Annotated in this window: 98 protein-coding genes (1 of these 98 running past the window's edge); 56 read left to right on the plus strand and 42 right to left on the minus strand. The window is 33.2% G+C overall.

The window, feature by feature from the left end:
• From ACFSR1_RS18475 to ACFSR1_RS18485, 3 genes are all read right to left on the minus strand, one after another.
• Positions 1-868, minus strand: an 868-nt coding sequence (locus tag ACFSR1_RS18475) for an alginate export family protein (RefSeq protein WP_378294530.1), incomplete at its 3' end; no start/stop codon positions are given.
• 101 nt (positions 869-969) lie between these two features.
• The gene (locus tag ACFSR1_RS18480; RefSeq protein WP_378294531.1) at positions 970-1,839 is read right to left on the minus strand and encodes a type IV pili methyl-accepting chemotaxis transducer N-terminal domain-containing protein; all 870 of its coding nucleotides are present in this window, start codon (positions 1,837-1,839) and stop codon (positions 970-972) included.
• 31 nt (positions 1,840-1,870) lie between these two features.
• Positions 1,871-2,230 (minus strand): hypothetical protein, encoded by a 360-nt coding sequence (locus ACFSR1_RS18485; protein WP_378294532.1) that lies wholly within the window; start codon positions 2,228-2,230, stop codon positions 1,871-1,873.
• Between the two features lie 530 nt (positions 2,231-2,760).
• On the opposite strand from ACFSR1_RS18485, the gene ACFSR1_RS18490 reads away from it, so the two are divergent.
• From ACFSR1_RS18490 to ACFSR1_RS18500, 3 genes are all read left to right on the plus strand, one after another.
• A complete protein-coding gene (locus ACFSR1_RS18490) occupies positions 2,761-3,564 on the plus strand; it encodes a hypothetical protein (protein WP_378294533.1) in 804 nt (267 codons plus the stop codon).
• A 44-nt stretch (positions 3,565-3,608) separates the two neighbouring features.
• Positions 3,609-4,268: an alpha/beta hydrolase gene (locus tag ACFSR1_RS18495; RefSeq protein WP_378294534.1), complete on the plus strand. Its 660-nt coding sequence runs from the start codon at positions 3,609-3,611 to the stop codon at positions 4,266-4,268.
• 72 nt (positions 4,269-4,340) lie between these two features.
• Positions 4,341-6,884 (plus strand): PQQ-dependent sugar dehydrogenase, encoded by a 2,544-nt coding sequence (locus tag ACFSR1_RS18500; protein WP_378294535.1) that lies wholly within the window; start codon positions 4,341-4,343, stop codon positions 6,882-6,884.
• Between the two features lie 16 nt (positions 6,885-6,900).
• Here the strand turns inward: ACFSR1_RS18500 and ACFSR1_RS18505 are convergent, their stop codons facing one another.
• Together ACFSR1_RS18505 and ACFSR1_RS18510 are read right to left on the minus strand one after the other, a co-directional pair.
• Positions 6,901-7,491, minus strand: coding sequence for a YdeI/OmpD-associated family protein (locus ACFSR1_RS18505; protein WP_378294536.1), 591 nt, complete (start codon positions 7,489-7,491; stop codon positions 6,901-6,903).
• 82 nt (positions 7,492-7,573) lie between these two features.
• On the minus strand, positions 7,574-8,008 hold the full coding sequence (locus tag ACFSR1_RS18510; RefSeq protein ID WP_378294537.1) for an SRPBCC family protein: 435 nt from the start codon (positions 8,006-8,008) through the stop codon (positions 7,574-7,576).
• Positions 8,009-8,124: 116 nt separating this feature from the next.
• On the opposite strand from ACFSR1_RS18510, the gene ACFSR1_RS18515 reads away from it, so the two are divergent.
• The gene (locus ACFSR1_RS18515; protein ID WP_378173272.1) at positions 8,125-8,667 is read left to right on the plus strand and encodes a hypothetical protein; all 543 of its coding nucleotides are present in this window, start codon (positions 8,125-8,127) and stop codon (positions 8,665-8,667) included.
• Positions 8,668-8,724: 57 nt separating this feature from the next.
• On the opposite strand, the gene ACFSR1_RS18520 is transcribed toward ACFSR1_RS18515, so the two are convergent.
• Both ACFSR1_RS18520 and ACFSR1_RS18525 read right to left on the minus strand, forming a co-directional pair.
• The gene (locus ACFSR1_RS18520) at positions 8,725-9,651 is read right to left on the minus strand and encodes an AraC family transcriptional regulator (RefSeq protein ID WP_378294538.1); all 927 of its coding nucleotides are present in this window, start codon (positions 9,649-9,651) and stop codon (positions 8,725-8,727) included.
• A 12-nt stretch (positions 9,652-9,663) separates the two neighbouring features.
• On the minus strand, positions 9,664-10,053 hold the full coding sequence (locus tag ACFSR1_RS18525; RefSeq protein ID WP_378294539.1) for a hypothetical protein: 390 nt from the start codon (positions 10,051-10,053) through the stop codon (positions 9,664-9,666).
• 269 nt (positions 10,054-10,322) lie between these two features.
• Between ACFSR1_RS18525 and ACFSR1_RS18530 the strand changes: the two genes are divergently transcribed.
• Positions 10,323-10,577, plus strand: a complete 255-nt coding sequence (locus ACFSR1_RS18530; protein ID WP_378294540.1) for a hypothetical protein — start codon at positions 10,323-10,325, stop codon at positions 10,575-10,577.
• A gap of 197 nt (positions 10,578-10,774) precedes the next feature.
• On the opposite strand, the gene ACFSR1_RS18535 is transcribed toward ACFSR1_RS18530, so the two are convergent.
• From ACFSR1_RS18535 to ACFSR1_RS18545, 3 genes are all read right to left on the minus strand, one after another.
• A complete protein-coding gene (locus ACFSR1_RS18535) occupies positions 10,775-13,177 on the minus strand; it encodes a glycoside hydrolase family 31 protein (RefSeq protein ID WP_378294541.1) in 2,403 nt (800 codons plus the stop codon).
• Positions 13,178-13,402: 225 nt separating this feature from the next.
• A complete protein-coding gene (locus tag ACFSR1_RS18540; protein WP_378294542.1) occupies positions 13,403-13,921 on the minus strand; it encodes a hypothetical protein in 519 nt (172 codons plus the stop codon).
• A 1-nt stretch (position 13,922) separates the two neighbouring features.
• Positions 13,923-14,684: an MBL fold metallo-hydrolase gene (locus tag ACFSR1_RS18545; protein ID WP_378294543.1), complete on the minus strand. Its 762-nt coding sequence runs from the start codon at positions 14,682-14,684 to the stop codon at positions 13,923-13,925.
• A gap of 172 nt (positions 14,685-14,856) precedes the next feature.
• Between ACFSR1_RS18545 and ACFSR1_RS18550 the strand changes: the two genes are divergently transcribed.
• The 7 genes from ACFSR1_RS18550 (at position 14,857) to ACFSR1_RS18580 (ending at position 21,411) form a co-directional block, all read left to right on the plus strand.
• A complete protein-coding gene (locus tag ACFSR1_RS18550) occupies positions 14,857-16,302 on the plus strand; it encodes a TonB-dependent receptor (RefSeq protein ID WP_378294544.1) in 1,446 nt (481 codons plus the stop codon).
• A 557-nt stretch (positions 16,303-16,859) separates the two neighbouring features.
• Complete coding sequence (locus tag ACFSR1_RS18555) at positions 16,860-18,530, plus strand: DUF4832 domain-containing protein (RefSeq protein ID WP_378294545.1); 1,671 nt, start codon at positions 16,860-16,862, stop codon at positions 18,528-18,530.
• 101 nt (positions 18,531-18,631) lie between these two features.
• A complete protein-coding gene (locus tag ACFSR1_RS18560; RefSeq protein WP_378294546.1) occupies positions 18,632-19,090 on the plus strand; it encodes a hypothetical protein in 459 nt (152 codons plus the stop codon).
• Between the two features lie 200 nt (positions 19,091-19,290).
• Complete coding sequence (locus tag ACFSR1_RS18565; protein ID WP_378294547.1) at positions 19,291-20,040, plus strand: hypothetical protein; 750 nt, start codon at positions 19,291-19,293, stop codon at positions 20,038-20,040.
• 165 nt (positions 20,041-20,205) lie between these two features.
• Positions 20,206-20,562 (plus strand): bleomycin resistance protein, encoded by a 357-nt coding sequence (locus ACFSR1_RS18570; RefSeq protein WP_378294548.1) that lies wholly within the window; start codon positions 20,206-20,208, stop codon positions 20,560-20,562.
• Between the two features lie 38 nt (positions 20,563-20,600).
• Positions 20,601-20,924 (plus strand): hypothetical protein, encoded by a 324-nt coding sequence (locus tag ACFSR1_RS18575; protein ID WP_378294549.1) that lies wholly within the window; start codon positions 20,601-20,603, stop codon positions 20,922-20,924.
• Between the two features lie 58 nt (positions 20,925-20,982).
• On the plus strand, positions 20,983-21,411 hold the full coding sequence (locus ACFSR1_RS18580) for a DUF1801 domain-containing protein (protein ID WP_378294550.1): 429 nt from the start codon (positions 20,983-20,985) through the stop codon (positions 21,409-21,411).
• A gap of 58 nt (positions 21,412-21,469) precedes the next feature.
• On the opposite strand, the gene bcp is transcribed toward ACFSR1_RS18580, so the two are convergent.
• The gene (gene bcp / locus ACFSR1_RS18585) at positions 21,470-21,919 is read right to left on the minus strand and encodes a thioredoxin-dependent thiol peroxidase (protein ID WP_378294551.1); all 450 of its coding nucleotides are present in this window, start codon (positions 21,917-21,919) and stop codon (positions 21,470-21,472) included.
• A 169-nt stretch (positions 21,920-22,088) separates the two neighbouring features.
• Between bcp and ACFSR1_RS18590 the strand changes: the two genes are divergently transcribed.
• Positions 22,089-22,739, plus strand: a complete 651-nt coding sequence (locus ACFSR1_RS18590) for an endonuclease III domain-containing protein (protein ID WP_378294552.1) — start codon at positions 22,089-22,091, stop codon at positions 22,737-22,739.
• Between the two features lie 44 nt (positions 22,740-22,783).
• On the opposite strand, the gene ACFSR1_RS18595 is transcribed toward ACFSR1_RS18590, so the two are convergent.
• Both ACFSR1_RS18595 and ACFSR1_RS18600 read right to left on the minus strand, forming a co-directional pair.
• Positions 22,784-22,933, minus strand: coding sequence for a hypothetical protein (locus ACFSR1_RS18595; protein WP_378294553.1), 150 nt, complete (start codon positions 22,931-22,933; stop codon positions 22,784-22,786).
• Between the two features lie 74 nt (positions 22,934-23,007).
• A complete protein-coding gene (locus ACFSR1_RS18600) occupies positions 23,008-23,592 on the minus strand; it encodes an RNA polymerase sigma factor (RefSeq protein ID WP_378294554.1) in 585 nt (194 codons plus the stop codon).
• Positions 23,593-23,831: 239 nt separating this feature from the next.
• Between ACFSR1_RS18600 and uvrA the strand changes: the two genes are divergently transcribed.
• The 3 genes from uvrA to ACFSR1_RS18615 all read left to right on the plus strand — a co-directional run bounded on the left by uvrA (position 23,832) and on the right by ACFSR1_RS18615 (position 29,184).
• The gene (gene uvrA, locus ACFSR1_RS18605) at positions 23,832-26,612 is read left to right on the plus strand and encodes an excinuclease ABC subunit UvrA (RefSeq protein ID WP_378294555.1); all 2,781 of its coding nucleotides are present in this window, start codon (positions 23,832-23,834) and stop codon (positions 26,610-26,612) included.
• Positions 26,613-27,122: 510 nt separating this feature from the next.
• Positions 27,123-27,770, plus strand: coding sequence for a hypothetical protein (locus ACFSR1_RS18610; RefSeq protein WP_378294556.1), 648 nt, complete (start codon positions 27,123-27,125; stop codon positions 27,768-27,770).
• Between the two features lie 316 nt (positions 27,771-28,086).
• Positions 28,087-29,184 carry an amidohydrolase family protein gene (locus ACFSR1_RS18615; protein WP_378294557.1) on the plus strand — a complete coding sequence of 366 codons (1,098 nt, stop codon included), beginning with the start codon at positions 28,087-28,089 and terminating at the stop codon, positions 29,182-29,184.
• 62 nt (positions 29,185-29,246) lie between these two features.
• Here ACFSR1_RS18615 and ACFSR1_RS18620 read toward each other — a convergent pair whose 3' ends face one another.
• Positions 29,247-31,640, minus strand: a complete 2,394-nt coding sequence (locus ACFSR1_RS18620) for a T9SS type A sorting domain-containing protein (RefSeq protein WP_378294558.1) — start codon at positions 31,638-31,640, stop codon at positions 29,247-29,249.
• Positions 31,641-31,887: 247 nt separating this feature from the next.
• On the opposite strand from ACFSR1_RS18620, the gene ACFSR1_RS18625 reads away from it, so the two are divergent.
• Both ACFSR1_RS18625 and ACFSR1_RS18630 read left to right on the plus strand, forming a co-directional pair.
• Positions 31,888-33,186 (plus strand): hypothetical protein, encoded by a 1,299-nt coding sequence (locus ACFSR1_RS18625; protein ID WP_378294559.1) that lies wholly within the window; start codon positions 31,888-31,890, stop codon positions 33,184-33,186.
• A gap of 188 nt (positions 33,187-33,374) precedes the next feature.
• Positions 33,375-33,911 carry a pyridoxamine 5'-phosphate oxidase family protein gene (locus ACFSR1_RS18630; protein ID WP_378294560.1) on the plus strand — a complete coding sequence of 179 codons (537 nt, stop codon included), beginning with the start codon at positions 33,375-33,377 and terminating at the stop codon, positions 33,909-33,911.
• Between the two features lie 2 nt (positions 33,912-33,913).
• Here the strand turns inward: ACFSR1_RS18630 and ACFSR1_RS18635 are convergent, their stop codons facing one another.
• From ACFSR1_RS18635 to ACFSR1_RS18650, 4 genes are read right to left on the minus strand one after another with little or no spacing between them, the layout of a single operon-like run.
• Positions 33,914-35,362, minus strand: coding sequence for an oligosaccharide flippase family protein (locus tag ACFSR1_RS18635; protein WP_378294561.1), 1,449 nt, complete (start codon positions 35,360-35,362; stop codon positions 33,914-33,916).
• A 17-nt stretch (positions 35,363-35,379) separates the two neighbouring features.
• The gene (locus tag ACFSR1_RS18640) at positions 35,380-36,669 is read right to left on the minus strand and encodes a glycosyltransferase family 4 protein (protein ID WP_378294649.1); all 1,290 of its coding nucleotides are present in this window, start codon (positions 36,667-36,669) and stop codon (positions 35,380-35,382) included.
• Between the two features lie 3 nt (positions 36,670-36,672).
• Complete coding sequence (locus ACFSR1_RS18645; RefSeq protein ID WP_378294562.1) at positions 36,673-39,111, minus strand: YfhO family protein; 2,439 nt, start codon at positions 39,109-39,111, stop codon at positions 36,673-36,675.
• 31 nt (positions 39,112-39,142) lie between these two features.
• Positions 39,143-39,412: a DUF4834 family protein gene (locus ACFSR1_RS18650; protein ID WP_378294563.1), complete on the minus strand. Its 270-nt coding sequence runs from the start codon at positions 39,410-39,412 to the stop codon at positions 39,143-39,145.
• Positions 39,413-39,512: 100 nt separating this feature from the next.
• Between ACFSR1_RS18650 and ACFSR1_RS18655 the strand changes: the two genes are divergently transcribed.
• The 5 genes from ACFSR1_RS18655 (at position 39,513) to ACFSR1_RS18675 (ending at position 48,189) form a co-directional block, all read left to right on the plus strand.
• Positions 39,513-41,150, plus strand: a complete 1,638-nt coding sequence (locus tag ACFSR1_RS18655) for a transporter (RefSeq protein WP_378294564.1) — start codon at positions 39,513-39,515, stop codon at positions 41,148-41,150.
• Between the two features lie 235 nt (positions 41,151-41,385).
• Complete coding sequence (locus ACFSR1_RS18660; RefSeq protein WP_378294565.1) at positions 41,386-42,090, plus strand: FadR/GntR family transcriptional regulator; 705 nt, start codon at positions 41,386-41,388, stop codon at positions 42,088-42,090.
• A 293-nt stretch (positions 42,091-42,383) separates the two neighbouring features.
• Positions 42,384-45,536, plus strand: a complete 3,153-nt coding sequence (locus tag ACFSR1_RS18665) for a SusC/RagA family TonB-linked outer membrane protein (protein WP_378294566.1) — start codon at positions 42,384-42,386, stop codon at positions 45,534-45,536.
• 10 nt (positions 45,537-45,546) lie between these two features.
• Positions 45,547-46,857, plus strand: a complete 1,311-nt coding sequence (locus ACFSR1_RS18670; protein WP_378294567.1) for a RagB/SusD family nutrient uptake outer membrane protein — start codon at positions 45,547-45,549, stop codon at positions 46,855-46,857.
• A 213-nt stretch (positions 46,858-47,070) separates the two neighbouring features.
• Positions 47,071-48,189, plus strand: coding sequence for a GTP cyclohydrolase (locus tag ACFSR1_RS18675; protein WP_378294568.1), 1,119 nt, complete (start codon positions 47,071-47,073; stop codon positions 48,187-48,189).
• Between the two features lie 51 nt (positions 48,190-48,240).
• Here the strand turns inward: ACFSR1_RS18675 and ACFSR1_RS18680 are convergent, their stop codons facing one another.
• From ACFSR1_RS18680 to ACFSR1_RS18690, 3 genes are all read right to left on the minus strand, one after another.
• The gene (locus tag ACFSR1_RS18680; protein WP_378294569.1) at positions 48,241-49,500 is read right to left on the minus strand and encodes an aminotransferase class I/II-fold pyridoxal phosphate-dependent enzyme; all 1,260 of its coding nucleotides are present in this window, start codon (positions 49,498-49,500) and stop codon (positions 48,241-48,243) included.
• Positions 49,501-49,649: 149 nt separating this feature from the next.
• The gene (locus tag ACFSR1_RS18685; RefSeq protein WP_378294570.1) at positions 49,650-50,690 is read right to left on the minus strand and encodes a PLP-dependent cysteine synthase family protein; all 1,041 of its coding nucleotides are present in this window, start codon (positions 50,688-50,690) and stop codon (positions 49,650-49,652) included.
• Positions 50,691-50,781: 91 nt separating this feature from the next.
• Positions 50,782-52,842 carry a S9 family peptidase gene (locus tag ACFSR1_RS18690; RefSeq protein ID WP_378294571.1) on the minus strand — a complete coding sequence of 687 codons (2,061 nt, stop codon included), beginning with the start codon at positions 52,840-52,842 and terminating at the stop codon, positions 50,782-50,784.
• A 145-nt stretch (positions 52,843-52,987) separates the two neighbouring features.
• On the opposite strand from ACFSR1_RS18690, the gene ACFSR1_RS18695 reads away from it, so the two are divergent.
• Positions 52,988-53,311: a YbaB/EbfC family nucleoid-associated protein gene (locus ACFSR1_RS18695; protein WP_378294572.1), complete on the plus strand. Its 324-nt coding sequence runs from the start codon at positions 52,988-52,990 to the stop codon at positions 53,309-53,311.
• 72 nt (positions 53,312-53,383) lie between these two features.
• Here the strand turns inward: ACFSR1_RS18695 and ACFSR1_RS18700 are convergent, their stop codons facing one another.
• Positions 53,384-54,487, minus strand: coding sequence for an OmpA family protein (locus ACFSR1_RS18700; RefSeq protein WP_378294573.1), 1,104 nt, complete (start codon positions 54,485-54,487; stop codon positions 53,384-53,386).
• 233 nt (positions 54,488-54,720) lie between these two features.
• On the opposite strand from ACFSR1_RS18700, the gene ACFSR1_RS18705 reads away from it, so the two are divergent.
• Positions 54,721-55,041, plus strand: a complete 321-nt coding sequence (locus ACFSR1_RS18705) for a YegP family protein (protein WP_378294574.1) — start codon at positions 54,721-54,723, stop codon at positions 55,039-55,041.
• A 66-nt stretch (positions 55,042-55,107) separates the two neighbouring features.
• On the opposite strand, the gene ACFSR1_RS18710 is transcribed toward ACFSR1_RS18705, so the two are convergent.
• On the minus strand, positions 55,108-56,121 hold the full coding sequence (locus ACFSR1_RS18710; RefSeq protein WP_378294575.1) for a threonine aldolase family protein: 1,014 nt from the start codon (positions 56,119-56,121) through the stop codon (positions 55,108-55,110).
• Positions 56,122-56,239: 118 nt separating this feature from the next.
• Between ACFSR1_RS18710 and ACFSR1_RS18715 the strand changes: the two genes are divergently transcribed.
• Both ACFSR1_RS18715 and ACFSR1_RS18720 read left to right on the plus strand, forming a co-directional pair.
• Entirely contained in the window at positions 56,240-57,976 is a 1,737-nt protein-coding gene (locus ACFSR1_RS18715; RefSeq protein WP_378294576.1) for a helix-turn-helix domain-containing protein, read from the plus strand.
• A 136-nt stretch (positions 57,977-58,112) separates the two neighbouring features.
• Positions 58,113-58,304: a hypothetical protein gene (locus ACFSR1_RS18720; protein ID WP_378294577.1), complete on the plus strand. Its 192-nt coding sequence runs from the start codon at positions 58,113-58,115 to the stop codon at positions 58,302-58,304.
• A 102-nt stretch (positions 58,305-58,406) separates the two neighbouring features.
• Here ACFSR1_RS18720 and ACFSR1_RS18725 read toward each other — a convergent pair whose 3' ends face one another.
• From ACFSR1_RS18725 to ACFSR1_RS18755, 7 genes are all read right to left on the minus strand, one after another.
• The gene (locus tag ACFSR1_RS18725) at positions 58,407-60,491 is read right to left on the minus strand and encodes a peptidase domain-containing ABC transporter (RefSeq protein WP_378294578.1); all 2,085 of its coding nucleotides are present in this window, start codon (positions 60,489-60,491) and stop codon (positions 58,407-58,409) included.
• Between the two features lie 54 nt (positions 60,492-60,545).
• A complete protein-coding gene (locus tag ACFSR1_RS18730; protein WP_378294579.1) occupies positions 60,546-61,793 on the minus strand; it encodes an HlyD family secretion protein in 1,248 nt (415 codons plus the stop codon).
• 144 nt (positions 61,794-61,937) lie between these two features.
• Positions 61,938-62,237, minus strand: coding sequence for a hypothetical protein (locus ACFSR1_RS18735; protein ID WP_378294580.1), 300 nt, complete (start codon positions 62,235-62,237; stop codon positions 61,938-61,940).
• Between the two features lie 73 nt (positions 62,238-62,310).
• Positions 62,311-62,553: a hypothetical protein gene (locus ACFSR1_RS18740; protein ID WP_378294581.1), complete on the minus strand. Its 243-nt coding sequence runs from the start codon at positions 62,551-62,553 to the stop codon at positions 62,311-62,313.
• Positions 62,554-63,327: 774 nt separating this feature from the next.
• The gene (locus ACFSR1_RS18745; RefSeq protein ID WP_378294582.1) at positions 63,328-63,804 is read right to left on the minus strand and encodes a hypothetical protein; all 477 of its coding nucleotides are present in this window, start codon (positions 63,802-63,804) and stop codon (positions 63,328-63,330) included.
• Positions 63,805-63,966: 162 nt separating this feature from the next.
• Positions 63,967-64,128, minus strand: a complete 162-nt coding sequence (locus ACFSR1_RS18750) for a hypothetical protein (protein WP_378294583.1) — start codon at positions 64,126-64,128, stop codon at positions 63,967-63,969.
• Positions 64,129-65,116: 988 nt separating this feature from the next.
• Positions 65,117-67,528 (minus strand): zinc-dependent metalloprotease, encoded by a 2,412-nt coding sequence (locus ACFSR1_RS18755; RefSeq protein ID WP_378294584.1) that lies wholly within the window; start codon positions 67,526-67,528, stop codon positions 65,117-65,119.
• Between the two features lie 109 nt (positions 67,529-67,637).
• On the opposite strand from ACFSR1_RS18755, the gene prfB reads away from it, so the two are divergent.
• Both prfB and arsC read left to right on the plus strand, forming a co-directional pair.
• Positions 67,638-68,736, plus strand: a protein-coding gene (gene prfB / locus ACFSR1_RS18760; RefSeq protein ID WP_378294585.1) for a peptide chain release factor 2 whose coding sequence is annotated in 2 segments (ribosomal slippage) — positions 67,638-67,700 and positions 67,702-68,736 — 1,098 coding nt in all. Because the reading frame shifts where the segments join, the coding sequence is not laid out codon by codon here.
• A gap of 12 nt (positions 68,737-68,748) precedes the next feature.
• The gene (arsC, locus tag ACFSR1_RS18765) at positions 68,749-69,090 is read left to right on the plus strand and encodes an arsenate reductase (glutaredoxin) (protein ID WP_378294586.1); all 342 of its coding nucleotides are present in this window, start codon (positions 68,749-68,751) and stop codon (positions 69,088-69,090) included.
• A 68-nt stretch (positions 69,091-69,158) separates the two neighbouring features.
• On the opposite strand, the gene ACFSR1_RS18770 is transcribed toward arsC, so the two are convergent.
• Both ACFSR1_RS18770 and ACFSR1_RS18775 read right to left on the minus strand, forming a co-directional pair.
• Positions 69,159-71,318 carry an immunoglobulin-like domain-containing protein gene (locus ACFSR1_RS18770; RefSeq protein ID WP_378294587.1) on the minus strand — a complete coding sequence of 720 codons (2,160 nt, stop codon included), beginning with the start codon at positions 71,316-71,318 and terminating at the stop codon, positions 69,159-69,161.
• A 54-nt stretch (positions 71,319-71,372) separates the two neighbouring features.
• Positions 71,373-71,927: a conjugal transfer protein TraO gene (locus tag ACFSR1_RS18775; RefSeq protein ID WP_378294588.1), complete on the minus strand. Its 555-nt coding sequence runs from the start codon at positions 71,925-71,927 to the stop codon at positions 71,373-71,375.
• Positions 71,928-72,216: 289 nt separating this feature from the next.
• Between ACFSR1_RS18775 and ACFSR1_RS18780 the strand changes: the two genes are divergently transcribed.
• From ACFSR1_RS18780 to ACFSR1_RS18795, 4 genes are all read left to right on the plus strand, one after another.
• Positions 72,217-74,655 carry a TonB-dependent receptor domain-containing protein gene (locus ACFSR1_RS18780; RefSeq protein ID WP_378294589.1) on the plus strand — a complete coding sequence of 813 codons (2,439 nt, stop codon included), beginning with the start codon at positions 72,217-72,219 and terminating at the stop codon, positions 74,653-74,655.
• Positions 74,656-75,101: 446 nt separating this feature from the next.
• On the plus strand, positions 75,102-76,499 hold the full coding sequence (fumC, locus tag ACFSR1_RS18785; protein WP_378294590.1) for a class II fumarate hydratase: 1,398 nt from the start codon (positions 75,102-75,104) through the stop codon (positions 76,497-76,499).
• A 189-nt stretch (positions 76,500-76,688) separates the two neighbouring features.
• Positions 76,689-77,864 (plus strand): extracellular catalytic domain type 1 short-chain-length polyhydroxyalkanoate depolymerase, encoded by a 1,176-nt coding sequence (locus tag ACFSR1_RS18790; protein ID WP_378294591.1) that lies wholly within the window; start codon positions 76,689-76,691, stop codon positions 77,862-77,864.
• A 795-nt stretch (positions 77,865-78,659) separates the two neighbouring features.
• Entirely contained in the window at positions 78,660-81,656 is a 2,997-nt protein-coding gene (locus ACFSR1_RS18795; protein ID WP_378294592.1) for a T9SS type A sorting domain-containing protein, read from the plus strand.
• A gap of 577 nt (positions 81,657-82,233) precedes the next feature.
• Here the strand turns inward: ACFSR1_RS18795 and ACFSR1_RS18800 are convergent.
• Positions 82,234-83,511, minus strand: coding sequence for a cystathionine gamma-synthase family protein (locus ACFSR1_RS18800; protein ID WP_378294593.1), 1,278 nt, complete (start codon positions 83,509-83,511; stop codon positions 82,234-82,236).
• 209 nt (positions 83,512-83,720) lie between these two features.
• Here ACFSR1_RS18800 and ACFSR1_RS18805 point away from each other — a divergent pair, with 209 nt between their 5' ends.
• Positions 83,721-84,176, plus strand: coding sequence for an Lrp/AsnC family transcriptional regulator (locus tag ACFSR1_RS18805; RefSeq protein ID WP_378294594.1), 456 nt, complete (start codon positions 83,721-83,723; stop codon positions 84,174-84,176).
• 29 nt (positions 84,177-84,205) lie between these two features.
• On the opposite strand, the gene ACFSR1_RS18810 is transcribed toward ACFSR1_RS18805, so the two are convergent.
• On the minus strand, positions 84,206-85,561 hold the full coding sequence (locus ACFSR1_RS18810) for an MFS transporter (protein ID WP_378294595.1): 1,356 nt from the start codon (positions 85,559-85,561) through the stop codon (positions 84,206-84,208).
• A gap of 200 nt (positions 85,562-85,761) precedes the next feature.
• Here ACFSR1_RS18810 and ACFSR1_RS18815 point away from each other — a divergent pair, with 200 nt between their 5' ends.
• On the plus strand, positions 85,762-86,742 hold the full coding sequence (locus ACFSR1_RS18815) for a lipid A-modifier LpxR family protein (protein WP_378294596.1): 981 nt from the start codon (positions 85,762-85,764) through the stop codon (positions 86,740-86,742).
• Between the two features lie 20 nt (positions 86,743-86,762).
• On the opposite strand, the gene holA is transcribed toward ACFSR1_RS18815, so the two are convergent.
• Entirely contained in the window at positions 86,763-87,767 is a 1,005-nt protein-coding gene (holA, locus tag ACFSR1_RS18820) for a DNA polymerase III subunit delta (protein WP_378294597.1), read from the minus strand.
• Positions 87,768-87,793: 26 nt separating this feature from the next.
• On the opposite strand from holA, the gene ACFSR1_RS18825 reads away from it, so the two are divergent.
• The 5 genes from ACFSR1_RS18825 to ACFSR1_RS18845 all read left to right on the plus strand — a co-directional run bounded on the left by ACFSR1_RS18825 (position 87,794) and on the right by ACFSR1_RS18845 (position 91,652).
• Positions 87,794-88,237, plus strand: a complete 444-nt coding sequence (locus ACFSR1_RS18825) for a type I restriction enzyme HsdR N-terminal domain-containing protein (protein ID WP_378294598.1) — start codon at positions 87,794-87,796, stop codon at positions 88,235-88,237.
• Positions 88,238-88,412: 175 nt separating this feature from the next.
• On the plus strand, positions 88,413-89,405 hold the full coding sequence (locus ACFSR1_RS18830) for a glycosyltransferase family 2 protein (protein ID WP_378294599.1): 993 nt from the start codon (positions 88,413-88,415) through the stop codon (positions 89,403-89,405).
• Between the two features lie 100 nt (positions 89,406-89,505).
• Positions 89,506-90,372 carry an OmpA/MotB family protein gene (locus ACFSR1_RS18835; RefSeq protein WP_378294600.1) on the plus strand — a complete coding sequence of 289 codons (867 nt, stop codon included), beginning with the start codon at positions 89,506-89,508 and terminating at the stop codon, positions 90,370-90,372.
• A 138-nt stretch (positions 90,373-90,510) separates the two neighbouring features.
• The gene (locus ACFSR1_RS18840; protein WP_378294601.1) at positions 90,511-91,278 is read left to right on the plus strand and encodes a DUF3108 domain-containing protein; all 768 of its coding nucleotides are present in this window, start codon (positions 90,511-90,513) and stop codon (positions 91,276-91,278) included.
• Between the two features lie 5 nt (positions 91,279-91,283).
• Positions 91,284-91,652: a hypothetical protein gene (locus ACFSR1_RS18845; protein ID WP_378294602.1), complete on the plus strand. Its 369-nt coding sequence runs from the start codon at positions 91,284-91,286 to the stop codon at positions 91,650-91,652.
• 36 nt (positions 91,653-91,688) lie between these two features.
• On the opposite strand, the gene ACFSR1_RS18850 is transcribed toward ACFSR1_RS18845, so the two are convergent.
• On the minus strand, positions 91,689-93,539 hold the full coding sequence (locus ACFSR1_RS18850) for a glycoside hydrolase family 13 protein (RefSeq protein ID WP_378294603.1): 1,851 nt from the start codon (positions 93,537-93,539) through the stop codon (positions 91,689-91,691).
• A 248-nt stretch (positions 93,540-93,787) separates the two neighbouring features.
• Between ACFSR1_RS18850 and ACFSR1_RS18855 the strand changes: the two genes are divergently transcribed.
• Entirely contained in the window at positions 93,788-94,849 is a 1,062-nt protein-coding gene (locus ACFSR1_RS18855) for a sensor histidine kinase (RefSeq protein WP_378294604.1), read from the plus strand.
• Positions 94,839-95,570: a LytR/AlgR family response regulator transcription factor gene (locus tag ACFSR1_RS18860; protein WP_378294605.1), complete on the plus strand. Its 732-nt coding sequence runs from the start codon at positions 94,839-94,841 to the stop codon at positions 95,568-95,570. The genes ACFSR1_RS18855 and ACFSR1_RS18860 overlap by 11 nt, the downstream gene beginning before the upstream one ends.
• A 17-nt stretch (positions 95,571-95,587) precedes the next feature.
• Here the strand turns inward: ACFSR1_RS18860 and ACFSR1_RS18865 are convergent, their stop codons facing one another.
• Together ACFSR1_RS18865 and ACFSR1_RS18870 are read right to left on the minus strand one after the other, a co-directional pair.
• Entirely contained in the window at positions 95,588-95,719 is a 132-nt protein-coding gene (locus ACFSR1_RS18865; protein WP_378294606.1) for a hypothetical protein, read from the minus strand.
• Positions 95,720-95,889: 170 nt separating this feature from the next.
• Positions 95,890-96,474, minus strand: a complete 585-nt coding sequence (locus ACFSR1_RS18870; RefSeq protein WP_378294607.1) for a DUF3244 domain-containing protein — start codon at positions 96,472-96,474, stop codon at positions 95,890-95,892.
• A gap of 226 nt (positions 96,475-96,700) precedes the next feature.
• On the opposite strand from ACFSR1_RS18870, the gene ACFSR1_RS18875 reads away from it, so the two are divergent.
• Positions 96,701-97,576, plus strand: coding sequence for an AraC family transcriptional regulator (locus ACFSR1_RS18875; RefSeq protein WP_378294608.1), 876 nt, complete (start codon positions 96,701-96,703; stop codon positions 97,574-97,576).
• On the opposite strand, the gene ACFSR1_RS18880 is transcribed toward ACFSR1_RS18875, so the two are convergent.
• Complete coding sequence (locus ACFSR1_RS18880) at positions 97,573-98,193, minus strand: L-threonylcarbamoyladenylate synthase (RefSeq protein ID WP_378294609.1); 621 nt, start codon at positions 98,191-98,193, stop codon at positions 97,573-97,575. The genes ACFSR1_RS18875 and ACFSR1_RS18880 overlap by 4 nt on opposite strands.
• A gap of 205 nt (positions 98,194-98,398) precedes the next feature.
• On the opposite strand from ACFSR1_RS18880, the gene ACFSR1_RS18885 reads away from it, so the two are divergent.
• From ACFSR1_RS18885 to ACFSR1_RS18930, 10 genes are all read left to right on the plus strand, one after another.
• A complete protein-coding gene (locus ACFSR1_RS18885; RefSeq protein ID WP_378294610.1) occupies positions 98,399-99,760 on the plus strand; it encodes a DEAD/DEAH box helicase in 1,362 nt (453 codons plus the stop codon).
• A 42-nt stretch (positions 99,761-99,802) separates the two neighbouring features.
• Positions 99,803-101,104 carry a hypothetical protein gene (locus ACFSR1_RS18890; protein WP_378294611.1) on the plus strand — a complete coding sequence of 434 codons (1,302 nt, stop codon included), beginning with the start codon at positions 99,803-99,805 and terminating at the stop codon, positions 101,102-101,104.
• 24 nt (positions 101,105-101,128) lie between these two features.
• Complete coding sequence (locus tag ACFSR1_RS18895; RefSeq protein ID WP_378294612.1) at positions 101,129-101,671, plus strand: metal-dependent hydrolase; 543 nt, start codon at positions 101,129-101,131, stop codon at positions 101,669-101,671.
• A complete protein-coding gene (locus ACFSR1_RS18900) occupies positions 101,658-101,999 on the plus strand; it encodes a hypothetical protein (protein ID WP_378294613.1) in 342 nt (113 codons plus the stop codon). The genes ACFSR1_RS18895 and ACFSR1_RS18900 overlap by 14 nt, the downstream gene beginning before the upstream one ends.
• Positions 101,965-102,762, plus strand: a complete 798-nt coding sequence (gene bla, locus ACFSR1_RS18905) for a subclass B1 metallo-beta-lactamase (RefSeq protein ID WP_378294614.1) — start codon at positions 101,965-101,967, stop codon at positions 102,760-102,762. The genes ACFSR1_RS18900 and bla overlap by 35 nt, the downstream gene beginning before the upstream one ends.
• A 3-nt stretch (positions 102,763-102,765) precedes the next feature.
• Positions 102,766-104,541, plus strand: a complete 1,776-nt coding sequence (locus ACFSR1_RS18910; protein ID WP_378294615.1) for an ABC transporter ATP-binding protein — start codon at positions 102,766-102,768, stop codon at positions 104,539-104,541.
• Positions 104,542-104,856: 315 nt separating this feature from the next.
• On the plus strand, positions 104,857-106,536 hold the full coding sequence (locus ACFSR1_RS18915) for a M66 family metalloprotease (RefSeq protein WP_378294616.1): 1,680 nt from the start codon (positions 104,857-104,859) through the stop codon (positions 106,534-106,536).
• Positions 106,537-106,629: 93 nt separating this feature from the next.
• Positions 106,630-108,651, plus strand: a complete 2,022-nt coding sequence (locus ACFSR1_RS18920) for a DUF5060 domain-containing protein (RefSeq protein WP_378294617.1) — start codon at positions 106,630-106,632, stop codon at positions 108,649-108,651.
• Positions 108,652-108,714: 63 nt separating this feature from the next.
• Positions 108,715-110,382 (plus strand): DUF4832 domain-containing protein, encoded by a 1,668-nt coding sequence (locus ACFSR1_RS18925; RefSeq protein ID WP_378294618.1) that lies wholly within the window; start codon positions 108,715-108,717, stop codon positions 110,380-110,382.
• Between the two features lie 84 nt (positions 110,383-110,466).
• Positions 110,467-110,709, plus strand: coding sequence for a CDGSH iron-sulfur domain-containing protein (locus ACFSR1_RS18930; protein WP_378294619.1), 243 nt, complete (start codon positions 110,467-110,469; stop codon positions 110,707-110,709).
• Between the two features lie 58 nt (positions 110,710-110,767).
• Here the strand turns inward: ACFSR1_RS18930 and ACFSR1_RS18935 are convergent, their stop codons facing one another.
• On the minus strand, positions 110,768-112,084 hold the full coding sequence (locus ACFSR1_RS18935) for a serine hydrolase domain-containing protein (RefSeq protein ID WP_378294620.1): 1,317 nt from the start codon (positions 112,082-112,084) through the stop codon (positions 110,768-110,770).
• 187 nt (positions 112,085-112,271) lie between these two features.
• Entirely contained in the window at positions 112,272-112,688 is a 417-nt protein-coding gene (locus ACFSR1_RS18940; RefSeq protein WP_378294621.1) for a MotA/TolQ/ExbB proton channel family protein, read from the minus strand.
• 203 nt (positions 112,689-112,891) lie between these two features.
• On the opposite strand from ACFSR1_RS18940, the gene ACFSR1_RS18945 reads away from it, so the two are divergent.
• The 3 genes from ACFSR1_RS18945 to ACFSR1_RS18955 all read left to right on the plus strand — a co-directional run bounded on the left by ACFSR1_RS18945 (position 112,892) and on the right by ACFSR1_RS18955 (position 115,261).
• Positions 112,892-113,986, plus strand: coding sequence for a sensor histidine kinase (locus tag ACFSR1_RS18945; RefSeq protein WP_378294622.1), 1,095 nt, complete (start codon positions 112,892-112,894; stop codon positions 113,984-113,986).
• A complete protein-coding gene (locus ACFSR1_RS18950) occupies positions 113,976-114,686 on the plus strand; it encodes a LytR/AlgR family response regulator transcription factor (RefSeq protein ID WP_378294623.1) in 711 nt (236 codons plus the stop codon). The genes ACFSR1_RS18945 and ACFSR1_RS18950 overlap by 11 nt, the downstream gene beginning before the upstream one ends.
• 128 nt (positions 114,687-114,814) lie before the next feature.
• Complete coding sequence (locus ACFSR1_RS18955) at positions 114,815-115,261, plus strand: CHRD domain-containing protein (RefSeq protein ID WP_378294624.1); 447 nt, start codon at positions 114,815-114,817, stop codon at positions 115,259-115,261.
• Positions 115,262-115,342: 81 nt separating this feature from the next.
• On the opposite strand, the gene lpdA is transcribed toward ACFSR1_RS18955, so the two are convergent.
• Position 115,343: a 1-nt sliver of a dihydrolipoyl dehydrogenase gene (gene lpdA / locus ACFSR1_RS18960; RefSeq protein WP_378294625.1), read on the minus strand. Its footprint extends 1,406 nt past the window's final position; a 1-nt sliver of its 1,407-nt coding sequence is all that appears in the window; the start codon falls outside the window, past its right edge; its stop codon straddles the right edge of the window (only 1 of its three bases is visible, at position 115,343).

Raw genomic sequence — 115,343 nt, forward strand, 5'->3', positions numbered from 1 at the left:
TTTCAAAACCACCCCCAATACCAACAGAACCAACTTTTCCATTAGCTTCTAGCCCAACTAAATATGCAGAAAGGTCTGTTGACGGGCTTGCGGCATCTGTTACGTCAGGACCTTCTCCTGCTTGTAGGTAAGCATTTAAAGCAAGGCCGATTCCTCCAAATTTAAATTTAGAATGTGTACCAATGGTGTGTGTATGATAAAATCCATCTGTAGGTGTTCCGTTTACTACATTCTGAAAGGTGTTGTTTAACGCCAAAAAGCTAAGCGTTGCTTTTTCTGAAGCTTTCCAGGTTAAGTGCGCATATTCCATGGCTTTATAACTAAAAAAACCGGTAACGTTATATATAGTTCCTGATGTATTGTTAGGAAGTCCGTCCAGGTCATTCTGACTAAATGCAAATCCCAGATCCAATTTGATCTTTTCATTTCCATATCTGATCAGAGCCAAATCGTGAAAACGACCTTGTAATGCCCAGTCTAAACCACCCAGGATTCTCTGATCATCATAAGAGATCATTTGCCGGCCCAATTTAGTAGACCAACCTTTTCCGAATTCCAGAGATGCCCAAGCCTCTGCTATTTGCAAATTATTATTAGCATCATTGTCCAGGATCTGTCTGGTATCTCCCCATATTCTAACATCCTGAACACTAAAATGTGCTTTGAATTTTTCTGAAGTGTATCCAAATTTAAGCCTGGCTCTCTGTTGCACAATCGCTGCAGGATCGACTCCCTGAGGAACCAAATTATTGAACCCGTGACGATACTCAAATCGATCTCTAAAATCTAAATCAATACTTAATTCCTGAGCTTTTACATTATACACTAGTAAAAAAGTGCATATCAATAATGGTAGTTTTTTTTTCATGTAGAATTGGTTTTAAATGTTTAGGTAAAAAAAATACGTATTAAAAAACTTGTTTAAAATACGTAAATTTCCCCACTTAAATACTTGGGTTTTGTGATTATTTAGATTTTTACCTTTTCATATAAACCAGTAACAGCGTTAAAAGCTTTCGTTAATTCGTTACTAATCTTATACATTTCAGCTGGCTTAAATCCTTGATTCATAAGCTTATCTTTATTGTTTTTCACTTGCTCCCATTTCGACATTGCTACTCCCAATTTATCGTCAATTTGTGAATTGTTAAAATTAGAAATAAGCAACATAGTAATGGCTCCATCGAGTTCATTAAAAACATTATTCAACATTTGTTCTGAATTTTTAGTCTTCAAAGTTGTTTGGTTTGCGTAATAGTATAATGCCAATCTTTGGGATAGCATTCGTTGTCTACCTGCCATGTTTATCATCTTTTTTAACTCCAAATCAGATTCACCTGCCCCATCATCCTCAAGCAAATTTGCATCACTCTGATTGGCTCCTTTTGATTCTACAATAACCGCAGATACTACATCATTTGTTGCCTTCAGTAAATCTGTATTTAATTCTATAATCTTTTTTGCATTATCGTAATTTGGTGTAGTTTCAATCAACTTTTTAAATTCTGCCCAGATAACGTCTACCTTGGCTATTCTGTCTTTAGTAACTTTATAACCGGAGTTCTGGTTAATAATACCATTTTGTTTTTCAAAAATAATTTTACTAGTTAAAAGATCTCTTTTAGCTTTTGTATCGCTAGGGTTTTCTACCAAATATAAATAGGATTTAGCCATTTTCTGACTTAGCATACGTTGCTTACCTGAAATATTAACCGCTTTGTTAAAGGTTAACATTCCGTATTTCATACTTTGTTGGGCACAGATAGTGTTTGTACCGAATACTATTATTCCGATCAGGAATAAGAGTATTGTAGATTTGAGCGTTAAGTTTTTTTTCATTTTTTTACTTTTAATTGTTTAAATAGAATTTTTAATATTCTTCTAGGGATAATTGAGTGATTTTATTGTCAGGGGATAATTTCAATACTAGAATTGTTGATGAATTTTCGAACTCGACCAGATAGCGTTTACTTCCTTCATCATCCATTAAAAAAGAAGATTCTCCCATCTTCCCTTTTTTAGTTTGATTATCCGTAATAAAGCTTTGTACTTTATCTAAAGTAAATGACGATTGTAAATCCGAAGAGAATAACTCGAAAAGTTGATTAGCATCCTTTGCATTGTAAGCATCAGATATTTTTGTGACAGTCATTTGATAACTATCTTCTGTTTGGGTAAAGCTAAAGCTAAAGCAGATGCTTAGTATTAATAAATAAGTAATTTTTTTCATAAGATTTGGGATTAAATGATTAAAATTTTATGCGTACTAAGAATAGGATAAAACCTAAAAGTATTATAGATCATAACAACCATATGTCATTCAAATAAAATAGACATTGGTATATTGAAAATGATAAATTTCTTTATGAATGAATCCTTTGCTAAAAAAGCATCACGTGTTTTGGAAAGTACCGTGTTAGGAAAAACAAGAAAATGTGAAAGGAGTAATATTTTTTCATTATTTGTTGAGTTTAGTTACTCCAAGGTATATCCTTATTACGGTTTTACCGTAATTTATATATGTTTTTAACTTTTAATTAACGATTGTTGAATTTTTTTTACAGTATAAAGCATTTTTATCGACGAAATACACCATTACGTTTAACTTTATTGGAATTAAACCTAAACACCATCAATATAACATTCTCATTTATAAATTTTTATAACATTTTCATGTTTTAAAAACAAATATGAATTTTCCTACTACTATTTTTAGACACAACAATTTAAATAAATAAGAGAAAAAAGAGTTATCGTTTTATGCAAAGACTGTTCAAAATCGCTTTAAAAGTAATAGTAATATGTGTTTTGACGCTATTCACTCAAATTGGAGGATTCATTTACTTCATCTCCGAAATAACCTTGTCGAAAAATATTAAATCCTATAGAATAAAAAAGCTCGGACTATTTACAGGACTTTATGTATTGATTACTTTTTTGGTTATACCCTACCTGGCTCCCATATTCGGAAGGGAAAAAATTAAAAACAATGAATTTGTAGAGGCTTGTTCTTTTTTTACAATACTTAGTAATCGAAATTATGTAACCCCAGAATTAAATGCCGCTGTTCAAAGTATCGCAAAAGTTCTTAATAAGAAGCATTCCAATACGAAACTAGTTTATCTGGATGCCAATTTTCCTTTTATTGATGGCTTTCCATTGGCACCTCATCTTAGTCATAATGATGGAAAAAAAATTGATATCTCTTTCATTTACAAAAATAAAACAGGTAAGATTACTAATAAAAAACCAGCTCTATTTGGATATGGAGTATATGAAGATCCCAATCCTGGAGAATATAATCAAATCAAAGTGTGCAAGAAAAAGGGATACTGGCAATATGATTTTGCAAAATACCTAACTTTTGGAATTACAAATAATGAACTGAAGCTTTCAGAAAAAGCCACAAAAGATTTACTTTTGACTATTGTAAAGGAGCAAAAGGTTAGAAAAGTATTTATCGAACCTCATCTTAAAAATCGATTAGGCGTGCAAAGCCCTAAAATAAGATTTCACGGATGTCAAGCGGTGAGACACGATGATCATATACATCTACAATTGTAAGATGTACTTTTACAAACTAATTAGAAAATAAAAAGATTCCACATATGGAAACAAAAACGTTGTCACTACATCATATCATTAAAGAACCAACAATAAAAAAAGATAAAACACCTGTTTTATTCATGTTCCATGGTTATGGTAGTGATGAGAATGATTTGTTTTCATTTGCTCCAGAGTTGCAGGATGAACTATTTATCGTATCCGTTAGAGCTCCTTATCCAATGCAACCGTATGGAAACGCCTGGTATGCCATCTATTTTGATGCAGCTCAGGGAAAATTTAGTGACGATACACAAGCAATAGAATCTAGAGATAAAATAGCAAATTTTATAGATGAAGCTATTGTAGCTTATGATCTGGATGCTGATAATGTGACATTACTTGGTTTTAGTCAAGGAACCATCCTTAGTTATGCTGTAGCACTATCCTACCCTGAAAAAATAAAAAATGTAGTGGCATTAAGCGGGTATCTAAATGAAGATATTCTCAAGGAAAATTATGATCGTAACGATTTTTCAAAACTTAATTTGTATTGTTCTCACGGTAGTGTTGATCAAGTAATACCGATAGATTGGGCGCGCAAAGCACCTTTAAAACTTGCCGAACTGGGAATACAAACAACCTTAAACGAATTTCCTGTGGGTCACGGTGTAGCTCCTCAAAATTTCTATCAGTTTAAAGATTGGCTGAGTAAGCACCTTTAAAAACATATCGGTACCATACTAATTGTTAGTTTTTTTCGTTGCAATAGAGTCACTTATCTTAAAACTCTAAAAATGAAAACGCTAACCACCCCAACTGTTTTCGTGCTACTTTTTTTTACCATGTTTGGTACAGCACAGATCACGTATGAAGCTGCATTTCCTAATATAGATTTTGAATTTCCGGTAGAAATACAATCTCCGACAGATGGAACAGATCGTATGTTTATTGTAGAACAAAGAGGAAGAATCAAAGTATTCCCTAGGACTACGAATGTAGGCACTAATGATATCGATACATTCTTAAATATCACTGATCGTGTTCGTTTTAGAGATGGCCAAGAAGTAGGATTGTTAGGGTTAGCTTTTCATCCCGATTATGATACAAACGGATACTTCTACACCTATTATACCACAGACAGTCCTGTACCAAATATTACAGTAAGAATGGTGCTTTCGAGATTTACAGTAAGTACTACGAATCCTAATTTTGTTGATCCGGATAGTGAATTAATTATTTTTCAATTTGATAAAAACCAAAATAATAGTAACCATAACGGTGGTAAAATTGCTTTCGGACCTGATGGATACCTTTATATCTCTATCGGTGACGGTGGCGGTGGAAATGATCCTGAAGGTAACGGACAAAATAAAAACACCGTTTTTGGTAGTATTCTCAGAATAGATATAGATCTGGACGGTAATAATCCTGTAGAAGCAAATCCCGAATTACCTAATGGCAATTATGAAATCCCAAGTGACAATCCTTTTCCTGGTAATGTAGGCAATGGATTAGATGAAATTTATGCATACGGAATTAGAAATACCTGGAAATTTTCTTTTGATGAAGTTACTGGTAGACTTTGGGGAGCTGATGTAGGTCAAGGAGCTTTTGAAGAAGTAAACATCATAGAAAATGGCAAAAACTATGGCTGGAGCCGATATGAAGCTAATTCTGTAGCAAATAGTGATGTTACTATTACTGAACCCGTTGTTTTTCCTGTTCACTTCTATAACCGAAATCAAGGAGATCGATCGATTACCGGTGGTTATGTGTATCGTGGATCCGAAATTACCAGTTTAAGCCCGGATATCAGTTCCAAGTATATTTTTGGTGATTATGTAAGTGGAAGAGTTTGGGTATTAGATTATAATCCATCAACAGGAGCATCCAGCAGTACATTACTCTTCAATACATCTGGTGAGTTTGTATCTTCTTTTGGAGTTGATAAAAATGGAGAATTATATTTTAGTGATTACGGAAGTAATGCTCAAATCTATAAATTGGTAGACGGTACTTCTACACCTTCAGGAACTGCCGTAAATGGTATTGGTCAATGGGATAATTTAAATCAAGGAATCCCAAATGGTATTGTGCAATCTATAGTTACAGATACAAATGGCGATGTTTATCACGCCGGAACATTTAGTCAAGCAGGAACCACAACAGCTAACAATATTGCCGTATGGAATGAATCAACGGGCTGGAGAACATTAGGCACAGGATCCAATGGAACTATTAATACGCTTAAAATTGCCCCTAATGGAAATTTATATGCAGGTGGAGCCTTCACTGAAATAGGAGGGATTTCTGCCAAAAATATTGCAGTATGGAATGGTAACAATTGGTCTGCGCTTGGATCTGGAGTCGACGGAACCGTAGCAGCTCTTGAAATTGATGATAGTGGTAATATCTATGCCGGTGGTGTTTTTGAAACGGTAAATGGAAATACAGTACGAAATATTGCTTTCTGGAATGGAGCAAACTGGTCTGCATTAACAGATGCTACCAGTGGTATATCAGGAACTAATAATGAAGTCAGATCTTTGGTATTGGACAATGACGGAACTTTGTATGTAGGTGGAAATTTTGATGAAGCGGGAAATACTACTGCTAATAGAATTGCTACCTGGAATGGAACGAATTGGGGAACTCTCGGAACCGGAACTAGTGGTTTTGTAGAAGCTATAGCCGTTACATCAACCGAAGTATTTATTGGAGGTAACTTTTCTATTGCGGGAGGTCAAACAGTAAATCGTATTGCAAGATGGAATAAAAACACGACGACTTGGTCTTCTTTAGGAAATGGTGTTAACAATATTGTGAATACACTGATTCATGATGGCACTAATCTTTATGTAGGTGGTGCTTTTGATACTGCCAATGTAGACAACGGTAATAGTATTATTGTAAACAACGTTGCCAGATGGAACGAAACTGATGGTTGGAATGCTATGGGAACTGATACAAATGTGGGAGTAGATATTAAAATCAATAGCATTAATTTTGCTTCTGATAGTGATGGAATCGATAAAATTTTTGCAGGCGGAAACTTCTCAAGCGCCGGAGCCACCAATGCTAACAATACAGCAAAATGGGTGTCCGAAAATGTATTAAGTATTCCTGATACTCCAGATCAGCAAACGGTGTACCTATACCCAAACCCTACAACCGGAATGGTACAGTTACCTGATGAGAATGAATGGGTGCTCACAGATAACTCCGGCAAAATTATTAAAAAAGGTAGAAGTGCTATTTTTGATATTTCAGAGTATTCAGTGGGAATGTATTTTTTAAAGATAAAAGATAAGAATACCCTAAAAATTATTAAAAGATAGCTCTCTGAAGTAGCTTTTAGCGATATTTATCGTTCAAGCCTACACCTCCTTGGATCATCGGTATAATTTTTTCTACTCTTGAAATTCGAGTAGCTTCTCGTTTTGCAGTAGCTATATATTCTTTGTATTCCTTTTGCTTAAATGGTGTTAACTTGCCAAAGCTTACCTTCACTTCAGGATTAGTATCTAAAACTGCCTGTAATTCATTAGGGATTTCAATATCCTTAGACTTCTCTATCTTTATTTCTTTACCTGCTTTTTGATTCTTAATCGCTTCGTCTACATACTGCAATACAAGCTTTTTGTCAATCTCATCCATACAATTAAACCTCCATTGTCTTAGGCCTTTGGTCTTTCCCTCTTGGGCATTAATCAACTTCTTACGTTCATCCTTTAAAAACACACCTTGATAAAACCAAACTCCTACATACGATTTAAAAGCTCCCAAACCTATTACATTTTTACCTCCAATAGTATATACAGGAGCTCCCCATTTTATGGTTTCCTTCATTTCTGTAGAAAGCATGATGGATCTTAATAATTCTAAACTTTCTTTCCATTCAGATTTCTTTGAAATAAATTCTTCTACGGATTTGTTCTTTTCCATTACTTAAAACTTTAGAATATAGGTGACCACAGCTAATGTATAAAAATCCCAGATAATTAATAAATCCTAAAATCCAATCAAATTATTTTTCCAAATATGTTGTCAATCTTTCTCCTATAAAGTAATTCCATCCTTGTTGGCAACTTTCTCTAGTGAATTCGGGAATATCTGATGGGAAATCTTGGGTTACCGTTAGAGAAAGTATCAGCCTTGTCCTCTCATCTTCCTTAAACAACTCAAAGGTAACATATGCATCACCAGGGTATTCTTCATAACTCCAAGTATGGGTAATCTTCTTATTCGGTATAACCTCAGTAATCTTCCAGCAATGTGTGTATTTTCTATCTTCTACCTGTACTAAAAATTGTGTCTCGAATCCTATTTCTGGTATAAACGATTCTATATTATCAAAGAACCACAGCCTCATTTCTCTTACATCGGTAATTGCTTTCCAAACCTTATCAATTGAAACGGTAAAAGTTTCTTCAACAGTAATGGGTGCATCCGTTGTCTTCATGATTTTTAGAGTTTTATAGATAACCTTTTATCACTATCCCTAAAATAAGGATGTTCTGTGTATCTGCAAAATATCATTACGGCATTAAATTTGATAAGCATTACCAAAATCAAATCATGAGGGCTTTATCATATATTACATTTTTTTTACTACTATTTTCATCTTGTATACCTACAAGAATAGCACCCAACATCAAAGAAGATAAGGTAATGGTGGCTAAAAAATTCAAAAAAGGACTTCCAAAAAGAAGCTCTTTTATTTTTGAAGATCCTAAAAACGCTAATGAGTTTTATCAGTTTATTAATTACAAATTTAAGCTGAATGATAAAGACGTAGCTTGGAACGCTCCTTTTATCATAAATAAGGAAGAATATTATCTTTCTTTTCACGAGGTTGAAAGAACCTCTAGTACAATCAATCTTGCACCAATGATTATAGACGCTGCTTTAGAAGCCAATGAAGTAAATCCGGTTCTTGAAAATTTATATACCAGTCGTAGCGGAAAATGGTACGTAGTTCTTACGGTTAATGACCAAGATTTTAAAGATTGCCTTAAAGACAACTATCTTAAAAGAGATGAAATTGTAACTTTTCTGCGACAACTCAGAAAAGAATATTTATCTACAAGTAATTACAACAAATATTTATTGATGGATTAACGTAATTAGAATAGGACAAACTGAGGTATTATAAAACGACTACCTCAGTTTATTTATTTATATAATAGGTATATAAAAGTCTACCAAAAATTTATTCTCCGGATGTGTTCGGAAATCATTATGATAAATTTCGAAGGGTTTTTCTTCTGCTTTTTGGTACCCTTGTTCACTCATCCATACAAAAAGACTGCTCCAGGCCTTTTCAAAATCATTTGGTGTAATTTCAAAACGCCCCACAATACTTCTCCCTTTTTTGATAGTACCCGGAATAACTTCACCTTCAGCAATCACTGGCTTATCCATTAACATACAGATACTCATTCGCACCTTATCCGGTGAAGTAATCTTAAAACTATCATGAAACACTCTTGCCATTTTGGTTTCAGGATTTTCTAGAATCCCTTTGGATCTCCCCCATTGTATTAATTTTTCAAAAGCGTTTTCGATTCCATTCATTCCTATATGAGTGATACTCGCAAAATGTAACTCAGGTGTTTCTTTAACTTCAATTTTTGCATTCATTGTAATCCAGTTTAAATGATTATTAATATTGCAAATGTATTTTTCGAAGATCAAATTCTCTTGTCCGATCTTGCTTTCGGCTTTACGAATCTTGCTAAATTTACTTGGAAGTTGTTTTCGAAATTCTGTTGGACTCACTCCATAAAACTTTTTGAATGCTCTGGTAAACGAAGAATTACTATTGAAGCCATATTGAAGCGATAATTCCGTAATGTTTACCTCTTTTTTATGCATTAAAACTGAAGCCATTTTTTCAATCCGTCTCCTGTTTACATAAGCATTAAGGGGTTCCCCAATTACTGCTTTAAAGATTCTATGAAAATGAAAAGGAGAATAAAAGGCTACTTTCGAAACAGATGATAATGACAACTCACTATCCAGATGATCATCAATATATCGCAATGCCAAATTTATTCGACTGATATACTCTTTGTTTGTTTCTTGTTCTGAATAGAGTTTCATACTAGCACCAATTTAATCCAGGTCGTCTCTATTAAAATCCTTTGTAAAATCATTCGTGTTTTTAAAGCCTAATTTTTCAAGCTTTTCAAAATATGGGATATAATCAAGTTCTTCAAATTCATACGAATCCACATTCCATAAAAAATGTATGATCCATTGGTACCATCTTGCAGGAACAGGATATTTTTTCAAATAAGTTACGCGATCATCAAATTTTAGTTTTGCTTGATCAAGCCATTCATTCAAAATCATAATATGTGTCTCTCCTTCTCCCATTCGCCAATGCATGCTATAAGGATGAGAATTTGGGGCATATATCCAAGGCGGTGGAATATCACCATATTTATTTATAAGTTCTTTGCTAGCTACCAAATACCACTCTGAATTTTTATGTTTTCCCATTTACCTGATTCGAATAGTGTATAAAGCCAAATATATGAATCGAAGCAAAGCTAGTATGCCTAAACCAATTGATCCATCTGCGCGTCTTTCTTTCTTATTCAATTTATAAAAATCTAGCACCATTGCAAAAACAAAACAGCCTTTCAATCAAGCGTTAAACTTTGCTCTGATTTTATATATAATGTTACTAAATCTTTTTTGTTGTTTTAGAAATTTTATTTATCAATTTAAACATTATTAAACTTAAAATACTTCCCAACAGCAATCCAATGAACCAATATAACTCTAATTGTAGATCATCAAAATCAATAGGTTCTTGTTTGGGATTTAATCTTAAACTTTCGTTGATTTTCGAAATTCTGTATTGCCATAAGAAAACACCTGAGGAAATTGTAAGAATGAGAAATGCAACCAATTTATTTTTTGATTTCAGAAATGATAGTTTTTTACTTGTCAGATATAGAAAAGGTAAAAAGCCAATTGACAAAGAAAACCCTAAATTTAGAATAAGAAAATCATTGTAAAACCCTATCATTTCTTGATCTTTTATTTGACTTAATGACTGGTCATAAAAATAAAAAGATAAAAAATGTCCAATCAATAAGAACATTAAAAAGATTCCTAAATATCGTATTAATTTTCGTTTTTTTATAAGATTCAAGTTTTGATTTTAGAATATTTAGTAACAATCAGGTATGTCCTATTAAAAAATTAAATATACCTAAAAGATTATCTCCACCTTCTCAATCACCGCAGAATTCAAGTCAAATTCTATAGATAAAGTTTTATCTTTTTCATTCCAATCGGCTTCAACGGTTTTGTCTCCAACAGTAATTGATTTTGGAGCGGTTTCAATATTATGAACAATTAGCGAGATCTTACGAGTTGTTTTAGCATATCCATTTCCTGTATTAGCTTTAAAATCTATAGACAACTTATTATCAATACTCTTACTTTCGAAATTTAGGATTTCAAACTTTCCTTTTTCATAAGCATTCGGTGTTTTACCATCATCATCATATAATTTTCCAAAACTGTTTTCGACATTTGTATCATAATAATAATGCACTATCAACTTCTCTGTGCTATATACTTCTGTATGCTGAATCGTTTCAACCATCGGAATAAATGATCCTCCTTTTACAAATACCGGAATATGATCTTTTGCAGTTTCTACAGTAATATATCTTCCTCCTTCATATTTTTGACCAGTAAAGAAATCATACCAATTAGATCCTTTAGGGAAGTACACATCTTTTGATGCCACTCCTGATTTTACGATCGGAGAAACCAAGAAGTTATCACCCCATAAATAAGTATTGGATACTGTTTGTAATTCTTTGGTATCAGCATCTTCAAAAAACAAAGGTCTCATTAACGGAACTCCGGTTTGATTGTTTTCAAAAGCCAAGGTATAATTGTATGGAAGCATTTGATACCTTAATTCTATACTCTTTTTAGCCAGCTCTTTAGTTTTCTTATCGTGAAAAACCGGTTCTGGAGCAATATGTTCTTGAGCGTGTGGTCTGTAAATAGGCTGAAAAACTCCATACTGCAACCAACGAGTATATAACTCTGCATCAAATTTTTCTCCTCCGGCAAATCCACCAAGATCCGAATGCATATATCCTAACCCCTGAATCGCCATAGATAATGCAATTTCGGTTTGCGGCTCCAATCCTCCCCAACTTCTGCTCACATCACCAGACCAAGGAATCATACCGAATCTTTGTGATCCGGAATATCCTGCTCGCATTAAGATAAACGGACGTGTTTCTGGGAAATCTTTTTGATATCCTTCTTGAACCAATCTTGCCCAATCGTGACCATAGATATTATGTACTTCATCTGCAGATCCTGTTGCATGTAATAATGCTGAAGGATGCACTTCTGGTTCTCCCAAATCTCCCCACCATCCTGCTACTCCATATTCTTTAGTATAGGTTTTATAGATATTCCAGAACCAGGCTGCGCCTTTTTGATCGTAAATATCTATAATTCCGGTATTGCCAAAATAGAAATCATAGGCAAAAGGATTGCCTAAGGAATCTTTTCCTAAAACTTTCTCGGCTACGGCTTCTTCCCATTTTTTTGATGTAGATAAAACGAATGGTTCTGTAATTAATATCGTTTTAACTCCTTGATTTTTGAAGTCATTGATCATTTGTTTGGGATTAGGAAATGAATCTTTAAGAAACTCAAAGTTTCCCATATGTCCTTTAATATCTTTTCCGAACCAATAAATATCAAGTATGACGGCATCTAGCGGAATAGAATCATTCTTAAACTTAGCAACAGTCTCTTTTGTTTCTTTTTCTGAATGATATCCAAAACGGCTAGCAAAATTTCCAAACGCCCATCTTGGTGGTAGTGGTTGTTTCCCGGTTAAATCTGTATACTGATCCATCAAATCTTTCCAATCATCTCCAGCTACTACCTGATAGGTCTTTCTGCCACTAATAGTTTCATAACTCAATGTATTATCTTTTTTACTATCTATATCCAGAAATCCTATAGGTGCATTATCAAAATGAACCGCATATGTTTTTGAAGATAACACTAATGGCATTGTGTAATTCATGAGTTCAGAACGAGTTTCATATCCGTAATGTGCTCTGTTATACAACTGCAATCGATTACCTCTTCTATTCATTCCTACGACTCTTGCTCCTGCTCCGTATATTACTTCTTCTTTATCTAAATTGAAATTCAGAATCTCTGTAGAATCTGTTTTGACATACCCATCCTTTTCAGAAATTAATTCTTTCCCTTTATACGTATAGGATATATGAAAAGGTTCTTTGGTGATATGAACTTGGATACCATCTGAGCCATACACAATGGTTTTGTCCGTTTCGGTTAGTTGCGAAACAATTCCTTTTTCCAGAACTACTGCGTGAGACTGTGGATTAAAAGTTTCACCAGTTGGAATAAAAGAAGTTTCTATAATTTTATCAGTATATAATTTGAAAATATATTTGCCATGATCTCTCGGAATTTCAATAAATCGATCTTCTTGGTAACTATCAATATTCGCAATAAAATCACTTGAAGTATTTTTACACGAAAACGCTAAAAACGTTACAATTCCAAAAAATAGAAAGGAAAAAAATCTTGGCTTCATATGTACTGTTGTTTTCTAATTTAGATACGATTCAAATATACTAGAATAGCTTTAGAATAAGGGTATAACCATACATAGCCATATCGAATTATTAAATTTTCAGTTAAACCAAAGAAACGTAAGAAAAATCATAACAGTTCACTATAACGATTTCGTAGAATATTAGAGCATAAAAAAGACCTACTAATGTTTAGTAGGTCTTTTCATATAAACTTTTATGATCTCTTAATTTCTAGGATACAAAAATGATTTTTCTACTTCAAAATCCACTACTCCATCCTTTCTAACATCATAAATAATAAACAATTGGCCCCAATATACACCATCTGTAAAATCAGCGATGATCCATTTATGATTAAGCAATCTTACCTTATTTATAGCCATATTACCTTCCATACCAACAAAAGGAACGATCGGATTATCAGCACCTGCTTTATTCTGACTTACAATTTGATCGCTAATTGTCAATGCCAATTCTTCAGCAACATATCCCTGCTCTTCAAAATAACTAATAGCTTCTTCATCACTCTCTAAAGAAAAATATGTAAGATCAAGGATTTTATCTATCAAGGAATCTTTCTCCACATCTCTAGACTTTAACAGTGCTTCCTTCTCCTCTATTTTAGCCATTAAATTTTCGATCTTTCCATCATAAGACTCCTTAGCTTTTTTAGCATTCATAAATTGGAATAGTATGAATAGTACAGAAAAAATGAATAGGTATAAAAATATTCTACTTCGCATATTAAATTGTAATTTTTAGATTATCGTAGGCAATAAAAACGTTTTTTGGTAATTGTTGTTGTACCTCTTCGTGAAATCCCAGCATATGACTGATGTGTGTTAAATACGCCCTTTCTGGTTTTATTTCTTCAATAAATTCTAAAGCTTCCTCCAGATTAAAATGAGAATGATGTGGTTCTATTCTCAAAGCGCTCACTACCAAAACCTTAACGTCTTTGAGTTTCTTTCGTTCCTCTTTCTCAATTGTTTTGACATCTGTAAGGTAGGCAAAATCCCCAAACCGAAATCCAAAGACTTGCAATCGATTATGCATCAGATTAATAGGAATCACATCCAGGTTACCCAGTGTAAATGGTTGGTTAGTTAGTTCATTTTCAATAACACTGGGCGCTCCCGGATACTTGTTTTCTGAAGAAAAAATATAACTAAATCTTGATCTTAATGACTCTAAAACTCTTTGATGTGCATACACCGGAATATCTCCCTGCCTAAAGAAAAAAGGTCTGATATCATCCATCCCCATCGTATGATCAGCATGTTCGTGGGTAAAAACAATCCCATCGATCCAAGTTACGTTATTAGCCAACATTTGCTGTCTGAAATCTGGTCCGCAATCAATTACATATTGATATTCATCCCAGGATACAAGGACAGAAACGCGTAATCTCTTATCTTTTGGATCTTTACTTAAACACACAGGATGCGTACTTCCTATTATCGGAATGCCCTGCGATGTTCCTGTACCAAGAAATGTAACTTTCATATAATTTACTGAGCGAAAGCAAATGTAATTATAATTTTTTTGGTCAAAAAGTAATTCAATTGTGGACGTATTATTTATATCAATTATAAAATGTGAAAATTAGCCTCTAGTTTTTTTTAATAATACTTAATGTATTAGTAACTTTACGTAAACAAAAAAAGCCCATTTTGCTATGCCTATTACTATCATGGGGGACAAAGAATTTGAATCTGTCCCTTCGCTTAAAAGCAAAGCCCTACGTATCAATCTAAATGCCAACATCTATGGTACCTTTGCCGAAATTGGCGCAGGTCAGGAAACTGCTCGTAACTTCTTTAGAGCCGGTGGTGCCTCAGGTACAATAGCCAAGGCAATGAGTGCCTATGACAAAGACTTTAGTGATGCCATCTACGGAATAGAAGATGACAAACGTTATGTTACAGAAGCACGATTAAAAAAAATGCTGAAGCATGAGGTTCGTCTTATCGAAGAAAGAATTAAAAGAGAAAAACATCCTAATAAATTATTTTTTAGTTATGCCAATACGGTAGCAACCATTGATTTTGCTAAAAAATACAAAGGACACGGTTGGGTAGGCATCCGTTATCAAACTAAGCCAGACGAGGATTATAACGAAATTATATTACATATTCGGTTTCATGAAAATGATGCCAGATTGCAACAAATGACGCTAGGAGTATTAGGTGTGAATCTAATTTATGGGGCGTACTATAAATATGACAATCCTAAAAAACTACTACGCTATCTTTATGATCATCTGGATAAAGATCAGATTGAAATCGATACCATTAATTTTTCCGGTCCTCGATTTAAGAAAGTAGATAACCGATTGATGAGTTTACAATTGGTTAAAAATGGAATGACAGAAGCCGTAATGTTTGGACCTGATGGTAATAATGTTTTACCGGCTGCTGTTTTATATAAAAAGAATATTCTTGCGCTTAGAGGAAGTTTTAGGCCAGTGACTAAGGTAAATATGGATATTTACAAGAAGTCGCTCAACATGTTCCTCAATGAAAATAAAGTCCGTAAAGAAAAAACCATAGAGATTTTTGAGATTACTCTTTCTAACCTTAGAGCCGAAGGAGAAATAGATGAGGAAGATTTCATGGCAAGAGCACGACTATTATGCTCTCTTGGGCAAACCGTAATGATTTCTAACTTTCAGGAATATTATAGAGTTGTGGAGTATTTCTCTAATTATACCAAAGAACGTATGGCCCTATCTATGGGTGTAAACAATTTGATTGATATATTTGATGAGAAATATTATAGACATCTTAGTGGTGGTATTCTAGAAGCATTTGGAAAACTTTTCTTTAAAGATCTAAAGGTATACTTATATCCTTTGAAAGATCACGAAACTGGAGAACTAACCACAAGTGAAAATCTTAAAGTACATCCTAGAATGAAGGAATTATATAAGTTCTTCAAATACAATGGCAAACTACAGGATATTGTAGACTATGATCCGACAATTATGGATATATTCTCTAGAGAAGTACTTCAGAAGATTCAGGAAGGAGAATCTGGATGGGAAGAACAATTACCTGAGCTTATTCCTGAAATGATCAAACAAAACAATTTCTTTGGTTATAAAGAAGCTGAAACGGTATAATTAAGGGTTTCTTATTCGTTTAAAATGTTGATGAGATATGAAATGTTATCATAAATCTACTTTTGATACTATGTTCTTTTGTCATAAAAGCGTAGAGAATAAAGCTAGCCATTGAGCTCAATGAAATTAACGGAACCGATAAGAAAATTATTCATATTATTAAAAATCCTCTCTCAAATTTAAAGAACAACGATGTAATTCTGAATTTCAAAAAGAAACTTAAATCCGAATTGAATATTATCTTTTCTCGCATGGATTCATATGTCAATAATAAAGAACTAAAACTGGATATAAAAGAAATATCTGAGCTTAAAAAACGTTTCGAAGTTACATCATTTATATTTTAAAAATCCTAGAAATACACTTTAGTAAAAAAATCTGGTGGAATTGTTCCAATCTACAGAATTGAAATGGATACAATACAAATAACAAGGTAGCTATTGTTTATCTGGGTGGAAACTTTAGTCCCCAGTAAGATTGAATTGAAATGGGACGAAATAACAACAGTTTTTAATAAAAAAATGAAATACTTACTACCTAAATAAAACCTGATTATTATGAGAAGTTATCATAAAATTATCCTTTTAAAGAAATCACTAGTATTCACCCTTCTCCTAGCGAGTCACACTTTATTATTAGGACAATCTATAAACTACACAGCATCTACCAATATTATTGCAAATCCCGAAAGAGGTTTACAAAAATATTCTATAACATCTAGTTCTTACGCAACTACCGCCAACGCTAATAACCTTTCTATTGAAACATTAAATGGTTGGAAAACAAGCGCTGATAAAGTAACTGTTGTATATCGGTATTTTCTTTTAGATGCTTTTCTAAATTCGAATATTAACACAACTTTTTTAGAAAATATTCAAACTGATTTTAATAACGTTAGAACTGCAGGTCTCAAAATCATTGTAAGATTCTCATATTCTAATGCTCAAGGAACTACAGCTCAACAACCAACGAAATCTCAAATATTAACACATATTACTCAATTATCTGCAATATTAAACACTAATAAAGATGTCATTTTTTCACTTCAAGCCGGTTTTATTGGTACTTGGGGAGAATGGTATTATACAAACTCAACAGAATTTGGTACAGATGGTAATATCTCACAAACTCAGTGGGCTAATCGCAAAGAAATAATAGATGCAATGTTAGCAGCTACTCCTATAGAAATCCCTATTCAAGTTAGATATGCAGGTATCAAAACTACAATGTATGGTAATACTCAACTAAACGAACAAACCGCTTATCAAAATACTGCAAATGCTAGAATTGGCTTCTATAACGATGCTTTCCTGAACGATTATGGTGATCAAGGAACGTATTCTGTATCCTCACAATGTCAAAACCCGGTAGGGACAACAGGCTACAACTATATTTCGAATGAAACCCAGTATTTACCAATGACAGGAGAAACTAATGGGCTTAACACTTGTGATAATGGCTTTAGGACTAGTAGTAGTAATGCATTAAATGAACTGAATTTAACCAATTGGACAACCCTTAATAGAGATTACTATACTCCTTTTTGGACTCAAGTAATTAACTCAGGTGATTATGAAGAACTTATAAAAAATCTTGGATACAGATTTGTTTTAAACTCATCAACGGTAGCAATAAACAGTGGAGATTTTGATGTAACTTTAAATTTATCGAATGTTGGTTACGCAAGACCTTTCAAGGAAAGAGACGTCTATTTAGTACTAAAGAATACACAAACAGATGAGATCACAACAGCATTAATCGATACAGATATTAGAACGTGGGAATCTTCTGTTTCAATTACACAAAATTTCGATCTAGGATTGACTGGAACATTTCAATTATACCTTTGGATGCCTGATAACAAAACTGCTCTAGCATCAAATGCCGATTATAGCATTCAATTTGCAAATGTGGGCACTTGGGAATCCACAACAGGATATAACAATTTATTACAAACTATAACTCTAGATGCAACACTTAGCGTAAATGATTTTTTGCCTAATAGTCATTTCTCAATATATCCAAATCCTTCATCAGATTTTATTAGATTTAAGTTAAAAAATTCTGACAAAGCCACCATTCAAGTTTTCGATGTAAACGGTCAACTAGTTAAAAAAGTTTCGATTTCGGATAATGACAAATTGAATATTTCCAATTTATCAAACGGAATATATTTTATATGCCTGAATAAAAATAAGTTATTGACTCATAAATTCATTAAACAATAATGTCTGAGAAATAACTATAAAATTAAAGGGGATTTATAAATAGTAAACCAATACATTATGCTTCTACCACATAATATTAAACGTTGTGAGAAATTATCAAAATGAGCAAAATCAATAGTATATTAATTTTAATTCATCTATTTTTCTTTTCAAATTTGGTTTATTCACAGGACACAATTTATTTACAGGAAAAACCTAGGGTTATCCTAAAAAGTTGGTACCCGGAATTCAAAGAATTTCCCAAACTAAAGGTTGGTGAAAGCAAAATTATCTTTACTAAAATTCCCGACTTCGAAAAAACGTCTATTTGGAATAATGATATTGATTTAAAAACCTTTAACAGTCAAGTTGAAATAGAAGAAACTGACAAAACGAATCAATATTTTATTACTGTGAATTCAACCAATACAGAATACATTGAATTTGAACTGTGGTTTGAGTTAGGAAATAACACAATATTCTTAAAGCAAAATTCTAAATGGAGAAACATAAAAGATCTATATCCACTTGAGAATGACAGGTTATTAATTGATAAAATAAAACTAGAGTTAACAAAATAAAATTCTTACAACATCTTGTATAAAATCAAAGTAATTTAATTTTGATGCAAGAGATCATTTCCTTTTTTACAATGGTGCTTGACTCTTAATAAATTATCCAAGAAATAAACAACAATCTAAAAGGTTACAAACTAATTTAGTATAAACTCTAATCCTTAACTTGTGTAAACAATGTATCTTAACGGATATTGCAAAAAAAGATGAACTTATACGAAAGATATTTAAACGGAGAAACAAAAGCTGTTTATGATGACATTTATAAACTAGGCTCAAAAGCTTTTGACGATCTTCACAAAAAAGAGGTCGAAAAAGTAATGAAGGAAACTTTTGACAGGGTTTTGTTTAATCTAAATATTATCTATAATGAACTTATAAATATTGGTTATCTTTTTAAAAAAGATTTTGAATTCAATTTTGAAAAACCATTACACACTCCACTTGAAAATACAGAACCATTAATTAAAAAACTAGAACTTGCCGTTAAAGACTTTGGTTTTATCCCTCTATCATTAAAATATTTCTATCGAATAGTTGGAGGAGTAAATTTTGTTTGGGATTTTGAAACAAATGAAGAGTTTATGTGGAATATGTCCGATCCAATTCAAGTATCCAGTCTTGATAGCCTTGTAGAGGAAGTAACATCCAAATATTGGAAAGAAGATATTCAACAGTATGTGAATGATGAAAATTTTGGATGTGCATTTTTAAATATATCGGCAGATGACTTACATAAGGACAATGTTAGTGGCGGACAACCTTATGCTATAGAAATAACTAGAGAACCCTCTGTAGATGCCAGATTTATGAATGAACCAAACGAAACAACATTTATAAATTACTTAAGAATATGTTTTGAGAATTGTGGATTTCCAGGAATCACAAGACCTAATACCAATAACGAGTACCAAGCATTTTTTAACAAAGTAAAACCCCAATTAAAACAAATATAAAACGCTGTACAACAAATATTTACATGTTTTATTTTCTGCCTTTGGTAAACAAACACAACATACAAGAGGTATAATCCATAATTTTGATTCGTCCTGAATAAAAAAAGAATATTCTAAATTTATCACAGGGTAAAAAATAATAAATCACAAAACCAATAACAACGTATGCTAACAGACATCAACCCAAAATTACCAATGCGTAACAAAGCTATTACCAGAAAATTCTACATAAACGAATTGGGATTCCAGGAATTTGGAAGTGCTGACTTTGATGATTATTTAATGGTAGAAAAAGACAGCATCCAAATTCATTTCTTTAAATTCAAAGAACTTGACCCAAAAGAAAATTACGGGCAAGTTTATATCAGAACAGACAATATTGAAGAGTTTTATAAATCCTTATTGGAAAAACAAACAAGCATTCACCCAAATGGGCACTTGGAAATCAAACCCTGGGGACAAAAGGAGTTTTCAATACTTGACCCCGACAGTAATCTACTTACGTTTGGACAAGCTATATAAAAAAACAAAACGCTAACACTCATATCTAAACTTTATTAATGGAAAGAATTGTTATTGTCGGATATAAACCATTGAATGGTAAAGAAAAAGAGCTGAAGGAATTATCCAAATCGCATTGGAAAACATTGCATCGCTTGGGACTGGTAACCGATAGGGAACCTATACTTATGGAAGCAGAAAATGGAACGGTGATAGAGATTTTTGGGTGGATATCTAAACAAGCAATGGAACAAGCCCATTCCAATCCCAAAGTTCTTAAAATGTGGGGAGAATATTCTAAAATTTGTGAATATGTTCCCATTGGAAAGATTAAAGAAACTGAAAGTTTATTTTCTGAATTCACTCCTATAAACCCTGATTAAATAAAATCAAAACTATACGAGACTGGTTCTTTTCTTACTTTTATGTTATTTTAAACCTATGACAGAAGTGCAAATCAAAATAAATCCCGCTGTAAAAAAAGTGTATCAAAATTATCCTGATCACGTGCGTGAAAAAATAGAACATCTTCGAAACTTGATTATAGAAACCGCTAATGAGATTTCAGGAATAACGAGTCTGGAAGAAACTCTGAAATGGGGAGAACCCAGTTTTTTAGCAAAAAAAGGAAGCACGATTAGAATACATTGGAAAGAAAAGCAACCTAATCAATATGCTATGTATTTTCAATGCACGAGCAAATTGATAACTACATTTAAAGTATTGTATAAAGAAACATTTCAATTTGAAGGGAATAGAGCCATTATTTTCCCTATGAGATTTACTATTCCCGAAAAAGAATTAAAAACGTGTATTACCGCTGCTTTGACGTACCATACAGTAAAACACCTACCCACCTTAGGAATATAAAAAAGCACTTATATTACCTACAAATGCTTTTCTTTATTTAATGTTTTACCCTAAACGCCTACAGTATTTGCGCTGCGTGGTCTTTTGTTTTTACCTTCGTGATTACTTCTGAAAGCACTCCATTTTCATCTATTACAAAAGTTGTACGATGTATCCCATCATATTCTTTACCCATAAATTTTTTAGGACCCCAAACACCAAATGCTTCTATCACCTTTTTATCCTCATCTGCCAATAAAGGATACGGCAGTTCGTATTTATTTTTAAAATTTTGTTGTCTCTTTGCACTATCTGCACTAACTCCCAGAATCTCATATCCTTGAGCCTGAAAAGTCTGATAATTGTCTTTAAGATTACAAGCCTCTGCAGTACATCCGGGTGTACTGGCTTTAGGATAGAAAAATACAACCAGTTTCTTTCCTTTGTAATCCTCTAAACTAATGGTATTTCCATCTTGATCTAATGCCGAAAAATTGGGAGCCTTGTCTCCTACTTTTAATGTTGTCATGGTTTATGATTAATGTGAAAACTTGAAAATATAAATTTGTTTAATGTTTTTTGATAAAATTAGAACAAAAAATACAATTGAAAGGTAATTTTATTAAAAATTTATGCTTTGATTGGATATATAAAACCTTATAAATATTCATATTTTAGCTTAAAATAATTCTATTGCTATGACCAAACAGGAAAAGGTGGATTTTACAATAAAAACGCTAAAAGAATTGTATCCTACCATACCAATCCCACTAGATCATAAAGATCCTTATACACTGCTAATTGCGGTATTAATGAGTGCGCAAAGTACCGATGTAAGAGTGAATCAAATAACTCCTCTCCTATTTGAAAGAGCTGATAATCCCTATACAATGGTAAAACTATCAGTAGAAGAAATTAGAGAAATCATAAAACCTGTCGGTTTGAGTCCGATGAAATCAAAAGGTATTCATGGACTTTCTAAAATATTGATAGAGAAACATAACGGAGAGGTACCTCAAAGTTTTGAAGCCTTAGAAGAATTACCGGCAGTTGGTCATAAGACAGCCAGTGTAGTGATGTCTCAGGCATTTGGAGTTCCGGCATTTCCGGTAGATACACATATTCACCGTTTAATGTATCGATGGGGTTTTAGTAGTGGTAAAAATGTAACCCAAACTGAAAAAGATGCGAAGCGCTTATTCCCCAAAGAATTATGGAATGATCTTCATCTGCAAATTATCTGGTACGGAAGAGAATATTCTCCTGCAAGAGGCTGGAATCTTGATAAAGATATTATCACCAAAACTATAGGAAGAAAAACGGTAATTAACGAATACCTTAAAAAATAAAAGACCCGTTATTTAGTATAACGGGTCTTTCACAAAGTTTAGTTTTAATTTAGAAGCGCTTCAAACTTCATATTTTTATAATCTATAACACTTAAAGCCTTTGAGTAATTTAGAAGAAAATCTACTGTCATTTTCTCCGGTACTAATTGTTGTTGCTCCTCTTTGCGAGAAGACTTAAAGTAAAATTTTGCCATATTAATTAATCTTAAATTAAGGGTTATTTTTTATAAATAACGAGGCAAAATATACTTTATTGCATAAAGAAATGTTAATTTGTCAAAACAATATTGTTTTTCTCAATAACCTTTCTCAAGTTGATTAATGCATATCTCATTCGTCCAAGAGCTGTATTAATACTCACACCTGTTTTATCAGATATTTCTTTAAAACTCATATCACGATACATACGCATTACTAATACTTCTTTTTGATCTTCTGGTAGTTCCTGAATCAAATTACGAAGATCCTCCTCTACTTGATCTTTTATAATTCTCTTTTCAGCATTTAGGTCACCATCACTGATAATTGAGAAAATACTAAATTCTCCATTATCTTCAAATTTTGGCATACGGTTACCTTTTCTAAAATGGTCAATTACCAAGTTGTGTGCAATACGCATTACCCAAGGTAAAAATTTACCTTCTTCATTATACTTTCCAAGTTTTAATGTACGGATAACCTTAATAAATGTATCCTGAAAAATATCTTCAGACACATCACGATCAAAAACTTTAGAATAAATAAAACTGTAAATACGTTGCTTATGACGTTCGATTAGCGTAGATAAGGCACTTTCGTCACCTTTAATGTAATTGTTTACCAGAACAGCATCTGTAATTGTGTAATCCTTCATACCTATTACTTAATTTTAGTACCAACAAGCTTGGGGCTCGGGCTATGTTAAACTTTAAAGTAAAGGTATACTATAGGCTATTCTTTTTAAGATTTGGTATATTTACAGGGGCTAATATAATAACAATCCTTGAAAATCAAACTATTTTGTGTTAATTTTTTTAACTTAACTTTCAATCTTAATCCTCTAGAATACTTCTTAAGTAATCATTATATTTGCGCTCACACCGCATATATGCTATGATTCAAGACATTACAACTTTAGATCCGAAACACAATATTTTAATTAAAGGAGCTAAACTGCACAACCTTAAAAATTTGGATGCAGCGATCCCAAGGAATAAACTAGTGGTAATCACAGGGTTATCTGGATCAGGTAAATCCAGCTTGGCTTTTGATACTCTGTATGCAGAAGGTCAGCGAAGATATGTAGAAAGTCTTTCTTCTTACGCAAGACAATTTTTAGGACGACTCAATAAGCCTAAAGTTGATTATATAAAAGGTATTGCTCCTGCGATTGCTATTGAGCAAAAAGTGAATTCTACCAATCCTAGATCAACCGTCGGGACTACCACAGAGATTTATGATTATTTAAAATTACTTTTTGCAAGAATTGGTAAAACCTACTCTCCTATCTCGGGCAACCAGGTTAAAAAAGATACTGTCACAGATGTGATTGAATATGTAAAAACATTTGAAGAAGGAGAAAAATTATTGTTATTAGCTCCAATTCACGTAGAAAATGGACGTACCACAGAAGAAAAACTGAAGGTATTACAACAACAGGGATATGCCCGTGTAAAAATTAATGACACTGTTTCTAGAATTGAAGATGCACATATCACAAAAAAAGACACTGTGCATCTTGTAATAGACCGTATTATAAAAAGAGACGAAGAAGATTTCTACAATAGGCTTGCAGACGCTGTAAGTTCAGCCTTTTTTGAAGGCAAAGGAACATGTTTTGTAGAAACTCTAAAAAATAGCGAATTAAGACAGTTTAGTAATAAGTTCGAATTAGACGGAATGACATTTCTGGAGCCTAATGTACACTTATTTAGCTTTAATAATCCTTATGGAGCTTGCCCGGAATGTGAAGGTTATGGAGATGTAATTGGTATCGACGAAGATTTAGTCATCCCTAATACTTCTCTTAGCATCTATGAGGGAGCTGTTTTTCCCTGGAAAGGTGATACTATGAGTTGGTATAAAGATCAATTAGTAAATAGTGCATATAAGTTTGACTTTCCTATTCATAAACCTTATTTCGAACTATCACCAGAACAAAAGGAACTACTATGGAAAGGAAATAAATATTTTGAAGGTATCGACAGTTTCTTTATTGAGTTAGAAGCCAAGGCTTATAAAATCCAGAATAGAGTAATGCTATCGCGCTATCGCGGTAAAACAAAATGTGCAACTTGTAAAGGGAAACGTCTTCGCTCTGAAACAAATTATGTAAAAATTGGGGGAGCTACTCTAACGGATCTCGTTGAAAAACCTCTAAATGAGCTTTCGGATTTTTTTAAAGGATTAGAACTTAATCAGTATGATGCTCAAATTGGTAAACGATTATTAAAAGAAATTAATAGCAGACTTGAATTTTTAGATAACGTAGGTCTTCAATATCTTACACTCAATAGAAAATCGAATACGTTATCCGGTGGAGAATCTCAGCGAATCAATCTTGCAACATCTCTGGGAAGTAGTTTAGTCGGATCTATGTATATCCTAGATGAACCCAGCATTGGATTACATCCAAAAGACACAGAAAAACTCATTAGAGTGTTACAATCTTTACGTGATTTAGGTAATACGGTGATCGTTGTAGAACACGATGAGGATATTATGAAAGCTGCTGATGAGATACTGGATATTGGGCCAGAAGCTGGCACATACGGAGGAAACTTAGTCGCCAGCGGTACTTTTGATCAAATCTTACAGTCTGATTCGCTTACTGCAAAATATCTTAATGGTGATCTGGAGATTGAAGTCCCAAAAGAAAGAAAATCCTCCAAGTATTACTTAGAAATCATTGGTGCTCGTGAGAATAATCTAAAAAATATAGATGTAAAGATTCCTTTAGGCATTTTTACCGCGATAACTGGAGTTTCAGGTAGTGGAAAAAGTACATTGGTTAAGAAAATCGTATATCCTTCAGTAGTAAAACAATTAGGAGGATATGGTGAAAAAGCAGGTCAATTTACAGAACTAAAAGGAAACTATAGCAATATTAAACATGTAGAGTTTGTAGATCAAAATCCTATTGGACGTTCGTCCAGATCTAATCCTGTAACGTATATCAAAGCGTATGATGATATACGTAGTTTGTTTGCTGGTCAGAAGCTGTCTAAAATACGTAATTATCAATCAAAGCATTTTTCTTTTAATGTGGATGGCGGACGTTGTGAAACCTGTAAAGGTGAAGGCGAGGTCACTATCGAAATGCAATTCATGGCTGATGTCCATCTGGAATGTGAAACCTGCGGAGGAAAACGATTCAAAAAAGATGTGCTAGAAGTTACTTTTGAAGATAAAAACATCGACGATATTCTTACCATGACTATTGACAATGCTATTGACTTTTTTAGCGATCATGGTCAAACCAAAATTATACGAAAAATTAAACCTTTACAAGACGTAGGACTTGGATATGTACAATTAGGTCAAAGCTCCTCTACTCTTTCTGGTGGTGAAGCCCAACGAATTAAACTGGCCTCTTTTCTTGTAAAAGGAAACACAAAAGATAAGGCATTGTTCATTTTTGATGAACCTACTACCGGATTACATTTTCATGACATCAAAAAACTATTAAAGTCTTTTAATGAACTTATTGCTAAAGGACACTCTATTTTGGTCATAGAACATAATTTGGATTTGGTAAAATGTGCCGATTATGTGATCGATTTAGGGCCTGAAGGTGGAAAAAATGGTGGAAAAGTAGTAGCAGAAGGAACTCCGGAAGAAGTCAGTAAAAACAAAAAGTCATATACGGGACAGTATCTTAAAGAAAAACTCTAATAACATTAACATAAGTGTAATATAGTATTTTGTAAAGTGAAGTAAAACATTTCGGCTACGCTGGCGAATATTAAAAATCAAAAAATATCACTTACAGAACAATTACAAGCGCGAACAGCCCAATCTGCCAATAAATATCCAGAAACCATTCATAAAATAATGAATAATGATATTTCAGAACTTAAAAATAGTCAACTTGTAGCATAAGCGCTAAAAACCGGAGATAAATCCGGGAAATACTATTGCCTAATGCAACTGGAACTAACATCTCTGCAACCTATATAATCGATCAAAACGGAACCATCATTTATGATTTTATCAAGGAAGATTACAAAGAAAGAGTAGATGCTGAATAAAATTTCAACTTACTAAATATCAAATAATTACATGTGTTTTATCATTAATTTCATGGTAACTAAAAAAAATTTGGCACGCCATTTGGTTACTTACTAATCAAATAGCGGAAACCGAAAAGCTAATGAGTAGGTAAAAACCCAAAACATTTTAGTTATGAAAAAAATGATACTTTTTATCGCAGCAATGTTACTAGTTGGAACAGCTGCACAAGCGGCCGATCAAAAACTGTCGGATCAAGTTGATAGGGTTACAAAACGCTATCGTTACGCACAACCTATTGTATTTGTCGAAGGTGGTGTAACATTCTTTGTGTATCCTAATGGAGAAATTGATTTTAAAAATCCAAGACAAAGAAATTATAATCATTGGGATTGGAATTCGAGAAATTATAATGCGCCAGGACGTACCAGAGGTTACAGACATAATAATCGATTTACCGTACGATATGATTACTATGGAAGATTAAAACGTGTTGGTCTTACCACTATAGGATATAATAGATTTGATCAGGTAAGAAGAATTGGTTCTGTCTTAATGAGATATAATAGAAGAGGAAGATTGGCTCAGGTTGGTGGATTACATATCTACTATGGAAAACGAGGCAGAATCAAACATATAGAAGGAAATATTCATTATACAGGATGTGGTTTTTGTGGGATTGACGGATGTAGTATGACACATGATCCATATTATAACTTTAATGGGAGATCAAACCATCACGATCGAATCGATCACGATGATGATGATTATTATAAGAATAGAAAAAGAAATAAAAAACATAATGATCGAGATGATGATTAGTATAAATTAGTTAGTTGGTTAGTTGTTAGAAAGCCCGTTACTGTCTTGGTAACGGGCTTTCTTTTTAATCCGGGTTACACATTGAAACATTGTTATGAAAGTTGAAAACGCAATGAAATATGATGTTTTACCAAATTCAGCATAGCATCGCTACGGTGGATTTGGAAAACATAGTGGAGCGATATATTTTGAAGTGGTTTCGAGCTGTAATTAGTTTTCAATGTGTAATCCGGATTTAACTAAAAATGTTAAGCTTTCTTCCAGACTGGACGATTATTTTATATTTATAGATGTAATATAAAAATTAGATGATCTTATGAAATTTTATAAATTCTCACTCCTACTTCTTTTTATTTTTAATATTCAGGGAGTTGTTGCCCAAAAAATGCAATTCGAAGAGTATGATCCTCCTTCTACCCTTGTAGTTCAGGAGACTATCATTAAAAAGGCTAAATTCCCTTTTATTGATGTACATAATCATCAATTCAGAATGCCTACTCAAGATTTAAGTGAACTTGTTACCGAAATGGATAAATTGAATATGGCTGTGATGGTTAATTTATCAGGACGAGGAAGAGGATCTGATGAACATCTAAAAGGAGCCCTAGAAAATGTAAGAACCAACGCTCCAAACCGTTTTATTGTCTTTACAAATATTAGTTTGCAAGGAATTGATGATCCAGACTGGACTTCAAGAACTGTGACCCAATTAGAAAATGATGTAGCAGCAGGTGCCAATGGCTTAAAAATATATAAAAGCCAGGGAATGGACAACAAGGATAGTAAAGGTAACCGTATCAAAATTGATGACCCTCGTATTGACCCGGTATGGGAAAAATGTGGAGAATTAGGAATTCCGGTATTGATACACGCTGCGGATCCGAAACCATTTTGGGATGCTCATAATAATCAGAACGAAAGATGGTTAGAATTAAAACTGCGCTCCAGAAGAAAAAGAGATGCAAACGTAACCGGATCTTGGGAAACTATCATACAAGAACAACATAATATCTTCAGAAAACACAAGAATACTAAATTTATTAATGCCCATTTAGGCTGGTACGGTAACAATTTAGCCAAACTTGCCGAGCTAATGGATGAAATACCTAATATGTATTCTGAAATTGGTGCTGTAATCGCAGAACTAGGAAGACAACCTCGCAATGCTAAAGCTTTTTTAACCAAGTATCAGGATAGAATTATGTTTGGGAAAGACTCTTGGAATCCCGAAGAATATTATACGTATTTCAGGGTACTAGAATCAGATGATGAATATTTTCCATATTATAAAAGATACCATGCCTTCTGGAAAATGTATGGATTAGATTTGGATGATGAAGTCTTGAAAAAATTGTATTACAAAAACGCGCTTAAGGTAGTTCCAAATATTGACAAAAGTTTATTTCCTAAATAATGTAAGTATAAATAAAAGGGTGTTTTTTAAAAAAAACACCCTTTTATTATATTCAAAACATCTTATTGAATAATAATCATTTGAGATACTTTGCTTGCTCCAAACTCTGAAGTCAAAATATATTGTCCTGCGGATAATCCTTCAGAATTTAATTGAAACGTCTGGTTTCCTTTCATTCCTTCTATAGAAAACTCTTTAACCTTTTGTCCGTTCAAGTTATATATATAAAAATGGAGTGATTTTTTTTTCTTCAGATTAAGATCAATCTTAATAGGATTTCCCTCAAGAACCGGATTAGGATATGCTTTTATCTCTTCATTAGAACCAAATCCTTTATCAAATGATGAGTCATTAGTAGATCTGGCAGAAGGTGCTCCAACCAATCTAGGAATACTTCGTATAGTTAATCCAGGAACCCCAAGACCCGTTGACCCACCTGTAGTATTAGTTACTGCACAAGAATATAACCCCTCCACGGTTGCTACAAAAGAATCTGTATTTGGTCCTGTAGGTGTCCAAGTGTATACGTTACCTGTACCACCTACATTTACCGAAACCGTATTACCAGTTCCTTCTGTAGGTACATCCCGTTGCGGGCTATAGTAAAAATTAAACATATCAAAAGTACTATTATAAGGAAGAAGGTCATCAAAATGTAAATTGTTATTAATTACATTTAGGTTATTTAACGTTCTACCGGCCCCAAAAACATTAGAAGGTAAAACCAAATCATCAAAAAAGTTATCACGTGCATTACATAGTCTAATGTTTGGCATATTAGAGATATCCAATGCTCCTTCAAACTGATTATCTGCAATAACAAAATACAACATTTCATCATACGTTCCAGACATGATTAATTCACTTAATCCTAATCCTTGCACTCTAAAATCCAATAATTTACGCATTCCCGAAATATCCATCGGCCTTCCTGGAGTTACCGGATTGTTATAAAAATATAATCTACTTAACTCTGGATTGCTACCAAAATTGAAGTCTGTAAACTGATTATCTCGCGCATTACATATTCTTAGATTTGGCATATTAGATATGTCTAAAGTCCCTGAAATTTGGTTCTCCTGAATCATAAAATATAACATTTCATTATACGCCCCAGAAACGATCAATTGCCCGAGATTTAATCCATGAACTCTAAAATCCAATAATTTCCGCATTCCCGAAATATCCATCGTCCTACCTGGAGTTACCGGATTGTTATAAAAATACAATCTGCTTAATTCTGGGTTACTACCAAAATTAAAATCAGTGAACTGATTATCTCGTGCATTACATTGTCTAAGGTTTGGCATATTAGATATATCTAAAGTCCCTGAAATTTGGTTCTCCTGAATCATAAAATATAACATTTCATCATATGTACCAGAAACGATCAATTGTCCTAAATTTAATCCTTGAACCCTAAAATCCAGTAATTTTCGCATTCCCGAAATATCCATCGTCCTACCTGGAGTTACGGGATTATTATAAAAATATAATCTGCTTAACTCTGGATTAGTTCCAAAATTAAAATCAGTAAACTGGTTATCTCGGGCATTACATATTCTAAGGTTTGGCATATTAGATATATCCAAAGTACCGGATATTTGATTATCCTGAATAAGGAAATATAACAGGTTATTGTATGTTCCTGAGGTTCTCAAATCACTTAAACCTACTCCTGACACTCTGAAATCAATTAATTGATGCATCGTAGAAATATCAATAGTTTTACCTGTAACAAAAGAAGGATTGCGATAAATATATACTCTTTGTAATAATAAATTTGATCCAAAAACCACATCACTGATATCATTATTATGAACAATTATATCCAACAAATCTGGCATTGTAGAGATATCTAAAACACCAGATATGTTATTTTGGCTCATATTAATTCGTTTTAAAGCTGTAAGATTGGAAAATGATGCTGGAATCGTACCGGAAATATTATTACTAGATAAACGAAGTTCTGTTACTCTACAATTTTCGACTTTAACACCTTTCCAGGTTTCCATTGGACCAGTTAACCAATTCGTGTTATCTATCCAAGAAGGACCATTAGTAGCATTATAAAAATCAATCAGGGCCTGTCGATCACGATCATAATCGCTGATACTGCTGGAAAAAATACCTAGAGCCACGGTGTTAACAAGTGGAACACCATCTACAATTACACTGTAATCTCCAACATCAGAGCTACTGAAATTATTTACTATTAATGAAGAAGAAGTCGCTCCGCTAATATTGACCCCATCTAATGTCCATTGATAAGAGGATCCAGATATGGGAGATGTCAATGTTGTAGAAGTACCTTCTACAATACTAATAGTTGAAAAAGCTTCCGCCTGAACAGAAATATTAGGCTGTCCTATAGTACATTGTCCAAAAGTTGCATTGGTAAGGATTCCTATAAATAGGATCATTACACATTTGAGTGTAAAGAAATAAGTTTTCATATTTTAAAGTTTTAAGATGAATAAGTACTTCTTTGTGGAGATTTCATTTACAAGGTCAACTTTTCACTTCAAAAAAAATAAAACTTTAAAAAACACTGAAAAACAGACACTTAACCACTAATAACGGCTATTCACACCTATTAAAACATGCATCCTCTTATCCTAAAACTGGTTTTGGCACACTGCTTGATACTATAAAAACGAGTGATAAAAACTAATTTTTACACTTCTTTTAAAATCACAGATTATGAAAAATATTGTTTTACTTTTTACAGGCTTATTATTAGCATCTTTTACAGCTAATGCTTTTGATACTAATACAGAAACCGTTTCTCGATATTATAACTATGGAAAATCTTTCATCTTTAGCGAAAACGGAGTTGAGTTCTCTGTATATGCAGATGGACAATTTGATTTTTATGTAGATAGACCAAGAGGTGGTGTAAGTGTGAATATCAATCGTCCTGGAGTAAACATAAGTTTTAATTCTGGTTATGATTATGATGCTTATGTACAATATGATGACTATGGAGCTGTAGTACAGGTAGAAAACGTACCTATCTTCTATGACTACTATGGTAGAATTAGCCAGGCTGGTGATGTATTTATCAACTATAATCGTTTTGGTAGAGTGTCTAGAGTTGGTGGATTATATGTAAACTATAACACTTATGGTAATTTCGTAAACTGCACAGGATTCATTAATAGTTATAACAGATACTATGTATATAGACCATTTCACGCTTTTTTTACAGTACCGGTTGTAAGTAGATGTATTGTATTTAATAGACCTTATAGAAGATTTTATAATCCTTACAGATGTTCATATAACGTATTTAGAAATAATTACTATAACGGGTATTATGCGAAACCATACAGAAGTCGTAATTATTACAGACCGAATCAAAGAGTAGCTAGTTATAATAGAGGTTATAGAGTCAACAGAGCGAGAAGTCTTGATTACAGGTCAAGAGACAGAAGAACCGCAATGTATACTAGAAACGATCGTAACTATAGTACTGTAAATCGTTCCAGATCAACTTCTATTGACAGAAGCAGAGCAAGGCAAAATGACAATGCTTCTAGAAACAGAAGTACACAATCTAGAGATCGTGCAAGATCTACTAACAGAAGTACTCAAAATAGAAACAGAGTAGAAACTACTCAGAGAAGCAGAAATACGGTAACTAGTCGTTCTACAAGAAATGAAGACACTAGAGATCAGGTAAGAAGATCAGATAGAAAAAGAGTAGTATCAAAACCTGGAAATACTCAGAACAGAAATCGAGTGCAGTCTACGCAAAGATCTCAGAGAAGTAGAAATACGGTTGCAAATCGTTCTGCCACAAGTAATAACAAAGTAAGAACTACTAGAAGTAATGGAAATAATCGTTCTGGAAATGTAACAAAACGTTCTAATAACAGTCGATATACTAGTAAAGGAAATAGTTCTAGATCGAAAGTTCAGAAACAAAGAAGAAACACTTCTAACAGCAAAACAAGATCAAACAATTCTAGATCTCGTACTGCAAGAAGTAGAAGTTAAGAAATATAAAGAATTTATTTTTTTGGTTGGTTAGTTGGAAAATCCCCCAGAGTTGTATGCTTAGGCACCTCGGGGGATTTTCTTTTTATTACATTATCTTCTGTTTTTTATGAAGATTACAGAAAGTAACCGATATCTAGCCTTAATTATATTGATTAACTTTATCTAATAATATAATTACTAACATAATGGGGAAAAAATTAGAAGAGTTAGATAATAAACTTATTGATTTTATCGAAAAACAAAAGATATTCTTTGTTGGAACTGCCGCTTCCATAGGTAACGTAAATATATCTCCAAAAGGGATGGATACCTTTAGAATTTTGAATTCTAAAAAAATTATATGGCTTAACCTTACCGGAAGTGGAAACGAAACTGCTGCACATCTAATGAAAAACAGCAGAATGACCATAATGTTCTGTGCCTTTGAAGATAAGCCTCTTATCCTAAGATTATACGGAACTGCATATATATTTCATAAAAGAAATCCAGAATATCATCAATACATTCATCTTTTCCCCAAAATGGATGGATCCAGACAGATTATTGAAATGGATATAGATTTCGTACAAACCTCTTGTGGATACGCAGTACCTTTCATGGAGTTTAAAGGAGAAAGAACACAATTAAAATCCTGGGCTGAAAAACAGGGAGAAGAACGATTAGAAGAATATTGGAAAGAAAAAAACACACGAAGTATCGATGATTTTGAAACGGGTATTTAGTATCAAATAATTCTTTTTATAATTGAATTAATATCTTCCGACACATTAAAAAAGTATAATAAAGCAGTATAACCTACTCCCACGATCAAACTCTTAATTCCAATATTTACAATTGGGTGAAATTGAAAATCCCAAAAATAAAATCCAAAAACAAAACCAGTTATTAAAAGTATTGTCAAAAAAGTGTTTTTCGAAAATGGATGCATTTTAAATTTTAATTGAACAATCCATATTTTTGTCAAATTATAACAGAACACCGCAGTAAATGTAGCTATAGCTGCTCCTGCTACTCCAAAAATTGGAATACAGATCCAATTAAGAACAAATGCAAGAACTGCCATTCCGATTCCTATATATAAAATCAATCGATAGTAATCAGAATTAAATAGTATCGAATTGTTATTACCCAAAAGGTTGTCAAATAGCTTGGCAGCACCTATCAATAGTACAACCCATATAAACAACTCATATTCTTCTGGAATTAATCGAAAAAGTTCATTGACATTGCAAATAATTAAAACGAACAATAGACCACTTATTGCAAAAAGGTTCAGAGAACTTTTTTTATAAAGTACTTTCAACTGTTCATATCCTTTTTCATTAATTAATTTAGCAGTCAACGGATAGGTAATCTGATGCATTGCTCTTGATGGAATGATAATAACACTGGCTATATATGCGCAAATACCATATTTAGCAACGTATTCAATAGGAAGATAACGCTCGATCATAGTTTTATCCAAATCAATTAATAAAGTAGCCACAGATCCTGCTAACAGAATTAATAAGGAATATTTAAACACAGAAACATAATTACCGGGTAATGAAAAACTAAATCTAAACGTATGTAATCCAAATGCATATAATAACATAATCACTAATCGAAGTATATATACGATTACAATAGCATATATAAATTGTTGCACCGTAATTGCTTCAAAATATACCAGAAACAATAAAATCATGGTGCATATGCGTACAAACAATTCTTTTAAAATATTACCAAAAACACTTTTTAGTTTTACTTTGGTCCAGGCAAAAAATATTTCAAAATAAGATAAGGCAATTGCCAAAATATAAATAGTCCACACATAAGGTTGAACAATGGTATTATCATCACTAAAAAAATCTAGAATATAAGCATACAGAGCAGTACCAATAGCCCCAACGAATAAGGCAATACACATTGGTAAGATGAGCATCATGCTCATAAATCTATTTTGTTGATCCGGGTTTGTATATGAAGAATAAAACTTTACCAATGTATTATGAACGCCAAAAGCCATTAATGGCCAAATTAAATTTGAAGCAGAAAGTAAATAAGAGACTAGTCCATAATATTCTTCTTCTAAGAATTTAGTAAACAAAAACAACGTATTAATGGCGCCAATCCCAAAACCTAAAATGGTAATGATCACATTTTTAATGGATTGATTGACTACTATTCCCATTGTTTAGGTTTATGACTTTACTTTTTTAGATTTTTGAGTAACAAAGACATTTCTTTGGTAAGTTCCCTCCTACTATACTTTTCGATTCCTTCAGTTTCTGTAACTAGTTTTCCTTTTTGAAATTTATTAAAATAATCCAGTACTATTCCTTTCATTTTATCATACTCATCATATTCAAAGAAATAACCTGAATTAGTATCTTTTATTAGTTTCGAAATATCGGCTCCCTCAGGTCCAATAGCTAAAATAGGCCTTTTAGAAACCATATATTCAAATAATTTACCAGGTATGATACATTTAGTTTCGGGACTATCAATTTCTATTAATAATAGAACCTGTGAGCTTCTCTGAATCTCTATGGCTTCTTTATGTGGTACATACCCTCTATTATCTAAAAATCCTGATAATCCAGCTGCATTGATAGAATACAAAACATCTTCACTTACAGCTCCAACTAACCGCAGTTTAAAAGCTTTAGCAAATTCATCACTTTCTTGGGTAAGGTCGTAAAGTACCTGCCATAATTTTTCCGGATTTCTTCCTGATAATAAGGAACCTATATGTGAAATTGTAAATTCACTATCCAATTTTACTTCTGAAACCTGTTCTGTATCATATCCATTAGTAATTACAGAGACTGGTCTATTAGTAATTCCCTCAAATTCCTCTTTCGTAGTATAACTTGTTACGGTTATATGATCAACCGATGTTAAAACTTCTTGTTCTAATTTCTTATGTTTATGTTTAGACCGTTTGGTAAGTTTTAACTGATTGTGATATCCAATGGTTGTCCAAGGGTCTCTAAAATCTGCTATCCATTTGATAGCTAATTTTTCTTTCAACTCCTTTCCTATCAAATGGATACTATGTGGCGGACCAGTAGTAATTATAGTATCTATATTAGCCTCAGAAATATATTGTTGAAGAAATTTTACGGACGGTTTTATCCAAAATTTACGTGCATCTGGTATAAAAAAGTTCCCTCTTATGTATAGCAAAAGCTTTTGAATGAGAGATTGTTTTTCTTTTTTGGCAATAATCCCTTTACTAATGGTTTTAGATGACTTTTTAGAAAAAATTTCAGCAAAACGATAAGGTTCAAAAATTGGATGTTTTATTACAGTTATTTCGGTTGGAATTTCTGATGATAATGATTCATCTTTTAAAGGATATGTCGGGTTTTTGGGAACATACACCACAGGCTCGATATCAAAATCTCTAAAGTATTTGACGAATTTAAGCCAACGCTGAACTCCGGGACCACCGGCTGGCGGCCAATAATATGTAATGAGTAAGACTTTCAAAATCCTTTACGAGTTCTCTTTTGAAACTATTTCTTTTCGTTTTTTATACTCAAAAAACAGTGCTCCCAAAAATAATAATCCAAAGATAACAGAACTTGCTAAAGTAATTGTACTTCCTGTTTTTACAACCTGCGGTTCGAATTTAAATTCTATCGTATGCTTACCAGGAGGAACCTTTAAGCCTCTTAGCATATAATTAACCGGATAAATTTTTTCTGATTTTCCATTGATATAAGCATTCCATCCTTCTTTATAATACGTCTCCGAAAAAACAAGAAATCCTGGGCTTTCTGTGTACACATTATACGCAAGATGATCTGGGTCTGTTTTGGAGATAGAAACAGTAGACACACTATCTTTAATCGGTTTATAATTCTCAAGTTCTTCTTTAAATGCTTTTCTTATTACCGCTGTTTTCTTAGTGTCAATCACATCCAATGATTTAAACTCTTCCTTATAATCATCCACAAATTTTAAATCTTCTACAAACCAGGCTGGACCATTTGCAGAAGGATTTTGTTGCACATCCAAGCGTCTTTCTTCATTTTGTTGAATCACATATTTTATGTTCAACATATTGACCACTTGCAAATTTCCTTTCGCAATATATGTGTTGTAGATATCGTCTATTTTTCTGGGACGAACGACAGAATAGCCTCCTACAGTATTAAAAAAATTATTGGTATGAGAATTCATAAACCCTCTTGCCTGATCCAATACCCTATAGTAAGATTTATCTTTTAAAATTTCCTTATCGACAGCCGTTGGCTGAAAATACGACTTATAGGTACGTTTGGAAATAAATGAATCCGCATCTACACTACGGCGATCCACCCCCACTAAATCTATAAGAATTAGAACTCCAACGCCTATTATCATTAAGTTTTCAGAAAGTTTCTTTTTTAATGTAAACCAGAGCACCCCTCCAATTAACAGAATAAAGATCAGTGATCGCAAACTATCGCTTTTCATGATCGTTATTCGATCCTCCTTAATTGCGTCAAAAATAGCAGGCTGTTCTATAGCTAACTGAACATCATTTGGAGATTTAAAACTAAATAAACTTCCTCCAAACAACCAAAATATCAAACACAATCCTCCAAAAACACCTAAGGATATCAAAAATTTCTTTTGTCGCTCCTGAAATGAGGTTTTTTCATTAAATAACTGATATAAACCAAATACTGCCGCAATCGGTATTACTAATTCTAGGATAACTTGAATACTCGAAACTGCTCGAAACTTATTATATAATGGAACATAGTCTACGAAGAATCGAGTCAAAAAATCTAAATTCTTACCCCAACTTAGCGCTAACGATAAAATAATTCCTCCCAGTAACCACCATCGCAATCTACCTCTTACTAATAATAACCCTAATAAAGCAAGAAATACAACCGTAATACCAAGATATGGAGGTGCTTCTACAAAAGGCTGTTCACCCCAATATAATCCAGTAACATCTGCATAATAATCCGCCTGTTCCGGTGGTTGCCCCAATTCAATTAATTTTTGATAAAAAGCAGAATCTTTACCTAAATCAGAAGCTCTCCCTAATCCCATTAACTTTGGAATAAATAGATTCAAAGATTCTAATTTCCCATAACTATATGTTGTAATGTAGTCATAATCCAAACCGTCTTTTACCGAATTGGTGGAAGTTTCTTCTGCTAGCAAATTCTTACCTCGTATACTTGTCTTTGCATATTCTGACGTTGACAACAAAGTCGTAGCATTTGTTGCCAAACCAAATAAGGCAGCCACAATTAGAATAGCTGAGGATTTCAAAAAATGTGGGATTTCTTTTCTTTTAAAAGCATCAATAAAATAGGTGACACCTATTACAAACACTAATAACCCCAGATAATAAGTCATCTGATAATGATTCGCTTGAATTTCTAACCCCATGGCTAAGGCAGTGAGTATAAATCCCCAGACATATCGTTTTTGAAAAACTAGTAATATCCCTGAAATCACCAATGGAAAATAAGCAATTGCGTGTGCCTTGGCATTATGCCCTACTCCTATGATAATAATAAGGTATGCAGAAAAACCAAATGCCAATGCTCCGAGAACTGCCATTTTCCAAGGAATTCTCATAACGAGTAATAATATATAAAAGCAAGTAAGGTATAAAAATAAGTAATCTGCAGGCCTTGGCAGGAATCGGATCAAACGATCTAATTTATCCATATAATCGTAAGGAAATTTTGCTCCTATCGCATAGGTAGGCATTCCTCCATAAGCAGCATTATTCCAAAAAGTTTCTTTTCCTGTTTCTTTTCGATAATCATTCTGTTGCCTAGCCATACCTTCATATTGCTTGATATCATTTTGATAGATCATTTTTCCGCTAAGGACAGGATTAAAAAAAGCAAGTGAAGCAATTATAAAACCTAAAACAACAAGTAAATGAGGTAAGAATCTTTTAAGATAAGACATCATGTGAGTGACAATTTACGAATGAAGCGCCAAATTAATCAATTTCCTCAAAATCGATGTACTCTCCAACATCTTTATTAGTAGATTTTTGCTTTGGTTTTTTATCTATAGTAGTATCCTCCTTTGTAGGAGATGTAGGTTGCTGGTATTGCTGAAATTGCTGCTGAAACTTCTCTCCTGCTTTCTTTGTTACGTATCTAAGCAATAGAGGACCAAATAATCGCGTTAGTATCTTTAATCCGTAATATATTAATAACAGAATGAGAATTACCTTTAATACCCCTGATAAAGAAGCTTCTTGCATATTATTTTTTTTCAAAAATAGGGAACTCTCAATACAATTACATGGAGTCAATCCTAAAAAAATGATAAAATCTGCTATATTTGAACCAAATCTATTAAATATGAGCCCTAAATCTATGCTAGTGCTGGTGAGCCTATTCCTACTCGGCTTAACGGTATCTGCTCAATATACCGAGAAAATTAACACAAATAGACCTGGAACTTCCCAGGGTGCTTTCTCTGTTGGTAATAATGTATTACAATTAGAAGGTGGTTTTGGTTTTGGAAAAGAGAAACACAAATTAGAAGACACCAGGACGAATACATTTAATTTTGACTACACTATTAGGTATGGCTTGCTAATAGAACAATTAGAAATTAATTTAAATGGTAGTTTTAGAAATGAAGGTATCAAACAAACAGTAGGCGCTAACGAAGAAAAAATAAGACGAGCAGATTTTGAATTTAATACTATAGGAGTTAAATACCTTATTTACGATCCCTATAAAAAACCAAAAGAGAAAGACTCCATAAACTATGATGAATTAAAAAGTTGGAAAGAACGCTACCGATTTAAATGGAAAAGTCTTATTCCTGCCGTATCTGCATATGCCGGTATGAACTATGTGAATGCAGATAATCCCTTTACATTTACGAATGATCAAACTATTAGTCCAAAGTTTGTGGTAATGACTCAAAATAATTGGTGGACCAGTAATGCTGGTAGTTGGGTGCTCGTTACCAATCTAATCGTAGATAAAATAACCACAGAGAATCCTGCATATGGATGGATCATTACCAGTACTCATACGCTAAATGATAAATGGGCCGTCTTTGGAGAGTATCAAGGACAGAAAAGTAACTTTTATAGTGATAATATATTAAGGTTAGGTGGAGCCTATCTATTTAATAACGATCTGCAAATTGATGCCAATATTGCTACCAACTTCAAAGATACTCCTTCAATATTTAGAGTGAGCGTCGGTGCTTCTTATAGGTTTGACTGGCATTATAAAGATGAAATAATAGAAAAGCCAGGATTTGAAAGCGGAATCAAAGACAAAGAACCTGAATTGAATGAAAAAGAAAGTGATAGTCTTAGCATAAATCAAGAATTTGAAGAAATTGAAAATGATAGCTTGAAATTAGAAAAAACTCCTTTTATTAATGAATTCGAGGATGGAAGCCATCGAGAAGCAATGGAAAAGGATCTTGATGAACGAAGAACCGAACAACGTTTGGAACGTGAACGATTAGAAAAAGAAAAACAAGATAAAAAAGACGATAAAAAGTTCAGGAAAGAAGAAAGAAGACGATTAAAACGTGAAGCCAAAGAAGCTAAACAGGCAGAAAAAGCCCGAATCAAAGCTGAGAAAGAAAAGCAAAAAATGATTGAGGATATAGATGCCGAGTTAGATAAAATGGAACAAGATGAAGGTGTGGATGATGAATTAAAAAAGATCGATGAAGAGCTCAAAAAGCTTGAAGAAATGGAAAAAGATTTGGAACCTGAGAAAACTAAAGAAAAAGAAGAAAAGAAAGAAGCCGAGGAAGAAGACATAGATGCTGAGTACGAAAAGCTTCAGAAAGAACAGGAAAAAGCTAAGAAAGAAGAAGAAAAGCGTCGTAAAAAAGAAGAGAAAAAACGTTTAAAAGAAGAAAAGAAAAGAAAGAAAGAAGAAGAGAAACGTAAGAAAGCAGAAGAGAAAAAGAAAAAAGAAGAAGAAGAAAAAGAAGGTGATGATAATAATGACGGCTAGTATTTTCTAGTTTCATTAAAAGGCATAAATAAAAGGGCTGGGTACTACGTATTCAGCCCTTTTTAAATATAAAAGCTCTAGATATAAAAGAGGATGGTTCTAAACAAAAAATAACAATTTCGAACCAAATGATATCTTTTTTTCAAATTTCTATCATTTTTTAACATTAAATATATATAGGTTAAAATAATTCTCTTATATTTGGTTAACCAATTTGGTTGACCAATTTAGAATTATGAGAATCAATATAGAAACCGATCCTATATCTCCAAAGAATGAAATTGAAACAGTAATTTCAAAAATTAGGGATCTAATTATTAACCGACAACTAGAACCAGGAGATAAATTACCATCTGAACGTACTCTATCAGATAAATTTGATGCGAGTAGAAGCCATTTAAGGTTGGCCATACAAAAATTAGAATTTTATGGAATTGTAAAGAGATATCCAAAAAGTGGAACTTTTGTCTCTAAAATTGGTGTAGGTGCTCTCAACTCCATGATGGCTAATATTTTACACTTGCAAACTCCCGATTTTAAATCTTTAGTAGAAACAAGATTAATACTGGAGACAAAGGCGGTAAAACTGGCCGCTATTCGCAGAACTGAAAAACAATTATACCAAATAGAACAAGCTCACGAAGCTTATATAAAAAAAACAATAAACGGTCAAAATGCCGTCGATGAGGATTTGCTATTTCATCTTAAAGTAGCAGAGGCCAGCTGCAATAGTGTAATCAATTCGTTAATGCTGGTCATTACCCCTGAAATAATTACAAATTTTGTTACCAATAAAATCTGTGATACTCAAAATTTTTCAAATCTTATTAAAGAGCATGAACAGATCGTAAACGCTATAAAAAGTAGAGATCCGGACGAAGCCACTAAGACTCTAAAAACTCATTTTAAGGACTTATACAATTATTGCAATACTAATTAAAAACTACGCCTATGTAAGTAAATCAAGAAAACAAAAAAGGATAGGCAAAAACCCATCCTCTTCAATTATTCTATAATCACTTCAAGTTAGAGGGAGAAGTCAATTATATCGAATAATAACGCTCTATTACCTAAGTAAACACGCTGTAGCAAATATAATAAATCATTATATGGTTAAAATTTTGCTTTTGTTAATGTTTAGTTAAGTAATTGAATTACACACAAGTCAGAGTAGCCGTTAAAAGCGCTAAAGCTTATGTCTAAAAACAAAACTAATCATTGAAACAATTACACATGAATCACAAAATAACTATAGCATTACTACTATCGTTATTATATCATTTTAGCTCGTATGCGCAAGAAAGTTATGAGTTAACTGGTATCGTAACATCAATAGAAACAAATACGCCAATTCCCGGTGTGAGCGTCCTTATTGTTGGAACTTCTACGGGAACAGTAACAGATTTTGATGGAAAATATTCAATAACTGTAAAATCAGGAGATGTATTACAATTCACTTATATAGGGCTTACTACAAAAAATGTTACTATATCCGGACAGACTACTCTAAATGTGTCTATGGAAGAAGATTCTGAGGCACTAGAAGAAATTGTTGTTGTTGGATATGGAACACGAAAAAAATCACACAACACTGGTGCTATCGCTCAAGTTAAAGGAAGTGAAGTCGCAGCCATACAAGCAACTCGTGTGGATGAAGCACTGGCAGGTAAATTATCAGGGGTTTTGATTCAAAATCAAAATCCAGAACCAGGGGCAAACCCAAAAATTCAAATAAGAGCAGCTTCTTCTCTAGCAGGTGATTCAGGACCATTAATTATAGTAGATGGTTATCAAATTTCAGGAAATTTAGCCACGGTAAACCCTAATGATATTGAAAGTATAGAAGTCTTAAAAGATGCAGCTTCGGCAGCTATTTATGGAGCTAATGGTGCGAATGGAGTTATTTTGGTAACTACAAAAAAAGGTAAATTAGGTCAGCCACAATTTAGCTATAATGCATTCCTTAGTTTTTCAAATAAATATCGTAAAAACATCTTAAAATCAGGACCGGAATGGGCAGCGTTTTCAAGAGAACAAATTGATGCTGGTAATTGGGATTTATCTCAAGTTGACCCAGCTTTTGTGGAGTATAGATTAAGAGCGTATGAAAATTCTCCAGGAGCCATAAGTCCAGAAGACTGGTTATTTAGAACCGGCACTACCATTAATCACGATTTTAGTATGGCAGGTGGTTCTGAAAATGCCAAATACTTTGCTTCAGTTGGATATCAAGATGCAGAAGGAGTAGCTATAACACAAGGATTTGAAAGATTTAATGCTCGTTTAAACATAGACGCCAAATTAGGTAAAAAATTTAAGGCTGGATTTAGCTTTAATGGTTTTGCTTCGAAAAGAGACATCTTAGCTCACGACATGAGAGATTTATTAAGAGCTTATGGGGTTCATCCTGTCTATCACACAGCCGAATCCATTGCATTTGTTCAAGCATTAGATGTAGAAGCGCAAGGATTAGGGTTAGCGTCATTTGATAATGGTTATAGAGGTGGTATTGGACCAACGAGCATATATGAATTAACACCAGGAGATAGAGTAGACGATTGGCATTATGGTAGAGCCAATAATGGTATTGGAGGATCTGGAGATGCAGGACCAGCTCAAAAATTAGATAATGCAGATGCTTGGCAGAAAATCTATTTTGCAAATATTTCATCCTATTTGCAATATGAAATTATTGATGGACTAACTATAAAAGCTGTTTTGGGCGGTGATTATAATAATACTCAAAACTATTATTACCAAGGTCTAGGGGCGGACTCCAGAGCACGTACAGATCAAACAGATTTAGATGAAAGTACTAGGAATTCTACATCTATTCTAAGTACTACAACATTAAATTATAACAAACTAATTGGTAAACACGATATCGATGCCGTGATTGGTTATGAATTTTTAAACAACTATATAACCGGGATTTCTCTAGTAGGTACAAATGTTCCAAACAGTGATATTATTAATTATAACTTATTAGATCCAGAAGATATTACAACCACTGAAACTGAAATCACCAGAGCAAGAAAGAGTGTTTTTGGTAGAGTACAATATGCTTATGATGATCGTTATCTAGTATCAGCATCTTTAAGAAGAGACGGTGATTCTCGTTTTGGAGCTAATAAACAATATGGAGTTTTTCCTGCAATGTCTTTAGGTTGGAATGTTCATAATGAAGGCTTTTGGAATTCTAATGGTTTTAGTCTTCTTAAATTAAGATTTAGCACAGGTTCTTTAGGGACAAGTGCGTTCTTAAATGATTTTGACGCACAAAGCTTGTTAAATCCTATTCCAACTGTTTTTGGTACTGGATTTGGAATTTCTGGAAACGTAAATAATCCGGATCTAACCTGGCAAACCAATACAGAAACGAACTATGGTATAGATTTAGGATTCCTAAGCAACCGTTTCAGGTTGAGTGTGGATTATTACAACTCGGATATTGAAGATATGTTAATAGGAAGAACAGTGTCTTACACAACCGTTGGTCAACCTTCTATAATTGTTAATAATGGTGATATGACAAGTTCTGGATTAGAATTTGAATTGTCTGCAGGTCTTGTTCAAAGTCAAGATTTTTCTTGGAATATTAGTGCTAACCTATCTACTGTCAATACAGAAATTACAGATTTAGATTCTGTAGAAGAACTACCACAAATACAATATGGTCAGAGCGGTAGAGGTCCAATTTTCAGAAATTATGTTGGAGGAGAAATAGGAGAAATGTGGGGCTTAGAAACTATTGGTGAAGTTGAAATGCGATATTTAGAAGATCCAACCAGACACCCAAATAATACTTCTGGTGAATCTTATGTAGTGGATCAAAATGGAGATGGGGTCATTAATAGTGATGATTATGTCAAAATTGGACAAGCTACTCCAGATTTCTACTGGGGATTAAATAGTTCTATGAGCTATAAAGCTTTTGATTTATCCATGCAATTTCAAGGTTCTCACGGAGCAGAAGTATATAATATCGACCCGCTTTACTATGAGTCACAATGGTCTGGCAGATTAGTAGATTCTTTTGATGTTAATGATGATGGTGTAGCTGATCATAATGGAGAGTTTTATATCGGTAATAGAAGACAGACGGATCACGGCATTCAAGATGCGTCTTTTATAGCATTAAGAAATTTAACCTTAGGATATACCCTCGACCAAAAATTAATAACCAGAACAGGCTTAAGATCCGTTAGAATTTATGGTGCAGCAACTAACTTATTATACATTATGGGTGATGATTATACTTCATACAATCCTGAAGGTATTGAAACCGGAAATTCTGGTTATGCAGGACCAACAACATATGGTGTGCAAGTTGGTGCAAGCCCTATTGTAAGAAGTTTTACGTTTGGTGTAAATGTTAATTTTTAAAAAAAGAAAAATGAAGAAAATAATTTTATTATTGACTATAGTTGCATTCATCACTTCTTGTGAAGATATAGAACAAGTACCATCAAATATTGCAAATTCAGATTCATTGACAGATTTTGAAGGTGTTTTAAATGCAGCATACTATTACCAGTTAGGTTCTGTAACACCAATGGCTGTGATGGGAGATTTTAGGGCAGACAATGCTTTAATGATAGAAGAACCCTACCCTTCTTTTGATAGATTTAATAGTGATCTGTTAGATATGGAAGATCAGTTCTTTGAACCATTTTATATTGCACTATACAGATCCATCTTAAGTGCAAATAACGTTATTGAAAATTCAGCTAGCACAAGTGATGTAGGTGAAGCAAAGTTTATAAGAGCCTTGTCTTACTTCAAATTAGTGCGTGTTTTTGGAGATGTCACTGTAAATTTAAGTTCGGGAGATCTTAGTTTAGATGTAACTAGACAGCCAGCCACAGAGGTGTACAATAATGTCATTATTCCTGATTTACAAGATGCCATAGCGGCATTAGATAATTCAGGGTTATCTAATGGTAGAGCAACGCGAATAGCAGCACAAGGCTTATTAGGTAAAGTATATGTACAAATTGGGAACTTTAGCAGTGCAGAATCATATCTTGAAGCTGTAATAAATAGTGCAGAAGCTGCCGGTGTTAGTTTACAGCCCAACTTTGCTGATATTTTTGGAGATACTAATGATTTAAATTCAGAAATTCTTTTTGCTACTCAGGTGTCAAGTTCGATACCAGATGAATATGGTTTTACAGAGTTTACAGGATGGTATATTGGTAATGATTCAAAATCTTTCGAACCATTAGATTTAGATTTAGTTGCTGCTTTTGATGCTGCGGGTGATGTTACGAGAAAAGCCCTTACGGTTGACGAAGTTGGTGTAAGAGGAATAAAATATTTGTCGGAAAATCCAGATCAGGATTGGATTGAATTGAGATTAGCAGATGTTATTTTGCTATACGCAGAGACACTTAATGAAAATAACAACGCAGATGGCTCACAATCGGCATCAATTTTAAGTCTACTGGATCGAATTAGAAATAGAGCTGGATTAGCCAGTTTAAGCGGTACTGCAGATACACAAATGGAAGTTAGACAAGCTATTGCAGACGAAAGACGATTAGAATTAGCCTTTGAAGGACAACGGTGGTTTGACCTAGTTAGAACAGGCACTGTAGATGCAGAAATGGGAGAAACGATTAACCCTAATTATCATGTATTTCCAGTTCCGGTTTCAGAAATACTTGCTAGTGATGGTATAATTTCTCAAAATCCTGGATACTAAAGTTGTGTGTGTATGAATGATAAGTAAAATTATTGTTTGTTATGTATCCTTTACTCCATTGATCATTAATTTGGTCAGTGGAGTATTTTTTTAAACAAATCTATTTCTTAACAATTAATGCAAATAAGTTATCGATTGATTCATAAATTGAAGCGTTTCCATTAAAATGTTTAATAAAAGGATCATATATTTGTTATGAACTAGCGAAGTTGTATGATTACGATTAAAGAAATTACCTCCAAAGCAGATTTGACTACATTTGTTAAGTTTCCTTTTGAATTATATAAAGACTCCCCTTATTACGTCCCCTCTATTATCAAAGAAGAGTTAGACGTAATGAATCCTAAAAAAAATCCGGTTTTTAAAAATGCAGTGGCGAAGTATTTCTTGGCATACAAGAATGATAAAATTGTAGGAAGAATTGCTGCAATTATTAATTGGATCGAAGTAAAAGAACAACAAAAACCAAAAGTTCGTTTCGGATGGTTCGATGTTATTGACGATATAGAAGTAACCAAAGCCCTTCTGGAAAAAGTGGCATCTTTTGGCAAGCAACACTCGTTAGAATATATAGAAGGACCAGTAGGTTTTTCGAACATGGATAAAGCCGGTATTTTGATAAAGGGATTTGAGGAGCTTAATACGATGATTACCTGGTATAACTACCCATATTATCAGAAACATATGGAACAGCTAGGTTTTGAAAATGCAGCTACCTGGGTAGAATACAAAATTAAAGTCCCGAAAGAAACCAAAGAAAAGGTAATAAAGTTTGCCAAAATAATAAAAGAAAGATATCAACTTCAATTACTTAAGTTTAAGAAAAGTAAAGAGCTTCTGAAATATGCAGATGATATGTTTGACTTACTTAATAAAACCTATAGTAGCCTACAAACATTTGTACCTATACAGCAGTATCAGATTGAAATGTACAAGAAAAAATACTTACCCTATTTAAATCCTGAGTACATTACCTGTATTGCTGATAAAAATGGAAAGTTAATTGCTTTTTCGATTGTGATGCCGTCATTCTCCAAAGCTTTGAAAAAAATGAATGGTAAAATATATCCTTTAAAGTTTTTACATATTCTTAAAGCACAGAGAAGAAATGACACTGCGGCATTTTATCTAATCGGGGTTGATCCAGAATATCAAAACAAAGGAGTTACCGCGCTTATATTTAAGGAAATGAATGAAACATTTATTCGTAATGGTATAGAAATGGTGGAGACTAATCCGGAGCTTGAAGAAAACAAAGCTATTCAGGCATTATGGAGTGACTATGAGCATGATCAACATAAAAAGCGTAGAACGTATAGAAAAAATATTTAAACAAAAAAACCGCTCTAATTAGCGGTTTTTTTGTTTAGCTTCTATTTGGTTCTACTCGCCCATTGCTTCTGCTAGTGCAGCAGACATTCTTTTATAAGTTCCGTTTTCTAAAGTTTCACGAATTGTAGAAAACGCATTTAAAGTATCTTCGATATCCTGCATCGTATGAGATGCTGTAGGAATTAACCTTAATAAGATCATTCCCTTAGGAATAACAGGATATACCACTATAGAACAAAAAATACCATGATTTTCTCTCAAATCTTTTACCAGTGCCATAGCTTCAGGGATACTCCCTTTTAAGTAAACAGGTGTTACACAACTTTGTGTAGTTCCTAAATCAAAACCTCTATCGCGTAAACCGTTTTGTAAGGCATTTACATTTTCCCAAAGCTTCGCTTTCAATTCTGGCATAGTCCTTAACATATCCAAACGTTTAAGTGCACCAACTACCAATTGCATTTGTAGTGATTTAGCAAACATCTGAGATCTTAAATTATATTTAAGATAATCTATGATTTCCTGATCAGCCGCTATAAAAGCTCCGGTACTTGCCATGGATTTGGCAAAGGTTGCGAAGTATACATCAATTTCGTCTTGTATTCCTTGCTCTTCTCCCGTTCCAGCGCCAGTAGCTCCTAATGTTCCAAAACCGTGTGCATCATCAACAAACAATCTGAAATTGTATTTTTCTTTTAGCGCAACTATCTCCTTCAACCTTCCTTGTTCGCCACGCATTCCAAAAACTCCTTCAGAAATCAACAATATTCCTCCTCCTGTTTTTTGAGCCATTTTCGTAGCTCTCATCAGATTTTTCTCAATACTTTCAATATCATTATGACGATAAGTATATCGCTGTCCTTGGTGTAATCTAACTCCATCAATAATACAAGCGTGAGCATCTACATCATATACGATAATATCATCTTTACTTACCAAAGCATCGATGGTAGATACCATTCCTTGATATCCAAAATTCAATAAATAAGCAGCTTCTTTATGCACAAATTCAGCAAGTTCATTTTGTAATTGCTCGTGCAAATCTGTATGACCGCTCATCATTCTGGCTCCCATAGGATATGCAGAACCATACGCAGCTGCAGCTTCGGCGTCAACTTTGCGAACTTCTTCCATATTGGCAAGCCCCAAATAATCATTAATGCTCCAGGTAACTACTTCTCTACCCTGAAACTTCATTCTATTTGATATTGGTCCTTCTAACTTCGGAAAAACAAAATATCCCTCTGCCTGATCTGCCCATTTCCCTAAAGGTCCTTTGTCCTTATATATTTTATCAAATAAATCTCTCATCTACCGCAAATTTGATTTCTTTAAGTGTGCGAAAATACAGAAAATTGATGTGATAGCATAATATTATCCTAAATCACTACTATAAACTAATTTTTCACAAAAAAAGCATCTGTAAAATACCAGATGCTCATATTTTTTATCTTTTGAATTTACTTAACAAATTGAACTTTTGTAGCATCCTCTTCGTGTACACTATCAAAAAATCCTTGTTCCATCATCCATTCATCACTAAACACCTTGCTCATATAACGAGATCCATGATCCGGTAAAATAATCACCACATTACTACTTTCGTCAAATTCACCTTGTTTAGCTAATTGTTTCACTCCCTGGATGGCAGCACCGCTGGTATATCCCAGAAACATTCCTTCACTTCTTACTAGTTCTCGAGCGGTATGGGCACTGTCCTCGTCACTTACTTTTTCAAATTTATCAATAACATCAAAATCTGTTGCACTAGGAATCAAGTTTTTACCTAAACCTTCGATTCGATAAGGGTAAATTTCTTCCTCATCAAATTCTCTGGTTTCGTGATATTTTTTCAAAACAGATCCGTATGCATCAATTCCTAAAACTCGTATATCACTATTTTTTTCTTTCAAATATTTTGCAGTACCGGAAATAGTGCCTCCTGTTCCACAACAAGCTACAAAATGAGTAATTTTGCCATTCGTTTGATCCCAAACTTCGGGTCCCGTGGATTTATAATGTGCGTCAATATTTAATTCGTTGAAATATTGATTGATATAAACGGATCCTTTTATTTCTTCATGAAGTCTTTTAGCCACCTGATAATAAGATCTCGGGTCGTCCGCGCTTACGTGTGCAGGACAAACATATACTTTTGCACCCATATTTTTGAGCATCGCTATCTTATCCTTGGAGGATTTAGAGCTTACTGCTAGTATACAATCATATCCCTTTATTACACTTACCATCGCCAAACTGAATCCGGTATTTCCACTGGTAGTTTCAATAATGGTACTACCAGGCTTAAGAATACCTTTTCTTTCAGCTTCTTCAATAATATAAAGTGCAATTCTATCTTTGGTGGAGTGACCAGGATTAAAAGATTCTATTTTTGCATAGAAATTACCTGGAAAGCCTTTCATAATTTTATTTAGTTTTACAAGCGGGGTATCACCTATAAGCTCTAAAACATTATTATAAGCCTGAATATCTTCTCTCATAAGGTTGTGTTTTAAACAGATTTGCAGAACTGAAAAAGGGGAGTCGACAAACCGTTACAAAAACGCTACGAAGTTACGTTAATTTTTTTAATTAATCCTTTATACCTTCTAAATCTAGTAAAAAAGCATACTCTTCAGCGACCTCTTTGAGTGCTTCAAATCTTCCCGAAGCTCCTCCGTGACCTGCTTCCATATTAGTATGTAACAATAATAGATTAGTATCGGTTTTTAATTCTCTTAATTTAGCCACCCATTTAGCAGGTTCCCAATATTGCACTTGAGAATCATGTAATCCAGTTGTAACTAACATGTTAGGATATTCTTGTGCCACAACATTATCATAAGGTGAATACATTTTCATATACTCATAGTATTCCTTTTCATTTGGGTTACCCCATTCATCATACTCTCCGGTAGTTAAGGGTATACTGTCATCCAACATAGTGGTTACAACATCTACAAATGGAACTGCAGCTACCACTCCGTTATAAAGCTCTGGTGCCATATTAACAATAACTCCCATCAGTAAACCACCTGCAGAACCTCCCATAGCATATAAGTGGTCAGCACTTGTGTATCCTTCACTAATCAAAAACTTAGAGCAGTCTATAAAATCAGTAAATGTATTTTTCTTTTTAAATAGCTTTCCTTCTTCGTACCAAGAACGACCAAGGTACTCTCCTCCTCTAACGTGAGCAATCGCATAAATGAAACCTCTATCCAACAAACTTAATCGTACTGTAGAAAAATATGGATCTATTGTCGAACCATATGATCCATAGGCATATTGCAGAAGTGGATTAGAACCATCTTTGATGACACCTTTTTTATAGACTAACGATATTGGTACTTTGGTGCCATCATCTGCAGTTGCCCAAACTCGTTCTGAGATATAATTATTCTTGTCAAAATCACCTCCTAACACCTCCTGCTCTTTTTTAACTTCTTTTTCTTTAGTATCCATATCAAAATCGATAATAGAGTTAGGAGTAGTCAGAGAATTATAAGCATATCGTAAAGTCTTAGTATCAAAATCCACATTCGTGCTCACATAGGATGTATACGTTTCATTATCAAATGGAAGATAGTAATCGGCAGTACCGTCCCATCTCTTTATATTTATTCTGTTTAATCCATTACTTCGCTCACTTATGACCAAATACTCCTTAAAAATATCGACATCCTCTAATAGTACGTCTTTACGATGGGGAATTAGATCTTTCCAATTTTCCTTTAGGGTATTTTTTTCTGAAACCTTCATCAATTTAAAATTCTTGGCTTCATCTGCATTGGTCAACACATAAAAGCTGTCCTCATAATGTGCTATTCCGTATTCCAATCCTCGAATTCTTGGTTGAAAAACAGTAAAATCTCCAGTTGGATCATCAGCTTTGAGAATATGATATTCAGAGGTAAGTGTACTACTGGATCCTATTATAATATATTTTTTAGACTTCGTCTTGTATACAAACGTATTAAATGTATCATCTTTTTCGTGATAAACCTCTATATCTTCTGAAGCATCAGCACCTAGACTATGTCTAAAAATCTTGTAGGATCTTAATGTGTCATTATCTTTCTTCGTGTAAAATAATGTCTTACTATCTGCAGCCCAGGTGCTACCTCCGGTTGTAGTTTCAATTACTTCGGGATATATCTCACCAGTTATTAAATTTTTAACACGTATGGTATATTTTCTTCTACTTAAAGTATCAACACCATATGCAATCAATGTATTATCAGGACTAATATTTAATCCAACCATTTTAAAATAAGAGTGTCCTTCTGCTTCCTTATTGCAATCAAATAATATCTCTTCCGGAGCATCTAAGTGATCTTTTTTTCTGGAGTATATTGGATAATCCTTGCCCTTCTCATACCTGGTAATATACCAATATCCATTTAATTTATAAGGTACGGATGCGTCATCTTCTTTTATTCGACCTTTCATTTCTTCAAAAAGTCTTTTTTGAAAATCTTTGGTATGCCCAGTCATTCTATCATTATAATCATTCTCACTTTTAAGATAGTCAATCACTTCAGGATTATCTTTATCATTAAGCCAAAAATAATTATCCACACGAATATCTCCATGTTTTTCAAGGTGTGTAGCTTTTTTTTGGGCAATTGGGTTTTGAACTTCAGTCTCCAATGTTCTTTCTTTATTATAATTAGGCAAAGTTGCAAAAGTAAGAGTTAACAATCATATTACTTAGCAACTTTTCACAATATTCTCTTAGTTTATTAACACGTAAAATACTAATTTTGTCCTTAATAAATCATTAAAAAAAACAACAATGTTTGGAGATATGATGGGAATGATGGGTAAGCTAAAAGAAACCCAAAAAAAAGTAGAAGAGACTAAAAAGAGATTAGATACTGTTTTGGTAGATGAGCAGAGTTCTGATAACCTGCTGAAGGTCACAATTACTGCGAATCGTGAAATCAAAAGCATTTCTATCGCTGATGAATTACTGAGTGATAAAGAGCAGTTAGAAGACTATCTTATTCTGACGCTAAACAAAGCTATTACAAAAGCCACAGCGGTGAATGAAGCTGAACTTGCTGCAGTAGCTAAAGAAGGAATGCCTGATATTCCAGGGTTGGACTTATTTAAATAAAACCTACAGGTATTTGAAACAAAAAAAAGGAAGCAATTTGCTTCCTTTTTTGTTTTGGTATAAACTATTGAACTAGTTATTGATTAATCTAAACTCTGTCCTACGGTTTGATGCGTGCTGACGCTCTGTACAGGTAACACCATCTGCACATCTATTTTTTAATCTATTCTCACCATATCCATTGGCTACTAGTCTGCTACTGTTTACTCCTTTAGAAAGCAAATAAGTTACTACCGCTTGTGCTCTTCTCTCAGAAAGATCCTTATTACTTGATTTAGAACCTCTTGCATCTGTATGAGAAGCAATTTCCATTTTTGCACCAGGGTTGTTAGCTAAAACAGGCATTAATCTAGTGTCGATAATACTTTTTGCCTGAGCAGTTAGTGTTGCACTTCCAAGATTCCAATTGATAGGTAAAGCAGAATACTCAACTAAAGAACACTCTACTTCTTTCCAAGTTGTTAATCCTCCTTTTTGCGTCAGTACTTCCTTGCTAACCGTTTTAAAAGTAGCTGGAACAACTACCTCTTCTGTGTATGCATCTTTAACCATAACTGTTTTAGTAATAGTCGCATATTCCGCAGGAATTACTTCTTCAATAACTCTAGCTGGTTCTGCAATTACTCTTTTTGTATAGCTACTTGGTTGTTCTGCGATCCCTGAACTTTTTGTAGTAGCATCTGCAGTTAAAGTCTGAACCGGTACAGTTGTAAACTCAGCAGGATATCCTTTATAACACCAGTAGCGACAATCGTCTGGATTACTAGATGCACAATCAGGAGCAGGAGATCCAAGTTCCCATTGAGCGTATGCAGGCTTGATTTCTACTGTTTCTGCTCCTTTACCAAATTTAGCAGGAATAACAGCTAGTTTAGAAGCTCCTTGCTTCTTGATAAAAGTAACAGTTTCATTCTTATACTTCGCCGGAATAACAGTCAGTTTTTTCCCTTCTTCCTTTACCAATACTTTTTCGGTTACTGTTTCAAAAGTTGCAGGAAATGTTTTCAACTTTTTATACTCGGGTGTGATCTGCACCTTCACTGTTTGATTTTCGTAAACATCAGGGGTTGTACAACGTACATAACATTTTCCAGGTTCTGGATTAGCTGGTAAATCCTGAGCTTGTAAAGTAATTCCTGCCATAGCTAGGAACATTAATAAAATACGGTTTTTCATGTTAAGATGATTTTGTGGTTATTATTATGTTACACTTAAAGGTACGAAATTATGCAGATGAAAAGAAAATGTTAAAATTAACATTTTAAAAAAACAGGATGTTTTCGATGTATTGTTCTTTTATTCGATAAAAGGCTAAAAAATACAGATTTGACTTTTTTTATATTTTTCTTTCTCCTTTTTATTATATATTTTTATCAAAATCATTCTAAAATTCATTAAAACTCGACAATATGTTTGAACTCAAAAATAAGGAGGGATCCAGTTATCATTTTACCTTAAAAGCAAAAAATGGACAAGTAATTCTAAGTAGTGAAGTATACAATAGCAAAGCTGCTGCTGTAAACGGAATTGCATCGGTACAAAAAAATGCTTCGGAAGATGGAAGATATGAAAGAAAAACTGCCAAAGATGGGAAGTTCTTTTTCAACCTTAAAGCAACTAACGGTCAGGTAATCGGAAGTAGTCAGATGTATTCTTCTGAATCAGGAATGGAAAATGGAATTAATTCTGTTAAAGAAAATGCACCTGGTGCAGAAACAAAAGAGGCCTAAATTTATTAAGTGTTAATTTTATACATTAGAATAAAGCTGTTCATATAAAATGAGCAGCTTTATTTTTTATAACGTTTGTAACGATTCTAAAAAATATTCGTGCATTTCCTGTGTATAATCCAAATGAGTTACGAACCGTAGCTTTCCTTGTCCCATACCATAAAAGTGAATATTCTTTGCCCCCATTTTTGAAATAAAATCTTCTTCACTCCCTTCAATGGTAAATATAATAATATTGGTATCTATCGGTTCTACATTGGTAACAAAAGACAAGTTTTGTAAAACTGCACCAATTTCTTTTGCTTTATTATGGTCGTCTTGTAAACGATCTATATGATTCTCTACTGCATATAAACCTGCCGCAGCCATATATCCTATTTGCCTCATACCGCCGCCCAGTACTTTTCGTATACGGATAGCTTTTCCCATGATTTCACTATCACCAATCAATACAGAGCCCATTGGTGCTCCCAACCCTTTGCTAAGGCAAACAGAAATTGTATCAAACACTTCTCCATATTTCTTAGGATCCTCTTTTTTTGCAATTAAAGCATTCCATAATCTGGCTCCATCCAAATGATATCCTAAGTTATGTTCTTTACAAACTTTCTTTATTTTTAGTATCTCTTCAAAATCGTAACATGCGCCTCCGCCTTTATTAGTTGTATTCTCTACACATACCAAACTGGTCAATGGACTATGATAAAAATCTGGTGGATTGATAGCGGCCAATACCTGATCCGCTGTGATCATACCTCTGTTGCCATCTATTAATTTACAAGAAACTCCACTATTAAAAGAAACTCCTCCTCCCTCATAATTATATACGTGAGCGTATTTATCAGCTATTAACTGCTCTCCTGGTTGCGTATGTAATTTAATAGCCGCTTGATTTGCCATACTGCCTGATGGAAAAAATAAGGCACTGTCTTTTCCAAACATAGCTGCTATTTTTTCTTCTAAAGCGTTAACTGTCGGATCTTCTTTATACACATCATCTCCTACTTTGGCATTCATCATTACATTAAGCATTTCGGGAGTAGGTTTAGTGACTGTGTCGCTTCTAAGATCTATAATCATATTGTGGTATTTGAAAAAAGGTAAAATTAAACATATTGCAAACTCAAACAATAAAATAATACTATTTTTGCGAATAATTTAAAAAGATGAATTTTTGTTAAATATTCTGCATAAAACTATGATCCGAAAAGTGCGGTCCTCCTATTTGTTCCTATTAGCCTCTTTTTTATCTACTTGCATAAATGCGCAAAGTATAACAGATTCCCTAGAACAAAAAACATATAAAGAGCTGCAAGAAACTTTTTATAATCAATTAGAATCTAATATAATTAAAGCAAAAAAAACGGCTGAAGTTTATTTAAATCGAGCAAAAAACAATCAGGATACGCTGCGCATTGCATATGCTTATGAGTTTCATACCAACTTAACTTCAAGTGAAAATGGAATCCGGTATTATGATAGTATTATTGCTATTACCAAAAATAATCCAACAAAGAGATATCCAGCACACTCCTATTTTCGTAAAGCTCAACATTACTTATACGAAAAAAGAGATATTAAAAAAACACTATACAATTTATCTGAAGCCCGTAAACAAGCAACTGACAATGATAATATTGATTTATTATATAGAACAGATTATCTAATTGGTATCGTAAAAAGCGAACATCTTGGTGAAAAAGAAAATGCGATCTCTATTTTTAAGAAATGCGCAACGTATTATGCTAAGGAAATAAAGTATGCTCATAAATTTAGATACTTATCTACTTTGCACGTTACTGCTGAAACCTATATCGGGCTTAAAAAATACGATTCAGCTACTTATTATAACACCAAAGGATATCTTAAATCTTCGAAGAGTGAAGACGCTTATGAAATTCAAATGAAATCATATTTCACTTTATGCGAAGGAATCAATAAATATCAACTTAAAGAATATCCTACAGCTATAGACAGTATTAATATAGCCTTACCAGAAATTATTGCTCTCGAAGATAAATCAAATACGATAGATAGTTATTTTTATTTAGGCCAATCATATTATCATCTTGCAGAAGAGGACAAAGCTATTTCTTATTTAAAAAAAACAGATTCTATCTTAGAAACTTTGAACTCCATTCCTCAATACAAGCACGTAAAAACATATGAGTATTTAAAAAATTATTATAAAAAAAAGAAAGACATACAAAATCAGAATAAGTATTTAGATAAGCTAAACTCAATTTTGGATAGTTATATAAACGATAAAATTTATATTAGTACAAAGGTAAAAGAAGATTATGATGTACCTGTTTTGTTAGACGAGCAACGTGCCGTTATAAATAAATTGAATAATACCAATAATAAATATATAACCAGCATATCATTGCTCATTATACTATTACTTATTCTAGGGAGCCTTCTCTATTATTTTTATCATAAAAAGCAAAAATACAGATTACGTTTTGAGCAACTTATGACGGAACAAAAGAGCAAGATGGAAGCTACAAATACAAAAAAAGAGACCAACCACATTGATCAAAATAAAAAACCTCTTGACATCCCGGAAAAACACATCAAACATATACTTCATAGACTAGAAGAATTTGAGAATGAAAAAGGGTTTCTTGTAAACGGAATAAGTGCTCAATCCATGGCAGATATTATGGAAACTAATGTAAAATATCTATCCAAGGTGATTAATTTTTACAAGGATAAAACCTTTACGAATTACCTAAACGAACTGCGTATTACATTTGCTCTTTCAGAATTGAAAGAAAACCCTACACTTAGAAAATACACGATTAAAGCAATTGCAGAAGAAATGGGATATAACAGTTCAGAGACATTTTCTAATGCATTTTATAAACAGGTAGGTATTAAACCCTCTTATTTTATTAATCAAATAAGAAAAGCTGAAACCGTTAATCAATAATTAATAGATTAACTTGTTATACCACAATTTATATACTCGAAATTCCAGAATTTCGAGTACCCTAATCATAAAAAGAGTAGCCTACACAATTGTTTTTATTATTTTCGCTCTCACAAATTAAAAGCAAAAAAGCGACATGAAAAAAAAGACATTAAAAAATTTAAATCTAAAAAAAAGTACTATTTCCAATTTAAATCTAACTAAAATCTCTGGTGGTATAAAGGGAGGTGTTTCGGGTAATGAAATGATAATCTGTCCCTCGAGAAGAAATAGTTGTGATTGTCCAACAGAACAAAATCAGGAATTCCCATCTGGAACTGGTGTATAAGTTGAAGAGATTCTAATATCAATCGTTATTTAAAAAAATCCCAGAAAGAGTCTTTCTAGGATTTTTTTTACCTAAACATGAGTTTATCAACTCTCAATCTATCTAAACTTCAAGAGTTAGTTTATTTTTTATTTTTTGCTCTTCCAATAATTTTCCGTTATTCATTACGATGACGCGATCTGCCATGGCAATAGTCTCCGGACGATGAGCGATAATTATTCTGGTTATATTTAGTTTTATTACGGTCTGATTTACTATAGATTCTAATCCTACATCCAAATGAGAAGTAGCTTCATCCAGAAACAATATTTTAGGATTTTTATATAAAGCTCTGGCCAATAATAAACGTTGTTTTTGTCCACCAGACAAACTACTTCCCATATCTCCTATCAATGTATAGTACCCCATAGGCATTGTTATAATATCTTGATGTATAGCTGCCATTTGCGCACATTGTTCTATCTTTTGCTGATCAAATTCAGGGTCAAAAAAACAAATATTATCCGCTATACTTCCTGATAATAATTGATCATTTTGCATCACGGTACCGATTAGATGTCTGTAATTTTTTAATCCAATCTGTTTTATATCATATCCGTCTACAAATACATTTCCGGTTTCCGGCTGCAGTAAACCCAGCATAATCTTCATTAAAGTAGTTTTTCCACATCCGGATGCCCCAACGATTGCGATAGAAGTACCGGATTCTACTTCGAAATTTAACTTTTCGAACAGATATGGTTCGTTATCTGAATACCGAAAACTAATATTTTCTAAACTTAACTTCCCTTTTACTTCTGGTATCTGTCTATGATTATCAATGTTTTTTTCCTGTTCCGAGAGTATAATATCTCCTAATCGTTCCATATGCAGAGATAACATCTTGAATTGTATAAACTTACTCACTAATGCTGAAGCTTTTTCTGTAAATTGAACTTTATAAGACATAAAAGCGTATAGCATTCCGATGGTCATTAAACTATCCATTACTAAAGAAGCAGCCAAATAGATTACGATAATATTTTCTACACCAAATAAAAAACCATTAATAAAATTATACCCAATATCTAATTTACCAATACGAATTCCTGTATTCATAGCATCTGCATAATAATTATGCCATACAGTTTGTCGTTGACTTTCATTACCAAACAACTTAATACTCTGGATACCGCGAATGGTTTCCATAAAATTAGAATTTTGTTTAGCATCCGCTACAATTGCCTCCTCTTTTAACTGTCTATAAGGCCCATATAAGGATAATCTAATTATAATATACACAATTACAGCTCCTAATACTATAAGACCAAGAGTACTACTATATATAAACATCATTACTAAAAGTCCAACAGCCATAATACCATCTACAATAGCTTCGATAAGTCCAGTGGTAAGTAATTGCTTTACTTCTTCTAATGATCCAAATCTTGAAATAACATCTCCTATATGTCTTTTTTCGAAATAGTTCATTGGCAGTTTTAATAAATGTCTTAATAAATTTGCTGCCATCTGAATATTTAGTTGCGTCCCCATATACAAAATAATGATACTTCGTAAAGCCTTCACTGTAAGGCCTACAAGTTTCATTAATCCAAATCCCAAAGCTAGTATAATTAACAAATCTATATCCCGACTTATGATTACATCATCCACTACTAATTGCATAAAAAATGGGCTAGTCATTGCAAATCCTTGTAACAATAATGACAATGTTAGTATTTGCAACAAAACTCTTTTTAATCCGGTTATTCGAGTCCAGAAATCAGAAAGTTTTGCCTTTTTTGCAATTTTCTCCAGTTTAAAATCAGGCGTTGGTGTTAGTTCAAGCGCTACACCTGTAAAATGTTTAGACACCTCTTCTAATTTAAGAATTCGCTCACCAACCGCAGGATCATTAATGGTAACTTTATTTCCTCTTACTGATGTAAGCACAACAAAATGGTTCAGGTCCCAATGCAGTATACAGGGTTTTTTTAATTGAACTAATTCTTCTAAATCTAACCTCAAGGGTCTAGAGCTAAACTGTAAACTATCTGCCAGTTTAATTAGTCCTTGCAAAGTGGCTCCTTTGGATGAAATTGAATATTTTCTGCGTAGCGCGTTAAGGTCTAATCTATGTCCATAATAATTAGCTACCATTGCTACAGAAGCCAAACCACACTCGGCAACTTCTGTTTGAAGAATCATTGATGTTTTTCTTTTCCACCTATAATGGAGTAAATGTATTGGATTTTGCATTTGCTATAATTTTCCTCTTAAGCTATAAATAGGCTCTAAAAGCCATTGCCCAAGACTTCTTTCTTCTAAAATAATATCAGCGGCAACAGACATACCTGATTGCAGTCCCATTTTTTTTCCATAAGCATTTATATTTTGTTCATTTAATGCTACTCTAATTCTATATACTGGTTCCTGAAAGGCTATGGGTATTTCAGCTTCGTTGGGATTTATTACTGATTGAGCAATTTCAATAATTTCACCCTCATATAAACCATATCTTTGATAAGGAAAGGCGTCATAGCGCATTAATACCTTTTGTCCCTTTTTAATAAAACCAATTGCTCTAGATGGCAAAAACAATTCTGCAAAGAAACTGGTGTTTTCTGGTATTATCGTTAATATAGGAGCGGACGAAGATACACTTTGTCCTATAGTAGCCTGTGCAGAAGTAATACGACCGTTTATGGGGGCTCTAATTATATACGAACGGCTGTTTTTTAGTTCAATCAACCGTTCTTCTAATTGAGCATATTGATTTTGAAGTTCTTGTAAACGATTACTCTTTCTAAGCGGAGATTGTTCTACTTGTTTTTGTATGTCAATTATCTCAGCTTTTTTTTGTACCCGCTGTCTTTTAGTAATATCAATTGAAGCTTTACTATTAAAGTAAGTGTTTCTCTTAAAATTTAATTCATCATCAGAAACCAATCCTCTTGTCAGCAGTTTTTTGTATTTATCCCAATCATTCTTCTTAATTTTTAATTCCTCTTGTTGATTTTGAAGCTGTAATGATATCTGATAGTATTCTTTCTTATAATTTAATAAAATAGCAGATAAACGTTTTCTTTCACTATCAAGAATAAATGTCTCATCTTCTATACGTTGCTTAAGATTATTTTTTTGTTCTTCTAGCCTATTCATTAATTGTTGATTAATACTAAGGCTATCTTTAGTTCCTCTTTCTGTGGTAATCTCTAGTAAATTTTGATCTTTTATAACTTTTTGTCCTTCTGTAATATGGCTATCATCAATCAGTCCATTATACGGAGCATAGACGCGAACCAATCCTTTATCAGGGACTAGATAGCCACTAGCTACTTCACGGCGAGCAAAAGTTCCAAATGTTAAAAGAAACCCTACTATTACCGTTACAAAAGTTATTACAATAGTGAATATCCAGAAAGATACTGGTCTCAAAAGCAACACATCCCCAAGTAAACGTTGAGTATTATTCTGCAAAACTTCTTTACGAAATAGTGGAGTATTCATTATCTATTAGTTTATCGGTTTACGGACTAGTACGTATCACTCTTACCGTTTTTTCTTTTACATTATTTAGTTTATGCTTAAAAACTAGATTAATAGTAGAAAGCCTACTTAGGGTAAATATCACCCTAAGTAGATTTCTTTTAATTAACCACCTTGATTACTATCAATAGCTATATTAGTAGCAATAGTACCAACTGTAATACCCACTTGTGCTGCTATACCAACGCACGAGCCTATTGTCGCCCCAGCAACAGCTCCATTGCCGGCAGCCTGGGCAATATCAACAAATGTACTATTCACTGATTGTTGATTACTACCAAATGCAGCACCAGCCACACCAGCAAAAAAACCACCAACCAATCCTACTGCTCCTCCAATAGCTCCTCCAACCACACCACAAGCACCATTAACTTCTTGTACTTCTTCAAAATTTAAATTTCTCATTGTATTTTTTTTTTAAAGTTATTTCTGAAATCGAGCCATTTTATACAAAAATGACTCAGTAAGTATTTTGTTATTAATTTCCACCACTACTACCAATAATAGCTCCACCCGCTCCAGCAGCACCTATAGCGGCTCCTGCAACTATAACTTCACCAACGGTAGCTGCTCCTGCCAATGCAATAGGAACTGTTGCCAATCCTGCTGTAGCTACAACTGCCACTGCAAGACCAATAACGGCAACTCCTGCCCCTACTTGTTTCCAATCAATATCTCCGCCACTTACTTCTTGTACTTCTTCAAAATTTAAGTCTCTCATTTTTTTAAAATTTTAATTATTAAACTTTCTTTTTATCAATGCGCTTTGACGAGGCAAACGTATGACAACAAACAAGTTGAAAACAAGGAAGGATACTCGAAATTCCAGAAAAACGATCGATTTTCCTGAATTTCGGTTTTGTTTTTTTAAAGCTTAAAAGGAATGCTAAAAACTAATATTCTAAATAGTTATAAATTCTATTTTTTAAATCATTCTTGAAAAAAACGAGAGTTGAACTCCACATCAAACGGCAAAAAATGTTTTCGAAAATTCCGGGATTCAAAAAAGGAAAGAAATTGTAATAGTAGTAGTAAATAATCCTATAGTTTTATCTCTATCATCTGGATATTGCCTCTTATACCTACCCAAATAAAGTATTACTTAAAATTAATGATCCTATTTTAAGTTTTCTTATTTGCTTTGCAAAAAATGTAAACGGTAGTTTCTATTTAACAGTGGCTCTTTCTTGTTTCTAATTAAAATAAAACAAAATCATTATCATACATGACAAAATTTAATGTGCAATTTTCTCTAAGCGAGTCCAATGAGTGTTTTAATTCAATACGTTTTCCAAACTTTACACATTCATAAAGCAGCGAAATCTCAAGCTATATTTGACCATATATGAAATTAAAAAGGGATTGTAGTTTACTACGATCCCTTTTTTTAAGCGTAAATTCTTAAGTGAATAAACTATAAATTATAACTCCGTATTAGCTATAGTATAATTTCAAACACCTCACTATCCGCTACTTTTGTTTTAAATGATTCTTGTTAAAAATTCATTGATAAACCAATTCCATTTCCGTTGGCAAAGATTCCAAATTTTGGTTTAAATGCATTATAAGACGTTGAATTCAATGAAGAATTGTACGATTCTACGGCCTTATTTATATTTTTTCTTGTACTTAATGAAATCGGAATTGCAATTACAATCAAACCTGCTCCTACTCCGGCTAATGTCCAATTTGCATCTCCGCCACCAAGCGCTGTACCAAGTGGCCATCCAATTAACCCTCCTCCGGCACCTGCAAGTATTGTAGAAAAAGTGGCATTTGATTTAGCCCTTTTTATCATTTTTAAAGATTCTGAATTGGATTCTAATACCTTGAATAAAGTTTCGTTTGTCATCTCATTTCCATTTTGGAAATATTGATACCCTTTTTTTGCTTTTTTTACTTCTATTTTTTGAGCATTACTCATATGAAGTACTCCTAGAACGAATACTAAAAACCAAACTACTTTTTTCATTTTTCCTTTTAATTATTTTTAAGTCAATTCATAGTATTGACCTTTTTTTATTGTAAAATTTTAATTGTGATTTCCTGTAGAGTTTTGTATAATTAAAACCGCTTTACACAAAATTACAAAGCGGTTTTAAGTACTGAACTCAAACTAAAAAATGTTTAATCATTAAACACAGTAAATACAACTTGTTGGTGTGCCTGAGTAACAAATACCACCTGCTGGCTGTTCTGATTGCTGATTGTCTGTATCTCCAGTCCACCCAGGGAACATATCTCTAAAATCACCAAAATTACCACCTTTAACCCCATCCAATTGTGCAATACTCATTTTCTTAAATTTTAACTTTTTACTTTTCATATTATTTGATTTAAATTGTGGCGACAAAAATATTCTTAAAGACAAATGAGCGCAAATACTAGTAGCGGGTATTCTGGAATTTCGATCGAAATTCTAGAATTTAGAGTTGAAACTATATCTAATCACACCAAATAATTTATCGGAATTGTTGCACATCAACCATATTTCTTCCGGTATTCAAATGTGTAAGAAATAGTATCGGAAGTTCACACTGTTATCCGGTATAAAATAAACCATTTGAAAGAATAGAAGATATCACATTAACGGCCTTATTAATTGAGCAATTAGTTATACTCGTATTTATTATTTACTTAATAATACAACAAAACCCTAATCATGTATTAAAAATTCCTTACATCTCTTAATGTTTTAGTACCATATATTCCTGTATTTTTTTAACAACCATTATTAAATTAAGAAATGGCTCTGCACAATCAAAATATCATCGGTATATGACTACTCTATATTAGAAGCTAGAAATTTATCACACATGATTAGGGTTACAGAGCTATATAAAGTACTACAAACTATTACATTACGAGCCCTAATTCTAGTGTTTCGTTATTTTTCAATAAAGAAACAATATATAACGATCTATGACAACTAACAACCTACAAATGTTTCTCTTACAGTTAGTTGACATATACCATCACATGTTTCAGCCTTATTACATAAAATCGGACTAGTTTCCCGAGCTGTTATTGATATAATAGGTTGATTACCTCCAGATACAGTATTCAATTGTGTAATTGTCATTTTTTTGAACCTAAGTTTCTTTTTACTTTTCATTTTATTAGATTTTAATTAAATATAAATTTTAATCAAAGCGCTTGATAAAACCAAAGTACCTAATTACATCAATCGATTACAAACAATAAAATTAGGTATTCCGGAATTTCGATCGAAATTCCGGAATACCTAATTTTTTTTTGATTAAGAAAATGGTATTTATTGAATTCTAAAATTCACATCTAAAACTTCCTATAGGAGAGCCATCCGGGATTTTTGGAGAAGGAATTGGTTTAAAATCTTCAGGTTTTTTCATGAAATCCTGGATTTGTTTTATATAATAATCATTGTAAATTTTATTGACACCTTTTACTTTTTCAGAAGTAAGCATTACTGTTATTTGGTTTAAGTAACCATATGCCAGAGCTTGTACTTGGGAATAAGCACTTTTATTATTTGCTAAATTCATAAGATGTTTTAACGTATTACTTTTTACCGTTTCTTGAATTTCGTTATGGTAGTTATTTTTTGATTTCGTTTTAAAAACTACTTTGATTAACTCATCCAAAACTTCTGTTGCCCCTAATTGTTCTGGATCTAAACTATTTTGTTGAATCAAACGCGAAACTCTTTCTGGGTGAAGTAAAAGTGTTAAACTCATATCACTGGCAGTAGAAGCTGCGCTTAAAGCATCAAATGCAACACCCGTTTTGCTTTTAAATGATTCTCTGGTACGACCATACCCAAAGGCTCTGGGAGGAAATAGTTTTAATTTATCTTCAGGAATCGTTAAAACCTCTGGTGACAAAGTCTGTAGTACTTGATTTAATGCTTCTTTTTGTTCTTTTTCTGAAATTACTTCTACAATGGTTTGTCCATCTCCTTTTGTCGCATAGTTGTAATTTAATCCTCCTATCAGTTTTACCGCAGCCTCTGTCTGATATCTATGAAAAAAGTATAAAGGAACAAACACATCTTCTAGAACCGAATATGGTTCACCTGTTCTAATATTATCTTTAGAGAAATTACGAATAGCATTCTCTCTAATAGTCAATACATTTTTTAATTCTTCAGAAGCACTTTTACCATTATCCCACAAATGAGCCAGACCGTGTGCTCCTCCTTGAGGCCGTGCATCACTATCCGAAATAAAACGCAATCCAGAAGCATAGGCGTTATCCAAGATTTTGTCCAATTCTTGATTTTCATTAACTCCATTTCTAAATTCTGAATAACTGTAAGCAACTGTAACTTTATCCCAACTACCTATTCTAGTATCATAAGCATCAGAGAAGTCAATTTTACCATCTTTTAATCTTATAGTTGGATGAGGATAATCCATAACAGACGCTCGATTCTCTGTACTTGCTGTAAAATTATGCGCAAATCCTATTGTATGACCAACTTCGTGGGCAGACAACTGACGAATCCTCGCCAAAGCCATTTCCAACATAGGTTGATAATTTTCATCCCCCTTAGCAAAAGGCTTATTAGATAGTGCTTGTGCTATAAGAAAATCCTGGCGGATTCTCAGACTACCTAAACTAACATGACCTTTTAATATTTCACCGGTTCTTGGATCAACCACACTCGCCCCGTAACTCCATCCCCTGGTGGAACGATGTACCCATTGAATCACATTATATCGCAAATCCATAGGATCCGCATCCTCTGGAAGCATTTTAACCTGAAAAGCATTTTTGAACCCTATAGCTTCGTATGCCTGATTCCACCATCTAGCTCCATCCAACAATGCTGATCTTACCGGTTCCGGAGCACCGGGATCTAGATAATAGATAATAGGTTCTTTGGCTTCGCTTACGGCTAATTCAGGATTTTTCTTTTCTAATCTATGTCTGGTAATATACCTTTTTACGATAGGTTCCTGCACAGGAGTAGCATAATCTAAGTAGGAAATCGACAGAGCACCACTTCTAGGACCGAATTCTCTCTTCTTATAATTATCATCCGGTAATTCAACAAAAGAATGATGTTGTATTACTGTGAGTAATTTAGAGTCTGGCGCTACAGACCATATATTACCTCTTTTTGGAGATCCTTTATAAGTAATTAATGCTTCGAATTCTACATTTTTTGGAAAGGCCTTTGTTCTTTCCAAACTTAAAGCACTTTTGGTTTTATCTACACTATAAGTCCCTTCTTTCAAGTTTTTTAATCTATTAATCACGCCGTGAGTATCTTGTAATAAGAAAGGCGTTACATCAATAATATAGACCCCATCTTTTTTCTCTTTTATTGGAAAACCAAATAAAACCGACTTTGCGAATGCCTGTTCCACACTTTTTTTCTCCAGCTTATTTTCTGTAATTGCTCTATATCGTTGATTAGGTTGTATTAATAACAATTTATTTCCGGCTTTCTGAAACTTTACGACTACCCCATCTCCTATCTGTCCTCTATCCAAACCTATATCATTAGATCCCAAACCAGTAGCTAAAGAATGAACATATAGAAACTCCGTATCAAGTTTATCTACTTCTAAATATATCTCGTCCTTATTTTCATTGTAGTAAAAATTAAAATATCCTTTGTAAGATTTTAAGACCTTCTGCTTTTCTAAAAACTGAGCAGAAAGAAATTGGCAAACTATCAGAAACAAGCAAGTACTAGTTATTTTCATCGTGGAGTGATTTATGTGTTTTTGCAAAATCGTTAAAACTATAAAATAATAGTAAAATTATTTCCTACTGAACTGTTAAATCCTATTTTTGTCAAAAATAATTGAAAATATGATTAATACTGAGACTTTACAGGATCTTAGGGAGCGCCTGGTTGCGTTAAGGAGGTATCTTTGACATTGATGCCAAACTTATCGAAATAGCTAACGAAGAAGAAAAAACATACGCCCCTGATTTCTGGGACAATGCGCAGGAAGCGGAAAAATTAATGCGTGCTTTAAACGCAGAAAAAAAATGGGTTTCTGAGTATGAAAAAAGTGTAACCCTTGTTGATGACTTAGAAACTCTTTATGAGTTCTATAAGGAAGGAGATGCAACGGAAACCGAACTAGATGACAGTCATTCTAAGGCTTTAGATCTTATTGAAAATCTTGAATTTAAGAACATGCTCAGCGAAGAAGGAGATAGCATGAGTGCTGTTCTTCAGATTACTGCTGGTGCCGGAGGAACAGAAAGTTGTGACTGGGCAAGCATGCTCATGCGTATGTACCTTATGTGGGCAGAAAAACAAGGTTTCAAAATTAGAGAACTTAATTATCAAGGAGGAGATGTTGCAGGAATTAAAACAGTAACCCTAGAAATTGATGGTGAGTACGCTTTTGGATGGCTTAAAGGTGAAAATGGTGTACATAGATTGGTGCGTATTTCTCCTTTTGACAGTAATGCCAAAAGACATACATCCTTTGCTTCGATATACGTATATCCATTAGCTGATGATAGCATTGAAATTGACATTAATCCTTCTGACTATGAAATCATCACCTCTAGGTCAAGTGGTGCCGGAGGACAAAATGTAAACAAGGTAGAGACCAAAGTACAGCTTACCCATTTTCCTACAGGAATTCAAATCTCTTGCTCAGACACTAGATCACAGCAAGAAAACCGATTAAAAGCCCTGCAAATGCTGAAATCGCAGCTTTTCGAACTGGAACTCAAAAAGCAACAAGCACAAAGAGATGAAATTGAGGCTTCTAAAATGAAAATAGAATGGGGATCCCAAATCCGTAACTACGTGATGCATCCATACAAATTAGTGAAAGATGTAAGGACTGCAGAAGAAACCGGAAATGTAGATGCTGTTATGGATGGAAACATTGATGCCTTCTTAAAAGCATATCTTATGATGATGGGACAAAAAATTGAAGATTAATAATTATTAGGTATGACAACAATATATCATAACCCAAGATGTAGCAAATCAAGACAATGCCTCGCTATTCTTGAAGACAAAAAAGAAGATCTGAATATCATTAAATACTTGGATACTCCTTTTACTGATGAAAAACTAACTGAAGTTGTGGACCTTTTGGGAATACAACCAATTGATTTGGTTAGGAAGAATGAAGCAATCTGGAAACAAGAATTTAAAAGTAAAACTCTAACCAATGATCAGCTTATCAAAATAATGTGCGAACATCCCAAACTTATTGAAAGACCTATAGTGATTAAAAACAACAAAGCAATTATAGGAAGACCTCCAGAAAAGGTTATTGACATCTTATAACACAAATAAAAAATGCTGAGATTAAATCTCAGCATTTTTTATTTTATTTAAATACATGTAACACCACTCTATTGTGGTATTCCGTTTCCTGATCCCATATTCTCATTAAAAGTTTCTCCTGCTACCTGAATACTAAAACTGGTTCCATTATTGATGCTAGTTCCATCTGGATCGTGAGATCCAATAAAATTTGCTAAACCATCTACTGGCATAACAAACATAAATCCACTTGTCTCATCAACTCCATCACCATCACCATCTAAACATTGGGTTCCCCCAGAAAGCCCCCAGCAGGTAATTCCTATTCCCAAATTCGTTCCACTAGAATTTAACGCTCTAATATCCGCACTACCAGATCCTGATCCACCAGAGGTCATTGAAACTACCACAGAAGATCCAGCTGGTGCATTTAAAACGCCTGTTGATCTGTTAAAACTCACAGGAGCAACTACATTGATTGTTCTAGTTACCTGATTGGCAGCATTATTTGCAGCATCTCTAACATCATATGTTCTTGTATATATACCAGCCGTACTGGTGTTTACAAAAGTACCTCCAAATACAATCTCATTAGTCAAATTACCATCTACATTATCAGATGCAGTAGCAGTTTCTGTATAGGTATCATTAATTGCCAAAGTTATCGAGCTAGAACCATTTAATAAAATTACAGGTTTCACATCATCAATAACATTAATAGTCTTGGTAATTTCTAACGCATTGTTCCCAGAAGAATCAGTAACGTTATAAGTCCTCGTAAATGTTCCAATAGTATTGGTGTTTACAAAATTTCCTCCAAAAACTATTTGATCCGTTATTATTCCATCTAAATTATCGGTTGCAGTGGCAGTTTCTGTATAAGCTGAACCTATCCCGATAGTAATGTTGTTCGAACTATTTAGATCGATCACCGGAGCAACATCATCAACGACAACAATCGTCCTAGTCACTTCTTCCGCACTATTATTAGAAGAATCTGTAACGTTATAAGTTCTTGTAAAAGACCCAAGAGTATTTGTGTTTACAAAGTCTCCACCAAAAGTTATTTGATCAGTTAGATCCATATCCACATTATCCGATGCAGTAGCAGTTTCAACATAAAGATCAAAAACAGTTATTGTAAGTGTTTCCGGGCCATTCAGACTGATAACAGGAGCCTCTAGATCCGGATCAATTAACTCTAAAGTTATATTTGAACTTTTCGTAATGGGTGTGGTGTTAGAATTAGTTACCTCAAATCTAAGCTCATTAGTCCCGCTTACACTTCCAGAATATAATCCGGTAGTTACACCCACAGCCATAGGAATTTCGCTATCTTCCGTATAAGTCACTCCGTTATACTCAATAGTTCCCGGCTTATTTGCCAAAAATAACATTGTATAATTTGAGTTCCCAACCGTTTCTTCTATTACAAAACTGAACTCTATAGGAGTATTTGTAAATTGCGGATCCACCGGTGGAGCAAAAACTGAAAATGTAAAATCAGGTGTTTCAGTAACTTCAATTAAAATTGTTGCAGTTTTACTAATTCCTAAACTACTGGTTGCAGTTAATATAACCTGAACAGTTCCAACTGTAGCTCCTTCAAACTTCCAGGTAGAATCTCCCGCAGGAACTTCAACATCCGTTGCAGGATCAATTTGCACGTCATCTACAGTAATATTTCCGGTTCCCACTACATCCGCATCAGGGGTTCCAAATGTATATTGCACATTGTAAGTTGCAGTACTAATTTCTGTAATATTCAGGTTTAAATCTAGTTGTCCATCGACATAGGTGTTTTCTGGTGATGCTATAACATCAAATGTAAAATCTGTATCCTTTACATTATATGTAAGCACGAACTCTTCTTCTCTATTCGCTTGATCCTTCAATGTTATTGTTACCCTGTTTGGACCAACTACAGTACCAAGATATTCTATGTTATACTCTGGCCCTTCAGGTAAATCAACAAATTCATTTTCAATAATAGCAACATTATTTACAGAAAACGATCCTGCTCCTTCAGTCACATTATATTTAATTTGATAATCTCCTGCATTTACATCAGTTCCTGCTATAATCGTAAATTGGGATTCCTCTCTAGTATTTACAAAAGCTTCTAAAGTGGTCTCGCTAAATTCAACTTTGAAAAACACCACTAAATCGTCTGTAATTTCTTTTGTACAGGCAATTCCAATAAATAATAGAACAATACCTGATATAATATATTGATAAAACTTTTTCATCTTTTTTAAGTTGATTATTTTAATAGTCTTATGATAAAAGACTTGATTCTAAAACTATTTTAATATTAGCTTGACACCTAATCCGAAATAAGGTGTAAACTCTCCAATCTCACTATTAAAATGATACACCTCTTGAGCTTTAATATTGATAGCTACCGTTGGTATTAAAAATATATCGGCATCTAATCCTGCATAAGCACCAAAAACCACAGTATTGGGATCAAAATCCAATAATAGATTGTTTTCCAGAATGTCATCCCCATTATTCACAATTTCGTAACCTACAGTTCCTCCAGCACCCAAAGCAAGGGCAAAAGTTCTTTTATTATTTCTAAGAACATCAAAAAAGAATCCTGCATTAAAAGCATAAAGATCAACTGGTACTTTTATATTTTTATACTCTAGTTTTGTGAAATTAGCCTGGACGTTAAATTGTAAATAATCAAATTCATTTACTTTATAATCTAGTGTAGCTAAACCTCCAAAACCACCATCAACATAACCACCAGTTAATGATAAGGCAGTTTTATGACTCTGAGCATACATCGAAACTGAAGATAAAAGAACACAGACGACTAATAAATATTTATTAATTAGAGGTTTTTTCATAAATTTTATATTGTGATTTTTGATATTACTAATTTTTATATTTCCCCAAAAAAACAGCTGCAAAACTAAAAAACCGAAACGTAATTCACACTATAAATATTGTGTCTTTGTTGTAACTAAATTCCTTCAAATCATAAAAAAATAAAGAAGTTCTTGATCTTATGTTAATTTAATACAATGAAACTCAACCCTAACTAGTTAAACTTAAGCATAGTACATTATTTAACACCTCTTTAACCACGATACCACTACCCTAATCATATTTTTGGATGCTAACTTTCAAAAAAACATGAAAAGAATAACCTTATTGTTATTTGTCACTCTTATTGGTATTTCATCTTTTGCTCAACAAAACGAAGTAAAGATAACCGGTAAAATTATTGACGAAGAGACCAAAAAACCATTAGAATACGCCACTGTTGCCTTTATAAGTCAGAAAGAGAACAAAGTCATAACGGGTGGAATTACACAAGCTGATGGTAATTTTAGCATTAAAGTTCCAGTCGGTGTTTATTCGGTTTCCTTTGAATATATTTCATTCAAAAAAAAGATACTCACCCAGCAAAAGTTTTTTAAAAATAAGAATCTGGGAACTATTGGTTTAGTTTTAGACACAGAATCCCTGGAAGATGTAGTTGTTATAGCTGAAAAAACTACAGTAGAAATAAAATTAGATAAGAAAATATATAATGTAGGTAAAGATCTTACAGTAAGCGGAGGAACTGTAAGTGATGTATTAGATAATGTTCCTTCAGTTTCTGTGGATGTTGAAGGAAATGTAGCTTTAAGGGGAAACGATAATGTTAGGATATTAATTAATGGGAAACCTTCTGGTCTTGTAGGATTAAATAGCACTGATGCATTACGGCAGTTACCTGCAGAGTCGATTGAGCGTGTAGAGGTAATTACATCACCATCTGCTCGTTATGATGCTGAAGGAACAGCAGGAATTCTTAATATTATTTTGCGAAGAAGCAAATTGCAAGGACTAAATGGTGCGTTAACTCTTAACTCGGGATTCCCTCTACAAGCCGGAATATCAGGAAATATAAATTATAGAACCGGAGATCTTAATTTTTTCACTACTTCTGGATATAACTATCGTGAAGTCCCTGGTAATTCTTTAGCAGAAACGCGCTTTTTTAACATTGATCCGGATACTCAAATCGATGGTCCCGATACTTTTCTAAATGAAAAAAGAGATTTTGACAGAATCAGAAAAGGAATCAATACGAATATAGGTGTAGAATGGTATATTAATGATAGCTCATCTATCACTTCTTCTTTTCTTTATAGATCAAGTGATAATGAGAGGAATACGACAAATTTGATTACAGAACCCGATGCTAATGGAAATATTTTAAGTAGTAATTTACGTTTTGACCCGGAAGTAGAAGACGATATAACCAAGCAGTATTCAATAAACTACAATAAAGATTTTAATGATAGTGGTCACAAGTTAACTTTTGATTTTCAGGTAGAAAATAGCGAAGAGATTGAAAATTCCAGAATTACACAGGAAAATATAACTACCATCGAATTGGTAAATACCGCAGAAAAACAAGATCGTATCCTTCTACAAGCTGATTACGTCCTACCAATAGGTAAAAAAAGCCAATTTGAATTAGGATATAGAGGCAATTTTAATGAATTAGATACTGATTTCTTAGTACAGTTTGATAACAGCGGAACCGTAATTACCGACACTAACTTATCTAATAATCTATTGTTCAAAGAACAAGTGAATGCCGCTTATTCTCAGTATGGAAGTAAAATCGGAAAATTCTCCTACCTATTAGGATTAAGAGTAGAAAGTACAAGAATCACAATTGATCAAAAAACAAGTGGTGATTTCGATAAAAAGATATATACTGACATATTTCCGACAATAAATCTGGGATATAAGTTAACAGATAAACAAAGTTTAACACTTGGCTATAATCGCAGAATCCGAAGACCACGTTCTCGCTTTATCAATCCTTTTCCCTCCAGATCTAGTGCCACCAATATTTTTCAGGGTAATTCTGATTTGGATCCTAGTTACTCTAATGCTTTTGACTTTGGATATCTTAACAGAATAGGAAAGTTAACACTTAATTCATCGATATATTACAATCGATCCACTCAAGTATTTAATTTCATAGCAGAGGATACTGGAGATACTGCAATTATTGGTGATGGAACAATAGTTCCGGTAATTAGAAGAAAACCTATCAATTTGTCTAGCTCTGATCGTTACGGATTTGAATTTAACCTTACCTATAGTCCTAGTAGAAAATGGCGACTTAACGGTAATTTTAATGCATTTCAAAATAACATCAGAGGTGATTTTAACGATCAAAACTTTGATGCAGATAATTTTAGTTGGTTTGCAAGGTTTAGCAATAAACTAACACTTCCCGCAAAAATTGATTGGCAGACTACTGCATTTTATGCAGGGCCAAGTGAAGATGCACAAACCAAAAGAGAAGGACTTCTTAGCGTTAACCTTGCTTTTAGTAAAGATCTTTTTAAAGACAAAGCTTCTTTGACTTTTAACGTAAGTGACCTATTTAATAGTAGAAAACGTCGAAGTATTTCTACAACCGATACATTTATCACGGATAGCGAATTCCAATGGAGAGAGCGAAGCTTTACATTGTCGTTTACATACCGATTTAACCAGAAAAAGAAAAGACAGCGATCCAGAGGTAACTTTAATGGTGGTGATGAAGAGTTTGAAGGATAAATTTTATGATAGCTAAAAAGCATCAAACAAAAAAAGGGAATCAATAAATCGATTCCCTTTTTTAATATATAACTAATGCTATTAATTAAGCTTCTTCTCTAGCCTTACGCTTAGCTTCCTGCTTTAATTTAAAGTTTTCAATAGTCGCTCCAAAAATCCAGTAAGGAACTACAAAGGTTAATAAAAATATCATTAACCAAAATCCTATTGTAAGGATTGTTAAAAATGCTAAAAAACCAAGGTATTGATCAAATTCGAACATAATAGTAATCTAATTTCAATTTTTGCCAAAGATAATAACTCTTACTTTTATCTCATAGCATAAATATGATTTATTTTTAAAACTAAAATATTAATATCTCTTCTATTTAAAAAGTACATTCTTTATTCAGAAATAGCACTACAAATTCTTAAATTTGCGCTTCAAAAAACAAATCATCACCACTATGGAATATAGAATAGAAAAAGATACAATGGGCGAAGTAAAAGTGCCTGCTGATAAACTTTGGGGAGCACAGACAGAACGTTCCAGAAATAACTTCAAAATTGGTGCGCCAGGTTCAATGCCTTTGGAAATTGTATATGGTTTTGCATATCTTAAAAAAGCTGCAGCTTTTACCAACTGCGAACTAGGTGTTCTTCCTATTGAAAAGAGAGATCTTATTGCGCAAGTATGTGATGAAATCTTAGAAGGAAAGCACGATGATCAATTCCCGTTAGTAATCTGGCAAACTGGATCAGGTACACAAAGTAATATGAATGTTAATGAAGTTATTGCGAATCGTGCCCATCAGTTAGCAGGAAAAATAATAGGAGAGGGTGAAAAAACCATTCAGCCAAATGACGATGTAAATAAGTCTCAATCTTCTAATGATACATTTCCTACCGGGATGCATATTGCAGCTTATAAAAAGATTATAGAAGTAACCATACCAGGTATTACACAATTAAGAGATACTCTTAAGAAAAAGTCCGAAACATTTAAAAATGTAGTAAAGATTGGTCGCACGCATTTTATGGATGCTACTCCTCTTACAATTGGACAAGAATTATCTGGCTATGTTTCTCAGTTAGATCACGGACTTAAAGCTTTGGAGAATACTTTACCCCACATGGCAGAAATTGCTTTAGGAGGGACTGCAGTGGGAACAGGTTTAAATACTCCAAAAGGATACGCTAAAAGAGTTTCAGAGTTTATTGCGCAGTTTACAGGATTACCATTTATAACCGCAGAAAATAAATTTGAAGCTTTAGCAGCTCACGATGCTTTTGTAGAAACCCACGGAGCTTTAAAGCAAATTGCCGTGTCCTTAAATAAAATAGGAAACGACATCAGAATGTTGGCATCAGGACCAAGAAGCGGAATTGGTGAGCTAATTATTCCTGCTAATGAACCAGGAAGTTCAATTATGCCTGGAAAAGTGAATCCTACACAATGTGAAGCATTGACTATGGTTTGTGCGCAAGTAATGGGTAATGATGTTGCTATCAATGTTGGCGGAATGCAAGGACATTTTGAACTAAATGTATTTAAACCAGTAATGGCAGCCAATTTATTACAGAGTGCCCAATTAATAGGTGATTCTTGTGTTTCTTTTGATGAACATTGCGCGCAAGGAATCGAACCAAATCAAGCAAGAATAACCGAATTACTAAATAATTCATTAATGCTGGTAACTGCATTAAACACTAAAATCGGATACTATAAAGCTGCAGAAATTGCTAATACAGCGCATAAAAACGGAACTACCTTAAGACAGGAAGCTGTTGCATTAGGCTACGTTACTGAAGAAGAATTTGATCAATGGGTAAAACCAGAAGATATGGTAGGTACCCTTAAATAAAATAAAGTTTCTTTTACAAATAACTAAAGCCAGATTTCCATACATCTGGCTTTTTCAGATATGTTATTGCCCTTATAAAGCTTTTAGATTTTGTTAAGGAATTTTAACATTACACTAACTGTCTAAAAATATTTCCTGCTCACAAAATAATATAACTTGCACCCTTAAATTCGCACAAACTCAAATATCATGACCAACTTTAGCTTAAGAAAAAATAGTTTTTTAAAAACTTTAGGTATCGGAGCCTTACTCCTATTATTTTTTTCTACTACCGGTAATGCCCAACAAACCATTAACGGAACATTACAGCACGATGGCTTAACACGTTCTTATATTTTATATGTTCCTGCATCATATTCTCCAGGTACGAATGTACCATTAGTATTTAATTTCCACGGGTATACATCTAATGCCAATGATCAAATGTTTTATGGAGATTTCAGACCCTTTGCGGATCAAGATGGATTTTTAATCGTACATCCTATGGGTACCGTTGATAATGTAGGAAATACTCATTTTAATGTAGGTTGGGGAACCAGTAATATTGATGATGTTGGTTTTACAGAAGCTTTGATTGATGAAATATCCTCAAATTATTCGATTAATGCAGATAGAATTTATAGTACAGGAATGTCTAACGGAGGTTTTATGAGTTACAAATTAGCTTGTGAACTTAGTGATCGTATTGCTGCGATAGCATCAGTTACCGGAACCATGAACAAAAACCAACCAAATGCATGCACTCCATCACATCAAATTCCAGTGATGGAAATTCACGGGACAGCAGATGCAACAGTACCTTATCAAGGTGCTAATTGGATAGAATCTACACCTGATGTCGTTAGCTTCTGGGCAAGTTTTAATAACTGTGATAGTACTCCAGAAGTTACAAATATAGCTGATACTGCACCAAACGATGGATCCACAGTCGAATATCAAGTCTTCAAAAATGGAGATAATGGCGCCAGAGTAGAACATTATAAGATAATTGACGGAGGTCATAAATGGCCCGGAACCGCTTTTAATTCTGCAGGTACAAATTATGACATTGATGCATCTGCTTTAATTTGGGATTTTTTTTCGAAGTATGATATTAATGGTGTAATAACTACATTATCTGTTGAAGAAGTTGAAGGGAGTGATACATTTTTTAGTGTCTACCCTAATCCTGTAAGCTCTATAATTACCGTAGATTTAAAAATTCAAGAACCTTTGAAATACTCTATTTTTTCGTTAGAAGGAAAACTTATTTCTAAAGGTAGTATATCAGCGAGCAATAATAAAATTGATGTTTCGGCGCTTTCATCTGCAACCATTTATTTTCTAAATATTGCAAATACAATTATTAAAATTCAGAAGAAATAATAATCAATAAAAAACCGGATGCGAATGCATCCGGTTTTTTGTCCCCACTATTATAACTAACTATTAGAATTTCCCCCAAAATTCTAATATGCTGTTTCTTCCAACATACAATTACATCCTATCTGTGTATTGCGTGACTACAAGCACTTGGAAGTTCTCTTAAAAATTCTCTTAAAAATTTGAAGTTAAAGCGAAATGATTTCATAATATCGTTGTGTAAAATTGTTGAATAGACTCTTATTTTTTATTTAATATAAAACTAACTGTTTTGATCATTTAATGAAATAAGTAAAAACCCCTGTATTTCATTATTCCTTTCTATTGTAAACTATTACCTATGAATAGCGTGACTACTAGCTTTAGGAAGTTCTCTTAAAAATTCTAATATAAAACGGAAGTTAATGCCTGGTAAATTCATAATGTTATATGTGTAAAAATGGTTAGTATATCTTTTATTAATATCTCTGGTACAAATATACTTCAGGAATACACATCGCGCAATGGGGGAAAACACCCGAAATGAATAGTGGGATACCCCCTTTTATACTATAAATTAATGATTATCAGGTATTTGATTTAAAAAATACAATTACAACAACTTCAACAAATCACTAATAATGTTAGATTTTTAATGTTACTTTCTACATAACCTACAAATAGTCTCCCGAATATTACGAAAAAACACAGTTAATACTTTTTTGAATTCTATTATACCGTTCATAAGTTCTGGATTATAATTAAAATTGTATAAAAAACTAATAATGTGTAAATTCGTCATCCCAAAACCACCTACTAATGAAAAGCAGTATTACGCTAACAAGTATACTTTCTATATTATTACTATTCGCAGTAAAGTCTATTAGAGAGAAAAAAAACATTCCAGTATATACATCTATAACTTCAATTAATACTATAAAAATGCCTATTGAGGTACTTGGTGAAGAAGGTACCATTGTAGAGCGGTCATTTACTATAGATAATCAAACTCTAAATAATACTTCCAAGATTTGGTTGATGATCAACAACCTGAGTTACCAAAACAAAGGTTCTATAAAAATTAATGATGAATCTTGGCTTACATTAAATCATAATACCACTGAAGTACATCCAAAAGAGTTAGCTTATGGCGGAATGGTACACGGAGGATTTAATACCATACGACTTACAATACCGGCAATTGGATTACAAGAAGGAGCTAATACAATACAATTTAGATTTGACACTTCTGATGGTATTTCAGTGGGATATCGCGTTATTAAAATGAATTTAATAGATTCAGATGATACTAAATTATTGCCTGAAAACTTTTTTATACAAGACGACCCTAGTAATTGGACAGCACCTGATAATAGCTCGGTACAAAATGGTGAAAATTTATGGTTTAATAAAGATTTATGGAATCACTACCCATTAAATAATAATGAAGGATTTTGGTATGCTAAGACTATTCCTGCCAGAAGAACCATAAGAGCTAAGTGTACGGATTGTCATACACAAGATGGTAGAGATCTTGAGATGTTTAGTTATTCTAATCTATCCATTATAGAACGTTCTAAGTTCCATGGATTGACAGAACAAGAAGGAAAAAACATTGCTGCTTATATCAGAAGTCTATCAACTCAATCTAATGTAAGTAGATCCGGTAGACCTTGGAATCCTCCATATCAACCTGGTCCTGTATTAGAAGATAGACCAATAGAACAATGGGCAGCTGGAGCAGGATTAGAATGGGTACTAGAAAATGATGCAGATATGGCACCTTATATTTTTACAAACGGAACTAGTAAAATTGGGGTGAGAAGTGTCTTTGATTCAGATAAAATGGATGATCGTACGCTATTACCGCTTGCAATACAATTCCCAGATTGGAAACATTGGTTACCAATTGTACATCCTAAAGATGCATATACTAAAAATGAATGGTGGAGTAATACCTTACCAGATGCTCAAAACCCTATAAAAACCTATGAATCCATAAGGGATCAATTTGTAAACAATTATGACCCAAACAATATAAATAGTTTTGATGTTCCTCAAAAATTACGCTTATTAGGAAGAGGACTCAATGGTCAATCAGGTTTTAGATTTTTCTACCAGCATGGTGCGGTTGACACAAAACACTGGAGGTCTGAAGGAGGAAATGCGAATCAACACTTAACAAATGGCATTGATCTAGAAATTGCCAAAACCAGTATGGCTAGACTTCAAGCTGTAAAGTATTTTGAATTAGTTAATGAATTTAATCTACAGGATAAAGCATCTCAAACAGTTCCTAATGCAGAAGAAGATCAACCTTTAGATAGACAATGGCCGGTAAAATGGTATTCTGTTTTTGAAGTACCTGCTCATTTTACTTCAGACAATAGCAGACATTATACAGGTCAAGAGCATAAGACAGGCCATTATGAAACCACAACTTGGTATAACTTGCAATTTGTAATTAACGGAGGAAATGGGTTTGTGGGAGGAACCACTCCTACCGACTTTAATTATCACACTCCTTTTATGGGGTTCTCAGCATATTATTCAGGTATATCAGAACCACTTCGCCGTTTCTCTGCCATTAACCAAATGTATCAAATACGCACATGGTCAGGAAATAATGGTCCTGGAAATGAAGGATTTAGAATATCTAATCAAGGAATATGGGAAATGATGGGGAGTAGTAATAGTAATCAGGAATTCCACAATCCTTCTTATGACATTGTAAAACAATTAGATGATATAGAAGCTGGTTTGTCCGACAATGTATTAGAAGCTATGCTTCTTCAATTTCTTGATGAAGCTGAAAAATATGACTTAAGTACGTGGCCCAGAAGAGAAAATGGTGGAGACTATCAGCTAGATTCTGCTAATAAAACCACCAATGACTTAGTAACAATTCAACATAATGGTACTCCGAGTAATCAAAGGCTATTATATCATTATGCAGATAAGTTTTATGATATTATTCCGAGAATTAAGGATAACTTTAATGTGCATTGTAGTATTCTAAATAGAATTACAAATTGGTGTAAAGCTGCCTGGCCTCTTATAGATTTCGAAAAATATCTAATAAATAATTGTAGTGATGAAGTGTTAAATTGTGATACCACTGCTATTGAAAATAGAAATATTTATAAAATAAAAACAACACACGATAAATGTATCAATGCCATAGAGAGCAATGGATATAACATCACACAACAAACTTGCTCTGATAATGATACTGGAAAATGGATCTTGGAAAATGCAGATAGTGGATATTATTATATAAAAAATATAAACACTGGTAATTACATGAGTACAACCGGTAATAGTAATGGTGATCACATTGAAGAAGCCACTTACTCGGGCAATGATACTCAACAATGGCAAATAGTAGAAAAAGATAATTGTAAATTCAATATCATCGCCAAAACTTCTAATAAATGCCTGGATCTGAAAAGTGGAAACAGCGCAGATGGTACTCGCTTTCAATTATGGGATTGTGTGAATACAAGCAGTGAAAATCGCGAATATAGTTTTGAATTTTTAGAATCAGAGACATTAAGTGTAGAAGATCATATCGTACCAAAGATTCAATTGTTTCCAAATCCAACAAATTCTAGTTTAAATATTCAAATACCTAAGATCTTTGAAAACCACAAAACAGAAATTAAGATCTATGATTTTACAGGAAGACTTATCACGGAATTAAACACTCAAGAAAATACAATCAAAATAGATTTAAAAAACCTAACTTCTGGAAGTTATTTCTTTAGAATAAGAAACAATAATAGATCATTTGATAAAATTGTAATCAAAAAATAGTTTCAATTAATTATATAATCTTTGATAAACAAGAAAGCCCAGCTAACCAGAAGCTGAGCTTTCTTTTATCTAAAATTGATAATTCACACCATTTCCAATACAGCACCAATTGCTACTTCATTCAATGTCTGTTCCAGTCACCAAATTATACCTTAACTAGTTTAGGAAAAATTATATCTGGTTATTATTTAACCTTTCACACATTTTGTGGCAGATGGTAGTTCTTTTACAAAGCTAACCACATTGGTAAAAATTGTCTTCATTGTTGAGATAAAATTCATAATGATTAATTTTAAAAGTTTAACATTTTTAGGCCAAAGTAGTTGGATACTAGAGTCGTCACAAAACAAACAGGTTGAGAAGGAAAAAAAACGTTTAAAAAGGAATAATCATCGGCCGAAAATATGCTATCTATGTTTCTATAAGCACTTTGTAGAAAATAAGTTCTGATCAATACTAACGGAATTAGATGCTGGTAATACTTAATCCTATATAAATTTCTATAAAGATTTAGAAACAAAAAAGCCCAGCTAAACCTAATACAGTTAGCTGAGCTTTATTATACAATATGAATGATTTATATGACCTCTAAAGCAGAATCGACTTCTACCTTTTCCAAAGCCTGTTCCAAATCCCAAATCAGATCTTTAGCACTTTCCACTCCAATGGATAATCTAACCAATTGATCGGTAATATTCATTTGCTGTCTCTGTGCTTCGTCTACTCCGGCGTGTGTCATCGTTTTTGGGTGTTCAGATAAACTTTCTGTACTTCCTAAACTTACTGCCAGTTTCATTAGTTTCAGGTCATTAAGGAACATAAAAGCCTCTTTTTCACCACCAACGATATCAAAAGAAACCATCGCTCCCGGCGCAGAACACTGTTTTTTATAAATCGTATGTGCTTTTGTTCCTTCTTCTAATAATCCCAGATAATATACATTTTCTACTTTAGGATGTTTGTTCAAGTAATCTGCAACCACCTGAGCGTTCTGAGTTTGCTGATCCATACGTACCTTTAGTGTCTCTAAACTTCTTAGCATTAACCAAGCTGTGTGTGGACTTACCATATTACCCAAGAATGTTCGTAAGGTTTTTACACGCACCATTAATTCGGCGTTTCCTAATACTGCTCCCGCAATTAAATCACTATGTCCTCCTATATATTTTGTGGCAGAATATAAAACAAGATCAGCACCACACTGCAATGGATGTTGCCATAAAGGTCCCATATAGGTGTTATCAACAGCTACCAACGTTTTTCTTTCTTCTGTACTATACTTTGCAGCAATCTGACTAAACTTTTCTATATCAACAATATCATTGGTTGGGTTAGCAGGAGTTTCCAGATAAATCATTGCCAGTTTATCAGCCTTACCAGAAGCTTTAATCATCTCCTCTACTTCTTCCATACTCTGGTTAGGCATCACTCCTATCGTATCTACTCCAATTTTATCCAAAAAATGATGAATAAAATGATCCGTTCCCCCATATACAGGGTTACTATATACCAATAAATCCCCAGGTTTTAGAAACTCTAATAATACGGTACTAATTGCCGACATACCACTCTCAAATACTGCACAATCATCTGCTTTATCCCAAAGACATAATCTGTTTTCTAATATTTCCAGATTAGGATTATTGATTCTACTATAGATCAATCCTAATTCTTCTTTTTCTGATTTTTCGCGTAATCCATATGCTAATTCAAAAAAGGCTTTTCCTTCTTCTGCTGTCTTAAAAACAAAAGTCGAAGTCTGAAATATTGGACATTTTATGGCTCCTTCTGATAACTCAGGTTTATAACCGTAGGTCATCATTAAACTCTCTGGATTAAAATTGTGATCTTTCATATGTTAGCTATTATATGGTTTTGTAATAATCGAAATTTAGTTTCCTCTTTCCTGAGAAAACACTACCGTTTCGTTAAGGATAAAATTATTCTAAAAAGAATTAAAAACCATATTTTAGGATAAATTAGGAATAAAAACATAATATTTAAAAATTAAAAGAATTTTATTCTATTTTTGATATATCATCGGAATTCAAAGAGAAAAATATTATGGATAAAATAGATCGCTCCATCCTTAATTTATTGCAAAAAGATGGTAAAATAACTATCAAAGAGATTGCAGAACGATTAAGCCTTACTACCACCCCAATTTTTGAAAGGGTTAAAAAATTGGAACGTGAAGGATATATAAAATCCTATAAAGCAATTATCGATAGAAAGAAAGCAGGATTACAACTTATGGTGTTTTGTAATGTTACTTTAAACCTTCACCAAACGGATTATCTAAAAAAATTCGAAAAGGATATTCAGCAATTTCCCGAAGTGGTTGAATGTTATCATGTAGCTGGTATGTTTGACTATTTAATTAAGATATACGCTGAGGATATGGAACGGTATCAGCATTTTCTTTCCAATAAGTTGGCTTCACTAGAAAATATTTCTAAAGTACAAAGCTCGTTTGTAATGACAGAAGTAAAAGATTTTTCATTTTTACCAATTCCATAGAAAATTATATGTTGGCTTCATGAAAAATATTAAGCAGCCGCTACTGTTTGATCAACTTCTACCAAAGTATTCTTGGTCTGAATATAATTTATGAACAAAAGAATGAGTATCAATAAAAATATCCCAGATCCGATTATAAAAATTGTTACGTCAATACTTTCGAACATAATTCCACCGAGCACTAATCCAAAAATACTAGCTAAGCTTCCCATACTATTTCCATATCCCTGAATAGCACCTTGCATTCTTGAGTTTCCAGTTTTTGATAACAAAGAAAGGAAACTAGGCCACATCAAACCATTACCTAAGGATAATAATGTATTTGCTAAATACAGTATAATGATACTGGGATTAGAAAGAAGGAAAAAACTTAATGACAGTAGCATCGTTCCAATAGCGATTAATCTAATATTCGGAACTTTGCCCGACAGAAAGGATAATAGTGGGCCCTGAACCAAAATCATAATAAAACTTGAATATGCCAGAAAGATCCCAAGATCTACAGCTGTCCAATTCAACATGGTAGAAGCATAAATAGGCAGCCCTGCATAAAAAAGGCTAAAGGCCAAAAATGTTAAAAAATAGATCGAAAACAATAACGGAATACCTTTTTGACCTAATACACCTTTAAAGCTGTCGTCATTTTTGGTAGCATCATTTTCAGTAGTATTTCCAGAAAAACAATCTTTATGTTCCACCTGAAAAAATCTTCTAAAAGATTTAAAATTTAAATTTCCGGTATCTACCATACAAGGATTACTTTCTGGTAATCTGATATAAATAACAAGAATTGCCACAAGTGAAATAATAGCAGCTAGAATAATTGGAAGTATTTCTCCCAAAATAGTCGAAGCTAAAATTCCGGCAACTGCAGGTCCTAAAACAAATCCCAAACTTGTAGAAGCCCCCATCATTCCAAAATTCTTATCTCGATCTTCGTCTGTAGAAATATCAGATAGATAGGCATTCGCCACAGATACATTTCCGCCAGTAAAACCATCAAAAATTCTAGCAAGAAAAAGCAGAATTAAAGGAAGCGTCATTATATAGCTTCCGGTAAATTCTGAATCAGATGACCATAACTCAGTATTTGGAAGTATTAATGCTATCAAAAATAAAGACCAGGCAACAAACGTTCCTGCCTGACTAATCACCAATACTTTCTTTCTTCCAATCCGATCCGAAAGCCTCCCCAAGATTGGAGCTCCAATAAATTGAAAAAATGGATACATCGCTCCCAAAATTCCATAAATAAAACCATTACCTCCTAAATCAGTAACTATGAATATAAGAATTGGAATTACAATACTATACCCTAAAATCCCTATAAAATTCACCAAGAGTATTGGGAAAATCGATTTAGTTAAGAATTGAAATAATTTCATTTTATAAATTTAATAAGTTCCTTTTTTAATTTTAGTTAAAATACTTTTAATCAATTTAGGCTAGTATTCAATTATAAAAAACTAATAATAAGACACTTATAGATTACTCTGGATAATAACACTCTTTTTTAAAAGTTAAATTGTATATGTCAAAAAAGAACGATTTCTATTTTTACCTTTTAATTATATTTTCAATTTTAATGAAACCAAAAATTACTTCTTTTTTCTTTTTCATTTACTTATTCATTCTTCCCATTCAAATCTCTAAAGCTCAAGAAGAAACCTATAATTCAGAATTAAAAGTTATTATAGACAATGATATTTTTGCTGTATTTAGAGATTCTGATCGGTATTATTCTTATGGAATGGGGTTAGAATATGCTTTCAAAACTGAAAAATTCCTAGGTTTACAAAACCTTTTTAAAAACAAAAAAAATGTTTTTTATACACTTGGTTTAAAGCTTGAAGGATATACCCCATCTCAAGTAAGAGAGTTTGCAGCAACACCCGAAATCGAAGATCGAGATGATTTTGACAGACCGTTTGCCGGGTTATTATACGCAACTTTAGGTACTACTTATACGTTCGAAAGATCCTTCTTAAAATCAGAACTCCTTGCCGGTGTTATTGGACCTTCATCACAGGCTGGAGAAATACAAACTTGGTTTCACGAAAATATTACAGGAGATCCTGTATACGATGGTTGGCAATTTCAACTGGAAGATCAATTTATATTTAATTTTAAAAGTACTTTTATATATGATTTTAATCCTACATCTAAATGGTTTCATACCTATCTTGGCGGAACAGTTCATCTGGGTAATCTTCACATCAGGGCTGCACCTCAGGCAGGTTTTAGAATAGGAAAATATGAGAGTATAGCGAATTCAAGTGGTTTTCATAATTCACTGTTATTACCTAAAAAAAACTCTGAATTATTTTTTAAATTTAATATTGAAACACGATTTATTGCTTATAATGCAACCATACAAGGCAATTTATTTGACGAAAAAGCGTATGGCGTGGATGATCTAAATAATATCTCCTGGCATCTTAGTAGTGGGCTGTATTATTCTATAAACAGTCTCTCTATTAATTTCATCTATTTATGGTCTACAGGAGTTTTAAATAATACTGAAAATCACGGATATGGAACCTTTAATGTTGCGTACAGATTCTAATCAAATGAAATAGAACAAAACTATCCCATTATTTTTACCAAAAGTTCTTTAAGAATATCTCCTGGCCGAAGATTGGCTGCTCCTACTCCTTTACTTTTTACATCAGCTTCTCTCAACAACGCTATAATTTGGCTTACCTTTTTCATTGGGTAATTACGAGCTGCATCAGAGTAATCGCTCACAAAATAAGGACTGATTTTTAAGGCACTAGCAACACTACCTTTAGACTTATCAGATAGTCCGTGGTATTGTAATACCTGAGAAAAAAAACTATATAGTAACGATATAGTAACCACCAGCGGATTGTCTTTTGGATTCTGAGCAAAATAATTGATAATTCGATGTGCTTTCAATACATCCCGTATTCCAATTGCTTTGCGTAATTCGAAATTATTAAACTCTTTACTAATCCCAATATTCTCTTCGATTTTATCTGCAGTAATTTGTTCTCCTTTAGGTATGATCAACTTTAATTTTTCCAATTCGTTATTGATCTTACTCAAATCAGTACCTAAAAACTCTACTAACATCTGCGAAGCTTTTGGTTCAATACTATATTTCGCTCCCGCCAACACTCTTCTGATCCAATCCGCTACCTGGTTTTCATAGAGTTTTTTACTTTCAAAGATTACACCGCCTTTGGCAACCGTCTTATATAGTTTCTTACGCTTATCAATTTTCTTGTACTTATAACAAACTACTAAAACTGTAGTAGGTTGCGGATTTTCGGCATAATCCGCTAACTTTTCTATGGTTCTGGATAAATCTTGTGCTTCTTTTACGATTACTACCTGTCGTTCAGCCATCATAGGATAACGCTTGGCATTTGACACAATATCTTCTATACTAACATCACGACCATATAATACCATTTGGTTAAACCCTTTCTCTTCTTCTGCTAGAACATTCTTATCAATATATTCTGAAATTCTATCAATATAGTATGGTTCTTCACCCATTAAGAAGTAAATAGGCTTAATATTTCCATTCTTTATATCGCTTACAATCTGTTTTACTTCATCCATTCAGAAAAAATCATCAAATTTGTGTTATGCAAAACCTTAATTTTCCAGCATACCAGTTCAGGTTCAAAAGTAGCGAAAATAAAGTTTCTATTTTTGACAGAATTCGCAAAAAGTTTATCATCCTTACTCCTGAGGAATGGGTGAGACAACATACTATCCATTATCTTATAGAAGAAAAAAAATACCCCGAAAGCCTTATTAATGTGGAAAAGCTGGTAAAAGTTAATGATATGAATAAAAGGTACGATATTATCATATTTAATCCAGATGGCACTATATATCTTATCATAGAATGTAAATCACATTCTGTAAAGATTACTCAAGAGGTTTTTGATCAGATAGCTCGCTACAATCTGTCGCTGAATGCTGAATATCTTATGATTACCAATGGATTAGATCATTATTACTGTCAGATGGACTACAACGAAAAACGATATACTTTTCTAAAAGATATTCCGGATTATAAATAGAATTGTTGTTGTTGTTGTTGTTGTTGTTGTTGTTGTTGTTGTTGTTGTTGTTGTTAAAATATGATATTCAGAATTAGCTGATACTAATTTTTCATTATTGAAATAAAAATATTGATTATCAAATTTGAGTCTTTGAAGCTTTGAAACTCTAAATTAAACTTATTTATTTGCAGTCGTGAATATAGCTGTAGTCATATTAAATTGGAATGGACGTTCATTATTGGAACAATTTCTACCATCCGTTGTAAGACATTCTAAAGAAGCTACTGTTTATGTTGCTGATAATGCCTCTGATGATGATTCTGTTTCTTATATAAAAGCGTCTTTTCCTGAAGTGAAAATTATTCAAAATGAAGTAAATGGTGGATACGCTAAAGGTTATAACGATGCCTTGGCAAAAATTGATGCTGATGCATACTGCTTGTTAAATAGTGATGTAGAAGTTACTGAAGACTGGCTTATTCCGATTATAAAAGCTTTTGAAGCATCAGAAAAAGTTGCAGCAATTCAACCTAAAATCCTTGATTACAAAAAGAAGAACTACTTCGAATATGCAGGAGCGGCAGGAGGTTTTATAGATAAATTAGGGTATCCATATTGTCGCGGAAGAATTTTTGATACTCTAGAAGAAGATAAAGGACAATATAATGACACCATAGACATTTTCTGGGCGAGCGGTGCTTGTCTCTTTATTCGGAAATCAGTTTTTGAAGAAGTCGGAAAGTTAGATGAAGATTTCTTTGCGCATCAGGAAGAAATTGATCTTTGCTGGCGCATACGAAATTACGGTTATAATGTTCAATATGTAGGTACTTCTGAAGTTTATCATCTCGGTGGAGCCACGTTAGAAACTATAAATCCCAAAAAGACCTTTCTTAATTTCAGAAACAACTTGCTAATGATGGTAAAAAATACTTCTGGAGTATCTATTTGGTTTATCATCTTCATTCGCATGTTACTAGATGGAGTTGCAGGATTTAAATATATATTAGAAAGAAAACCATCACATTGTTTAGCAATTCTTAAAGCTCATTTCGGCTTTTACCAAAATTTGCCAACTTTTGTTAAAAAACGAAAAAAATCAGGGGATACAAGGAAATATTATTCTATTTCTTCCGTTGTATGGCAGTATTATATTTTGAACAAAAAACTATTTAACCATTTGTAAGGTTATATTCATTAAATTATTGTTAACAGTACGTAATTGCGTCACAATTTTGATAATTTTGAGTTATATAACCAGAATAAGACTAAAAACACATTTTCTAATGAAAAAAGCAATGATTATCGGAGCTTCAATGGCTGTATTATTATCTTCTTGTGTATCACAGAAGAAATTTTCAGACCTAGAAGCAAAACAAAAAGAAACCCAAGATTTATTAAATACTGCAACGGTTAAGTTAAATAGCTGTCTTGAAGAAAAGGCTAGTGAAAGTTCGGAATTGAAAGTTTTAAGAGATCAAGTAAATAATCTAAAAAATCAAAATTCTGCGCTGCTAAATAACGTTGGCAACCTTGCTACCTTATCTACTAAAGAAGCAGAAAACCTTGAAAGATCTTTAGAAAGTATTAAGGAAAAAGATCTTCAAATCAAAACAATGAACGATGCATTGAATAAAAAGGATTCTGTAACTCTGGCATTGGTAACAAGTTTAAAAGGAGCTTTAGGTAACCTTGCAGATGAAGATATTGAGATAAATGTAGAAAAAGGAGTAGTATATGTATCTATTTCTGATAAATTATTATTTAAGAGCGGTAGTTACAACGTTTCCACAAGAGCTAAAGAAGTATTAGGTAAAGTGGCCAAAGTGGTGAATGACAAGCCAGATATCGAATTCTTAGTAGAAGGACATACTGATAATGTGCCAATCAAGAATAAAGTATTACTAGATAACTGGGATCTAAGTGTAAAAAGAGCAACATCTGTAGTAAGAGTTTTACAAAACGATTTTGGTGTTGACCCAAAACGTATGACTGCTGCAGGAAGAAGTTATTATGTCCCAGTGGCAGATAATAATAGCGCAGCTAACAAAGCTAAAAACAGACGTACTAGAATCGTTGTTCTTCCTAAATTAGATCAGTTCTATAATATGATCGAAGACGGAATGAAAAAAGCTACCGAAGGTGGTAATTAAAAAAGAATAAGTATTTTTGAAAAAGGGTTAATTTAACGATTAACCCTTTTTTTTAATTTATTGTTCTAACTATGGTACAAAAATTGGTAAAGAATCTTTAAAAAAGTCTTGATTATCACAGACTACTAATTTAAAAAAATGAGAAATCTATTTATCCTTGTACTTCTGTTTTCCTTAGGAACTGTAGAAGCACAAACATCAGCAAATACTTCTATTGGAGAAAATGAAAAACTGGTGTATACAGCCTCTTACAATATGTCTGGGTTGCTAACAAACCTTGCACAGGTAACCATGCAAACTACCCGAGTGAATACAGGAAAAAGCAATTATTTGCGCCTAAAATGTAATGCAGCTACCTATTCTAAATGGGATTCTTTTTTTAAGATCAGAGATGTATATGAAGCCTATGTAAATCCTTCTAATCTAAAACCGTATTTATACAAAAGAGATATTAATGAAGGTGGATATATCAAAAAAGAAAAGTATGTATACAGCTATAAAAATAAGACGGTAAAGGCAACTATGCAAAAGAAAAAAGAGCCTAACACTAAAACAATTAAAATGGGAAACAACACATTTGATGTAGTTTCTACTCTATACCATATTAGAAACATGGATATAGAAAAAGCACCAGTAGGAAGCAATCAAAAGATGACCATATTGTTTGATAGAAAGCCACAAACTGCATATCTAAAATTATTGGGCAAAGAAACAATTAGCACCAACATAATGGGTAATAAGGAATGTTATAAAATTGCTGTCAACAACGATGCTCTAAAAGGAACAAATAAAAATATTGTATATCTTACAGCAGATGCAAATAAGGTTCCTGTATTGATTAAGTTTAGTATTCCTGCAGGCACAGGACAACTGACATTAACCGAAGCTTCGGGGCTAAAAAATTAGATCATATGAGAATTGTATTGATATCTATTGCTGCCATAGCGGCATTCTTTGGAATTATTATGGCAATACTTCCGTTTGGTACTCTTGGTATTTTACCAGGTATTGTGGCTCTAATAGCTGGTTTTGGGGCCTATTTCCTGTCTAAAAAGCAATTAAAACCGCAAAAGTTATCTCTTTTATTTTTAACCATTGGAGTTTTAGTAATAGTTGCTAGTGGATCCAAATCGTTGTGGGTAAAAGATGAAGTAGCTGTTGATGAAGAATTTCAGCAAAAAGAAGAACAAAGTAAAGAAGAAGCCATAGAAGAGCTTAAAGAAATTGAAAGTGAGCTCGAAGAAATCGAAGGAGATCTCGAAGAAATTGAATCTGAATAATCAATAACCAAACTCTTCTATAACCTGTTTCTAATTTTACTTAGATAAGTCTATAATCAAAGCGGTATGCTTAGATAAATTCACATTTTGAAGGTTTTCTAGCGATTTTCCCGTTAGGATCTCTTTCCCTTTGCTATACCCTTCTAATGACTTTTCAAAACGTTCCAGACTAAAAGTTGGATAATCTTTATCACTATTATTAATAATGATCATAGTGTTCTCAACATTTGTATATCTAAAGTATACATACACATTATCCACCGGTTGATAGTGCGTAAGCTTTCCTTTGTGAATAGATTTGGCATTTTTTCTCCAATTCAGAATGGTTTTTATGTAGTTAAACACTTCATTTTCTTTTGGTGTTCTTCCAGATTCAGTAAACGCATTTCGGCTATCGCCTTTCCATCCGCCAGGAAAATCTTGTCTTACTTTGCCATCTGGTCTTTTATTCTTCATTAAAATTTCATCTCCATAATAAATTTGTGGAATTCCTCTGGTTGTCAACGTAAATACCATACTTAACTTTAATTTTTCGACATCTTCATCTAATAAAGCTAATAAACGATCTACATCATGATTTCCATTAAAGACTTTATTATTTCCCGGATTTCCATATACAAAATCTTCGGCTAGTGTTTTATAAACTTCTTCTATATTACCATCTTTTCCAAAGGCTCTTATTAAAGAATAATACAGCGCATAATCACTTATACTATTTACATTAGAGACATACCCATCTTTATTTGCTTTATCATTATTCCAATAGGATAAATAAGAAGCTCTTTCTGCCCAAGTTTCCGCCACCATATAAAAATCAGGATATTCTTGTGTAAGTGCTTTCATCCATCTGGACATTGCATGTTTGTTTGGGTAAGGATAGGTATCTAGACGAATCCCATCTATCCCCGAATATTCAACCCACCAAATAGAATTCTGGATCATATAAGTTGCCAGAAAATCATTTTCTAAATTTAGATCAGGCATATTAATATCAAACCATCCTTTTGTAAGCAAATCGAAGTCACTAGAGGATACATACGGATCTGAAGCCGCTATATTAGTAAAATTACTACGCGTAAATGTATCCCATTGATTCAACCAATCTTTGGATGGTAAATCATTCATCCACCAGTGCCCTGCTCCACAATGATTAAAAACCTGATCCATTATTACTTTCATTCCTTTTTTGTGAGATGTCTCTACTAGGTTTTTGTAATTATCATTTGTTCCTAAACGCGTATCTGTTTTATAAAAATCAGAAATAGCATAGCCATGATATGAATAGGTTGGTTGATCATTCTCTAAAAAAGGATTTAGCCATAAAGTCGTAACTCCCAGTTCCTCGAAATAACCAAAATGATCCATCACTCCTTTTATATCACCTCCGTGTCTTCCATCATCATTTGTTCTGTTTAACTTTTCCTGCGTATCCTCTGTAGAATCATTAGTAGTATCACCATTTGCAAAACGATCTGGTGTAATCAAGTAAATTACATCTGCCGGCGTAATTGCCTGACCGACTTGAGCTCTTTTTTTCTTCTCTTTTAGCTGATAGGTATAACTAAACCTTTGTTTATCTTTAGTAAATTCAATTGAAAAAGTTCCAGGCTTTGTATTTTTAGATATACTTAGATCCAAAAAAAGGTAGTTTGCATTCTCTACTTTATTTATTTTTTTTAATTGTACTCCAGGATATTGAAGAGATACCTCAAAAGAAGCAATGTTTTTACCGTGTATTAATAACTGTAAATCAGGGTTGGTCATTCCTGTCCACCAAAATGGTGGTTCTACGTGAGTAAGCATTTCTTTTTCTTGCGCCAAGCAGAAAAAGGAAGTTGACAATACCATTACAAAAAGTAATAGTAATCTTTTAGCATAAAATTTCATTCGTATAATTTTTAATTGTTTCCAGCACTAATTTCCAAGCATAGAGGATCAATAACAATTTGATTATACAGATAACAGTATCCCGGGACAAACAACCAAGAATGAAAAAAGTTTTAAAAATTTATACGGATCAAAAGTAACCACTTAGTTTTATGTTGTTTGTATTATATTGGCTGTCATTCATCCCGTATTTTGTTTTTTTATGAAAAAAATTCGGATTTTAGTCATTTTAGTTTACTTACATCTTCATGAGTCATTTTCTAGTAAAAAATTTATTTTCAAATCGGATAGTTACACACCTTATCTATTGGATAGGACTGATCATTTTTTTCGGAATAACCTGGGGGACTTATGATAATGATTACATCCGTTCGTTTACGATACAGACGTTTAGTTTACCCGCAAGAATGATACTGGTATATGTTTCAATATACTTTTTACTTCCAAAATTCTTTATCAAGCAGAAAACCATTGCTTTTATCTTTAGCTACATACTCTTATTAATAGCTACCAGTATATTAATTCAGCGACCTATAATGCTTTTCTATGTGCAACCTCATTACTTACCTGGCTGGCAAAGCGAAGGTTATTTTACTATTACAGAATTAGTAAATACCATTTTGGATGTTAATATAGCCGCCATAGTACCACTAGGATTTAACTTATTTAAGTTTTACCATAATTCTCAGCAAAAAGCCTTAACACTAGAAAAAGAAAAAATAGAAGCCGAGCTCATACAACTTCGTAACCAGATACATCCACATTTCTTATTTAACACCCTTAATAGTTTATACGCATTAATTATTAAGAAGTCGGATGTTGCTGAAATTGCAGTTCTAAAACTATCCAAATTAATGAGGTATATGTTGTATGAGGCTAACGTACCTAAGGTTTCACTAGCCAAAGAAATAGCATATCTCAAAAACTATGTAGATCTTGAAAAACTAAGGTTTACGAATACAATAGATATTAGTTTTAATTCAGAATTAGATAAAGATTATCAGATATCTCCTTTCTTACTCATTCCGTTTGTAGAAAACGCTTTCAAACATGGTACATCTTCTACCGGTAATTCCTGGATAGTCATTACTATATTTGCGAAACAAGAGGAACTGATGATGCAGGTCGAAAACGGGAAATCAATTAAATTACAGCAAGAATCTGTTGGTGGTATTGGTTTTAAAAATGTAAAAAAAAGATTAGAACTTTTATACCCTAATCAATATAGCCTAATCACAGAAGATCATAAATTATCGTATCAGATAACTTTGAAAATAAAATTCGATAATGCGCCCTTGTATGAAAGCTAAAATAAAATGTATTGTTGTTGATGATGAACCGTTAGCAAGAGAAATCATTGAAACTTATATTGCTAGAGTAGATCAACTGGAACTTATTTCGTCTTGCGCAAATGCATTGGAAGCATTTAATATCATTGCAAAAGATAAGGTAGATTTAATCTTTCTGGATATTCAAATGCCTGAGCTAACCGGAATAGATTTTTTAAAGGATCTAACCCCATCACCTAAAGTTATTTTTACAACGGCCTATAGCGATTATGCCGTTGATGCATTTAATCTCGAAGCTGTAGATTATCTATTAAAACCTATAGAATTTTCAAGGTTTTTGAAATCAATACACAAATTCTTAAAGCTTTCAACAGTGACTTCTACTCCACTAACATCGCTATCTGATCATAATGAAGAAGCTAATTATCAAGACATTTTTATGTATCTAAAAGTTGAGAAAAAAATGCAAAAAATATTTCTGAAAGATATTCTTTTTATAGAAAGCTTAAAAAATTATATCAAAGTCAAAACTATGGATCGAGAAATCATTGCCTATAAAAGTATCAGCAGTATCGAAAGTTTACTTCCCGACTCACGGTTTTTAAGAGTACATCGCTCCTTTATTGTTGGAATTGATTATATCAATTCATTTTCTACAACCGAGATCGAACTTAAAGGAATCAAAATTCCGGTAGGAAGAAATTATAAAGAATCTGTTAAAGATACGCTGGGATACTTTTAATACTAAGCAACATTCATTTAACCATTTAAAAACTCATCAGTTTCTAAAGAAAATTCTTCTATCTCCAAGGTAAAATCTTTTGCTGTATCAGAAAAAGAAATGATAAAAATCGCTACTACTAATAGGTATACTTCTGTTACTCTTTTCATAATAATAACTTTTTGAATTGTTTCTATAAATTTACTTTAAAATAAAGCATTTAAGGACAACAATATTAGCAGATATCTATTCCATTTTAACCATATACGCTATTAACGAAAAAATAAAAAGCAGCATGGTTAGTGCTGCTTTTTGAGTGGTTGAGTTAATAATGAAACAATTAAATACTAACTTTCTTTATAAATGTTCTGTCTTTTAGCGAGAAATACAATTGATACTCTCCTTTAGGCATTTTAGAAAAATCAAAGGTTCTTTTAAAGATTTTTTCATCATTACCAATGATCTCTTCTAATACTCTCCATTCACTATCATAGATAGTAAGGTTAAAAGAAGATTTTTCTGTGTTGTTAAACAGTACTTTCATCAAATTGTTTTCTACACTGGCTTGTGGTTTAAATACCGTTACTGCAGAAGTATTGATTAAAGAAACTCCTTTTTTGTTTTTTAATAACGGTGTAACCTTTACCTCATATAGAGATTCTGTTTCTACAAAGTATACTCCATCTGCTACATTTCCTAAATTGAAATATTTCTGATAGTTTGGTGTAGCTTCTAAAGTAACATTGAATAAAATTTCTCCATGATAATCCTTAAGGAATAGTTTTTCTCCTTTTACAACTTCTGTCAATGATACAGTAACCATAGACGAATTAGTGATCTCTACTGATACTTTTCCTGCGGCATTAGCGATATTGCTTGTGGTGATTACTAATGCTAGCAAACATAGGTTAATAACTCTTTTCATAACTTAAGTTTTTGTTGTTGTTAATATTTTACACTGCAAATATATAGCCGAGTTTATATTCAGAAATACAACTATATTTGCATATATATGTTCTATTTTAACCCTGTGAAGTATTATGAAAACAAGTTATTGTTAATTTAACATACAATTTAATTTATTTCACATTTAATTAACGTAATAATTATCTTAGATTTACAAAATTTACTTAAAGAGAAATTTCCCCAGCATGAATAAAAACATAAAACCTTCCTTAGAAAAAATAGTTCCTGAATTTGGTAGTTCTTTTTATTATGAAAACTTTTCTAAAGAAAAGATGAATAAAGCTCCCATTTGGCATTATCATCCAGAAATTGAGCTGGTTTATGTAAATGGCGGAACAGGAAAGCGACAAATCGGTAGTCATATGTCTTATTATAGAAACGGAGCTTTAATACTTATTGGTTCTAATTTGCCTCATTGTGGTTTTACGGATAGTTTAACCAAAAACAAAAGTGAAACGATCATACAAATGCTTCCTGACTTTCTGGGTAATTCATTTTTTAATATCCCAGAAATGAGCGGTGTACATCAATTAATGGAACAGGCTAAAAAAGGTATCGTATTTCACGGAGATACCAAAAGAAGGATTGGAGCACATATCGAAGCATTGGGATTGTTAGATCCCTTTGATAGATTACTTGGTATTTTAAAGGTGTTTAAAGAAATGTCTCAGACTAAAGATTATTCTATTCTAAATGCCGAAGGGTTTATTATCGAAACCTCTTTACAGGACAATAATCGTATCAATCTTATTTTCAATTTCGTGCAAGAAGAGTTTACAAGGCAAATTCCGTTAGAGGAAATTGCAGATAAAGTAAGCATGAGTGTTCCGGGATTTTGTAGATACTTCAAAAAAAACACAGGAAAAACGTTTATTCAATTTGTAAACGAATATAGGTTGGTTCACGCTGCTAAGCTATTACACGAAAAACAAACCAGTATTACAGATATCTGTTATGAAAGTGGTTTTAGTAATTTTTCGCATTTTAATAAATTGTTCAAGCAATTTTCTGGAAAAACTCCCAGTACGTATAGAAACGAATTGAAGTATATTGTATCCTAAATAATATCGATTGCTCCTTTTCCTTCTCGTATCAAAACTGGTTCTCCACTCGTTAAGTCAATCACTGTAGAGGCGATATTATCACCATATCCGCCATCGATTACAATATCAACCAATTTATCCCATTTCTCTAATATCAATTCTGGATCCGTAGTATATTCTATCACTTCATCTTCGTCATAAATTGATGTGGATACTATAGGATTGCCCAAAGTTTCTACTATGATTTTGCAGATGTTATTATCCGGAACTCTTATTCCTACGGTTTTCTTTTTCTTAAATACGGTGGGTAAATTATTACTTCCGGGAAGTATAAAGGTATATGGTCCCGGTAGTGTCCTTTTGAGAAGTTTAAAGGTGCTATTATCTATTTGCTTCACATAATCAGACAAATTACTGAGATCACTACATATAAAAGAGAAATTAGCCTTTGCCAGTTTAACTCCTTTTATATGTGCAACGCGTTCTAATGCTCTGTTATTAGTAATATCGCACCCCAAACCATAAACAGTATCTGTAGGATAAATTATCAATCCACCATCACGCAGGCAATCAACCACCTTCTGTACTTCTCGTGGATTTGGGTTTTCATTATAAAGTTTTATAAGTTCTGCCATACCTGTTATAAGAAGGATAAAGATACGGTTTTATCCTAAATTTTTATCTTAAAATACTTGTATTTACTGTTTCTCATTACAAAAGTCACCTACGTTATTATGATGGTATTATTTGCTTACTAAGAGTAATAAAACATTATATTCTATTTGTTTTCGTATTTTTTGCAATCAAATAAATTACTTTCGCGTATAAAATACCTTCAAAGTGACTTTTAGAGACTTAAATTTAAGCACACAACTCATTAATGCACTGGATGATCTGGGATTCGAAACTCCAACACCCATTCAGGAACAGGCATTCTCCACAGTAATGTCTGGAAAAGATGTTGTAGGGATTGCACAAACCGGAACGGGTAAGACGTATGCATATATGTTACCCATACTTCGGATGTTAAAATATTCTGTACAACAAAACCCTCGTGTTCTGGTATTAGTCCCAACACGTGAATTAGTAGTTCAGGTGGTAGATGAGATCGAAAAATTATCTACCTACCTTAATATTAGAATCACTGGTGTGTTTGGTGGAACTAATATCAATACTCAGAAACAAGCAGTCTCTGAGGGACTTGATATTGTAGTAGCTACACCAGGACGTTTATACGATCTGGCAGTTAGCAGGGCACTACAACTTAAATCTATACAAAAAATAGTAATCGATGAAGTAGATGTGATGTTGGATCTTGGATTTAGACATCAGTTGATGAATATTTTCGACATACTACCGCAACAACGTCAGAATATTATGTTCTCTGCTACTATGACGGATGAAGTAGACCAAATGATTACAGAGATTTTTACAAATCCTAAGAGAATATCTGTTGCTAAAAGTGGAACTCCTCTCGAAAACATTAAGCAATTTGGTTACAAAGTCCCCAATTTTTATACTAAGGTAAACCTTTTAGAACAGCTACTAGCTGATAAAGAAACGTATCATAAAACACTCATATTTGTTGGATATAAAAAGATTGCAGACCGCCTGTTTGAAGCCTTAGAAGAGAAATATAAAGAAGAAATCTGCATCATACATTCTAATAAAACACAGAATTATCGATTAAGAAGTATTGAGCAGTTTAGAAAAGGTGAAAACAGAATCCTTATCGCTACAGATGTAATGGCAAGAGGTTTGGACATAGAAAACGTAAGTCAGGTAATCAATCTGGATACTCCTGAATATCCGGAAAACTATATGCACAGAATCGGTAGAACCGGTCGTGCAGAGAGAGAAGGTGTTTCTTTTGTTCTTACAACAGAAAAAGAACAGGAATACCTGGATGCTATTGAATCATTGATGGAGATGAAAATAGAACAACTAGATTTGCCTAGTACAGTAGAGATTTCAACACAATTAGCACCAGAAGAGCAGCCAAAAATTAAAGAAATAAACAATCCACATAAGCGCCCAAATGATGATGATGCAGGTGAAGCGTATCATGAAAAAAAGGACAAAAACAAAAAAGTAAATCTGGGTGGTAAGTATAAACGGGAGATCAAAAAGAAGTATAAAAAACCAAAAACCAAAGGGGACAAAACCTTCAACCTTAAGCACAAGAAGAAAAAAAAGAAATAATTGTATTCATATAATGCAGAAAAATAAGACACTTTAAAAGATATGCAGAATGAAAACAATGTAGAAAACAATAAAGTTTTGATTGAAAAAAAATCAAACAGCTGGTTGCAAAGATTAAAAGACGAAAGTTGGGAAGCAGAACTACTAGTATCTGCGATTGCTATATTTGGAACATTTCAGCTTTTTAAAGTTATTAGTTGGTCCACTAATCAGTTCATCGATTTTCTTCCACAAGAACAATATCTCGTAGCCTATTTTATTGTATTTATGGGGCTTCTGGCAGTTAGTATTTTGGTGTCTATGTTTGTTATTCATTTTTTGCTAAGGGCTTATTGGATTGGACTTGTAGGATTAAATTCTGTTTTTCCGGATTATAGCCTGCAGGATAGCGCCTATTCAGAAGTTTATACAAAAAGAATATTAGCTATTCTACCGAAATTAAAAGATTCTATCCAGAAAATCGATGACCTCTGTAGTGTGATCTTTTCTGCTGCTTTTGCCATATTACTCACCTATTCCTATCTGGCCATAACCGCCACGCTGTATTTACTGCTTTACAATTTTCTTATAATATTCATCCCCTATACTCTTGCTCTAGTACCTATCATTTGTTTAATTTTTCTGTTGTTTTTTCAAACCTTCTTTAACATCATTGCCAATCTTAAGAATTATAAACAGAATGAAAAAATACAAATCTGGTATTTTGAGATTGTAAAAATCACTTCGATCGTAACACTCGGTCCGCTTTATAAATACCTGCTTCAAATAACAATGACCTTTGCTTCTAATTTTAAGCGAAATAAATCCCTGATAAGATTTGTAATATTATTCTTGTTATCAGGTGTTTTTGTTGCATCTTATCAAGTGACTAACACAAATATATTTTACTTAATTAAACAAGATCATTATTTTGATAGTACAAAAACCTATGCCGGTTATTATAAAAATGAGAATGAGAAAATTGAGTTTTTATTATCACCAGAAATCGAGTCTGATATTATAACTACGCGAATTGTAAAATTATTTATTCCAATATTTGAATACGAAAGAAAACTGAGAGGAAATGATTGTCCGTCTATCGAAAAAAACAATAAACTTTCGAGGAAGGAGTTGAATCTCGCTTGTTATCATCAATATCACGAAGTGTATATTAATGATACAAAGTATACTCCTAGTTTTAAAAAATACTATCATCCCAGAACAAATCAATTTGGAATACTCGCATATATCAATGTATCTGGTATAAAGGAAGGTGAAAATTACATTCAAGTAAAAAAAGTATATAAAGAAAAAGAACAAAACTTTGAATGGAACATTCCTTTTCAGTATTTAAATGATAAATAATATTATTTTAATTTAAACAAATATATGGCCTCCATCTTCGGACACGCATTAGCGGCGTATGCTTTAGGAAAAGGATTTACAAAAGAGATTGAAACGTGGAAGTTTTGGGTTCTGGGTATCTGCTGTTCTATACTACCCGATGCAGACGTTATCGGTTTTAAATTTGGAATATCTTATGAAGATTTTTGGGGGCATCGTGGATTCTCACACTCTTTAGTATTTGCTTTATTACTGGGTGTTTTGGTCACACTTATATTTTATAATAAAAAAATCATCACTCGAACCGGATTAGCACTGATCTTATATTTTACCATCTGTACTGCATCCCATGGAATATTAGATGCAATGACCTCTGGAGGATTAGGCATCGCCTTCTTATCCCCTTTTGATGACACTAGATATTTCTTCCCTTGGCGACCCATACAGGTTTCTCCGATTGGAGCAAGCAAATTTTTTAGTATTTGGGGCATTAAAGTATTGTTAAGTGAAGTTATCTGGATCGGAATTCCAGCTGGTATTTATATCTTAGTGAATACATTTTTTAGAAAAAGAAATGAAAGATATTAACTTTAACAACAAGAAATTCCTTCTTATAGAAAATTCAGAAAACGGTACTGTAAATTCTGAAACCGTTTTTGAATACAAACAAGATGGTAATCTAGTAACAGCAGATTATAGTGGCGGTAGTATTCGATATGGTAAAATCATTGCTCATTTAAATAACAATAAATTATTGATGTTATATCAATGCCTGACCAATGATAATCAATTAAAAGCAGGAAAAGCGATCGCAGATATCACATTCACGAAAAAAGAAAAAATAAAACTAACACTAAACTGGGAATGGTTGAATGAAGAAAATGAAAAAGGTACTTCTGAATATATCGAATGTTAATCTACCTAACTTCGTTAAAAACACCATAAAACTAGTCATCATTCTTGTTTTAGCGTCCGGCCTTGGTTTTTGTAAAGACACATCTGTTGCCGAAAATATTCATATTTCTGAAGATCTTCAGCTACTTAAACTAAACGATCATAACTATATCCATATTTCGTATATCTCTCTGAAAAATGGCGCTAAATTTCCGTGTAACGGATTTATATATATCAACAATAATGAAGCCTATGTTTTTGATAGTCCAGCTACCGAAAAAGCAACAAATGAATTGATTAATTGGTTTCGAGATGAGCGGAAAACAACTATAATAGGTGTTGTATTTAACCATTTCCACGATGATTGTACAAAAGGAATTGAAATTTTCAAGAAAAATAATATTCTAACAATTGCAAACAATACAACCAAAAACTTAATGATTCAAGATGGGATTACAGAACCCGATCAGGTTTTCGACAATGCTCTCGAATTAAAATTAGACGATAAAACTATCGTTAATTCATTCTTTGGTGAGGCACATACAAAAGACAATATTGTAACGTATTTTCCAAAAGAAAAAATACTATTTGGCGGATGTATGATCAAGAGTTTGAATGCCAAAAAAGGAAACCTAACTGATGCCAATCTATCAGAATGGTCAAATACTGTAACCAATATTAAAAAAGCCTATCCTGATCTAGAAATAGTGATTCCAGGACACGGTTCCTACGGAGATCAAAGCCTGTTAGACTATACTATTTCTCTTTTCAATACCCAAAATTAAACTATGCGAGAATTTCAAAATAATAACACATCAAAAGATAAAACGAAATCCAAAGTAACCATTTTACAAGCTTTTAAAACGATAATCTGGCCCAGACGTGGTTTGGTACTTATAGGGCTTATTCTCATTTTTTTTAATAGAGTCGCCGGTTTGGTTTTACCCTGGAAAAGCAAAGCTTTATTGGATGAAGTTGTACCAAGTAAAAATATGGCATTATTGTATGAGCTACTTATAATCGTTGGAGTTGCCATATTAATCCAAGCAACTACCTCTTTTTTACTTACTCGTGTTTTAAGTGTTCAAGCACAATTTTTGATTTCAGAATTGCGTGCACAAGTCCAGAAAAAGGTACTCTCCTTGCCTATCAGTTTTTTTGACAACACAAAATCGGGTGCATTGGTTTCCAGAATTATGAGCGATGTAGAAGGTGTCCGTAATCTAATCGGAACAGGATTAGTTCAATTAGTAGGTGGTATTTTCACTGCCATAGTATCTGTTGTTTTGCTTATTGATATCAATTTTTGGATGACTTTGTTCGTATTGATTCCTATTACTTTGTTTGGAATCGTAGCTTTAAAAGCATTTAAATATATCAGGCCTATTTTTAGAAAAAGAGGTGTTATCAATGCCGAAGTAAAAGGAAGATTAACCGAAACCCTCGCTGGGGTTAGAGTTATTAAAGGGTTTGGAGCAGAAGAACAAGAAAGTAAAGTTTTTGAAGAAGGTGTGGATCGCTTATTTCAAAATGTAAAAAAGAGCCTAACAGCTACTGCGTTGATGACTAGTTCTTCCACATTTTTATTAGCTGGTATTGCGTCTACCGGAATTATGGGAATTGGCGGATATTATATGATGGAAGGAACTATGACTGCAGGTCAATTTTTATCATTCACCATGTATTTAGCCTTTATGATTGCACCAATCGTGCAAATGAGCAATATAGGTAGTCAATTGACTGAAGCTTTAGCTGGTCTGGATCGAACCGAAGAATTGATGAATATGGATCCTGAAGAAGATCCTGAGAATCGTACCGTACAATTAGAAAATATTAAAGGTGATATCATTTTTGACAATGTATCTTTCTCTTATGAAGAAGGAAAAGAAGTATTGCATAATATCAGTTTTAGAGCACCTTCGGGAACTGTTACCGCTTTGGTAGGAAGTTCTGGTTCCGGTAAATCTACGATTGCCGGCTTATCCGCTACTTTTCTCAATCCTAAGTCAGGTCTTATTACTATTGATAGTCACGATATTTCTAAAGTAAATCTGAGCAGTTACAGACGTAATCTAGGGGTTGTATTACAGGATGAATTCTTGTTTGAAGGTACCATAAGAGAAAATATCTTATTTCCCAGACCTGATGCTTCGGAAGAGCGATTACAACAAGCTGTAAAAGCGGCTTATGTGAATGAGTTTACAGATCGTTTTGATGATGGCTTAGATACCTTGATCGGAGAACGTGGTGTGAAGCTATCAGGAGGCCAACGCCAACGAATTGCTATTGCTCGTGCGATTCTTGCGGATCCAAAAATTATTATTCTGGATGAAGCAACCTCCAATCTAGACACAGAAAGCGAAGCTTTAATCCAAAAAAGTTTGGGTGAATTGATGAAAGGACGTACTACTTTTGTCATAGCACATAGACTAAGTACTATTAAAAAAGCGGATCAAATTTTAGTCATAGAATCAGGTAACATCGCCGAAAGAGGAACACACGAAGAACTGATCGAAGCAGAAGGTAGATACTTTGATTTATATACCTATCAAGCTAGAATCTAAAATAATATTTAGTGTATTAATCAAATAATCAGTTAGTTATAATTTTAATATAGTAATTTTTATTGTAACCAAAGACTTAACAAAATGTTTAATTCTGAATAATTATTGAGTAAACACCACTTTTTTTACTTCATCTTCAGAATTGTTGAAAAACTGACTATTAATGTCCGATTTTGATTATAAATGTCCGATTTTGAAATTGATTATTGATACTATTCATAAAGTTTTGACGTTCTCATAACATATGCGATTAATAGATTGATTTTCAGTTATTAATCAAAGTATACGTTTTTAAGACCTACAACAAACTCAACAATGAAAAATTCTATATTTTTTGTACTTTTTAGTGCACTAATTGGTACAAGCTGTAGTAATGATGATGACCAATCCAATACTACAAATCCATATCAATCAGATAAGGACTTCGAAGTTTTTTTTGCTCAAACTCACGTATTACATCCAAATGATCCAACATTTATTCTGATCGGCGAAAAGGAAACTTTATTAAAAGCACAGATAACTTCTTCCTCAGAAGAAGATTCACCAAATGTAAATGCTGTACTAACTTTAGGAAGTAATAGCATCACAATACCATTAAATGGTCCTGCTACGCTTCCAGCCCAAATAGACCTCAGACCTGGCATCGTAGAACACAAATACGATGATAGTTTCACAGGAATCATACCTAAAGACTGGATGAAACCAGGCCTAAAAATAGCAATTGAAGCTGGTGAAAAAACGGTAAGCTATAATGATTTAAAAATAGGGGCTCCAAACAAAATAATTATGACCATGTTTGATATCAATTATTTTCAAGCATCACCAGGAGACTATCCCGTAGGTTGGAAAGAAGAATTAGAAGCTAAATGGCCGGTATCTGAGATTAACTTAAGAAGAGTCCCTAATATCATTTTTGAAGAATTAACAATACCTCCAAGAGGTAATTTAGTAGCTGCCAGAGCATCTTCTAAGGAGGATTATCAAAATATTACTGGTGGTAATTTTGATGGGGAACAAGCGGCTGCTTCACAGTGGAACGGAGCACTAAAAGCCGCTGCCGGGACAAGAGGAAGAATATCGTTATTCTATGTGAATATTTATGGTGTTTCTGCTGGAGGACAAGCTGGAGGATTTGGCGGTGTTGGTAACGGAAAAAGTATTGGTATTTTAAACCACGAATTAGGTCACGCATTCTCACTACCACATTGGGGTGATAATCAAAATTATCCTTACAAAGGAGACCTATTTGGAATACCGTCACCAGATTCTTATAACAAGACACATGCTGGGCCAGTTTGGGCTTTTGATATTCCTACTAAAAATTTTATCCCTCCTACAGTACAACCTAATTCAGTTGGAGGAACACCTGGAGTATACAAAAAGGATCCTATGCAAGGTGGAGGAACTGGTAATCAGGAAGAAGGATTTTTGATGAATCATTTTTCTGATTATTCTGTAAATCAAATGAAAAACTACCTCGAAGGACATATCGTAATATGGAACGAAACGCTTGGGGAGTATGCTAGTTGGGATACAACTACAGATGACTATTCTAATATTCAAAACAATAATGGAGTACAGTTTCCTTTAGAACGTGATGTAGAAGTTATTAGCGTTATGGCAGGAGTCAGTTCAGTTACTCCACAAGCCAATATAGCGTACAAACCTATAGGTCCGTATACAAGTAGCTTAATCGAGGTTTTCGACCCCAATATTGAAGCTGATCGAATCAGAGCTGCTGATACTTTCTGTCCTAATAATGGATGTGATGTAAGTGTTAGAGTTACTCAAGGTGGCGAAACCAAAGTATATATGTTGGCCATGGACTTGGATGATTCTATAGATCCATTGGATGCAAAAAGTTTCCAAACCAGAGCTGTAAATCTCAGAGCTAGTGATGGAGCAGTGACAAAAGTAGAAGTATTATTGACACCTGATGCAGAAATAAATGGCTTACCGGATAGCCCCTTGATTTTAAACAGCTGGAACAACTGATTACCCGTAACTACCCCTAGATTTTCGATTTCTTCTATTTAAAGCTATTAAGCGCTAAATAGTTTATAAACAGAATTTAAATCAAATCAAGTTATGAAAAATTATGTAATCCTATTTTTATTGTTATTTTCAGTTTTCATCAATGGACAAACTGTTACAGGCGAACTAAAAAAATGGCACAGAATTACCCTGTCTTTCGACGGCCCCACTGTTGACGAAGGCGATACCACAAATCCATTCAGAAATTACAGAATGAATGTGACCTTTACAGGTCCTTCTAATCAAGTATATGAAATCCCAGGTTTTTTTGCAGCTGATGGGAATGCAGCGAATACATCAGCAACTTCTGGTAATGTCTGGCGTGCACATTTTGCACCAGATGAAGAAGGACAATGGTCGTATACAGCATCTTTCAGGACAGGTACCGATATTGCCGTAAGTACTAACTCTTCAGATGGAACCCCTACTTCTTTTGATGGCACAACCGGAATGATTACCATTAATGCAACGGATAAAAGCGGTGTTGATAATAGAGCAAAAGGACGTTTGGCCTATATTAATCAGCGATATCTTAAATTTATGGAAACTGATACCTATTTTTTAAAAGCCGGAGCAGATTCACCAGAAAACTTTCTAGCCTATGATGATTTTGATGATACCAAACCTTCTAAATCTTGGTCTCCACATATCACGGATTGGTCTCAAAACGACCCTGTTTGGCAGAATGACAAAGGTAAAGGCATCATAGGAGCTGTAAACTACTTAGCTTCTAAGGGTATGAACGTATTTTCTTTTTTAACGATGAATGTTAATGGAGATGGAGATGATGTATGGCCTTGGACAGCCTCAGGTACAAGAGATCGATTTGATGTATCCAAACTAGCACAATGGGAAATACTTTTTGATCACGCTGATCAAAAAGGAATGTTTTTACATTTTAAAACCCAGGAAACAGAAAATGATCAACTATTGAATAATGGGGATTTAGGATTAGAAAGAAAATTATATTACAGAGAACTAATAGCCAGGTTCGGACATCATTTGGCATTAAACTGGAATCTGGGCGAAGAAAATGTTCAATCCGAACAACAACGTAAAGATATGGCGCAATACTTCTTTGATACAGATCCCTACAACCATCTTATTGTCATGCATACGGGTCTTGGTGGATACAATAATTATACTCCTCTATTAGGTAACAACTCTAAATTGACCGGTGCTTCCTTACAAACCCAAATAAACGATGTCCACAACGTTGTAAAAGATTGGGTGGAAAACTCTGAAAATGCAGGAAAACCGTGGTGTGTGGCAAGCGATGAAATCGGTCAATCTTCTATTGGTGTAGCTGCAGACAATGATTATACAGGTGATACTGGAAGTCAAAGTGACAACCGTGTAGAAGTAAGAGGAAAAACATTGTATGGAACATTGTTAGCAGGTGGTCACGGTGTAGAATATTACTTTGGTTATCAAACCGGTGAAACTGATTTATCTTGTGAAGATTTTAGAAGTAGGGCACATAAATGGGAAGATGCTAAAATTGCACTTGACTTTTTTCATATGTACATTCCTTTTTGGGATATGAGTAGTAGTGATGATTTAATATCCAATTCTAATGGCTATTGCTTTAGCAAAACAAATGATACTTATTTGATTTATTTACCTGCGAATCAAAACACGAATATTGATATAGGAAATACCAATGAAAACTATGAAGTTAAATGGTTTGATCCCCAAAATGGAGGAAATTTAGAAGATGGAAGTATCACATCGTTAAATGCCAATGGCTCTGTTTCTATAGGAAATCCGCCTAACTCACCGGATAAAGATTGGTTGGTACTGCTAAGAAACAATACAACTTTAGGCAACGAAGATTTTGTGTTAGACACTTTTAAAATGTATCCGAATCCAGCAAATTCTTCATTCACTATAGATGGTCTTAAAGAAGGTATATATGATCTAAAAGTAATTAATGCTACAGGGCAAATAATCCATGAAACAACAGTTTCTAGATCCAAAAACAAGATCTCAACTGCAACCTTGAGTACAGGTATATACTTTATAAAAGTATCAGATAATCAGAATGAAATTTCTAAAAAACTGATTATAAATTAATGGTAGTTTATCATAAAACACACACCTTATATTTTAAATATCAAATCTAAAACCTCATACCCAATGAAAAAGATTATTATACTATTGTTAGCCACCGTCATAATTCAATTCAAGAGTTTTGCACAAAACGAAGTTAATCACACCTATATCAAAACCGATGGTCCGGATAAAAATCCGTTAAAAGGCTGGAATTCTGGTTGGTGGGACAGCTATGATGTTGCATCGGTTGGATTCCAATATTTAAAATGGAAAGATTTTGAACCTACCAATGATAATTTTAATTACGATGCTGTAGAAGACGTCATCAATAGACCGGGATCTAAAGGAAGACATGTTATTTTAAGACTGTATGCTGACTGGTTTGGTTCAGAACAAACATCTGATGCAGGTCCAGCTTGGCTTTATAATGATCTAGGAGTAGCTAGGTTACAATACGGCGGTAAGTATATTACTGATTATAATAACAGTAATTACATAAGTCAAGCTATAGAAGCTATAGAAGCCTTGGCTACTCGTTATAATAATGATCCTAGAATATATGCAATTCAATTAGGTGTTTTAGGATATTGGGGAGAATGGCATACCTTTAGTTATGATGACCCTAATTTTGATATTTCTGAAACAGCCAAAACTCAGATAATCAGTGCCTATAAAAGCAACTTTTCTAATAAACAATTAATGGGTCGCTATCCTTGGCGAGATCCTTTATCTTCCATTGGTGGTATAGGGTTTCATAATGATTTTTTTGTTCCAAACAATGGACATAGCGATGAGTTTGATGATGCAATAGACCAAGGGAGCAAATGGCGTCAAGGACCTGTAGGAGGTGAAGTTCCTCCAATTGATGATAGTGAAGGGTTTATGACAGCACTATACGAAACCTCAACCGGAATGAGTATGATTGAGACCGGTCATTATTCTACAATGAAAGTTGGTAGTGATGAGCGGCCTTGTGCTAACGACCCTAATGGTTCGCGATGTTCTGGTTTTATGGCAATGCATCGCAAAATGGGATATAACTTCCAGATTGAATCTGCTTTATTTTCGGAAAGCTTAGACAATTCTGATAATCTATCTATAGACATAACTATTTCTAATATCGGTGTTGCACCAATTTATTATGATTGGAATATACAATTTGCTTTAATAGATCAAAACAATCAGCCAACGCGAATATTTGATACTACATATGATTTAACCTCTATTTTAGACAACACCTCACAAACCATTACTTTATCTAGCCCGTTAAATGTATCCATTGGCGATTACCGATTAGCAGTACGATTTATTCAACCTGGTGCTGATACCCCAAAAAATGAACCTTGGGGATTAGATGCCAGAAACACCTATATTCTCTTTTCTAATGAAATGGCCGTCATCGATGGACAATGGGATGCAAATAATGCTTTAGTAGGTGGATGGTCTATTTTAGGTGATGTTACAGTTCAGGATGCAACCTTGGGAATAGACGACTACAATCCACTAAACAATCTGGTATCTATTTACCCTAATCCATCTAATAAAGACATTACCATATTAAATAAGAGTGATATCGGTTTAACGAAAGTACGATTCGTTGATATGATGGGTCGAGTAATTCAAAAAAACGATATAGAAAATTTGAGAAATAATACACAAACATTGGATATTTCTCATCTATCTGCAGGAATATACAATCTTATTCTGGATTCTGATGCTGGTAAAGTTCAAAAACGATTAGTAAAACAATGAAGTATTTGAATGCAATCAAATCAAAATTTAGACTAATTCTTAACGCTAGATTCAATATTTTTAGAAGTGTAAAAATATAAATCTATGAAAGAAAACAATATAAGAGGTGGAGATGCTCCAATCCCTTGTCAACTAGAAGCTGATAAAAACTACGCCTGGTGTAGTTGTGGTCATAGTGCGGATCAACCGTTTTGTAATGGCACCCATAAAAAAGAAAAAGCAACGAATCCTATTATTTTTAGTGTGGATGAAGCTAAAGAAGCTTATTTATGCACCTGCAAACAAACTAACAATCCGCCCTATTGTGACGGCTCACATAAGAATTAATTAAGCCTCTCTATTTTTAAAGATAGACATATAAAATAGAGAGGTTTACAACTATAGCTTATTTCTTTCTAAAATCTACCTTGTTTCCGTTTAGTTCTAAAATCATTTTATTTTCAGCAGGGAGAAAATTTAACGTTGCACCAGCTTTATCGGATTTAAATCCATCTTTTACGTAGCAAACCAATGGAAACGTAGGCCCATCTTTGGCATCTACAATTAAAACTGTATCTTCTTTTGTAATCGTTATCTGAAAAGGAAATGACTGACTAGTATAAACTCCTAAATACACATCTAACTCTTCTGTTTTTAGCTTTAATGGTTCTTTAAACTCAGGAAGTTGATAGTCTTTATCATAGTAACTCTTTAAAACATTGACAACAAGGTCATTTGGAGACATAACTATTCCATTACCTAAATATGAAATTGATAAGCTTTCATCCGGTAAATACAAAGTAAGTGATTGAAACCCATCAATACCCCCATTATGGCCGTATGCCTTTTTATCAAAAAAGGTTTCTCCTCCTAACCCAATTCCCATTCCACTAGAAGTATCCATCATTTTTTCTAAGGAAGCTTTAGATACCAATTTTCCAGAAAATAAGTTCTCATAAAAAATATTTAATTCTGAAGGAGTAGACACTATAGCACCAGCACCAACTGGAACACTCATATGTGTTTCATTTTTTATTAATTGCCAATTAGAATCTTCCATAACATAGGATAATGCTTCATTTTTTCTTGAATTAATTTTTCCTCCATAGGCAGTTCTTTTTAATCTTAAAGGCTTTATAATTCTTGATTCTAGAATTTCGGCATAGGTTTTACCTTCAATCTCTTCTGCGATATAGGAAAGTAATAAATAGTTGGTATTAGAATATGCTGTTTTCTCATCCGGTTGAAAATCGACATCTCTTCTTACCAGCCTATCTATCATTTGTTCCCTAGTGTTTGAAACCAACATCCATTTCATAAAATCCTCATCTTCGGTTAGATTAAATAAACCACTACGATGTCTTAATAGATGTTCTATGGTAATTTTACCTGCATTAAGTACTTGAGGAAAATATTCGCTTAATAGCGTATCCAGACTTAATTTATTTTCATCCACCAACTGCATAATCAAGGTCGCTGTAAAAGTCTTAGTTATTGAACCAATTCTATATCTAGTATTTTGGTTCGATTCTATTTTGTTTTTTATATCGGCATATCCAATGGAGTTATGGTATACTTCATTTCCATTCTGAAATATAGAAATACTTCCCATCCCTTTATTGTTTTCTTTAATAAGGTTAAACAAGCTGTCAATTTTTGCTTTATTAAATGTCTGTGCTTGTATTGTAGTCCCTATCAAAAGAGCTATTATTACTTTTTTCATCTTTATATTTTTAGTGAAATTTTTTATACGAAAAGCAGGAAACCATCTCATAATCTCCATACGGAATTCATCAATTCCTATCACCTCGTTTTAAAAGGTTTTCCAAAATGAAGTCTAGGAATATAAGTTGATTTTATTCACCAACTGTATTAGTGAAATTTGAATAAACAAAAAGTACAAAGAATTACTATATTTCTTCTTTCTGAATCCATGTAAAAACAATAGAAGCTACTCTGGAAATTATAAACACACAAAAACCAAAAATTGGTGGAAGCGCTGAAACCTTTAGACCTCCAGCAAACATGGCGGTTGATATGTCTCCTACCGCTTCTACCTGATCAAACATTCCAACAATACCTATTAGCTGGCCTAACATTCCCCAAACCAATGTCAAAAGACCAACAGAATTCAATAGTTTAATATTCTTATCTAACTGAGATTTGTCTTTTTTCAGGACTATTACAGCTCGTACGATCAGAAACAAAACCAGTAAAAGCATCATTAAAATAGGAAACATAAAGAACATTCCCCCTTCTTCCAATCTTTGAAAAAACTGCATAAAAAGTAAAGGTTGTCGTAATGGAATCATAGTTAGTGATATCATAATTTATTATTTTTTGAATTAAACTTATTCAAAAGTAATTTCTACTATTTCGGTATTATTTTTTTTTCGTTCACCTACTAAATACACAATGCTTTTAACCAAATCTATACGGTTTATGGAAATATAGATCCAATATTGCTAAAAAGAGTTCTAATCCTGTTATTCATCCAAAAATAAGGTTTGAAAAATAAAAAATACGGATATTGTACGCTAATATGATTGGAAGAGATTTTATTCTTAAAAAAGTTGCCGCACTCATACTACATACAATCTTTTGGGTAGTAGTTTTGTTCGGTTACACCTATTTTTTCGGTTATAATACTGAAAATATTAATTATGTTTTTTCCTTCTCTTTGTTTCTTATGCCTGTTACTATAGGTACAACGTACACAGTAACAGACATCCTAATTCCAAAATATTTAATCAAAGAAAAATACCTGCTCTTTATACTCTATTGTGTATACACGGTAATTGTTTCGGCGTTCTTCATTGTTATTTCATTTTTTTATGGCCTCATATTTTTATCTTCTCTTAAGTATGAAGGAATGGCTCCTATGACACGAAGTCCCTTTTTTCTATTTATTGCGGTTTATTTTGTTGTTTTTATCGCAAGTGCATTAAACCTGGCTCAGCATAACTATAAATCGACAACAGCAAACCAAGAACTAAAAAATAAAGTTTTAGAAGCTCAATTAAAACTCAAAGAACAAGAATTAAATTATCTAAAAATGCAGATACACCCTCATTTCTTATTTAATACCTTAAATACTTTGTATGGCTTTGCATTAAAAAAGTCTGAAGACACTCCTGAGATGATTCTAAAACTATCCAATCTTTTGGATTATCTTTTATATCAATCCGATAAACCACTGGTTTCATTACAAGAAGAAATAAATCATATCAAGGATTATGTAGCTCTAGAAAAAATGCGTTTTAGTGATGTTTTGGACATTTCACTGCACTTTGAAGGTGTGAATAACAACATCGAAGTAGCTCCTATGCTATTAATTCCTTTTGTAGAAAATAGTTTTAAACATGGCCAGATTGTTGATCAAAAATTATCTATAGACATCCGTTTACAGTGTACTGAAAACCAACTCCATTTTACAATAAAAAATTCAGTTCACCACATGATATCTCAGTCAGCAGATAACAATGGTATTGGATTAAGTAATATCAAAAAAAGACTGTCTTTAGTATATAAAGAGGATTACGATCTTAAAATTTCAAATAATACTCATTGGCATATTGTAGAGTTAACACTCAAAAATTTAAAAACACCTACTTATGAACACTAAAATATCGTGCATTATAGTAGATGATGAACCTACGGCAAGAGATATCATTGCAGAGCACTTGTCAAAGATTGATCGTATCGATGTTATAGCCAGATGTAGTAATGCTCTGGAAGCTTTTAACTGTATCAATTCTCAACAAATAGATTTGATATTTTTGGACATCAATATGCCTGAAATATCTGGAATTTCATTCGCCAAATCAATCAATAAAGAAATCAAAATAATTTTTACTACCGCATACAGAGAATATGCCATAGATGGATTTGATCTACACGCGGTAGATTATTTACTAAAACCTATTTCTTTTGAGCGTCTTCTGAACGCCGTAAATAATTACTTCGAAATACACCATAAAGTCCTACCTGCAAAAGCTGAAGAAATAAAATCAAACGATTTCATCTTCGTTAGATCCGACAGAAGAATGAAAAAAGTAGATTTTTCAGAAATAATTTATGTAGAAAGTTATAATGATTACCTCAAAATTCATTGCAATACTGAAACTATTGTAACAAGAGAAACCATTAGTAATATCGAGGCTAAATTACCTGTTCAGCAATTTATGAGGACACATCGCTCATTTATAATTTCTATTAAAAAAATAGATTCTTTTTCTAATGAAGAACTGGTGCTGAACAACAAATCTATTCCTATTAGTAGAAATTACAAAACAGAAGTTCTCAGTAGATTAGAAAACATGTAGTCTATATCTGAATGATTGACACTAAAGCATTAACTAAATTTTATGATTTAAAGACGCAACTTCTCTTACATATTTGTATCTTAAACTATATTAAACAAATTAATATTCACTTTTAAAACTAATCAATTATGAAAAAAACACTGTTATTTTTACTGATCGCTCCTTTTTTATTTACTAATTGTAGCGACGACGACGACGCAGTAGCCGAAGTATCAACTACCTACACCTTAAATGCTATTAGCGATTCTGGTGTGTCTGGTACTGCCAAATTCACAAAAGTAAATAATACAACTACTCGCATTGACGTAACTCTTACAGGTACTCCGGCAGGTGGCGATCACCCAATGCACATCCATATGAATGATGCTGCTACTGGTGGTGGAATTGCTGTTACCCTTGAGAATGTCAATGGGGATACAGGATTAAGCACTACCATGGTGATGGCTCTTGATGATGATACAGCCATTACATATGAAGGTTTAATCGCGTATAATGGTTATATCAATGTACATTTAAGTCCAACTGAACTAGCAACGATTGTTGCTCAAGGTAATATCGGAAGTAACGCTCCGTAAGGATAAACTTCATAAAAAATAAAATAGCGAATTGTTTAATACAGTTCGCTATTTTACTTTATAGTTAATTTTATTTAAAAAC

It is taken from the genome of Aquimarina rubra, assembly GCF_042684305.1.
In the GTDB taxonomy this organism is placed as follows: domain Bacteria; phylum Bacteroidota; class Bacteroidia; order Flavobacteriales; family Flavobacteriaceae; genus Aquimarina; species Aquimarina rubra.

Bases quoted from the DNA above. Each gene is read 5' to 3' on its own strand.
- ACFSR1_RS18625 (WP_378294559.1), top strand. From the start codon at position 31,888: ATGAAAAATATTGTTTTACTTTTTACAGGCTTATTATTAGCATCTTTT.
- ACFSR1_RS18520 (WP_378294538.1), bottom strand. From the start codon at position 9,651: ATGAAACTCTATTCAGAACAAGAAACAAACAAAGAGTATATCAGTCGA.
- uvrA (WP_378294555.1), top strand. From the start codon at position 23,832: ATGATTCAAGACATTACAACTTTAGATCCGAAACACAATATTTTAATT.
- ACFSR1_RS18600 (WP_378294554.1), bottom strand. From the start codon at position 23,592: ATGAAGGATTACACAATTACAGATGCTGTTCTGGTAAACAATTACATT.
- ACFSR1_RS18740 (WP_378294581.1), bottom strand. From the start codon at position 62,553: ATGAGAGACTTAAATTTTGAAGAAGTACAAGAAGTAAGTGGCGGAGAT.
- ACFSR1_RS18635 (WP_378294561.1), bottom strand. From the start codon at position 35,362: ATGGGAATAGTAGTCAATCAATCCATTAAAAATGTGATCATTACCATT.
- ACFSR1_RS18815 (WP_378294596.1), top strand. From the start codon at position 85,762: ATGAAACCAAAAATTACTTCTTTTTTCTTTTTCATTTACTTATTCATT.
- ACFSR1_RS18670 (WP_378294567.1), top strand. From the start codon at position 45,547: ATGAAGAAAATAATTTTATTATTGACTATAGTTGCATTCATCACTTCT.
- ACFSR1_RS18850 (WP_378294603.1), bottom strand. From the start codon at position 93,539: ATGAAATTTTATGCTAAAAGATTACTATTACTTTTTGTAATGGTATTG.
- ACFSR1_RS18715 (WP_378294576.1), top strand. From the start codon at position 56,240: ATGATCCGAAAAGTGCGGTCCTCCTATTTGTTCCTATTAGCCTCTTTT.
- ACFSR1_RS18655 (WP_378294564.1), top strand. From the start codon at position 39,513: ATGAGCCCTAAATCTATGCTAGTGCTGGTGAGCCTATTCCTACTCGGC.
- ACFSR1_RS18555 (WP_378294545.1), top strand. From the start codon at position 16,860: ATGAGAAGTTATCATAAAATTATCCTTTTAAAGAAATCACTAGTATTC.
- ACFSR1_RS18610 (WP_378294556.1), top strand. From the start codon at position 27,123: ATGAAAAAAATGATACTTTTTATCGCAGCAATGTTACTAGTTGGAACA.
- ACFSR1_RS18870 (WP_378294607.1), bottom strand. From the start codon at position 96,474: ATGAAAAGAGTTATTAACCTATGTTTGCTAGCATTAGTAATCACCACA.
- ACFSR1_RS18575 (WP_378294549.1), top strand. From the start codon at position 20,601: ATGGAAAGAATTGTTATTGTCGGATATAAACCATTGAATGGTAAAGAA.
- ACFSR1_RS18620 (WP_378294558.1), bottom strand. From the start codon at position 31,640: ATGAAAACTTATTTCTTTACACTCAAATGTGTAATGATCCTATTTATA.
- ACFSR1_RS18840 (WP_378294601.1), top strand. From the start codon at position 90,511: ATGAGAAATCTATTTATCCTTGTACTTCTGTTTTCCTTAGGAACTGTA.
- bcp (WP_378294551.1), bottom strand. From the start codon at position 21,919: ATGACAACATTAAAAGTAGGAGACAAGGCTCCCAATTTTTCGGCATTA.
- ACFSR1_RS18770 (WP_378294587.1), bottom strand. From the start codon at position 71,318: ATGAAAAAGTTTTATCAATATATTATATCAGGTATTGTTCTATTATTT.
- ACFSR1_RS18755 (WP_378294584.1), bottom strand. From the start codon at position 67,528: ATGAAAATAACTAGTACTTGCTTGTTTCTGATAGTTTGCCAATTTCTT.
- ACFSR1_RS18790 (WP_378294591.1), top strand. From the start codon at position 76,689: ATGACCAACTTTAGCTTAAGAAAAAATAGTTTTTTAAAAACTTTAGGT.
- ACFSR1_RS18660 (WP_378294565.1), top strand. From the start codon at position 41,386: ATGAGAATCAATATAGAAACCGATCCTATATCTCCAAAGAATGAAATT.
- ACFSR1_RS18925 (WP_378294618.1), top strand. From the start codon at position 108,715: ATGAAAAAGATTATTATACTATTGTTAGCCACCGTCATAATTCAATTC.
- ACFSR1_RS18630 (WP_378294560.1), top strand. From the start codon at position 33,375: ATGGGGAAAAAATTAGAAGAGTTAGATAATAAACTTATTGATTTTATC.
- ACFSR1_RS18540 (WP_378294542.1), bottom strand. From the start codon at position 13,921: ATGCGAAGTAGAATATTTTTATACCTATTCATTTTTTCTGTACTATTC.
- ACFSR1_RS18895 (WP_378294612.1), top strand. From the start codon at position 101,129: ATGGCCTCCATCTTCGGACACGCATTAGCGGCGTATGCTTTAGGAAAA.
- ACFSR1_RS18780 (WP_378294589.1), top strand. From the start codon at position 72,217: ATGAAAAGAATAACCTTATTGTTATTTGTCACTCTTATTGGTATTTCA.
- ACFSR1_RS18550 (WP_378294544.1), top strand. From the start codon at position 14,857: ATGCCTATTACTATCATGGGGGACAAAGAATTTGAATCTGTCCCTTCG.
- ACFSR1_RS18525 (WP_378294539.1), bottom strand. From the start codon at position 10,053: ATGGGAAAACATAAAAATTCAGAGTGGTATTTGGTAGCTAGCAAAGAA.
- ACFSR1_RS18855 (WP_378294604.1), top strand. From the start codon at position 93,788: ATGAGTCATTTTCTAGTAAAAAATTTATTTTCAAATCGGATAGTTACA.
- ACFSR1_RS18480 (WP_378294531.1), bottom strand. From the start codon at position 1,839: ATGAAAAAAAACTTAACGCTCAAATCTACAATACTCTTATTCCTGATC.
- ACFSR1_RS18920 (WP_378294617.1), top strand. From the start codon at position 106,630: ATGAAAAATTATGTAATCCTATTTTTATTGTTATTTTCAGTTTTCATC.
- ACFSR1_RS18890 (WP_378294611.1), top strand. From the start codon at position 99,803: ATGCAGAATGAAAACAATGTAGAAAACAATAAAGTTTTGATTGAAAAA.
- ACFSR1_RS18810 (WP_378294595.1), bottom strand. From the start codon at position 85,561: ATGAAATTATTTCAATTCTTAACTAAATCGATTTTCCCAATACTCTTG.
- ACFSR1_RS18680 (WP_378294569.1), bottom strand. From the start codon at position 49,500: ATGAGAGATTTATTTGATAAAATATATAAGGACAAAGGACCTTTAGGG.
- ACFSR1_RS18825 (WP_378294598.1), top strand. From the start codon at position 87,794: ATGCAAAACCTTAATTTTCCAGCATACCAGTTCAGGTTCAAAAGTAGC.
- ACFSR1_RS18615 (WP_378294557.1), top strand. From the start codon at position 28,087: ATGAAATTTTATAAATTCTCACTCCTACTTCTTTTTATTTTTAATATT.
- ACFSR1_RS18570 (WP_378294548.1), top strand. From the start codon at position 20,206: ATGCTAACAGACATCAACCCAAAATTACCAATGCGTAACAAAGCTATT.
- ACFSR1_RS18875 (WP_378294608.1), top strand. From the start codon at position 96,701: ATGAATAAAAACATAAAACCTTCCTTAGAAAAAATAGTTCCTGAATTT.
- ACFSR1_RS18515 (WP_378173272.1), top strand. From the start codon at position 8,125: ATGAGGGCTTTATCATATATTACATTTTTTTTACTACTATTTTCATCT.
- ACFSR1_RS18900 (WP_378294613.1), top strand. From the start codon at position 101,658: ATGAAAGATATTAACTTTAACAACAAGAAATTCCTTCTTATAGAAAAT.
- ACFSR1_RS18880 (WP_378294609.1), bottom strand. From the start codon at position 98,193: ATGGCAGAACTTATAAAACTTTATAATGAAAACCCAAATCCACGAGAA.
- bla (WP_378294614.1), top strand. From the start codon at position 101,965: ATGAAAAAGGTACTTCTGAATATATCGAATGTTAATCTACCTAACTTC.
- ACFSR1_RS18595 (WP_378294553.1), bottom strand. From the start codon at position 22,933: ATGGCAAAATTTTACTTTAAGTCTTCTCGCAAAGAGGAGCAACAACAA.
- ACFSR1_RS18665 (WP_378294566.1), top strand. From the start codon at position 42,384: ATGAATCACAAAATAACTATAGCATTACTACTATCGTTATTATATCAT.
- ACFSR1_RS18650 (WP_378294563.1), bottom strand. From the start codon at position 39,412: ATGCAAGAAGCTTCTTTATCAGGGGTATTAAAGGTAATTCTCATTCTG.
- ACFSR1_RS18675 (WP_378294568.1), top strand. From the start codon at position 47,071: ATGATTACGATTAAAGAAATTACCTCCAAAGCAGATTTGACTACATTT.
- ACFSR1_RS18495 (WP_378294534.1), top strand. From the start codon at position 3,609: ATGGAAACAAAAACGTTGTCACTACATCATATCATTAAAGAACCAACA.
- ACFSR1_RS18695 (WP_378294572.1), top strand. From the start codon at position 52,988: ATGTTTGGAGATATGATGGGAATGATGGGTAAGCTAAAAGAAACCCAA.
- ACFSR1_RS18750 (WP_378294583.1), bottom strand. From the start codon at position 64,128: ATGAGTATTGCACAATTGGATGGGGTTAAAGGTGGTAATTTTGGTGAT.
- ACFSR1_RS18725 (WP_378294578.1), bottom strand. From the start codon at position 60,491: ATGATTCTTCAAACAGAAGTTGCCGAGTGTGGTTTGGCTTCTGTAGCA.
- ACFSR1_RS18865 (WP_378294606.1), bottom strand. From the start codon at position 95,719: ATGAAAAGAGTAACAGAAGTATACCTATTAGTAGTAGCGATTTTTATC.
- ACFSR1_RS18560 (WP_378294546.1), top strand. From the start codon at position 18,632: ATGAGCAAAATCAATAGTATATTAATTTTAATTCATCTATTTTTCTTT.
- fumC (WP_378294590.1), top strand. From the start codon at position 75,102: ATGGAATATAGAATAGAAAAAGATACAATGGGCGAAGTAAAAGTGCCT.
- ACFSR1_RS18530 (WP_378294540.1), top strand. From the start codon at position 10,323: ATGAACCAATATAACTCTAATTGTAGATCATCAAAATCAATAGGTTCT.
- ACFSR1_RS18545 (WP_378294543.1), bottom strand. From the start codon at position 14,684: ATGAAAGTTACATTTCTTGGTACAGGAACATCGCAGGGCATTCCGATA.
- ACFSR1_RS18930 (WP_378294619.1), top strand. From the start codon at position 110,467: ATGAAAGAAAACAATATAAGAGGTGGAGATGCTCCAATCCCTTGTCAA.
- ACFSR1_RS18710 (WP_378294575.1), bottom strand. From the start codon at position 56,121: ATGATTATAGATCTTAGAAGCGACACAGTCACTAAACCTACTCCCGAA.
- ACFSR1_RS18645 (WP_378294562.1), bottom strand. From the start codon at position 39,111: ATGATGTCTTATCTTAAAAGATTCTTACCTCATTTACTTGTTGTTTTA.
- ACFSR1_RS18935 (WP_378294620.1), bottom strand. From the start codon at position 112,084: ATGAAAAAAGTAATAATAGCTCTTTTGATAGGGACTACAATACAAGCA.
- ACFSR1_RS18590 (WP_378294552.1), top strand. From the start codon at position 22,089: ATGACCAAACAGGAAAAGGTGGATTTTACAATAAAAACGCTAAAAGAA.
- ACFSR1_RS18860 (WP_378294605.1), top strand. From the start codon at position 94,839: ATGAAAGCTAAAATAAAATGTATTGTTGTTGATGATGAACCGTTAGCA.
- ACFSR1_RS18580 (WP_378294550.1), top strand. From the start codon at position 20,983: ATGACAGAAGTGCAAATCAAAATAAATCCCGCTGTAAAAAAAGTGTAT.
- holA (WP_378294597.1), bottom strand. From the start codon at position 87,767: ATGGATGAAGTAAAACAGATTGTAAGCGATATAAAGAATGGAAATATT.
- ACFSR1_RS18845 (WP_378294602.1), top strand. From the start codon at position 91,284: ATGAGAATTGTATTGATATCTATTGCTGCCATAGCGGCATTCTTTGGA.
- ACFSR1_RS18505 (WP_378294536.1), bottom strand. From the start codon at position 7,491: ATGGAAAAGAACAAATCCGTAGAAGAATTTATTTCAAAGAAATCTGAA.
- ACFSR1_RS18775 (WP_378294588.1), bottom strand. From the start codon at position 71,927: ATGAAAAAACCTCTAATTAATAAATATTTATTAGTCGTCTGTGTTCTT.
- ACFSR1_RS18705 (WP_378294574.1), top strand. From the start codon at position 54,721: ATGTTTGAACTCAAAAATAAGGAGGGATCCAGTTATCATTTTACCTTA.
- ACFSR1_RS18500 (WP_378294535.1), top strand. From the start codon at position 4,341: ATGAAAACGCTAACCACCCCAACTGTTTTCGTGCTACTTTTTTTTACC.
- ACFSR1_RS18490 (WP_378294533.1), top strand. From the start codon at position 2,761: ATGCAAAGACTGTTCAAAATCGCTTTAAAAGTAATAGTAATATGTGTT.
- ACFSR1_RS18800 (WP_378294593.1), bottom strand. From the start codon at position 83,511: ATGAAAGATCACAATTTTAATCCAGAGAGTTTAATGATGACCTACGGT.
- ACFSR1_RS18835 (WP_378294600.1), top strand. From the start codon at position 89,506: ATGAAAAAAGCAATGATTATCGGAGCTTCAATGGCTGTATTATTATCT.
- ACFSR1_RS18700 (WP_378294573.1), bottom strand. From the start codon at position 54,487: ATGAAAAACCGTATTTTATTAATGTTCCTAGCTATGGCAGGAATTACT.
- ACFSR1_RS18950 (WP_378294623.1), top strand. From the start codon at position 113,976: ATGAACACTAAAATATCGTGCATTATAGTAGATGATGAACCTACGGCA.
- ACFSR1_RS18955 (WP_378294624.1), top strand. From the start codon at position 114,815: ATGAAAAAAACACTGTTATTTTTACTGATCGCTCCTTTTTTATTTACT.
- ACFSR1_RS18795 (WP_378294592.1), top strand. From the start codon at position 78,660: ATGAAAAGCAGTATTACGCTAACAAGTATACTTTCTATATTATTACTA.
- ACFSR1_RS18745 (WP_378294582.1), bottom strand. From the start codon at position 63,804: ATGAAAAAAGTAGTTTGGTTTTTAGTATTCGTTCTAGGAGTACTTCAT.
- ACFSR1_RS18910 (WP_378294615.1), top strand. From the start codon at position 102,766: ATGCGAGAATTTCAAAATAATAACACATCAAAAGATAAAACGAAATCC.
- ACFSR1_RS18510 (WP_378294537.1), bottom strand. From the start codon at position 8,008: ATGAAGACAACGGATGCACCCATTACTGTTGAAGAAACTTTTACCGTT.
- ACFSR1_RS18485 (WP_378294532.1), bottom strand. From the start codon at position 2,230: ATGAAAAAAATTACTTATTTATTAATACTAAGCATCTGCTTTAGCTTT.
- arsC (WP_378294586.1), top strand. From the start codon at position 68,749: ATGACAACAATATATCATAACCCAAGATGTAGCAAATCAAGACAATGC.
- ACFSR1_RS18805 (WP_378294594.1), top strand. From the start codon at position 83,721: ATGGATAAAATAGATCGCTCCATCCTTAATTTATTGCAAAAAGATGGT.
- ACFSR1_RS18940 (WP_378294621.1), bottom strand. From the start codon at position 112,688: ATGATATCACTAACTATGATTCCATTACGACAACCTTTACTTTTTATG.
- ACFSR1_RS18720 (WP_378294577.1), top strand. From the start codon at position 58,113: ATGAAAAAAAAGACATTAAAAAATTTAAATCTAAAAAAAAGTACTATT.
- ACFSR1_RS18565 (WP_378294547.1), top strand. From the start codon at position 19,291: ATGAACTTATACGAAAGATATTTAAACGGAGAAACAAAAGCTGTTTAT.
- ACFSR1_RS18535 (WP_378294541.1), bottom strand. From the start codon at position 13,177: ATGAAGCCAAGATTTTTTTCCTTTCTATTTTTTGGAATTGTAACGTTT.
- ACFSR1_RS18685 (WP_378294570.1), bottom strand. From the start codon at position 50,690: ATGAGAGAAGATATTCAGGCTTATAATAATGTTTTAGAGCTTATAGGT.
- ACFSR1_RS18730 (WP_378294579.1), bottom strand. From the start codon at position 61,793: ATGAATACTCCACTATTTCGTAAAGAAGTTTTGCAGAATAATACTCAA.
- ACFSR1_RS18915 (WP_378294616.1), top strand. From the start codon at position 104,857: ATGAAAAATTCTATATTTTTTGTACTTTTTAGTGCACTAATTGGTACA.
- ACFSR1_RS18735 (WP_378294580.1), bottom strand. From the start codon at position 62,237: ATGAGAAATTTAAATTTTGAAGAAGTACAAGAAGTTAATGGTGCTTGT.